Genomic DNA, 115,343 nt, shown 5'->3' with positions numbered 1-115,343 from the left:
CCACCTCGTGCGCCCGGACAACACGGGCATCACCATGGTCAACATCGGCGTGGGCCCGTCGAATGCGAAGACGATCACCGATCACATCGCGGTGCTTCGCCCGCATGCCTGGGTGATGCTCGGGCACTGCGCGGGGCTGCGCAATTCGCAACGTCTGGGCGACTACTGCCTCGCGCACGGCTATGTTCGCGAAGACCACGTGCTCGACGACGACCTGCCACTGTGGGTGCCGGTGCCGCCGCTGGCCGAGGTGCAGGTGGCGCTCGAGCGCGCCGTGGCCGACGTGACGCAGCTCGACGATTTCGAACTCAAGCGCGTGATGCGCACGGGAACGGTGGTGACGGTGGACAACCGCAACTGGGAACTGCGCGATCACCGCGAGCCCGTGCAGCGCATGAGCCAGAGCCGCGCCATCGCGCTCGACATGGAGAGCGCGACCATCGCGGCGAATGGTTTTCGCTTCCGGGTGCCATATGGAACCTTGCTGTGCGTGAGTGACAAGCCGCTGCATGGCGAATTGAAACTGCCCGGCATGGCGGACCGCTTCTATCGCGAGCGGGTCGATCAGCATCTGAAGATCGGCGTGAAGGCGATGGAACTGTTGCGCGACAACGGCCTCGATCGACTGCATAGCCGCAAGCTGCGAAGCTTCAACGAAGTCGCGTTCCAGTAACGGCTGTCGACGGACAAAAAAAGCGCGCAGGCCTCCCGGTCGCGCGCTTTTTTGCATTGGCGAACTGGTATTCGCCGCTGTTCACCGGTCGTTCGCTATCGACTCACGGCTTATGCGAACACACGCTTCGCATGAATGCCCAGGCCGAGCGCCACGCTGGCGAGGCGGTCGCCATGGACGGGCGTAGCCTTCGGGAAGGCGGCGCACATCGCGTCCGACAGACAGCGCAGGCCGGTGGAGCCGCCTGTGAAGTACAGTGCATCGACGTCGTCGGCCCGAAGCCCCGCCAGCGATGCCGTGTGCACGGCGCCCGCCGTGATGCTGGCGATCTCGTCGCTCACCGCTTCCACCAGGCCGACTTCGGAAAATGCAATGCCGAGATCGCGCTCGATCACCGACAGGTCGATGTACGTCTCGCCACCCGACGAGACCGCGATCTTCGCGTCTTCCGCATGGCCCACGAGCGCGTGTCCTAGGCGTTGCTCCACGGTACGCATGAGACGGCGGTGGTGCGCCGGATCCGCATACAGATGCGCGGTCAGCGCGAGCTCGCCCACGCGTTTGGGCGTGTACACGGTATTGATCAGATGCCACGTGGCGAGATCGAAGTAAATGCGGTTGGGCACTTCCTTGCCGTCGGGGCCGAGGGCCTTGTAGCCGAGTTCGCGAAGAATGGTGGCCAGCTCGATGCGCCGGTCGAAGTCCGTTCCCGCGATGTGCACGCCGTGGTGGGCCAGCACGTCGTCCTTGCGCTCCAGACGGCGAGCACGCTCCGGGCCCACGCGCACGAGCGAGAAGTCCGACGTGCCGCCGCCGATGTCGACCACGAGCACCTGCTGCTCCTGCGTGAGGCGCGACTCGTAGTCGAATGCCGCCGCAATCGGCTCGAACTGGAACTGAACGTCCTGGAACCCCACGTCGCGCGCGCTCTGTTCGAGCGAGCGTTGTGCGGCGGCGTCGGCACGCGGGTCGTCGTCGACGAAGAACACCGGGCGGCCCATGACCACCTGGCGCAGGTCGCCGCCGTCCGCTTTCAGGGCGTGCGAGCGCAAATGACGCAGGAAGGTGGCGATGATGTCGATGTAGCGCATCGCCGAGCCGTTGCCGAGGTCGGTGGTGCTTTCGATCAGGGAGGAACCGAGCAGGCTCTTGAGCGAGCGCATGAGACGCCCGTCGTAGCCGTCGACGTAATCGGCCACGGCCTGTCGGCCGAACGAGGCGCGGCCACCTTCATCGGCATTGAAGAACACGGCGGTGGGCAGGGTGCCGTAGCCGGCTTCAAGTTCGACCAGACGCATGGCGTCGCCGCTCTGAATGGCGACGGCGGAATTCGAGGTGCCGAAATCGATGGCGCAGAAACTCATGGCATTTGCGGCCCGCGCAGGCGAGCCGTAAAAGGTCGGCAGTGTAGCACGGCCGGGCGGGCGTCCGGTCGAACCCGCCCGGGTGCGGCGGCAGCGGGGCGGCGGCCGGTCATTCGTCCGGTGAACCGGGGGCGCGCGTCGGCCCCGAAGTTCCGGACGATCCCGCGCCGGGCTGCGCGGCCGGCAGCGTGCGCAGACTGCTGACCACGGCCGCGACCGCAGCAAACACGGCGGCGACATAGAGCGACGCACGGGTGCCGTGTCCGTCTGGGGCGACACTGAAGACGAGGGCGACCAGCGCCGCGCCCGTGGTCTGCCCTGTGAGGCGGGCCGTCCCGAGCATGCCGCTGGCGCCGCCGCTGCGATGCGCCGGCGCTGACATCAGCATGGCGTAATTGTTGGGCGACTGGAACAGGCCGAAGCCGAAGCCGCACAGCGCCATGCGCCAGACGATATCGATGGGGTGTGCATGGGCGGGCAGCAAGCCGAGCGCAAGCAGCCCCAGCGCAAAGGCGGCCATCCCGACCGCGCCGAGCAAGCCCGGCTTGTAGTGCTCCAGCAGGCGCCCTGCCAATGGAGCGACGACCACGATCGTGAGCGGCCACGCCGTCATCAGCAGGCCGGTCTGTACGTGATCGAAGCCCAGCGTGTCCTGTAGGAAGAATGGCAGCGATACATATGCCAGCATCTGCGCGCAGAACGACGCCATGGAGGTGCAGATCGACAGCCCGAAGATCGGAATGCGCAGCAGATCGACGGGCAGGAGCGGCACCGGCTGGCGGCGCTGGCGCCGCACGAAAATGGTACCGATGATCACGGCGGCCGCGAGCTCGACCGCGACGAGCCACCGTTCCTGCCCGTGCCCGAACGAATCGATGCCTGAGATCAGCAGCCCGAAGGTGAGGGCGCTCAGTACCGCGCCAGTCCAGTCGAAGGGGTGCGAGGCGCGCACGCTGTCGGGCAACGAGCGCACCGCAATGGCGAACGCGACGACGCCGAGCGGCACATTGACCGCGAACAGCCACGGCCAGTGAGCGACAGAGAGAATGCCGGCGGCGATCGTGGGTCCGGCCGCCGACGACACGGCCACGATCAGCGAGTTGAGCGCGACGCCACGACCGAGCCAGCGCGACGGGTAGATGGCCTTCACCAGCGCTGTGTTCACGCTCATGATGCCGGCCGCACCGAAGCCCTGCACAACGCGAGCGAGCGTGAGCGTGACGAGCGAGTCGGAGAGCGCGCAGGCGAGCGAGGCGAGCGTGAACAGTGCCAGACCGTACGTGTACACGCGCCGATAGCTCACGATTTCGCCGAGTGCCGCGAGCGGCAGCAACGAAATCGTGATCGCGAGTTGGTACGCGTTCACGATCCAGATCGACGTGGCGGGGCTGGCGTTCAGATCGCGCGCGATGGTCGGCAGCGCCACGTTGGCGATGGCGCCATCGAGTACCGAGAGCGAGATGGCGAGCATGACGGTCGCAACGGCCCAGACCCGGGCGGGCATGGGCATGCCGTCAGTGTAGGTGTCGGACATGAGAGCAGTGCAGGTCGAAACGGCACGCCGGCGCGCGAATCGCGCGGGCGTGCGGACAAACCGTCATGCTGCCTCAAATCGTTGCGTTGGACGGTGCTTGCCCGCAAACCCCCGTCACGCCTGGCGCTGCGTTCGGTTGGGAATGTTTTATCTGATGAAATATAGGTTTCAACAAGCAAAACATATGATTTGGCGTCGTCGCTGAGGCATTAACGCGTCGGCGGATCCGAATCAAAGCGCGCGATACGGATGTTCGCCAGAGGATGACAGGCGGTACCGCCTGCCAGCGATTTCAGGTCGATGTGGCTGGCGAGAATCGCCTGGACCCCGACGGCTGCGAGGGTTACAGCGGGCGCGTGACCCGGGCAGGTGTGCTGGCCTTGCCCGAAGGTCGGCGCGAGGCTGTCATGGGCATGTGTCGCGTCTGTCGCCGGTGCGGCGGCGAGTACGACGAGGATTGCGTCGCCGGGTGCGAGCGTGCGCTCGCCGATGACGGCAGGCGCGTGCAGGAACCGGCGTGTGTTCTGTACGGGGGGATCGAGGCGCAGGACTTCGCCGACCACTGCCGCCGCGGTTCGCAACGCGTCCGGTTGCGCGAGCGCCGTCGCGCGCCGCGCGATGCGTCGCAAGCTGTTGGCAACAAGGCCCGCGCAAGCGTCGTGGGTTTGCGTAAAGAGGCCAGCGATGTTGGCTGCGAGCGCGTTATCGTCCGGGCTCTCGTCGCGTGCGGCGCGCCGCGAGGTCTCGTGCAGCCAGGTGCCAGGTGCGGCGCCGTTGTCGAGCCAGTCGTCGACCCGGTTGCGCAGCGTGGCCGCCGCGCGATGCCCGCGAGCGAGCACTTCCTTGCGAGGCGAAGGGCTGGCCGCCTCGGCCATGGCGGCGACGAGCCTCTGAACATCGTCATGCACGTCCGCCCATTGTGCAGGGGCCACACCAAGCCATGCCGCGAGGGCATAGATCGGCTGGCGGAATACGAAATCGTCCAGTCGCGTGGTCGGCGAATCGCCGCAGGAGAGGTACGCATCCGCGCATGCGGCCTGGCTCGCCTCGCGAAGCCTGCTGATCGCGCCGGCATCGGGGCGCAGCGTGGCCAGTCGTGTCGAGAGCCAGGGCTTGAGCGATGCATGGGCCGCGCCGTCGTTCATCCGGACGAGTTCGCGGAACCAGTCGCCTGCGGCACCGTCATTCAGTGCGGCGGGCACGCGGGCCTCGAGGGGGCGCACGCCACATGCCGGATGCCGCAGTACGGCGGCGACGGCGTGGGAGCCGGCGGCAACCCACAGGCCAAGCGAGGCATCGAAGTCGAACGGCTGCCGAGCGGCGAGCGCCGCGTAATAGGGGTACGGATCGGGATGACTCACGGCGGCCAACGGATTCGCTGGCGATTGCCGGGCGGAGGATTCGGTATGGACGGCGAGCATGGCGGGTATCTCTCGATAAGGTCGTGATATGGGGTAAGGGTTATCGTAGGCGCCGACGCCGCCGCCACGTTTCATCACGCGCTGAAGTGTTGAACGCAGGGCCCGCCTATACTTGCGAGGCAAGCACTTCACGAGGTCGTTGCCATGGATATCGAAAGAGATCACGCGCCGGGCGTCAGCTCGCTCGCGGCACTGCTCGCCGACGCGGGGCGCATGACCATGCTGTGGGCGTTGATGGACGGCTCTGCGCGTCCGGCCGGCGAGCTCGCGCTGGTGGCCGGTCTGTCGCCGTCGAGCGCGAGCGGACATCTGGCGCGCCTCGTCGACGGCGGCGTGCTGGCGCAGGAGTCGCGTGGGCGCCACCGGTATTTCCGCATTGCCACTCCCGAGACGGCTGCGGCCATCGAGGCGCTGGCCAGCGCGGTATTGGCGACGCAGGAACTTCGCCCTCGCCCCGTGCCGGCGAGCCGTGTCACGCCGATGCCATTGCGCCATGCGCGCACGTGCTACGACCATCTCGCCGGGGAGGTCGCCGTCGAGCTCTTCGCGAGGATGCAGGCCCGCCAGTGGATTCGCGTGGACGGCAGCGATGTGGCCCTGACGGACGCGGGCATGCGCGGCATGACGGCGCTCGGCGTCGATCTCTCGCAAGCGCACACGCGCAGACGCCGCTTCGCCTGCACCTGTCCTGACTGGAGCGAACGCAAGCCGCACCTCGGCGGCGCGCTGGGTGCGGCGTTGCTTGGCAAGTGCCTCGAGGCGAAGTGGCTGGAACCGACGCGAGTGGCGCGCGCGCTGCGTGTCACGCCTTTGGGAGATCGGAAGCTCGCGGACATCGCGGCCTGAGACGCTGCCGGGCTTCGTCTCCATAACGAAACACCCCGCAAAGGTTCGCGGGGAGTCGGTTGTGCGGTGAGTCGACGCCTGGCACTGTCGTTGCCGGGCGACCGGCGGCTCAGCTGCCGATGTAGGTCGAATTGCTCAGTGCACCTGCCGAGCCGTTGACGCGTTCGCCGACCGGGTTGCCGTACGTCACCAGCACCGGGTACTGGCTGTCGGTCTGGGTGAGCGTGCCTTGTGCCTGCGCCCGGACCAGTTGTTCACGGACCTGCGCGCGCGGCACCGCGAGCTTTTCGCTGTACACGCTCGATTGCCAGAAGAAGTTCTCGTTCGGATAGCCGTTTGCACCCGTACCGGCAAATGCGGCGGGGACGGCGGCCAAGGCGAGGGCGGCGGCAATCGTCAGATGGGAAAGAGTGCGGGTCATGTTTTTTCTCCTGTCATTGCTTTTCTGGTGGTCGGCCGGATCGTTCTGGATGTCCGGCATCGCCTACGCCTCTAAGGTAGGACGACCACGTCGCAGGAGTAACCGCGTGCGGCGCAACAATACATTGCTAAGAATGGGCGGCCCCGAAAGCCCCAATAGCAAAGGGTTTCGAGGCGGTCAAGATTCACTCGTGAGTCGAGTTTGTCCTCTAATAAACAAGTTAAATGAAAGGACTGCGACGCAATGTCGCAGTCCGGAAGCGGGCACGCGCGCTTGAGGTCCCGACGCGGCGCGTCGGGGCCGCCTTGTCATTCGCCGTATACAAACACCTGCGGCACGGATGCCGCCGGTTGGATGGCAAGTTGCGCGACCACCGCGCCATTCACGACAACGTATGCGGAACGCGCTTCTGTCGACTCGGGGATATTGACGTGAAACTTGTTCATTTCGTGAGGATAGCCGCGCGATCGGAACAGCCGGAAGTGCTGTTCGCCGCCCGGGCCGTCGACGACCAGGCGGCAGGTCGCGCTCACGTCGCCATCGGCCTGATACAGCGTGCCGTAGGCGCCGTGAAGCGCAGGGAAGATATGCGCCGGCAGCGTGCCTTGCGGATCGTAGAACCCGATGAGCGTCGTGACCGGCACGCCGACGGTCGATGGTGACCTGGGGGCGGCGGTGTCGAAGGTGTGGCCGTATTCCACCCAGCGCTCGTGGGAAAAATTCCAGCGAAACACTTTTGACTGACCGCGCGATATCGGCATCGCCTGTCCGTTGATGGCAAGCGTGGTGCTGTTCTCGGCGTCATGGTTGATGACGACGATACGGTCCCAGAGAAACGAAAGTTGCGGGACCGCGACATCGGCCGCCCAATCCTCGTCCGTGATGTCGACTTCCACAAGGTTATTTTTCTCGAACAGTACCCCCATGTATGCCTCGTTCATCGATGCATTGCGCGCTCGCGCTCGTGCCATCCAGTCGTAAAGTGGTACATAACCCTCGTTCCAGCGTTCGCCGTCGCTGACAAAGCACAGGTGAACCGGCTCCGAAATGACGATCGTCTGTCCATTGATATGCAAGTCGATCGGATAGCCGACGCTGCCTTCGATGGAGATCGCCTGAGTACGATTTGCCGCAGAGGCGGCGGGCACGTGAATGGACTCGACGAAATAGCCGATCGTGAGATCGATTCTCACGATATCCGCCGTGGCGAGCAGTGCCGTCAACGCTGCCTCGCCGAGATCGGCGTAATCGGCATACGCGATATCCTTGGTGCGAACGAGTGTCTGCGCGGCTTGCATGGTCTGCGACTCGGCATCCCACGCGCGATACCCCGTTGGCGATTCGGCGCTGAAAACGCGATAGCTGCTCAGCGCGTCGTGGACGATGCGAGTGCTGTAGGGAGTGTGCAACGTATAACGATTTCGGTCCGAAAACGGTTCTCCGCCGGCCATCGCGTCACGGCCGAAGCTTCGGTCGTGAAAGGGCGGCTCGCAGATGTCGTCCTGACACGTGTCCTCGCCGGAGCGACCGGGGAAAAAATTCGGAATGAAGCGATGCAGATCCATGTCCCAACCCCATGTGGAATTGGGCTGACCGGCCGCGCGATGAATCGATCCGTCGAAACCGCCCGGGTAGTGATCGAGATGGAAAACGTGCCCGACCTCGTGACTGAACTCGTTGCCTTCCGAGAATTCCACCGTCGTCGTGAAGCCGGAGTAGGCAATGCCGCCGTGCGTGACCACGCCGTTGGCGTAATTGCCACGGACGTTGTTCACGGTGAACTGCGCAACGTCATGCGCCGCCGCATCTTCACTGCCAGGCGAAGCGTTCTGCCCCAGATTGGCCAGATGAATGGCGCTCGAGATCAGCGACCAGCTCAGCGCACGGAATGTGCCCTGGTGCCAGTCGCCCTCATCGGGCGCCTTGTCCTCGAGCAGCGTGCCGTCGGGAAGCATGACCTGCTGCCAGTGAATCGCTTCGTATTGGTTCACGATCAGCTTGCGTAGCGGTACCGTCTGAAAATACTCCCGTTGCAGCGCAGGCTCGTCGGCAAAAGCAAAGGCGTTTCGCGGTGGCGCGAGCATGCCGATGTCGACGGTATGGAGGAGCACCTCCACGGGCGCACCGACCCGGATGTCCGCGAGTTGACCGCTGCCGGCCGGGCTATCGAAGTGCAACTGCAATCCCGGCGCGATCCAGGAGGGGAGCAGTTCGACGCTCCACACATTTTCCGCATAGACGAGGCGTTGATTTTCTTCGTCATCGGCCGGCGCGGCGCCATCCGAAGCGTTGTCATGGTGATAGACGGTCTTCGGCAACTGCTCGGGCGGGCGCATTGCCAGCGCCCCAAGAGACGTGCCGTTACGGTCGATGCCGGTCACTTGCAGCGACACGAGCGCGTCTTGCGGCTTGACCAGCAGCAGGGTCTTGCGGTGCGAGGTCAGGACGTGGGGCGCTTCGGGCGCCGCGGGTGTCATCGCAATGACGTGGTGCTGCACGAAGCGCACACCGGCGGCGAGCGCGCCCTCAAGGTCGTTGGGCCAGGGCAGCGGGTCAAAGATCAGCGGATCATCGGCGTCGAGCGTGGCGCCCGACGATTGCGTGCCGCAGTGTGCACGATCGGCATCGCGATGCAGAACGTCGTGGCCGCAGCAGGTGGTGCGCGACGCGGCGCTGCGCGTCGGGGATGCGGAGACGGAAGGGGGCGGGGCTTTGTTCATCATGACCTCTCTGCGGTGTCCGAGGGAGTTCATGGTGCTCCGCGTGTTGCGTGCTCAACTACTGTCAAGGTTGACAGTTATCGCCTCACCCCCGCTCGGCAGCGGCGAGAAACGCCGGTGAATCGGTCAGCAATACGGCCAGGTCGGCGGCGCCGGACTTCACGGCGCGGGCCGTACGCTCGCGGGTGTGGTTGTCGGTGCCGACGAGCGTGCGCGGTCCGGCCACGCTCAGCGCGGCAAGCGGTCGGCCATGGCTGTCGAGCACGGCCGCGGCGCAGGCGTCGATGCCCGCTTCGAAGCCGTCCTGACTCCACGCGCAGCCCGCGTCGCGATCGGCGGCCAGTTGGGCGTCGAGTGCGGCGTACGTGCGCGCGCTTTGCGCCGTCACTGCCGCCAGCGGCTCCGGTCCGAGCAATGCGCGGCGGCGCTCGCCGCTCAGATGCGCGAGCAATGCGCGCCCCGGCGCCGTCAGATGCGCCGTGACGCGACTGCCCGCCCGAATATTGCTCACCAGCGGTAATGCAGGCGTCTCGCACAGCAGATATCGCACGTTGGCGCCGTCGAGCACGGTCAGGTAACTCGACAGCCCGGTCTCGCCCGTCACGCGCGTGAGCACGCGCCGCGCCGTCGTCAGATGATCCTCGCCGGCCAGCGCGGTGGCCGCGAGCGTCAGGAACCCGAGTCCGAGCCGGTGGCCGCCTTGCGCGAGCGGTTCGAGCACGCCTTCGAACTGCAGCGTCTCGATCAGGCGCATGACGGTCACGCGATTCACTCCGATGCGACGCCCGACCTCGCTCAGGTTCGCCGTCGAGCCGCCGTCCGCTACGAAGCGGAGCAGCTTGAGCGCGCGCATGACCGGCGTGACGAGACCGGTTTGCGTTGTGTCAGAGGCATCGGCAGCGCCGGCTGCGCGGTCGATGGCGGGGGCGGCTTTCGTCATGCGTTCGATTTCGTTCATTGGGAGCAGGCGCGGTGTGCGGGCGGCGTTGACCCTCTATGCCGCGAGCGGTGTCTGCCACGCATCGTACTCGTAGACCCAGTCGGCGTTACCGCCTTCCTTGAGCCACTGATTGCCGCGCGAGCCGATCTGCACGCGCGCCGTGCGCTCTCGGCGCGCGGCTTCGTAGCGTCCGAGTGCTTCCGCCAGCGAGGCGGCATCGGCGCGTGTGCCGGCCGAGGCGAGGTGGCGAGACAGTACCACAGCGTCCTCGATCGCCATGCCCGCGCCCTGCGCCATGAACGGCATCATCGGATGGCAGGCGTCACCCAGCAGCGATACACGATCGCGCGACCATTGCGGGAGCGGATCGCGCACGTACAGTGCCGACTTCAGCACGCTGTCGCACGCGTCGAGCAAGGCGCGGGCTTCGCCGTGGTAATCGGCGTACATCGCCCGCAACTCGTTCACATCGCCCGGCGCTGTCCACGATTCGAGCGTCCAGCTGTCTTGGGGCGTCGTGGCGAACACGAAGATGTCGCGGCCGAGGTTGAGCGGGAAGGTCACGATCTGGCTCGACGGGTTCGGGCCCCACCACTTCGTGAACGCGCCCAGATTCGGCAGGCCGTCGAGCCGGTGCGCGGGCACCACCGCGCGATACGCGACCACGCCAGTGAACTCCGGCGACTCCGGCCCGAACAGGCCGGTACGCACCACAGAGTGGATACCGTCGGCGCCGATGAGCACGTCCACGTCGTCATGGGTACCGTCGGCAAAGGTGAGGCGAATCGATCCGGGTTGCCCCAGCGGCGGCGCTTCGAACGACACGAGCCTCTTGCCGAGCGCGATTGCGTCGGCGGGCACGGCCTGCTCCAAAGCCTGCAGCAGATCCGCGCGATGCATCGTGAGCTGTGGCGCGCCGTACTTCGCCTGCGCGGTCTGCGCCATCTCCAGACGCGACGTCTCTTCGCCGGTGTCCCAAGTGCGGCTGATCCGGTGGCTCGGCTGCGCCGCTGTCTCGCGCAACGCGTCGCCAACACCGAGACCGTCGAGCGCACGCACGGCGTTCGGCGTCAGATTGATGTCGGCGCCAACGCGGGCGAACTGCGCCGCCTGCTCGAACACGCGCACGCGAAATCCGGCGCGCAGCAAACCAATGGCCGCGGCCAGACCGCCGATGCCGGCGCCGTTGATGCCGATGAGGGGAGCTTGCATGGAGAACACCTTTTACAAAAGTGGCGTAAGCCGCCGGTGAATCGAAAAAATTAAATGTTCAAATATGAACATCATGTTCAAATATTATTGTTTTTGATTCGTCTTGCCGCAACCCTTCCTCGGGTAAATCCTGAGCTTGCCGCAGGTCGCCGAAGGCCCGGCGCATCGGACGAACGGCAACGCCGACAGGACGAATGGTGCCGTCTCAGGCCTTGTATTTCGTGCCACGGGTGGTGCAACCGGCGTGCGGTAGCACGCCAATTTACGTACGACAATTCGTGCATCTCCGCTGCGAGGCTCGCGCGTCATCTGACCTAAGCTCTGCACAGTTGGTTTCATAAGTAATCCAACGTTTCATAGGTGGAACGTGCGGCGAATGAGTGCGGAAAGTCGGGCAAACGAACCGGCGGGACGCGAGGTGGCCGGGCGTGACCACCGTTCTCGAATCATCGAATGACAGGAGTGCACAGATGAAGCGGTTTCCGACGGGGCGGATCCCGGGCATGACGAAGCTGGCGGTGGCCATGCTGCTGGCGGCGGGCGTGCCGGTGGCGGCACATGCGCAGAGCACCGTGACGTTGTACGGCAGCATGGACGCCGGTGTGGCCTATGTGAACAACCAGGGCGGCAGCGCCAACTGGATTGCGCAACAAGGCGCCACGCAGCCGGATCGCTGGGGCTTTCGCGGCGTGGAGGATCTGGGCGGCGGCAATCGTGCCATCTTCCTGCTGGAGAATGGCTTCTCGACCCTGAGCGGCAACACGATCAAGGCGGGCTCGATGTTCAACCGCCAGTCGTGGGTGGGCCTGCAATCCGACAGGATGGGTACGCTGACGCTCGGCCACATGACCACGTTCAACTTCGACTGGCTGGGGCCGATGAGCACCGCTTATCTCGGGATGAACTGGTACATGTTCCACCCGGGCAACCTCGACGAACTCGCGAACACATCGGTCGTCCAGGTGGACAATTCCGTGCGCTACGTCACGCCGGATTTCGCGGGCTTCAAGGCTGGCGCCATGATTTCCCTGGGCAACACGACGAACTTCGCCAACGGCCGCAAGTGGAGCGTGGCGGCGAACTATACGAACGGCGGCTTCAAGGCGTCGGCGGTGTACTCGAACGAGAACAACCGTACGCCCAACGTGGCCGTGCTCGGCGGCGCGACTTTCCAGGGGCAGCCGGTGGGGGCCTATGCGGCGTCGAACGTCGAGAACATGGGCGCCGGCATGTCGTACGGCTTCGGTTCGTGGCTGCTGCACGCGCTCTACACCCGCGTGAAGCTTCAGTCGCCCGGCTTCAGCGACACCTACCAGTCGTTCGACGCCGGTGCGAACTACGCCACGAGCGTTGCCAACACGATCACCTTCGGCGCGGCGTCCACCAACATGTCGGGTAAGCGCTGGACGCAGTTCAGCCTGGGCGACGTCTACGCGCTCTCCAAGCGCACCCAGGTCTATCTGAGCGGGGTGTACCAGCACGCCAGCGGCAACGGCGCGATCACGGCCATCAATACCATCGGCGCGTCGTCCACGTCGAACCAGCTCGTCATCATTTCCGGCGTGCATCACGCGTTCTGAACGAGCGGCGCGCCCGCCTTCGCGAGTTTTTCACCCTGTGGTCTCTCTTAGCACGCCGGCCGGCTTTTGCCCGCCGGCGTTTTTTTGTCGCGCATGGGATTTCTCCTGGCAAAAAACGGCAAAACACCCGCGGTTACGGGTTTCCCCTAGTCAAAAAATAATTTTGACGCCGGCGATCACTCCCTATAATTGATCCATAAGTAAATCAACGTTTCACATATGAAACGCATGATGAAAGCGAAAGACAGGCAGGCAAGCCATGCAAGTGGAGCGTTACCGCAGGCTGCCCGGCGCAAGTTGAACATCCAGAAACACGGTGGTTTCCCATGCTCAGGTCGATTCAATTGAAGGACGCGAACATTGCCGAGGCGCATGCCGACGCACGTCAGGCGCAGCCCGCGTCGGCACCCATGCCGTTCGCGATCGAGTACCGCGGCGTCACGCGTCGGTTCAGGAATCGCCAGGGCAAGGGCGAGATGACGGCCGTCTCGAACGTGTCGATCGGCATCAAGGCCGGTGAGTTCGTCTCGCTCATCGGGCCCAGCGGCTGCGGCAAGAGCACGCTGCTCAACATGGGCGCTGGCCTGTACGCGCCGAGCGAAGGCCAGGTGACGCTCGCGGGCAAGCCGGTGCGCGGACCCTCGCAGCAAGTCGCGTTCATGTTGCAGAAGGACCTGCTCATGCCGTGGCGCTCGATCCAGAAGAACGTGGAACTGGGCATGCAGATTCGCGGGCGTAGCAAGGCCGAGCGTGCCGAGGTCGCGCGCGCGTTGCTCGCGCGCTGCCATTTGAAGGGCTTCGAGAATCACTATCCGCACCAGCTTTCGGGCGGCATGCGCCAGCGCGCGGCCCTCGCGCGCACGCTGGCTGTCGAGCCCGACGTGCTGCTCATGGACGAGCCGTTCTCGGCGCTCGACGCGCAAACCAAGATGGTGCTCCAGCAGGATCTCGCGCAAATGCTCGCCGCCGAGGGCAAGACGGCGCTGATGATCACCCACGATCTGGCCGAAGCGATCGCGCTGTCGGATCGTGTGTTCGTGATGAGCGAGCGCCCGGGCACGATCATCGAAGAGATCACGGTCGATCTGCCGCATCGCGACAACCCTATCGAGCGGCGCAAGCAGGCCGGCATGAACGAGTACGTCGCGCATCTGATGGAACTGCTCAAGGTCGGCCGCGACGACCACCTCGGTTGATCGCCGCCATCGACATCGCAAGCCACTGGAAATTCCCGCTATGAAATCCCTTTCCAAAACGCAACTGACCGCCGGCAGCGTCCTGCTGCTGCTGATCTTCGCCGCCGTATGGCAATGGGGGCCGACGGCATTCGGCGTGCCCGAGTTCGTGCTGCCCAAGCTCTCGTCTACGATCGTCGAGGGCGTGCGCATGTTCGAGGTCGAGAACCTCTGGCTGCACATCGGTGTGACCGCGCTCGAGGTGATCGCGGGCTTCGTCATCGGCTCGGCGCTCGGTGTGATCATCGGTGTGATTCTCGGCCTGTCGCCGTCGACCGAGGCGATGCTCTCGCCGTACATCCTCGCGTTGCAGATCGCACCGAAGGTCGCGTTCGCGCCGCTGTTCGTGATGTGGATGGGCTACACCATCTACCCGAAGATCCTCGTCGCGGTGCTGATCGTCTTCTTCCCCGTGATGATCAACGTGCTCGGTGCGGTGCGTTCGGTCGATCCCGACATGGTCAACCTGGTGCGTGCGCTGTGCGGCCGTCGCTGGCAGATCTTCCGCTTCGTCGAATTCCCGTCGGCCATGCAGGCGCTGTTCGCCGGCCTGCGCATCGCCTCCACGCTCGCCGTGATCGGCGTGACCGTGGGCGAACTGGTCGGCGGCGACCGGGGCCTGGGCTACCTGCTCGTCTACGGTGAAGGTCAGGGCAATACCGCGATGGTGTTCGTTTCCATCGCCGGGCTGACCGTCATCGGTATCGCCGCGTACGCCGCGGTGGTCTGGCTCGAACGCCGTGCGCTGCACTACGTGCCGCGTGCCGCGATGAACATCGCCTGAGCAACGGAGCGACAACGTGACCGAACTGCCCATCCCTGCGCTCGACACCGATACGCTTGCGCCGCTCGACGGCAAGAGGCTGCTGATCACGGGCGGCGCCCGTGGCCTTGGCGAGGGCTTCGTCCGTGCGGCGGCCGCGCGCGGCGCCGCGGTGACGATTGCCGATATCGCCGCTCCGGCCGGTGAGGCGCTGGCCGAAGCGCTGCGCAAGGCCGGCCACGCGGTGTCGTTCGTGCGCGTCGACCTGTCCGATCCGGCATCTGTCGAGGCGGCTGCCGGGGCGGCCGCCGCGCAAATGGGCGGCATCGACGGTTTGGTCAACAACGGCGCAATCACCAACTCGGGCGGCAAGCTGGCCACCGAACTGAGCCTCGAGACGTGGGACGCGGTGATGAACGTCAACGTGCGAGGCACCTGGCTCATGACCATGGCGGCATTGCCGTTCCTGCGCGTCTCGGGTCAGGGGCGCGTCGTGAACATCGCCTCGGACACCGCGCTGTGGGGCGCACCGCGCCTGCTTGCCTACACCGCCAGCAAGGGCGCGGTCATGGCCATGACGCGCTCGCTCGCTCGCGAGCTCGGTCCGGATGGAATCACCGTCAACGCCATCGCGCCGGGCCTCGTCGAAGTCGAAGCCACGGCCTACGTGCCGGCCGAGCGCCATCGTCACTACCTGGAGGGACGTGCGCTGCCGCGCGCGCAAGTGCCGGACGACGTGATCGGTCCGGTGCTGTTCCTGCTCTCCGACGCATCCCGATTCGTGACCGGGCAGATATTGCCGGTCAACGGCGGCTTCGTCATGCACTGACGAAACCGGCCATAGCCCTAGACGCACTCAATTCGCAACGCCTTCAAGGAGTCACATCATGGCGCAAGCCGAAGCAAAAAACACCGCGACGCCGCAGGCCGTCGAGAGCTGGACGCAGGCCGAGGGGCAGTCGTTCGCCGAATGGCTGGACACGCGCGTGGCGCGTTTCTCCACGCGCAAATACGACTGGGACGCCCTGAAGTTCCAGGCCGACTACGACCCGAAGTACCGTCGCGCGCAGATGCGCTACGTGGGCACGGGCGGCACGGGCGTGGCGCGCGATGCCAACACGGTGCCCGCCGGCCACTTCACGTTCTCCACCATGGTGATTCCGGCCGGCAACATCGGCCCGAGCCACATTCACATGGACGTCGAGGAAATCTTCTTTGTGATGCGCGGCAAGATGAAGGTGATCTGCGAGCGCGACGGCGAGACGTGGGAAGCGATTCTGGGTGAGCGCGACCTGATCTCGGTGCCCCCGGGCGTGTATCGCACGGAAATCAACATTGGCGACGAAGACGCGCTCATGTGCGTGATGCTCGGCTCGCAAAAGCCGGTCACGCCCACGTATCCGCCCGATTCGCCGCTCGCGAAGATCAAGCGCGAGCCGAAGTAATCCGCCGGGGGCGCCCGGGGTGTGCCCCGAATCCGGCGCATCCGCGGGAATGCCGCCCCGGCCGAAGTCCGGTGAAGCGTATGCGAGCCGCATGCCATTCGCCGGCAGGAATTCACGAAGCCAGACGTTCAGCCTCAGCCATGCAAGCCAAAGCCTACTCGTCCGAAGTGCCCGAAGTGCCCGATGTCGTCGCCCTGCGCGCGCGCCTGACGGCCTTCCCGTACCGCACCGTCACCACGCGCGCGGGCACGGTCGGCTATCGTTGCGCGAAGGCGCAAGCCCCTGACGCCGTACCGGTGGTGATGCTGCACGGCATCGGGTCGGGGGCGGCGTCGTGGCTGGCGCAGTTCGAAGCGGCGGGCCTTGGCGCCTCGCTTTATGCCTGGGATGCCCCTGGCTACGGTCAGACATCGAATGTCGCGGTTGCCGAGCCGGATGCCGACGCCTACGCTGACGCGCTCGAAGCGTGGCTCGATGCGCTGGGCCTTGCGCGTGTGGCGCTCGCCGGCCATTCGCTTGGCGCGATCGTGGCGTCGAAATTCGCCGCGCGTGCACCGCACCGCGTCCTCGGCCTGTTTCTGTGCTCGCCGGCGGGGGGCTATGGCAAGGCCGACCCGGCGGTACGCGTGGCCAAGCGCGACGGCCGCCTGGCGATGCTTCACAAACTCGGCCCCGCAGGCATGGCGCGCGAACGCAGTGACAACCTCGTGGCACCGGGCGCGGCCGATCTGCCGCGCGCGTGGGTGAAGTGGAACATGTCGCGGGTGCAGCCCGAGGGCTACGCAAAGGCAACCCATTTGCTCTCCAACGGCGACGTTGCGGGCGACCTGGCGCGGTACGTGGCGGCCAACGCCGGCCCCGTCGCCGTGGCGGTGGGCGCCCAGGATGCCGTCACGCCGCCAGCGAGCTGCCAGGCGATTGCCGACGTCGCCGGTGTGACGCTTCAGCGCATCGAAGGGGCCGGCCACGCGGCATACATCGAAACGCCCGACGTGCTCAATGCCGCGCTTGCCGCGTGGCTCGGGCGCATTGCGGCAGGGGAGCGTTGATATGGCACGGGCCAATCCGAAACGCGCCGTCGCCGTGGCGTCGACCGACGACAGCACGCTGGACGCACAGGACATGCAGGACGTGCAGGACGATGGGATTGCCGAGGCGGCGCCCGCCGAATCGCGGTACCTCGTGCCGGGCCTGGAGCGCGGCCTGCGCATCCTGACGCAGTTCTCGCCACGCGAGTCGGTCTTCAGCGCGCCGGAACTCTCGCAGCGCCTGGGCATTCCTCGCACGACCGTCTTCCGTTTGTTGCAGACGCTCGAGGCCATGGGCTTTCTCGAGCGCGCGGGCAGCGAAAAGAACTTCCGCCTGGGGGTGGCCGTGCTGCGCCTGGGCTTCGAATACCTGAGCTCGCTGGAGCTCACCGATCTGGGCATCCCGATCATCGAGCGGCTGCGCGATGCCACCCAGCTGACATCGCACATCGTGATCCGCGACGGGCGCGACATCGTCTTCGTGGCCAAGGCCCAGAGCGTGGCCGGGGTGTTCAACTCGATCAAGGTCAACGTCGGCACGCGCCTGCCCGCGCATGCCACGGTCCACGGCCACGTGCTGATGGGCGATCTCACGCTCGCCGAACTGCGTGCGCTGTATCCCGAGAAGACGCTGGAGAAATACACGCCGCAGACCCCCGAGACGCTGGCCGAGTTGTTCGAGCGCGTGCGCGAGGACGCCGAGCGCGGGTACGCCGTCTCGGCCTCGTCCTTCGAGCGCGGCATCAGCGTCGTGAGCGCGCCGGTGCGCAACGACGCGGGCCGCATCTGCGCCGCGATCACGGTCACGATTCCGCGCGCAAACATCGATTCGGCAATGCTGGATGCGGGACTGATCGGGCAGGTGCGCGAAGCCGCCGACGCGCTCTCGCACCGCTTGAATTACCGGCCGGGCAGCGACGGCCGCACCTCCCCCTACATGAAGTCACTGGGATTGAAATGATCAAGATCGACCTCTCCTCACGCGCGGCGCTGGTCACGGGCGGCACGTCCGGCATCGGCCTCGCCACGGCAGGGCGCCTGCTCGACGCCGGGGCGGCCGTGGCGATTTGCGGACGCAACCCGGAACGTCTGGCGCAGGCCGAGGCGCATCTGCGCGAGCGTCACCCGCAGGCGCGCCTCATCGCGGCGCAATGCAACGTGCTCGTCGAGCGCGACGTTGCGGCGCTCGCCGCGCGTATCCGCGGCGAATTCGGCCGTCTCGACATGCTCGTCAACAATGCGGGCCAGGGCCGTGTCTCGACGTTCGCGGACACCACCGACGACGCCTGGCGCGAAGAGCTCGAACTGAAATATTTCAGCGTGATCCGCACCACCCGCGCCTGCCTGCCGATGCTGCGCGAGGCCGCGGGCGAGACCGGGGATGCGGCCATCGTCTGCGTCAATTCGCTGCTTGCGTTGCAGCCCGAGCCGCACATGGTGGCGACCTCGTCGGCGCGCGCCGGCATCCAGAACCTGGTGCGGTCGATGGCGAGCGAGTTCGCCCCCGATCGCATTCGCGTCAACTCGATCCTGATCGGACTGGTGGAGTCGGGGCAGTGGCGCCGGCGCTTTGCCGAGCAGGGCGAAGGCAAGACCTGGCAGGAGTGGACCGGGGAGCTCGCGCGCAAGAAGCAAATCCAGTTGCAACGTCTCGGCAAGCCTGAAGAGGCGGCCGCGGCGATCTTTTTCCTGGCCAGCCCGCAATCGTCCTACACGACGGGCAGCCACATCGATGTTTCCGGAGGCCTGGCAAGACATGTCTAACAAAACCACCGTCGGCGAAGTCATCGCGGCGTTTCTCGAACAGTGCGGCGTGAAGACTGCATTTGGCGTGATCTCGATTCACAACATGCCGATCCTCGACGCCATCGCGCGTCGCGAAAAAATCCGCTATGTGGGCGCACGCGGCGAAGCCGGCGCGCTGAACATGGCCGACGGCCTGTCGCGCGTGTCGGGTGGCCTCGGCGTGGCGTTCACGAGCACGGGTACCGCCGCGGGCAATGCCGCCGGCGCCATGGTCGAAGCGCTCACGGCGGGCACGCCCGTGCTGCACATCACCGGTCAGATCGAGACGGAATTCCTCGACCGCGATCTGGCGTACATCCACGAAGCGCCGGATCAGCTCAGCATGCTGAACTCGATCTCCAAGGCGGCCTATCGCGTGCGCTGCGTGGACACGGCGTTGTCCACGGTGCGCGAAGCCGTGCGCGCCGCGCTCACGGCGCCGACCGGCCCGGTCAGCGTGGAGATTCCGATCGACATCCAGGCCGCCGAAATCGAGTGGCCGTCCGATCTCGCGGCGCCGCATATTCCCGTGCCCACGCATGACGAGTCTCGCGTGGCCGAGCTGGCCGACAAGCTGGCGGCGGCGCATCGCCCGCTGCTGTGGCTGGGCGGCGGCGCCCGGGGCGCGGAAGCGGCCGTGAAGCGTCTGGTCGACATGGGCTTCGGCGTGGTGACGAGCGTGCAGGGGCGCGGCATCGTGCCGGAAGACCACGCCGCCACGCTCGGCGCGTTCAACATTCACCCGACGGTCGAGAAGTTCTACAAGACATGCGACGCGGTGCTCGTCGTCGGTTCGCGCCTGCGCGGTAACGAGACGCTCAAGTACAAGCTTGCGCTGCCGCGTCCGCTGTACCGGGTCGATGCTGACGGGCTTGCGGACAATCGCGGCTACCGCAACGACCTGTTCGTGCAGGGCGACGCCTCGCGCGTGCTCAACGCGTTGGCCGACCGCCTGCAGGGGCGTTTTTCGGTCGATCCGGCATTCCACGCCGATCTGGCGGCCGCGCGCGACGCGGCGATCGACCAGGTCGCGCAAGGGCTCGGTCCGTATCGTCAGCTCGTGGCCGCGCTGCAAGGCGCACTGGGCCGCGATTTCAACTGGGTGCGCGACGTCACGATCTCGAACAGCACGTGGGGCAATCGCCTGCTGAAGATCTTCTCGCCGCGCGCCGGGGTGCACGCGCTCGGCGGCGGCATCGGTCAGGGCATGCAGATGGGCATTGGCGCGGCGCTCGCGGGCAATGCGAAGAAGACCGTCGCGCTGTGCGGCGACGGCGGCCTCATGGTCAACGTGGGCGAGCTCGCTACCGCCGTGCAGGAGAAGGCGCCGGTCGTGATCCTGCTGATGAACGACCAGTGCTACGGCGTGATTCGCAACATTCAGGACGCGCAGTACGGCGGCCGACGTCACTACGTGCAACTGCACCAGCCTGACTTCGCGGCGTTCTGCGCGAGCCTGCAACTCAAGCACGAGCGCATCACGCACATCGACCAGGCACAGAGCGCGGTGGCGCGCGCCGTCGCGCACGACGGCCCGGTGCTGCTCGAGGTCGACATGCTGTCGGTCGGCAACTTCGCGTCTCACTTTGCCGGCCCGCCGGTCCGGGAGCCCGCCAATGCGTGAAATGAACCATCGTCCCGTCGACGTCGCGCTGATCGGGTTCGGTGCGATCGGCTCGAAGGTCTACGAAGCGTGCGCGAGCGATCCGCACTTGCGCGTGGGCCACGTGATCGTGCCCGAGGACGCGGCCGCCCGCGTGCGCGAAAGCGTGCGCGAGGGGACCGAAGTGGTGTCCTCGGCCGATGCCCTGTCGAGCCGTCCGGATTTCGTTCTGGAATGTGCCGGCCACAGCGCCCTGTCCGGACATGTCGTGCCGTTGCTCAAGTCGGGCGTCGACTGCGCGGTTGCCTCCATCGGCGCATTGTCCGACACCGCGCTGCTGGCGGCGCTGGAGCAGGCCGCGAGAGACGGCGCCTCGACCGTCACGCTGCTCTCGGGCGCCATTGGCGGCATCGACGCGATTGCCGCCGCGCGCGAGGGGGGGCTCGACGAGGTGCTGTACACGGGTCGCAAGCCCCCGCTGGGATGGCAGGGCACGCCCGCCGAACAGGTGTGCGATCTTGCGTCGCTCACGAGTGCCACCGTGATCTTCGAAGGCAGCGCCCGCGAAGCGGCGCGCCTGTATCCGAAGAACGCGAACGTGGCGGCCACGGTCGCCATCGCCGGCCTGGGGCTCGACGCCACGCGCGTGCGCCTGATCGCCGATCCGGCGACCACGCGCAACGTGCATCACATCGCGGCGCGCGGTGCGTTCGGCGAAATGTCGCTGGAGATGTGCGGCAAGCCGTTGCCGGACAACCCCAAGACCTCGGCCCTGACCGCGTATTCGGCCATTCGCGCGCTGCGCAATCGCGTCGCGAACTGTGTGATCTAGCAGGAACCGCATCATGAGCCATCAAGATTTGCTGCAAGGATTTTCGAGCGACATTCTGGTCGGCGGCGAATGGCGCGCCGGTACCGGCAAGCGCTATCAGACCCTGTACCCCGCCGACGAGAGCGTGAATGCCGAGATCGCGGCAGCGGGTGCCGACGACGCCGTCGAAGCCGTCGAGGCGGCCGATGCGGCGTGGCGCCGCGCCGACTGGGCGGGCCTCAAGCCGCATCAGCGCGCTGCCGTGCTGCATCGGGTGGCCGATGGCATCACGCAACGCGCCGAGGCGCTCGCGCATCTGCAACGCCGCGACAACGGCAAGCCGATCAGCGAGACGCGCGCGCTCGTGGCGAGCGCGGCGGGCACCTTCCGGTACTTCGCTTCGTGCCTGGAGACGCTGGAGGAAACGCTCACGCCGTCGCGTGGCGACTACCTCACGATGAGCGTGCACGAACCGCTGGGCGTGGTGGCCGCCATCACGCCGTGGAACTCGCCGATCGCCTCCGATGCGCAGAAGCTGGCACCCGCGCTCGCCGCCGGAAACGCCGTGGTGCTCAAGCCCGCGGAAGTCACGCCGCTCGCCTCGCTCGAACTCGGCCGCATCTGCGAAGCCGCCGGTGTGCCGCGTGGTGTGCTGTCGGTGCTGCCAGGCAAGGGCTCGGTGATCGGCGACATTCTGGTGCGCCATCCGAAGGTCAAGAAGGTCGCGTTCACGGGCGGCACGGAAGTCGGCCGCGGCATTGCGCGTCTGGCCGCCGAGAAGCTCATGCCGGTGTCGCTGGAGCTAGGCGGCAAGTCGCCGACCATCGTGTTCGAGGACGCCGATATCGACCATGCCGTGGCCGGTGTGCTCTACGGCATCTTCAGTTCGTCGGGCGAATCGTGCATCGCAGGCTCGCGCCTGTTCGTGCACAAGGCGATCTTCGACACGTTCGTCGAGCGTCTGGTCGCCGGGGCAAAGCAATTGCGCGTGGGCGATCCGCTGCGCGAAGACACGCAAATGGGCCCGCTCGTCACGTCGGCGCACCGCGAATCGATCGAACGCTATGTCGCCATCGGACTGGAGGAGGGTGGTCGCCTGCTGTGCGGCGGCGAGCGTCCGGTGGGTGACGGCCGCGAGAAGGGATATTTCTACTCGCCGACCATCATCGCGGGCCTGACCAATCGGGCGCGCATGGTGCAGGAGGAAATCTTCGGACCCGTGCTCGCCGTACTGCCGTTCGAGAACGAAGACGATTTGCTGGCCGAGGCCAACGACAGCGTCTACGGACTTGCCGCGGGCATCTGGACGCGCGACTACAAGCGCGCATGGCGCATCGGTCGCGCGCTGGAGACGGGCACCGTCTGGATCAACACCTACAAGCAGTTCTCGATCTCTACGCCGTTCGGCGGCTGGAAGGAGAGCGGCATGGGGCGCGAGAAGGGGCGTCTGGGATTGTTGGAGTACACCCATCAGAAGAGCCTCTACTGGGGCATGAACGACCACCCGCTCGGCTGGGCGGGCAAGGTCTGATCGGCAAGTGATGGCAGAACGAGCCGCGATGCACGGGGCATCGCGGTAACCGCAACTGAGCGAGGCAGAGATATGTTGTCGATTTTCCGTGGATCGTTGGCGCGTCGCGCCTTTTTGACGGCCGGCCTGTGCGCCGTGGCCGGTCTTTCCTGTCTGGCCGCGCCGGCCATGGCGCAACCGGCCACGCAGCAGATCACCTATCTGCTCCCGGCTCCGGCGAACCTGCCGGCGTTCGCGCCGCTGATGCTGGCCGAGAAGAAGGGTTACTACGCGGCCGAAGGCCTGTCGGTGCGCTGGCTGACCGTGCAGGGCGGCGCCGACGTGGGCAAGCAGCTCGCGTCGGGCAACGGCGATCTGGGCGGCGGCCTGGGCGACACGCCGATCGTGCTGCGTCCGAACGGCATCACCATCAAGGGCGTCGCGCTGCTTGGCGGACGCACGCTGCACCAGCTGGTCGTGCGCGACGACGCGAACATCAAGTCGCCCGCCGACCTGAAAGGCAAGACGATCACCGTGCTGGCCTATCAGGACACCGGTTTCTACGCCACGCTCGGCCTGCTGGCCTCGGCCGGTCTCACACGCAATGACGCCCGCATCCAGGGCGCCGGACCCGCTGGGGTATGGCAGCAGGTCGCCACGGGCAAGGCCGAAGCGATGGTCGGCACGCCCGAGTGGGCGCAGAACATCGAGGACGCCGGGGTGAAGATCACCATGACGTCGACCGACAAGTACTTCCCCGGCATGGCGCAGGCCATCCTGGCCTCGGACAAGACCATTGCCGAGCGCCCGGAGATGATTCGCAAGTTCGTGCGCGCCACGATCAAGTCGGTGGCCGAGATCATGCGTGATCCGGCCGGCGCCGCGAAGGAATACTGCGCGAGCGTGCCGGGCTACAAGGGCAAGGAAGCCGAGATTGAGAAGATTCTCACGTACTACGCGCGTAATGTATATCCGGGGCAGCAACGCCTGGGCGCCTTCGATCCGGCGCGCGTGACCAAGCTGCAGGACTTCTATGCGCAGGAAAAGGTCATTCGCGAGAAGTCGAACCCGGCCGACCTGTTCACCAATCAATTCGTGCAGTAAGGCGAGGCGCCTCATGAGCCAGAACGCAACCGCAACGCAGGGCGAGTCGCCGGACCGGCCATCGGGCACGATGTTGCTTACGGTGTTCCTGCGCCACGATCAGTCGAACAATCTCGACGATTTCCAGGCGCGGCTGAAGGCGGCCGAATGGTGGGAGCGCTTCCCGCCCGAGGGCGTCAAGGTCGTGTCGTGGACGGTCGCGATGGGCTTCGGCCAGATCGTCACGCTCGAATTGCCACCGCATTTGTTGCCGGTGGTCAATGTGGAGCTGGAGCGCTCGGCATGGGGCGTGTTTCGCACCGAATGCTATCCGACTTACGACTTCGTACCCGTGCATGCGCGCATTCGCGAACGGGTTCGCAATGGAGGGAAATGATGGACCGTTATCTCGAACCGCATCAGGCGCGTCGCCATGAGCCGACGCAATACGAAAGCCTGCTGGGCGACGCCATCGAGCGCGCCTACGCCGCCGGCACGCACGATCTGGCAGGCCTCGTGGCCTATCTGAACCGTACCGGCCCCGGCCCGCAGGAAGGCGACGTGTGGACCGAAGAAATCTACAAGGCGCAGATCGCCCGGCTGGCCGAAGAGTAAACCCCAAACATTGCGCGATCGCCGGGCGCTGCCTGCGCCCGTCGACTGCGACGGAGATGTCCCCCATGACTACGCAACAACCCATTCTTACCGCCGACGCCATTCTCGAGCGCGGCCTGAAGAACCTCTGGTATCCGATCTGCCCGTCGCACATGGTCGGCCGCGAGCCGGTCTCGCTGCGACGTCTGGGCAAGAAGCTCGTGTTCTGGCGCGATCAGGACAATCAGGTCCACGCCCTCGACGACCATTGCCCGCACCGCGGCGCGCCGCTCTCCAAGGGGATCGTGATGGGCGACCGCATCGCCTGCGGCTATCACGGGGTGCAGGTACGGTGCGATGGCACCGTCATGCGCGTGCCGGGCAGCCCGGGCTGCAAGCTCGAAGGCTCGCGCCCCACACAGGCTTACCACATCGTCGAACGCAATGACGCAATCTGGCTGTACAACGCCACCGGCAACATCGACACGCCGCCGCCGCTGGTGCTGCCGGAAGAGCTCGACGCCGACGGCGCTTTCTCGTCGTTCCTGTGCTACACCGAGTGGAAGGGCGACTACCGTTATGTGCTCGACAACGTGATGGACCCGATGCACGGCACCTATCTGCACAAGCAGTCGCACTCGATGGCCGAGGGCGACAATACGGCGGCGTTCCGCATTCGCGACACCGAGCGTGGTTTCGTCTTCGAGAAAGAAGGCCAGCGCGACGTGAATTTCGACTGGACCGAGTGGGCCGACACCGGCACGCACTGGATGCGTCTCGAGATTCCGTATCCGAAGACGGGCGGCCCCGGCGGCAACTTCGTGATCGTGGGCAGCTACACGCCGATTTCGCCGACGCTCGCGGCCGTGTTCCACTGGCGTTGCCGCAAGCTCGACGGCTGGCAGCGCGACACATGGCGCTTCCTGTACCGCAATCGTCTCGAGGCGCGCCATTGGGCAGTGCTCGAGCAGGATCGCGTGATGCTCGAGGACATGGAGCCCGACGCCAATCAGCACGAGCATCTCTACCAGCACGACATGGGCATCGTGCGCCTGCGTCGCCATCTGAAGAACCTGGCGAAGGCAGAGCTCGAGCGCATGCAGCCGGGCAAGGCGTGATCGACGCGGGACACGTCATGCCAGTCGATCGACCTCTCGAGGCGCAACGCGTGCGCGCCGCGGCCGTACCCGATCCGGAAACGGCCACGTGGAGCAACGGCCTTCGCTTCGGCAATGAAATCCTGATGTCGGGCATGACCGCGCATCCGGCCACGCGCAACGCCGACAAGCCGCTCACGACCTACGAACAGACGCTGGTGGTGCTGGACAAGATCCGGGCGCTGGTCGAGGCGGGTGGCGGGCGCGTGGCCAACATTTACAAGCTGGTGGTGTATGTGACCGACATCGCCGACAAGGACGAAGTCGGTCGCGCGCGCCGCGAGTTCTTCGCGGCGGTGGCGGCGAACGGCGGTGCGTATCCGTGTTCGACGCTGGTGCAGGTGAGCGGCCTCGTGTTCCCGGAGCTGCGCGTGGAGATCGAGGCGTTCGCGCGACTCGACATCGATTTGTCCGTGGCGGGCTGATCCGCACGACAAGAGAATCAGCAACATCAGAGAGTGGCGTTATGAGCAAGTCAAACCTGTCGGCAATGGTGCGCACGCTGCGCTACGAAGCGGCGGGCATCATGAGCATCGAACTCGTGCCCCCGTCGGGCAGCGGCACCGTGTTTCCGGATTTCACGCCGGGCGCGCACATCGACCTGCATCTGCCGAGCGGTTTGGTGCGCAGCTATTCGCTCGTGAACGCTCCCGGCGAGCCGAATCGCTACGTGCTCGGCATTCTGGCCGATCCGAAAAGCCGTGGCGGTTCGCGCTTCATTCACGACAACTTCCGCGTCGGCATGACGCTGGACATTTCGGCGCCGCGCAATCACTTCGAACTCGACGAGACGGCCGCGCACACGGTGCTGGTGGCGGGCGGGATCGGTGTGACGCCGATCCTGTGCATGTACCGTCGGCTCCGCTCGCTGGGCCGAAGCGTCAAGCTGATGTACTGCGCCCGCACGGCGCCGCAAGCGGCGTTCCTCGACGAACTCGACGCCCTAGGTGGCGACGTGACCTATCACTTCGACGACCAGCACGGCGGCAAGCCGGCGTCGCTCGCGGCATTCCTGAGCGGGCAACCGGCGGGCACGCACGCATATTGCTGCGGCCCAGGCGTGATGCTCGACGCGTTCGAGGCGGCCTGTGCCGCCGCCGGCATCGACCATGTGCATATCGAACGCTTTTCCGCCGCACCGGATGCGCCGCCGCCTGCCACGTCCGAGGGCTACGTGGTGACGCTCGCGAAGTCCGGCAGGGAAGTCGCGGTGCCTGCCGGCGCCACGCTGCTCGAAACGTTGCTTGCCGCGGGCATCGACGCCGAACACAGCTGCATGGAGGGCGTTTGCGGCGCGTGCGAGACGCGCGTGCTGGAAGGCTGCCCCGACCATCGCGACTCGGTGCTCAGCGCGTCCGAGCGCGCGTCCAACAAGGTGATGATGATCTGCGTGTCGGGTTGCAAGGGCGACCGTCTGACACTCGATCTTTGATCGCCACACCCTGAACCCCTCCCCCGAGACAGTCATGACGATTCTGGGCATCGAACAAATCACCTACGGGGTCACCGACCTCGACACCTGTCGCCGCTTCCTGGCCGACTGGGGCCTCACGGAAGTGGCCGCCGACGCCAATGGCGCGCGCTTCGAGACGCTCAACGGCGCTCGCGTGCTGGCGTTGCGTCATGACGATCCCGTGCTGCCGCCCGCCATGGAAGCGGGACCGACCTTGCGCGAGGTCACGTGGGGCGTGACGACGGCCCAGGAGGTCGCGGCCATCGCGGATCGTCTCGCGGACCAGCCCGGCTACTACTTCAAGGACGGCGCGACCGGTTGCATTGACCCGAACGGGCTGGCCCTGCGCGTGGAAGTCACCGCCAAGCGCGCCATCGACGTGAAGGGTGCACCGACCAACCCGTGGGGCATTCCGGCGCAGCGCGTGAATACGCCGAGTCCGGTGTACGAGCGGGCGCAGCCGATCGAGGTCGGCCACGTGGTGTTTTTCACCAACGCACTGGCGGCTACGCAGCAGTTCTATGAAGACAAGCTCGGCTTCGAGTTGTCGGATCGCTACCCGGATCGCGGCGCGTTCATGCGCTGCGCGCCGCACGGCGGTCACCATGACCTGTTCCTGCTGGCGCTGCCCAACGGCAAGCGAGGCCTCAATCACGTGGCCTTCACCGTGCGCGACATCCACGAAGTGTTCGGGGGGGGCATGCACATCGATCGGTGCGGCTGGGAAACGCAGCTCGGGCCGGGCCGTCACCCGATTTCGTCGGCGTATTTCTGGTACTTCAAGAATCCTTGCGGCGCGCTCATCGAGTATTACGCCGACGAGGACATCCTCACGCCGGAATGGCAACCGCGCGATTTCGAGCCGGGGCCCACGGTGTTCGCCGAGTGGGCGGTGGACGGCGGGATCGATGGCAACACGCGCCGTCAGAAGAAGGGCGGCGAAGCGCCGGGCGGAAAGTTCATGACCGACACGGCCAAGCGCTGAGGTCGGTCATCGCGGGCGCCTCGCTCCGGGGGGAATGAGGCGCCCGGCTTTCGCGAGTTGTCGCGAGAAGCGGGAACCGGCGCGCGGTATCTCGCCATGAGGCCCGTGCACGGTCTGTCCAGATGCAGGCCGTGCACGAGAGGCGAATATCGCGCGCCGGCAACCGTCTTGCGGTGGCTGGCGGCATCAGGGGGCATGCGTTTGCGCAGCCCCCTTTTGCATTCTCGCGGCGATCCCGGCGCCGCTGCCAGATTCGCTTACCTGGCCAATTCAGCGTCGATGGCGGCCACCAGACGCGGATCGTCGGCCTTCACGTCCGGCGAGAAGCGCGCCACGACCTGGCCATTCCGGCCAATCAGAAATTTCTCGAAGTTCCACAGGACGTCGGCGGGGTTTTCACGCTCGACGCCGAACCCCCTGAGACGCTCGCGGAAAGGCCCTTCGCCCGTGGCGTCCGGCTTGGCCTGTACCAGTGCCGTGTACAGCGGGTGACGGTCTTCGCCGAGCACGGAAATCTTGGCGAACAAGGGGAAGGTCACGTTGTACTGCGTGGTGCAGAAGTCGAGGATCTCCGCGTCGGTACCGGGCTCCTGACCCTTGAAATTGTTCGCCGGGAAGGCCAGCACTTCGAGGCCGGCGTCGCGCTTGTCTTCGTAGAGGCGCTCGAGGCCTTCGTATTGCGGCGTGAGACCGCACTTCGACGCGACGTTGACGACGAGACGGACTTTGCCGGCGTAGTCGCCCAGGGTCGCGGTGCTGCCGTCGTTCCGATTGACGGGAATGGTTTCGAGGTTCGTGGTCATGTACGTGTCGTGTCCTTGATGAGGGAAAAGGCGTGCCGCCTGAGGCGTGCCGCGCAGGGTCGAACGAGTGTAGCGCAACCCCGGCAGGCCCGCAGGGCGGGCGGCGCCACCGTTGACGTCGTCCTGTGCGAGTCCATCCCGCGCCGCGAGCATGCAATCCCCGGGAAGGTTCATGAGGCAGTGCGAACTCATGCTTGGAGAAGGCAGCATCCCATTGTTGTCACGGCCATCATTGAGTGGAGTAATTTTCGGATAAAAGTAGGACGATTGGGGGACGAATTGTTGTTTTTTATTGTTTTGTATAACTTAATAAAATCATACATTTAAAGGAAACTCGATGATTGTCGATTGACAGTCGAAAAAGCATATGAAAGGATTCGCCGGACAAAAACAAGCAACAAAATAAAAAGGCAAGGCGCCTGTCAATATTTACGGGGTAGTCCGAATGTTTTGTAAAACTTCTCTAAAAGTCTACGCTTCCGCGCGTGCTCCTGCTGACGCTCCCGTGCGGCGACCGGACCCCTGCCTGACGTAGCGCACGAGCGCATTTTTCTCGCCTGAATCCCTGACGCATCCGCTGCCGGAAATGGTTCTCGCAGCGATGTCCCGGCACGCCTGCGGCCTGGCCGGCGACTGGTATGGCTTCGGGAAGTCATATCGAATTCCGTCATTCAACACAACGACATAAGCACAGTGAGCCGGGGCATCGTATGAATCGCATTTACCGCGTGGTGTGGAGCGCCAGTCTGGGGATGTATCAAGTGGCTTCCGAGGTGGCCAGCAGCCACGGGAAGGCGACGCGCAGCGTGGATCGACGCGCCCGCAGGGCAGCGGTCGCAGCCGCTGCGTTGATGGCGGCCTCCGGTGCGGCGATGGCGCAGACGGTCGGCTCGGTGACCGGATATGACGGGCAGGCGATCCAGCTATACCGGGGCGTGCAGGATGGCGGGCAAACGTGGGACTGGGACGGCAGCATCCTGAGTGTCCTCGTCGACGGTACGCGCAGCGTGAATTTCACGGGGGCTTTTGACGGGATCGTCCTCGACCAGGGCGTGTCGTTCAGGGGAGATACGGTCGGAGCGCTCATCAGGACACCTGTCGGCCTGAATTCGTTGCTCAACAATAATGGCACGATCGTCGGTACCGCCACGGGGGTATCGGTGTCGGGAGCACTCGGCCAGCTTATCAACAATGGCACGATCTACGGCGACCGGAGCGGTGTGCAATCGAGCGGCACCATCGGGTTGCTCGCCAACTATGGCCAGATCGTGAGCGGCACGCTCGGCGTGCTGAATTCAGGTCAGCTCGGTACGCTCACCAACGGCGGCAGCATCTCGGTTAACAACAATGTCCTCGGGCGTGCGGGGGTGCTGAACCAAGGATCCATTTCGAACCTCGGCAACACAGGGTGGATTGGCGTCTCCCGTGGCGGGAACGAAGCCGCGATCAGCAACGCCGGGCGCATCGATACGCTGACGAATCAGACTGGCGGTACGATCTCGGGCGACTATGGCGTGCTGAATCAGCGCACTTCATCTACCGAGGTGTCCGTGGGGACGATCACGAACACCGGCGTGATCACGGGAAGTCTGATCGGGGTCAACAATGCCGGCGGCGACATCGCTTCGCTCAGCAACTACGGCACGATTGACGCGACCAGTGCGGGCGCTTCGGTCTACGGTCTCAACAATGCGAATACGACCGTCGGCGCCACGGTTTACAGCGCGACCCTCGGTTCGATCGTCAACGGCGGCACGATCACCGGTTATGGCGGCGCTATCCAGAACTCGGGCTCCATCGATGAGATTCATAATCTCGCCAACGGGCGCATCGATGGGGGGGCTTCAGGCACTGGCATCCTGACGGGGGCGGCCGGGAGCCGTATCGGCGCGATCAATAACGAGAGCGGCGGCGTGATCCGTGGGCTCAACGCTATCGCGATTGCCGCCGGCGGGGGAACGATCGGCACGATCAACAACGCCGGAACCATCCAGGGCAGTATCGTCAACAACGGCTCGGCGGAACTGACGATCAACGGTAACGCCGGCGGCGGCTACGGCTTGCTGACCGGCTTCGACGGCACTTCCGTCGGCTCGCTCGAGAGTCCGACATCGAACGTGCGGTTCGCGAGCGGCAATCTCATCCTCAACGACAACGTGAACCTGGGCAACGCGTTCACGCTGTTGAACAGCGGCGCCAGGCTTCACCTCGACCGCACCATCTCGGTGTACGGAAACTATCGACAGGACGCGGGGGCGACACTCGAGATCGGCGTCGGCTCGGGCGCCACGACAACCGGCGACCGCACATCCGACAGCGGCTATGGGCGTCTTGCGGTGCAGGGGTTGGCGACACTCATGCCGGGCACGACCATCGCGCTTCAATCGATGGGCTACGCGTTCGCGTCCGGCCAGCGATATGTCGTGCTCGAAACGATGGACTGGTCCTCGGCATTCAACGAAGCGTCGCTCAACTACGTCATCAGTGGGTCGACCCTCGTTGGCAGCGGCGTGCGTCAGGCCAACGGGAGCTATCTCGATCTGATCGTGACGCTGATCGCGCCGAGCGCCGTGGGCACGATCGGCGGGACCGCCAGTCTGCTCAAGGGGGTACCGTCCAGCGGCACCGGGTGGTCGTTCGACGGCACCAACGTCTCGATCACCGGCTCGACGTTCGGCACGGTCGTCGGCTCGATCGGCACGATCGCGAACACCGGGACGCTGACGGGGACGTCGGCCATGGGCATTGCCGCGATCTACGGCTCGGTCGACCGCTTCGTCAACGATGGGACCATCGCGTCGACCGGGCCGAACAACTCGGGCTTCTTCAACGGCGGCACCGTCGGCACGCTGGTGAACCACGGCGCAGTGCGAACGAGCACGCGCGATGCGGTGAACAACACCGGCACGATGACCACATTCGAGAACACCGGCACGATAACGGGCGTGCTCGACGGTCTGGCGAACTATGGCTCGCTGACCTCGGTGCAGAACACCGGCACGATGAGTGCCAGTACCGGTTATGGCGCCCTGAATACGGGGCATCTGGGGCAGTTGACCAACCAAGGGCTTATCCTCGGCTGGAACGGTCTCGTGAATTACGCCTCGGCCACCATTGCGGCCCCTGCGACGCTCGACCTGCTGACGAACAGCGGAGTGATTACAGGCGCGCAGAACGGCTTGTCGAACAACGGCTCGACGATCACGAAGATCGACAATCAGGCAGGGGGTGCCATCACCGGAACGGGCGGCACGGGCAACACCATTGTCTCCGGCATCGAGAACCTCGATCTCACCGCGAACGGCACGCTGCTGGCGGGTACGATCGGCACGATCAGCAATGCGGGCACGATCGCCGGCAGCTACTACGGGATTTCCAACGGTAGCAACATCGGTCTGATCGACAACCTGGCGGGCGGCGTGATCACTGGTCTGGGTGGCGCCATCTCGAACCAGGCGACGTCGGCGTCGATCGGCGCGATTCGCAACGCGGGCACGATTGCCGGCTGGATCATCAATCGCTCCCAGAACGAACTGAGTATCAGCGGTGCAACGGACGGCACGTTCGGCACATTCACCGGTTTCGGTGGCGGCGCGAATGTGGGCACCATCGTGAGTACCAACGCCGACGTACGACTCACCGGCGGAAACTTGCTGGTAAACAACGATTTCGAACTGCGCACCACGATCGGCGGCAACGTGACCGGCATGCGCACGCTGCACAACGTCGGTTCGTTGCTCCAGGTCAATCGTCCGCTCTCGATCTTCGGCAATTATGACCAGAGCGCGAACGCCACGCTTCAGATCGGCGTGGCGGGCGCGGACTCGCCGAACTACGGCAGTCTCCTCGTAAGCGGCAGTACGTACATCGCACCGGGCTCGACCATCGCGCTGCAATCGATGGGGTACGCGTTCGCCGCAGGGCAGCGCTACGTGGTCATCGATACGGCGGGCACGATCAATTACAACGAAAGCACGTTGCGCTATGTGATCAACGGCAACCCGACGCTCGCGGCCAACGGTGCGCACCAGGGCACCACGCTGCTCGTGACGCTCTTCACGCCGCAGTACCTCGGCGTCGTCAACGGCACCACGAATCTCGTGGCGGGCGTGACTGGCGGCGACGCGTCGCAGTGGCGCTTCGACGGCGCAAATCTCGACGTCGGCGGCACGGCCCAGGCGTCGATTACCGGTCACCTCGGCACGATCACGAACACGGGCACGATTGCCAGCACCATCGCCGGCAAGAGTGCGCTGGGCATTGCCAGCAACGGCGGTCAGGTCGACAGCGTGGTGAACAGCGGCGTGATCTCGGCGTCCGGCGGCACCAATTCGGGCCTGTACGCGGGCGGCGTGGTCGGAACGATCCTGAACGTGGGCACCATCGTGTCCGACAACCTCGGTGGCGTGAACAACACCGGTGCGCTTGCGCGTCTGGAGAACCGCAGCCTGATCCAGGGCGCCACGCTGGGCGTTGCGAACACGGGTTCGCTCACGACACTGGTCAACGCCGGCACGATCGCCGCGACCACGACCGCCTCCAACGGCGTGGGCGTGTGGGGCACGGGCGAGTGGGGCGTGCTCACCAACAGCGGGCGAATCACCGGGTACACGGGGGTAATGCTGACGGCGTCCGGCGATCTGGCCAGGCCGTCGTCGTTCGGCCTGATCGAGAACACCGGCGCCCTGATCGGGCAGACCTTTGGCCTTGCGAACTATGGCGGGTCGATCGCTGCCATCAACAACCTGGCCGGCGGTACGATCACCGCAGGCACCGGCGTGCCCGGCCAGTACGCGGTGGGCCTGAACAACGCGTCGCAATTGATTGGCGGCACGCTGTTCGCAGGCACGATCGGCACGATCAACAACGCCGGCACGATCTCGGGCGCCTACTACGGGATTTACAACGATGCGTCCATCGGCACGATCAACAACCAGGCGGGTGGCCTGATCACGGGCATCGGCGGCGCGATCTCGAACCAGGCAACGACGTCGTCCATCGATGCGATCAACAACGCCGGCACGATCGCCGGCTGGATCATCAATCGCTCGCCCAACGTGTTGAAGATTGCCGGCGCAACCGATGGCACTTACGGCACGCTGACCGGCTTTGGCGGCGTTCTACCGGGCACCATCGTGAGCACCAATGCCGATACCCGCTTCACGGGCGGACGTTTGGTGCTCGACGACCACTTTGACCTTGGCGGCGCGCGTACGGTGCACAACGACGCGTCGGTGTTGCAGGTCAACCGCGCGCTCACCGTCGATGGCAACTTCGACCAGGCCACGGGCGGCACGCTGCAGGTCGGTGTGGCGAGCAATGCGGTGACGACCGGCGACATGACCGCCGACAGCGGCTATGGCCGGCTCGTGGTCACCGGCAATACGACGCTGGCACCCGGCTCCAGAATCGCGTTGCAGTCGCTCGGGTACTCGTTCGCGGTCGGCCAGCGCTATGTCGTGATCGATACCGCCGGAACGGCCAATTACAACGAAGGCTCGCTGAGCTATCGCGTCAACGGTTCGACCACGCTCGGCGCCACTGGCGCGAATGTGGCCAACGGCACGAAGCGCGATCTGGTGCTGACCGTGGTCTCCGATCCGAACGCGGGCAACGACGACGGCAACAACGGCAATGGTGGCAATAGCGGCAATAGCGGCGGTACGGGCGGCGGTGCCGGCACCATTGGCGGCGGCGCTGGCGGCAGTGCCGGTGGTCAGATCCCGTCGTTCGATCCGCGCACCAATGCCACGATCGCTTCGACACAGAATGCCCAGTCGGCGTTGCGCGGTTTGCTTGGTTATACCGGCGTGAGCAATGCGCAATTGCTCAACTTGTACAACGCGACGCTGGGTTCGCTCTCCGATGGCTCGACGGCATCGGCCAACCGTGTGGGCAAGCAGTTGGCGCCGGCGCAAGTGACGCGCGCCGCGGGGACCGCCGCGATCGACGCGCTCGGTGTGGTGAGTGCCCACGTCAACGGTCTGCGCACGGCCTCGGCCGGGGGGACCGGGGTTGCAACGGGCGACGCCGCGGTGAACTGGGGCGTGTGGGGCCAGGCATTCGGCGGCCACGCCAACCAGTCCGAGCGTGACGGCGTGGACGGCTACGCCGCCAATTACGGCGGCCTGCTCATTGGCGCGGACCGCGCCTTCGGCGACCGCTGGCGCGCGGGCGGTGCATTCCAGTTCTCGCGCACGGTCATCAACAACGACGGCGCCACGTCGGGCAACAACACGAGCGTCAACGGGTACGGAATGATCGGCTACGCCTCCTATACCGGCGAGCCGTGGTATGTGAATCTCTCGGGCTCGGTGGTCATGCAGCGCTACAACACCACGCGCCTGGTGTCGATGCAGGGCTTCAACGGCGCGGCGGGCGGCAGCTTCAACGGGCAGCAGTACGTCGGCAGCGCGGAGTTTGGCTGGCCGCTGGCGCTGGGGCGTGCGATCGTGACACCGCTGGTTGGCCTGACCTACAGCCACCTGAATCAGCCCGGCTACACGGAAAGCGGCGGCAACGGTGCGGCGCTCTCGGTGGGCAGCGCGAGCGCCAGCTCGGTGCGCAGTGCGCTGGGGGCGAAGCTCGGTGTCCCGTTCGAGACGTCGTCGGGCACGTGGATGCCGGAGCTGAGCGTGCGCTGGGTGCACGAGTACAATCGCACGCGCTTGTCGACGGGGGCGAGCTTCGCCGCCGATCCGTCGGGGCAGACGGCGTTCACGACCGTGGGCGCGACGCCGGTGTCGGATCTTGCCGATATTTCGCTGGGCCTCACGCTCATGCGCGCGAGCAACATGAGTGCATCGATCCGCTATAACCTGCAGGCCGGCTCTGGCTTCGTATCGCACACGGGCATCGTGCGCATCCAGCAACGCTTCTGACGGCTTGGTGCCGTGACCCGACACGGGCGCTCGCCATCGTTGACACGATGGTGAGCGCCGTGGAAGTATCTTGCGGTCCGCCACCGCCCGCCCATCGTTCCGATGTCTTCCAGCCCCGCCCTTCCGGTTTCGCCAAACGCCTCGACCGTGCCCGCCACGGAAACGATCACTTTCGCCGAGGCCATGGCGCGTGCGCGCACTCACTGGCAGGCCGGACAGGCGCCGCAAGCGGAAATCCTGTGCCGACGCGTGCTCGAGGCGTCCCCCGGGCATCCGGACGCGCATTATCTGCTGGGCCTGATGGCACACGCGTACGGAAAACTGGACTTGGCCATCGAGCACCTGCGCGAGGTATGCAAGGTGCCGGGCGCACCGGCTGCCTGCTGGTCGGATCTGGCCGAGATGAACCGTCAGGCCGGACGTCTCGACGAGGCGCTGAGCGCCGCGCAGCGAGCGGTCGAGGTGGATCCGGCGTTCGCTGCGGGATGGAACAACCTGGGGATCGCGCAGCAGGAAGCCGGTCAGTTGGCGCAGAGTCTGGCGAGTCTCGAGCGCCTGGGCGAACTGCAACCCGGGTCTGCCGACGCGTGGAACAATCTCGGGAACACGGCGCGTCTGCTGGGCCGGACCGAACAAGCGGAGCGGCATTACCGGCGTGCGCTCGAACTCGACGGACAGCGCGCCGACGTGCACAGCAACCTGGCGGCGCTGTTGCGCGCGCAGCACCGTCATGACGAAGCGGCCGCGATGGCGCGGCGCGCCATTGAAATCGACCCGCAATTCGTCGACGCCTACCGCAATCTCGCCGATATCGAACTCGCGCGCGGCAATCTGGGCGGCGCATGGCAGATCGTGGAAGTGATGTCGGCCTTCGCCATGCAGCATCCGTCCACACTCGTCGCGCGCGCGTGCATTCTGCGACTCCTGGGACGTCTCGATGAAGCACTCGCATCGGCACGCGAGGCCGTGCGAATCGTGCCCGAGAATGTCGGCGCCCGCGCGGCGCTCGCCGCCGTCGAGGCCGACGTCGCCAGGCGCGATCAGGGGCACGCCGACGCTGGCGCGGCCACGTCCGCAATCGACGCGCCGGCGCCGACGCAAGCCCAGACCGAGCGTCAGAGCGCCATCGCGTCGTTGGTCGCGGCGCAGGATTACGAAGGCGCGGAGCCCTTGCTGCGCGAAGCCGTGGGCGAAGGCGTTGCGCCCATGTCGGTCTGGCGCCTGCTGGCGATGGTGCTGCGAGCGCAAGGGAAAACGCGCGAAGGTTGCGACGTGCTCGACATGCTCGCGCGCCAGGTGCCGGGCGATTTGTCGAACCGGTTCGATCTTGCCGAAGCGTTATTGCTGCTCGGCGACTTCGAGCGCGGCTGGCGCGAGTATCGGTATCGCTACAGTCTCGAACACACGCAGTCGATCGAGCGCAAGGTGCAGCGGCCTCGATGGGACGGACAGCCGATTCCCGGCAAGACGCTCCTCATTCACGACGAACAGGGATACGGGGATACCTTCCAGTTCATGCGCATGGCGCGCTGGGCGCGCGAGCGCAGCCAGGCGCGCGTGATTTTCGAAGTCAATGCCGAGGCGCTGTCCATTGCGAAGCGGATGTGGGGTGACGAGGATATCGTCGCGCGTGGCTCGCTGACCGAAGCGTTCGATCTGCATTGCGAGCTGATGAGCCTGCCCATGGCAATGGGGCTTCGGCTTGACGATCTGCCGGGCGAGATGCCGTATCTGAGCGCCGATCCGGCGCGCGTGGCCTTCTGGCGCGAGCGTCTCGCCGATGTGCCCAGACCGTGGGTCGCCCTCGTCTGGGCCGGGCGTCCCGAGCATGTGAACGACCACAATCGCTCGATGACGCTCGCGCAACTGGCGCCGTTGGGCGCGTCTGGCGTGTCCTTTCTCTCGATTCAGAAGGGACCGGCGAGCGCGCAGGCCAGTGCGCCACCCGACGGCATGCAGGTCGTTGCGCTCGGCGACGAGATTCGCGATTTCGAGGACACCGCCGCCATTCTCCAGTTGGCCGATCTGCTGATCTCCGTCGATTCGTCGCCCGTGCATCTGGCCGGTGCGATGGGACGCCCCGTATGGGTGCTGCTGCCGTTCGTGCCCGACTGGCGATGGCTGGAAGGGCGCGACGATTCGCCCTGGTATCCAGGGATGCGCCTGTTTCGCCAGACGGCGCGTGCCGATTGGACGCCCGTCGTCGAGAAGGCGGCGCGTGCGCTCGATGCCTTCGTGGCCGCGTCGCGCGAGACGGCGCACGACAACCATGCGCGCTGAAGCCTGGATCGGCGCGTGCGCCGTGGCGGCGGCCCTGCTTTCGGGCTGCGCCAGTCTCGATCGGGACGCGCATGCGCAGGCGCTGGCCGGCCCCGCCGGGCTGCATCGGGAAACGGTGCAGGGCGGAGCATTCGTGCTGACCGCGTTTGTGCGTATCTCGCGCGCCGACGCGCCGGTGCGCATCTATATCGAGGGGGACGGCCTGGCCTGGTTGTCGCGCACCGAGCCGTCGCCCGACCCAACGCCGGTCGCGGCAACCGGACTCGCCCTGGCGGCCTCGGACACGGCGCCGAACGTGGTCTATCTCGCTCGCCCCTGTCAGTTCACGCCAATGGCTCGAAACCCGGCGTGCAACGTGGCGTACTGGACCGGCAAGCGGTTTGCGCCGGAAGTGGTCGACGCGATGAACGACGCCGTCGGGCGCATCGCCGCGCGCGTGCCCGGGCAACGTCTGAGCCTCGTTGGCTATTCAGGCGGCGGTGCGATTGCCGCACTGATTGCTGCGCGCCGCCATGACGTCACCTCGCTGCGCACGGTGGCGGGCAATCTCGATGTGGCATATGTCAATCGCATTCACGGCGTCTCGCCGATGCCGGCGTCGCTCAATCCGATCGACGAGGCTGCACGCCTGACGGGCGTCGCACAGGTGCATTTCAGCAGCGCACAGGACACGGTCGTGCCGTCCGAAGTCGCGAGGCGCTTCACCGCCGCGGTTGGCGGCAGGTGCGCTCGCACGTGGGTGGTCAACGGGGTGACGCACGACGGCGACTGGGCGGCGCGCTGGCCGGCGTTGCTCGCGCGGACGCCCGCATGCACGGTATTGCCCTGAGCTGCTTGACGTTGCGCGACTGAAGCGGTGTCGCCGCGCAGGTGCGTGGTCGCGCGCGGGGCACTCGTGGCGTTCGTGGCGCTCGGTGGCGTGCCCGGGCTCAGGCCTCCCGCACCAGCGCGGTGATCGCTTCGAGAAGCGTCACCTCGCCGCGCAACGTGTGTTTGCCGTCGTCGCGAAACCGAAAGGTGCCGTTGTTGAAGCCGTCGAGCATTTGGATGCGCGGCAGCGGATTGCGCATGCCCTGCGCACGGAAGAGCGGATCCCAACCGGCGCGCGGCACGGCCTCGGCGCTTACGTCGCGCACCAGCACTCGGGCCAGTGCCGCGGCAATGTCGTCGGGCGAGTATCGCTGCGGCCCCTCGATCTCCCAAACGCGTTCGTCGTCGAAATCCTCTTGCATGGCGCGGGCGGCGAAATGGCCCACGTCAGTCGTCGACACCATCGGCATCACCCGATCCACCGGCGCCAGATAGCTCGGCAGCTCGCCACGCGCTCGCGCGGGTGCGATGTCCCAGGCGAAGTTCTCCATCAGCCAGGCGGGACGCAGGAAGGTGACGGGCAGGTGCAGCGACACCATGGCTGTCTCGAACATGTGCAGCGCCGAGAGCAGGCTCGGTGCCTCGCTGTCCGCCCCGATGCTCGAGAGGCAAACCACCCGCCTGGGGCGCGTCGCGGCGAGTGCCTGGCGGACGGCGTCGATCAGATGTCGTGCATGAGAGAAGTCTGGCTCCGGATCGGCGTTCGGCGGCAGCATCACGAACACTGCTTCGCTGCCGCGAAACGCGTTCGTGAGCGCGTCGACGTCGCCATGCTCGGCCACCGCGATCTCGCCACCCAACGTCGCCCATCGACTGGATTTGACGGGGTCCTGAACAATGGCCCGCAGCGGCAGGCCGGCCCCCAGCAGATCGTGTCCGATGACACCGCCGACTCGTCCCGTGATACCCATTACGGTGTACATGGTTACTCCTAGCGCGCAGTCACGTTGCCGTATTTGTAACACGGGAGCGCGCCAGGTTCACAGATGGATCGCGTCGGCCGGGGCTGGCCGGGTTGCCTGCGGGGGATGACGGCGACTGTTGAGCAAGGCGGCACCCGCGTCGGCCAGTCGTACGGCCTCCTGCGCGCGCTCGCACATGTCGCGCTCGTACATCGAAATGGCGCGCGACAGCGAGGTACCGTCTTTCGCAACGTCGTGCAACCGTGCCGCGAGCCGGGCGGCGTCGCGCAGCGCCGTATTTGCTCCGAGGCCGCCTGCCGGACTCATCGTGTGGACGGCATCGCCCAGCCCCGTCACGCCGTCGATCTGCCATGGCAGTGGGCTCGTCGTGCTGCGTACCGGCAGGGTCCGGATGGTGTCGGGCGAGGCGTACGTGAACAGCGAACGCAGATGCGGATGCCACGCATCGGTCAGGGCTTCGATGCGCGCATGCGTGAGCGCACGCTCGGGCTGGACGCTCGCGCCGTTCGCGCGCCGCTCGCCGAGCAGCGTCGACGCCGGACCGATGAAGGCCCAGTACAGATAGTCGGGCACGGGCGAGAGCGGCATGTGTTCGCCAGCGGCGAGCGGCGCCGCCGAACGTTCGCTGTCGGGGCGGCGAAACAGCATCGCCTCGATCACGACGGCGAAGCCGTCGGCAAACACCACGGTGCTTCCCTCCATCACCGTCGCCTCGCCGTGACGATCCATGAGCACGAGCATCTCGGTCGTGAGCGGCGTCAGGCCGTAACAGCACACGTTGCCCGTGTCGCGAGGCGCCATGCCGGGCAGCACATATTCGCGTACACGGGAATGGCTGCCGTCGGCAGCGACCACGAGACCGGGGCGGCTGCGAGAACCGTCGTCGAAATGCGCGATACGGTGGCCGTCCGGCGTCGACGTCGTGTGCGCAAACGATTTCCCGAAATGGACGCGCTCGCGAATGCCGTCGAGCAGGATTTCCCGCAGCGTCTGGCGATGCACACTGAGGTCTCCCGGAATGGGGTCGGTCGCGGCGGTGGGCCGCGCCGCCTTGCCTGGGGCACCGCGGCGGTATCGGTCCTGGTCGCTCGGCGGGGGCGGGCCGGCATTCGCCCGGGCCTCGTGCCAGCTGGGTGGCAGAACGACATCGGCATCGTCGAGCTGCGGCGTGACGAAGCGGCCGCCGGACCGCGCCACGGCGGCACGCTCGCGGATGCGCGCCAGGGCGTCGTCGGGCAGGCATTCGCCGAGGGCGTCGAGGCCGTCGGCGTCGATGCGCAGACGATACCCCTGGAAACGGGCGTCGGGCGAAGCGTCGCGCTCATAGACGTCGAAGGCAATTCCTGCCCGGCGCAGGCCCTGGGCAAGGCACAGGCCGCCAAGGCCCGCGCCGATAATGTTGACATGCAAGGCTGACATGAGGTGAATAGGCCCCGATGGCGCGGGCCGGCTGTGACGATGCGTTCATTGTCGGCGCGTGCACTGTCGACCTGATAACATTGTTTGGTCATAAAACAATGATTTTCGGACAAAGTAATGGAGGCTCGTCAAATCCCCCCCCTGATGTCGCTGTCGGAATCTCCGTTCGCCAAATACCAGCCGAACGACCGGCCGGACGGGCCACCGATCTGGGCGTTCGGTGGCCACGACAACGAGCGGAGTCTGTTCAGGATCGGCACGCGGGAGCTGGACTGGCATTCGCATTTGCGGGGGCAGCTGTTCTGCATCCACTCCGGCCTGGTGCACGTTCACACGCCGCTCGGGGCCTGGGTATTGCCACCGTATCGCGCCGGATGGATACCGCCGGGCATGACGCACCGCGTATCGCTCACCGGCGTGGTCAGTGGATGGATCGTCCTGGTGGCGCCCAGCGCGGCGACCGGCCTGCCGCGGACGCCGTGCGTGGTCGGCGTTTCGGAACTGCTGGCGGCGCTGGTCAAACGGGCGGTGTCGTGGGCGACGCGAGATTCGCTTACGGATGCGGAAATGCGTCTTGCGCAGGTGCTCGTCGACGAGATTCAACGCGCGCCCGAGCAGGCGCTCGGGTTGCCGATGCCGATCGATGCCCGGGCGATACGCGTGGCGCGCGCGGTGCTCGACGATCTTGGGGCGCACACGTCGCTCGATTCGCTCGCCCGGCGCGCGGGGGTGTCGGCGCGCACGGCAAGACGACTTTTCGTGACGGAGACGGGCATGGGCTTCACGCAGTGGCGTCAGCAGGCGAGGCTGGTGAGTGCGCTGGATCGACTCGCCAATGGCGAGGCCGTCGGCGCGGTTGCCGATTCGCTCGGCTATTCCACGCCGAGCAACTTCATTGCGATGTTCCGTCGCGCCTTCGGCGAGTCGCCCGGACGCTATTTCCGACAGGTGGGGCCGCAGACGCGGTGGGACGTTGAAGACGAGGAGGGCGTGGCATGACCCAGCATGACGAGGTGCCGTTGCGCACCGTGGATGCCCTGGTCGTTGGCGGCGGGCAGTCGGCGTTGGCGACGTCGTATTTTCTGCGTCGCTGGCAGGTGGATTACGTTGTGCTCGACGACCAGCCCGGGCCAGGCGGTGCCTGGCAGCGCGCCTGGCCGTCGTTGCAGCTCTTTTCGCCGGCGCAATGGAGTTCGCTGCCGGGATGGCCGATGCGAGGCGGCGCGGAGCACTATCCGTCGCGCGACGAAGTCGTGGCGTATTTGCGGGAGTACGAAACGCGTTATGCCGTACCGGTGGAGCGTCCGGTCGAGGTCGTGTCGGTCATGGCGCAGGTCGACGGGCTGCGCGTGCACACCAATCGCGGCGACTGGCGGGCGCGTGCGGTGATCAGCGCCACCGGGTCGTGGCACGCGCCGCATGTGCCGTCGTACCCCGGCCAATCGTCGTTTCGCGGTCGCCAATGGCATTCGGCGAACTATCACGGTCCGCAGGCGCTGCGCGGCCTGCGTGTTCTGGTGGTCGGCGGCGGCAACTCGGGGGCACAGATTCATGCGGAAGTTTCCGCCGTCGCCGCATCGGTCTGGGTTACCCCCGAGCCGCCGACGTTCTTGCCCGACGATGTCGACGGCCGCGTGCTGTTCGAGCGAGCGACCGCGCGCTGGCAGGCCGCCCAACGCGGCTTGCCCGACCCCTATCCGGACAGCGGTCTGGCGAATATCGTCATGGTGCCTTCGGTGCGTGCGGCGCGCGAGCGAGGCGTCCTGCACGCGGTACGCCCGTTCGAACGCTTCGTCGAAGACGGCGTGATCTGGCCCGACGGCAGGCATTCGCCGGTCGACGTCGTCATCTGGTGCACTGGGTTTCGGCCCGCGCTGGCGCACTTGAACGCCTTGTCGATCGTCGGCGACGACGGCACGATTCGCGTAAGCGGCACGCGTGCCGTCGACGAACCTCGATTGTGGCTCGTCGGCTACGGAGAATGGACCGGGTACGCCTCGGCCACGCTGATCGGCGTGATGCGAAGCGCTCGCGCCACGGCGCAGGAGGTGGTGGCGTATCTTGGCGCGCAAGGGGTTGCGGTCACCCCGAACGGGGAGACGTGAGCGTCATCAACGGCGGCGCCGGATGAGGCATTCGCGCCCCCGCGACCGGACGATCGCGGGGCCGGCGGTGCGGCGTCTGCGGGCGCGGCGCCAGGGCGCGCGTTTCCCCGACGTGAACCGTCGTTGCGGACTAGCCCATGAGCTTCGGGCGCTTGCCGGCGCCGGGCGAGTGCAGCACGCGGCACGGGCTGATGTATCTCTCGCACGCGACGGCGGCTTGCGCAAAGGTGTCGAAATAAATCGCGTGATCCGCGTCGTCGACGTGTGCCTTTTCGATCTCCGATACTGCATCGTTCCACGCCAGTCCGAGGTATTGGCCGTGATCGTGGAACCACACGACGAAGCCCTCCCGCGCCAGCGCTCTCGGCAGCTTCAGGGCCGGTACGGCCGCAGGCGTCACGTTTCGGTCGGCGCCGGGATTTCTCGCCGGCGCTCGTCCGGATTTCGCCGGCTCCCGGTGTGGCTCGACCTGAAGCGTGGACGTGTCGCCCGCGCCGGCGGCTTTGGTCGCCTCCCGTCGAAATTTCGGGCACGCGCGTCGAGGCGCGCCTCCGGCTTTCCTCGCGTCGTCGTCGCCGGATGTTGTGTCGACGGTGCGGGACGCCTTGTCGCTCGTCTCCAACGGCCTCGTGTCGCCGCACAGGGATTTGCCGGCGTCATCTTTCGGATTGCTCATAGATCCTCCATGAAGTATCCCCATTGCCATATCGAGGGAACGTTTTCATCATGGCAGCAGTGAAGTCACTTGAGTTTCAGCAACATCCGAATCGCCCGGATGGGCGTCCCGTGCCGAAAGCAGCGGTGTGTTTCGCAAATGCGGCGTATCGGGAGAATCCGCGCCATGCCTGTCCAACGGGCGAAACTGCACGCTGCGTGCGGATATTGGACGATGCGCTGTCGGATTCGGACTCGCCCTATCGGGAGATGGCGCACCCGCTGAGGGCGATACGTGTCATGCGCCCTTGGTGCGTTGCGGAATCGTCTGGACTAGACAGGGCGAAGCGTCACGCGCTCGATGTCCTTGACGATGACGAGGTAACAAAACACCGTCAACAGTGCGTTCAGGCCGACGAATGCCAGCGCGCCGTTAAAGGCGCCGCCGGATTGCGTGACCAGATAGCCGATAACGATCGGTGTCACGATGCCGGCGACGTTGCCGCACATGTTGAACAGGGAGCCGGAAAGGCCGATCGCCTCTCGCGGTGACGTATCGGCGACGACGGCCCAGCCCAGCGCGCCGATGCCTTTGCCAAAGAACGCGAGCGACATGAGTGCGACGACAATCCAGTCGGTGGTGACGTAGTTGCACCCGACGATGCAGCACGACAGTAGCATGCCGCCGACGATGGGGACCTTGCGGGCAACGGTGAGCGAGCGGCCGCGACGGATGAGCGTGTCCGACAGGAGTCCGCCGAGCACACCGCCACCGAACCCGCAGATGGCCGGCAAGGATGCGACAAGGCCGGCCTGAAGAATGGTCATGTGCCGTGCCTGGACCAGATAGATGGGGAACCAGGTGAGGAAGAAGTATGTGAGCACGTTGATGCAGAACTGGGCGAGATAAACGCCCAGGAGCATGCGGTTGCCCAGCAGTTGGCGTACGACGCGCCAACTGTCGTTATTTCGAGGGGCAGGGGCGCCAGCCGCTTGGTGGCCGCGAATGAACCCGCCACCTTGCTCGATATATTCGAGCTCTCGCGGGCTGACGCCAGGATGGTCGGCAGGGTTCTTCATGAACTTGAGCCAGACGCCCGACAGGACGAAGCCGACGACACCCATCACGACGTACACTTCGTGCCAGCCGAACGCGTGTGTGATCCATGCCATCAGGGGGGTGAACACGACGGCGGCAAAGTATTGCGCCGAGTTGAAGATGGCCGATGCGGTGCCCCGCTCCTTGGCGGGGAACCAACTCGCGACAACCTTGGCGTTTGCAGGAAACGCGGGGGCTTCCGCCGCGCCCATGGCAAAGCGCAGGATGAACAGGCCCGTCACGGCCGCCGCCGCGCTGCCGGTCCATCCAATGGTGCTTTGCAGGAGCGTGAAGATCGACCAAAGCAAAATACTCGCGGCGTAAACGCGGCGAGCGCCGAAGCGGTCCAGCAGCCAACCGGCCGGAACCTGACACAGGACATACGACCAACTGAACGCGGAGAAGATGTAGCCCATCTCGATCGCGTCGAAACCAAACTCACCGCGCATCGCCGAGCCGGTGACCGAAAGCGTGGCGCGGTCGGCGTAGTTCAGCGTCGTGATAAAAAAAACGAGCGCCAGGATGATGTAGCGGACATTGGTGCGTTTGAGCGCTTGCGCGGCGCTCACGGTTCGGCTGATTGCCATGACGTTCTTCCTCTAATGCTTGCCCGCGAGGCGACGATTCCTGTTCCCGAGAGGGGGGATGGGGCGCGCCTCGCTCGTCTCCTCAAGCGGCGCTTGTCGGCCGCCGAGCGTCTTTCGATGCATCGATTTATTTCTTATACGTCATCGTACAACGTGATGGCTCGAATCGCAACGTCAAGAGCCTTAAAACGTCATTGTTAGAGGGTTAACGCGTATGAGAAAACGAGTCATACGTTGTATGATGATGTAAATTTTGGGTGGTTGGGCTATGGCCCGGAAAGGAAGAAGCAAATGGAACTGGCTCCGCTTTATATACGTGTGCACCCCAACGACAACGTCGCGATTGTCGTGAACGACGGGGGGCTGGGGGAGGGGGCGACGTTCGCGGATGGGTTGACGCTTCTCGAGCGCGTGCCCCAGGGGCACAAAGTCGCGTTGCGGGATCTGGCCGAGGGTGACGAGGTTATCCGGTACAACGTCGTCATCGGCTACGCGACGAAGGCATTACCCAGGGGAAGCTGGGTCAACGAGCATGTCATTCGCATGCCGACGCCTCCCGCGCTGGACGACTTGCCGATGGCGACGATTCCGGCGCCGGAGATGCCGCCGCTCGGGAATTTCACGTTCCAGGGGTATCGGAACGCCGACGGCTCGGTGGGTACGCGCAATATCCTCGCTATCACAACGACGGTGCAGTGCGTCGCCGATGTCGTCGAGCATGCCGTGGCGCGTATCAAGCGCGATTTGCTGCCGAAATTTCCGAATGTCGACGATGTCGTCGGTCTTGGTCACACCTACGGATGTGGCGTGGCCATCGACGCGCCCGACGCCATGGTGCCCATCCGTACGGTGCGCAATATTGCCCTGAACCCGAACTTCGGTGGCGAGGTGATGATGGTGTCCCTGGGGTGCGAAAAGCTGCAACCGGAGCGCCTCATGCCGGCGGGCACCATACCCATCTCGAGCGTTTCGGCGCCGGGCGGTGAATCTGGTGCCGACAACGGCGACGTGGTCGTGTTGCAGGACGAGTCGCATGTGGGCTTCGAGTCGATGATTCAATCGATCATGCGAACGGCCGAAGGGCACTTGGCGCGGTTGAATCGTCGGCGGCGGGAGACCTGTCCCGCGTCCGATCTGGTCGTCGGCGTGCAGTGTGGCGGCAGCGATGCGTTCTCCGGACTCACTGCCAACCCTGCGGTGGGCTTTGCCTCGGATCTTCTGGTCCGGGCAGGGGCCACGGTGATGTTCTCGGAAGTCACGGAGGTGCGTGACGGTGTGGGACAGCTCACGGGGCGTGCGGCGACGCCGGAAGTCGCTGCGGCCATCATCCGCGAGATGGATTGGTACGACAACTATCTCAAGCGGGGGGGCGCCGACCGCAGCGCCAACACCACGCCCGGCAACAAGAAGGGGGGGCTCTCCAACATCGTGGAGAAGGCGATGGGGTCCATCGTCAAGTCGGGAAGCGCGGCGATCTCAGGCGTGCTTTCGCCGGGCGAAAAGGCACGGCAAAAGGGGTTGATATACGCGGCGACACCGGCGAGCGATTTCATTTGCGGCACGCTGCAAGTTGCCGCGGGCATCAATCTGCACGTCTTCACGACCGGGCGAGGCACGCCGTACAGTCTCGCCGAAGTGCCCGTCATCAAAGTCGCGACGCGCTCGGACCTGGCGCGTCGCTGGCACGACCTGATGGACATCGACGCCGGCACAATTGCGACGGGCGCTGCCACGATCGAGGAGGTGGGCTGGGAGCTCTTCCGGACGATGCTTGCCGTCGCGAGTGGCGAGAAGCAGACGGCGGCGGAAAAGTTGAAACTGCACAATGCCCTGGTGCTGTTCAATCCGGCGCCTGTGACCTGATGCGTGGGCTGCTGCGCGCGGGACGCGGTTCGTGAGCCGCATGACAGTGTTTCGTCGGCCCGCCCGCAGATGTTTCGAACCGAGCGCACGTCCTGGCGGTTTTCAGAACCGTTGTTGCAAGCGCAGGCTTCCCGTTTGCGATACGAACCGCGATCCCACCTGAAGCTCATAGCGAGCCGTGAGCGACAGGTTGTTTCTGCGCATGAGCGTTGCGCCGAGCGTGATGTCGGCCAGATCGCGCACTGGTGACGGCCCGACCGTCGTGAAGGCTGTCTCGCCGGTGAAGTCGCCCGCGTAGCTTGCCCCGGTGACGGCGCGCGTGTTCACGAACTCGTGGATCCACTGCACCTGAGCGAACGGCACGATATCGCCGTAGCGCGTCGAGAACGCTTTTTCCAGCCGTGCGCCCAACGCGCTTCGCAGCGAGCTGGTGTGTGCAGTGCCGACGGACAGCGCAGCGCCATTACCGCCCGTCTCGGTATATGCCCCCTGATGCAGATAGCTGTAGGTGAGGCTCGCAAGCGGTGTGATCGTGCTGCTTCCGAGCGCCAACGGATAACCCAACTCCGTGCGGGCGACGTATTGCTGGCCGGAGAACGCGCCGTTGGCCGTGCCGGAAAAGCCCGTGAAGTCCACCACCCGCGTGGTGTTGTAACGCTGTTGCACGATGCCGCCGGAGAGGTTCACATACCACGGCGATCCGGCATAACTCGCATAACCAAACAGTCCGTAGCCGTTGACCTGCGTCGAACTGCCCGTATTGTCATCGGAGCCGTTGACGCGCGTGTGGCTGTAAGCAAACGCGCCGCCAGCGATCCACCGTTTACCGATGACCCGGTCGACACCGATCATCATGCCGCCGTAATTGGCGCTGTAACCGGACACATCGTCCACCAGGCCCTGACTGGCATGACCGCCGAAGGCTTGCCCCCATAGACCGAGCGCCGGCGTATTGTCGCCGGTAGCCACACCGCTGCTCCCCGTCTGTGCGGTGCGCAACGTGTCGGCGCGAGTACCGACGAGATTCAGTGCGTCAAGCGTTGGCATGGCGGCAGCGCGTGACGCGGCAAGCTGCTGCGCGGGCGACAGCTGTGCCCCCGCGTGGCTCGCTTCACCCGCACTGCCAATGGCAAGCGACGCGTTGTAAAGGTTGAGCAGCGCGGGATCGCTGATCCCTGTGTAGCTTTGCAGTCCCCCAAGGGAGGCAATGGCGTTGCGGGTGGTCGGACGGATCGTCGTCGTTGCAGCCCCGGTGCTGACGCCACTCGGTGTCGTTCCGGCAGGGGCCTGTGAGCCGACCGTGACGACCAGATTGTGGGTGCCGGCGGTGGCGTCTGTCACATCTGCGCCGGTGAGCGCGTACCCCGAACCGACGATGCCATAGGTCAGCAGACTGGCCTTGTAGTTCACCGTGGCGGCCGTTGTCGCCTGAATCACCACGAAGCGTTGCCCGTTGGCAAAGCGGTAAGTAGCGCCGGTGCTTGTCAGATTGATGCTGGCACCAGGATTGAGCGTGACGTTGCCGGTGACAACCAGTCGGCTGTAGCCGGTATCGCTCGTCCGGCCCGCGGTGCCTGCTCCGTCCGCAACGTCGATGAGCAGGGTCGCGTTCGCGTTTTGGGTGTAGTTTCCATTGATGGTGAGCGTGCCGACGGAGCCGCCGGGGCGTACGATCCCGTCGTTGGTGACGCTGCCGACAATCGTGCCGTGGCCGCGCAACGTACCGGCCGCGTAGACCTGCACATCGCCAGTGAGCACGCTGGCCGGGCTGCTGGCATTGCCGACTTCCAGCGTCCCGGCTTCAACGCTCCACGGGGTTGTCTAGGCGCTCCTTCCGGTGAGCGTCCAGAGGCCGGTGCCGGTTTTACGGAAAATGCTGAAGCCACGATACTGCGCAGCGGAACCGATTTGCGAGAGATCGAAACCCGAATCCGCGGTGCCGCCAAGGATAAGGGCGTTGTTCGCGCCGGCTGTCGCATCGACATTGCCGGAAATGACTGAGCCTGCACGAAGTTCCAGCGAACTGGCGCCGCCGAGGAATCGGATAGCCGGGGCTTGGGTGGCGTTTGTTGTGTCTCCGCTCATGCCGCCGACAATCGTTCCCGCGTTGACGATCGAGCTGCCACTCTCGGCGAGAATGCCGACGCCACCGGCACCCGCTGGCTGGGTGCGGACGACGGCTCCGGTGGATTTGTCGAATGTCGTGCCGCCCAGTCCACCCTGGCCACCCGATACGGTACCTTCGTTAAAGAGCGACGAGCCTCCCGGCAGATGTACGCCAACGCCACCATCGCCACCGTTGCCACCGTAACCGCCCCAAGGGTGGCCCTGATAGTCAATAAACGCAGCGTTGCCCCCGGATCCTCCCGTGCCGCCGGCAATACGCGCCCCCGGATTGACAACGGCGTTGCCGGAAGCGATGTCGGCACCATCCCCTCCCGCGCCGCCACCGCCGCCACCGACGTTATATCCAGCTCCGGTGGTGGCGTCGTAGGTACTGCTTCCGCGTCCGCCGCTCCCGCCGATGAGGTTGCCGCCGACCGCCGACAATTGCGTGCCAGACCCCGAAAATGCGGCGGCACCGCCGCCGCCGCCGCCGCCACCGATGTAAGTTCCAACGTCGGTATTTGGCGCATCCACTCCAGCGTTTCCGATGACATCACCGTTCGGCTGGACGGTTGTACCTGCGCCCCCTGCGCCGCCGTCAGCGGCGAATCCAACTGCTCCATAAGCCCCGCTGGCGCCTTGTTCGCCGCCTTTGCCGCTATTGACCGCGCTAAAAGTGGCGCCGCCGTCTGCACTATTCCAGCCGTAGCCGCCTGCGCCCCCAACGCTTTGGGCAAATATCGGTCCGGAGCCCGCGCCGGTCACCACGGTAATGGCAACTGCTGAGATAACGCGGAGTCTTGGCGACATCCCATATTTCTTGTTTGCGCCGGCCGTTGATATCGCCGGCATGCGTTTGCCGTTAGCGATTCGGAGCGTGGGTTCGACACGATTCATGCTGCCATCCTTATTTCTTTCTTCTTTTTTATTCACCGGATGCGCCTCAATTTGCCTGGGGCGCATGGGATTACCGTCGTAGTTCCGCGAGCACGTTATGCGCAAACACCGGGTTCATTGAGCTACCGCCCCGGTCGATGGCACGGATGGCGATCGATTCCGATGAGCAGACGCCGGACGTGTGGCAACGAGCGCCCCAGAACCGTCTGGGTCGACTGACGTCCGGTGGACACTTTTGACGCCCGGGTTGGCAGGCCAGCCGAACTGTGCGCCTAACCATCCTGAGGGAGAAAACTCGCCTCGACATCATCAATATTGATGATTGCCATTCGGATTGGGCTAGACCATTCCGCAGTTTGCGTTCGTCTGAAGGCCTCGCCGATTTTCGTCCCTATCGTCACTCTGGGCGGGGGGGGCAGCGCTAAAGGGCACGGCGGACTGCTCAAGGAATACGGCAAAGCGATCCCGGAGCTACGCGCGCAAAAAATTTGCAGTCTCCGCCGGGCGAAGGCGACACGTAATCGAGGTGATCCGTTAGGGACTGGAAGCTGACGGAATCACCGTGTCGATCTGAGAACTGAGCCTCTGGTTCGACGTGCGACGTCGCCGCACGGTGTAATGCAAGCGGGTGAAGAGGATGAAAACCCAGGCTGAGGCATTCGTATTAGCCGCGAAACCTGTGCAGGTTTCGATGGGTCATTACAATGTGTCCTCGATATCTCAATATGCCTCGTTCGACGAAGTGGGTCGCTCCATCGAGGTCCGGTGACGTACTTTTACGTCTGATGTCGTATAGCGAGATTGGAGGGGGATGATTGGGTGAATTTCGATGACATTTATCTATCGATTGAGAGAATTCGATAGGGGTTCGGCTTGAGCTTTTCACTCGCGTCGAAAATGCCAACTATCCTCTCAGCGATTTCAATCCCCGGCGATTCTGTGTACGGTTCTGTACACAGTAAAAATCTCGCGAGCTAATAGTTTTGAGCTGGAAATTGCTTCGTGCTCCAGAACTACTTGAAAATGCTGAGGGAATTTCTTGTGGTGCCCAGGGCCGGAATCGAACCGGCACGCCTTGCGGCGGGGGATTTTGAGTCCCCTGCGTCTACCAATTTCACCACCTGGGCGGGTGTGCGTTCACCGAATGGTGTCGCAGCGTGATTCGCTCGGCACCTTTGACGGCTCACCGGACGAAGGCGAGATTATGACCGAAATTCCTGCCGGCCACAAGCCCGCCTCGTCCGCCGTCAGTGGACCTGCTGCTGGCCTTCCAGGACACGCAGTAATGACGACGTATCGTCGCGCCCCCAGCCGTTTTCCATCAGCGCGCTCAGTTGCCTCTTGACCAGCGACAGCGCCGGCAACGACAGGCCGGCGTCGGCCACCGCTTCCAGGATCATCGAGAAATCCTTGTCGTGCAATCGGGCCTCGATGCCCGCCGAGAAGTCGCGATGCGCCATCTTGGGACCCATCATGTCGAGCATGCGGCTGCCCGCCAGACCCTGCGAAATCGCCTCGATGACCTTGTCCTGATCCACGCCGTTGCGCGCCGCGAACAACATCGCCTCCGCAATGCCCTGGATATTGATCACCTGAACGATCTGGTTGCACGCTTTCGCCACCTGCCCGGCGCCGACATCGCCCACATGCGTGATGGTCGAACCCAGCACCGACAGCAATGGCCGCACCCGCGCGAAAACCACGTCCGGCGCGCCCACCATGATCGACAGCGACGCATCGGCGGCACGCGACGGCCCGCCCGACACCGGCGCGTCCACAAGCTGAATCTCATGGCGCGCCAACCGGGCCGCCATGCGCCGCGTCGCCTCCGCCGAAATCGTGCTGTGATCCACGCAGATCGTGCCCGCCCGAGCGCCGTGAACCACCCCGTCGGTGCCCAGCAGCACGTCCTCCACGTCCTGCGTGGTCGTAACGTTCGTGATCACGAAGTCGGCGTCGACGGCAGCCTGGGCCGGTGTTTCGAACCGCTTCGCGCCCAACGCCTCATAGGGCGCCGCCGCTTCCGGCCGACGCGCGTAGACATGCAACCGATGGCCGGCCGCGATCAGATGGCGCACCATCTGACCGCCCATCGCCCCCAGGCCAATAAACGCTACCGTGTAAGTCGTCATGCCGCGCTCAGTCCGAGACGTAGACGAACTTGCCGTTCTTGATCTGGCCCATCACGCTGGCACGTTGATCCAGGCCGACGTGGTCCTTCGGGCTCAGGTTCATGATGCCGTTCGGGATCGCCAGGTTGTGCGTGGACTCGAGCGCGTCGCGCAGCGCCACCCGGAACGCCGGCGTGCCCGGTGCAGCCACCTTGACGGCGCGTGGCACGGCGTCATTGAGCAGATCCCACACGCCATAGGCGTCCGCGGCGAACTGTGTAACGGTATCCGCGCCGTATTTCGCCTCGTATTGCTTCGTGAACGCCAGCGCAGCCGCGCGCGCCGGATGCCCGGCCGGCAGCGATTTTGCAACGACGCCCGGCTGCGTCGGGAACAGCGTGCCCTCGACATCCTTGCCGCCGACGCGAACGAAGTCGTACGTGGCGATGCCATGCGTCTGATAGATCTTCCCGGTGTATCCGCGCTCCTGCAACGTGCGCTGGGGCAACGCCGCCGGCGTGCCCGAACCGGCGACCAGAACTGCGTCTGGCTTGGCGGCCATGACCTTCAGCACCTGCCCGGTCACACTCGTATCGGTGCGATTGAATCGCTCCTGCGCCACGAGCTTGAGCTTGCGCAACTCGGCGAACTTCGAGAATTCCTTGAGCCAACTCTCGCCGTAGGCATCCGCGAAACCGATGAAACCGACGGTCTTGATGCCATGATTGGCCATGTAACGGGTCATGACGTCGGCCATGGCGGAGTCGTTCGCGGCCATCTTGAACGCCCAGCGACGCTTGGCGTCCTGCGGCTCGACGACGACTGCCGAGCCGATCAGCGTGATCATCGGCGTTTGCGCCTCGGATACCGGGTCAAGCATCGCGAGCGCGCTGGGCGTGATGTTCGGACCGACGATGACGTCGACCTTGTCCTCGCTGATGAGCTTGCGGGTGTTCTTCACGGCGGTGCCGGGGTCGGAGGCGTCGTCCAGGAAAATGTAATGCGCCTTCTGTCCGCCGATCTGTGCCGGCCAGAGCTGCATGGCGTTCTTGCTGGCAATACCGATGGCCGCTGCCGGCCCGGTGGACGACAGATCGATACCGACCGTGATGTCGGCACGGGCGGCCGTTGCGATGCCGGCCAGGGTCATGGCAAGCACCACGCCCGACAGGCGGATGCCGCGAAGAGTTGAGCGCATGGGGTCTCCTTTGGGTCGAATCGCGTAAGCATACCGCACCGGTTGCGTTCGGCCAGCGGAGAAAAAATGGCGCGCGAGCCGACCGGGCTCGTTCGGACGCCCGGCGAGCCGGGCCCGGTGCAAACGCTTGCCCCGCCCTGGACGCGAATTGCCGGCCGCCGGACGAAACCGTTCGGTGCAACGCGGCGATTCGGAACGGGAAGATCCCGGGGAGAGGGCCGCCAGAAGGGCATCCGGGAGGACTTGAAAGGCCGGGTGCGTGTTGCGTGGGAGGCAGACAGGCAAGAATGCCGCCGGTGTCCGGCGGCGCCCTGTTACAGCTCGTAGCTTTCGTGCTCGCCGCGCAGCGCCTGCTCGACGAGCTTGCGGGTCAGAATCGGTGAGAGCAGTTCGACCATCGTGAAGACGTAGCCGCGCAGGTAGGCGCCCTGCTTGAGGGCGACCCGGGTCACATTCGTGCCGAACAGATGCCCCACCTGAATCGCCCGGAGATTGCGGTCGCGCTCCGGGTCGAACGCCACGCCCGCCAGAATGCCCACGCCCAGCCCCAGCTCGACATACGTCTTGATGACGTCGGCATCGATTGCTTCGAGCACGATGTCCGGCTGCACGTGACGCAGCGCAAACGCCTGATCGATCTTGGCGCGACCGGCGAACTGCGGGTCATAAGTGATCAGGGGGAATTTGGCCAGATCCTCGATACCCACTGACGGCAACTGAAGCAGCGGATGATCCGGTGGCACCACGGCCACGTGCTGCCACTGATAGCACGGCAGCGAGACCAGATCCTTGTAGCCGGCGATCGCCTCGGTGGCAATGGCCAGGTCCGCCTGGTCGTGCAACACCATTTCGGCAATCTGCGTCGGGCTGCCCTGAAGGATCGAGAGGCGCACCTTGGGATAACGCTTCTTGAATTCGGCCACCGCGTGCGGCAACGAATAGCGCGCCTGCGTATGGGTGGTGGCGATGGTCAGGCTGCCCTGATCCTGCGCCGCATAGTCCTTGCCGATGCGCTTGAGGCTCTCGACCTCCAGCAGGATGCGCTCGACCGACTCGAAGATGATGCGCCCGGGCTCCGTGAGGTTGCGGATGCGCTTGCCGTGTCGCGCAAAGATGTCCACGCCAAGCTCTTCTTCCAGCTCGATGATCGCCTTCGACACCCCCGGCTGCGAGGTGAACAGCGCCTTGGCAGCCTCGGTCAGGTTGAAATTCTGACGCACGGCCTCGCGCACGAAACGGAACTGATGCAAGTTCATTTGTATAACTTTCGAAAATATACAAACAATTTTTAATTCGTTTGAAGTATATAGCCTTTTCATTACAGTGGGTGCCACTGTTTCGATAACGTTATTCCCGTCAGGCATTTAGCACCCACCAGGAACGTCATCCATGTCGCTGTGGCTCGAACCCCTCTCCGGATTTGGCGTCGGCCTGCTGGTCGGCCTGACCGGCGTGGGAGGCGGATCGCTGATGACGCCCCTGCTCACGCTGCTGCTCGGTTACGCGGCGCCGGTGGCGGTGGGGACCGATCTGGCGTTCGCGGCGATCACCAAGAGTTTCGGCACGGTGGCGCACCGCTCGCATGGTCACGTGAAGTGGCACATCGTGCGGCGCCTCACGCTCGGCGCGCTGCCGGCGGCGCTGGTCACCATCGTTTTCCTGAAACGGCTCGGCGGGATCGACGACGGCGCCCTGCACGTCATCAAGCTCACGATTGCCGCGTCGGTTCTGCTGACCGTGCTTTCGCTGTTGTTCCGCGCGAAGCTGCTCGGTGCGTTGCGCGCGCATCCCAACTGGCAGTTGACGGGGCGGGCGCAGGCGGTTGCAACGGTGCTGGTGGGCGGCGTGATCGGCGCGCTCGTGACGATTTCCTCGATTGGCGCCGGTGCCGTGGGCGCGACGCTGATCCTGATGCTGTACCCGCGGTTGGAACCGGCCGAAGTCGCCGGTACGGACATTGCCTACGCCGTGCCCCTTACTGCCATTGCCGCGCTCGGCCATATCTGGCTGGAGACGGTGCACTGGGCACTGCTCGGCAGTCTGTTGATCGGCTCGCTGCCCGGGATCTGGCTGGGCGCGAAGCTCACCCGCCACCTGCCCGAGCGCGTCGTGCGCGGGGCGCTGGCGGCAACGCTCACGCTCGCGGCGGTCAAGCTGGTCGGCTGAGAACCCCACAGACAACAAGGAGTTCGCGAGATGCGAAACGAATCCCGCTGGGAACCCACTCCGGCAACCGTGACGCTGGCGGCATCCGATGCCGAGCACCAGGACATGGCGCTGCTCGACGAAATGGAGGCCGTGCTGGCCGAGCGCCTGGCCCGTATCGCGGGGGCGCATCGCAACGTGAAATTCGCCAGCAGTCTGGCCGCCGAGGACATGCTGATCACGCACGTGATCCTGCGCCAGCAACTGCCGATCACAGTGTTCACGCTCAACACGGGGCGTCTGCACGACGAGACCCTCGGCATGATCGACACGATCAGGGCGCGCTACGGCTATGACGTGGCGCAGTACACGCCGAGCGCCAAGGCGGTCGAAGAGTACGTGAGCGCGCATGGCGCGAACGCCTTTTACGAAAGCGTGGATCTGCGCAAGGCGTGCTGCCAGATTCGCAAGGTCGAGCCGCTCGGCCGCGCGCTTGCCGACGCCGACGCCTGGCTGACCGGACAGCGTCGCGAGCAGTCGGTCACGCGTGGCGAGCTGGCGTTCGCCGAGCACGACGAAGCGCGCGGCATCGCTAAGTACAACCCGATTTTCGACTGGACGGAAGCGCAGGTGTGGGCGTACCTCACCGCGCGCGACGTGCCGGTCAACCCGCTGCACGCGCGCGGCTATCCGAGCATCGGGTGTGAGCCGTGCACGCGCGCGATTCGCCCGGGCGAGGACAGCCGGGCAGGGCGCTGGTGGTGGGAGTCGCGCGACAGCAAGGAATGCGGGCTGCACGCGGGCAACCTGAGCAAGATACCCGTGTCGGTGCAGCAGGGCTGAGCACGCTCGGCGCAGGCAGGACACGACAGACACGAAGAACACATGACGATGCGGCGCCGCGCGGCGGCGCATCGTCCGAATCGAATCTCGGCAAACTCGGAATCGTCAAGGAAGGGAACACTATGGGTGCGATGCACGAAGTCGCGCAGGCCAACGGCTCGCGTATGGATCATCTGGACTGGCTCGAAGCCGAATCGATGTACATCCTGCGCGAGGTCGTGGCGGAGTGCCGCAAGCCCGCGCTGTTGTTCTCGGGCGGCAAGGATTCGGTCGTGGTGCTGCATCTGGCGCTCAAGGCCTTTGGTCTCGGTCCGAACCGCAAGACGGTGTTGCCGTTCCCTCTGGTGCACATCGACACGGGGCACAACTACCCCGAAGTGATCGAGTTCCGCGACCGCCACGCGAAGGCGCTCGGCGCGGAGCTGGTCGTGGGGCACGTGGAAGACTCGATCGCCCGAGGCACGGTGCGTCTGCGTCGCGAGAACGATTCGCGCAACGCGGCGCAGGCGGTGACGCTGCTCGAGACGATCGCCGAGCACGGCTTCGATGCGATGATTGGCGGCGCGCGTCGCGATGAGGAAAAGGCCCGCGCGAAGGAGCGCATCTTCTCGTTCCGCGACGAGTTCGGCCAGTGGGACCCGAAAGCTCAGCGCCCGGAGCTGTGGCATCTGTTCAACGCGCGTCTGCACAGGGACGAGCACCTGCGCGTATTCCCGATCTCCAACTGGACCGAGCTGGACGTGTGGCAGTACATCGCCCGCGAGAAGCTCGATCTGCCGTCGATCTACTACGCCCACGAGCGCGAGATCGTGCGTCGCAACGGCCTGCTCGTGCCCGTCACGCCGCTCACGCCGAAGCAGGACGGCGAAACGAGCGAACTGGCGTCGGTGCGCTTTCGCACGGTCGGTGACATCAGCTGCACGTGCCCGGTGTCGAGCGTCGCGTCGAGCCCGGTGGAGATCATCGCCGAGACGGCCGTGACCGACATCACCGAGCGCGGCGCCACCCGCATGGACGACCAGGCGTCCGAGGCGGCCATGGAGCAGCGCAAGAAGCAGGGGTATTTCTGAGGCGGTGCATTGCCGTCGTCAGTTCCCACATCAGAGACACCGGCCCGCCGGGTGCGCCGCGAAAGGGCGCCGGGGGCCTCGCAATCGAGTTGAAGAGATCATGAGCCTTACCCCGCATCAGGAAGACCTCGGCGTGCTGCGTTTCATCACGGCAGGCAGCGTCGACGACGGCAAGAGCACGCTGATCGGCCGCCTGCTGTACGACAGCAAGTCGGTGCTGACCGACCAGCTCTCGGCGCTGGCGCGCGCCAAGCACAAGCGCACCGCCGGCGAGGACATCGACTTCTCCCTGCTCACCGACGGCCTCGAAGCCGAGCGCGAGCAGGGCATCACCATCGATGTGGCCTATCGCTACTTCACCACGGCGCGCCGCAAGTTCATCATCGCCGACACGCCGGGACACGAACAATACACGCGCAACATGGTCACCGGCGCGTCGACCGCGCACGCCGCCATCATTCTGGTCGATGCCACGCGCGTGACCGAAGTCGACGGGCGTACCGAACTGCTCGCACAGACCAAGCGCCACAGCGCCATCGTGAAGCTGCTCGGCCTTCAGCACGTCATCGTCGCCATCAACAAGATGGATCTGGTCGACTACAGCGAAACGACGTTCGACGCCATTCGCGCCGCGTATCTGGAGCTCGCGCACCGGCTCGGCCTGCAGGATGTGCGCTTTGTGCCGGTCTCCGCGCTCAAGGGCGACAACATCGTGTACGCGAGCGAGCGCATGCCCTGGTATCAGGACGAACCGTTGCTCGACGTGCTCGAATCGCTGCCGGTCGCGCAAACGGGTGGCGAGCTGCGTTTCCCGGTGCAACTGGTGGCGCGTCAGGACGGCTCGCACGCCGACGACTTCCGCGGCTACATGGGCCGGGTGGAATCGGGCTCGGTGCGCGTGGGCCAGACGCTGCGCGTGCTGCCCGCCGGGCGCACGGCCACGGTCGGTGAAATCGTCGGTCCGCGCGGCCTGCTCGACGAAGCGTTCGCCGGCCAGTGCGTCACGATTCGTCTGACGGAAGATGTCGACGTGTCGCGCGGCGATACGTTCGTGAGCGCCGAGTCGGCACTCACCCCGTCGCGCAAATTGTCGGCGGACGTGTGCTGGTTCGATGAAGACGCGCTGGCGCCGCAGCGCAAGTACCTGCTCAAGCAAGCCACGAGTACGGTGTACGTGAAGATCGGCAGCGTGGACACGGTGCTCGACGTCAGCACGCTCTCGCACGGCACGGATAAGTCGACGCTTGCGATGAACGACATCGGCCGTGTCCAGCTCAGCCTGCAAAAGCCGGTGGCGGCCGACACGTACGACGTCAACCCTGCGACGGGCGCCTTCGTGCTGATCGACGAAGCCACCCATCACACCGTGGCCGCGGGCATGATCCGCGAACTCGCCGCCTGACGCCCGGCGCATGCCTCGCCGGGCATCTCGACCAGTCGCGCCCAGTCGCGCCCGGTTGCGCTACGCACGCTCCGCCCTGACACGAATCGCATCATGACGACGACGCCATCCTCCTCCACCGCTGTGCCGGGCAAGGTCTACCTGGTGGGCGCCGGTCCCGGCGCGGCCGACCTCATCACCGTGCGCGGCGCCCGCCTGCTCGCGCAGGCCGACGTCGTGCTGCACGACGCACTGGTCGAGCCTGAGATGCTGGCGCTTTGCCCGCAGGCGAAACGCGTGCCCGTGGGCAAGCGCTGCGGCAGGCACTCGAGCGCCCAGCACTTCATCAACAAGCAATTGATCGACCATGCGCGCACGCATGCACTCGTGGTGCGCCTCAAGGGCGGCGACCCCATGCTGTTCGGGCGCGCCGACGAGGAACTGCGCGCGCTGGAAGCGGCGGGTATCGATGTCGAGGTGGTGCCGGGCATCACGGCGGCGCTGGCCAGTGCGGCAACGCTCGGACGCTCCCTCACCCTGCGCGGCGTGGCCCGCAGCGTTGCATTCGCCACGCAGAGCCGCGCCGCCGATTCCGCGCAGATCTCGGCGCAGGCGAGTGCGGACTCCCTCGTCTACTACATGGGGCGCGACGCCGCGCAACGCATTGCCGCCGAATTGATCGGGCTGGGCAAGCCGCGCTCGACGCCGGTGGCTATTGTCGAAGCGGCCACCACGGCGCGGGAGCGCCGAGCGCGACTCTCGCTCGGCGCGTTGGCCGATGGCCATGCCGCGCCGTGGTTCGACGCCTCGCAGCCGAGCGTGTTGCTCATCGGCGACGTCTTCGCCGATGCGCGGGCGGACGATATTGCCTCGCCGGTCGCGGGTCTGTCTCGCGCCGCCGCCTGACCCCGTGCCAGGGCCGGGCACGCGTGGCCCGGCACGCGAACGCCTGGCCGTGATCCAACCCCGGTGAACGACGCCGGCTGATTGCCGAAACACCGGCATTCCGTTTTCGGGCTCAGACCTCGAGCGCCTCGCGTACCGACAGGACGCGAAAAGGGTCGCGGTAGATGTCCGTCCGACTGAGGCGCTCGGCGTCCACTTCAAGAATATCGACCAGCGGCGGTGTGCCGTCGGTGGGAAGCCCATATGCATGCGCTGCGTCGTTCAGATGTTCGCGTGCCAGATCGAGCAGCGCCTCCGGGTCGTGATGGATGACCATGCCCGTGTCGGGATCGAGGAAGTAGTAGCTCGCGGCACCGCGTGCGTTGACGCTCCTGCCCAACAGATAGCGACGTGCGCCGATGTTCAGTTGGTAAGCCAACGACGTGTCGGGGGCACGCTCGAACAATGTGGCGAATTCGGGGCCCGGGGCGCCCGGCGCGGCGGGGACTTCGCGAAATTTGCTCTCGATGCTGCCGATCCAGCTCAAATCCCCCATCAGCGGTTCCGATGCCTGCGGCGGCAGGCGCGCGAGCACGTTGAAGCGTTGCACGACGAGATGCGGGTTGCCCCGCAGCCCGGCAACGGCGGTCGCTCGCACCAGCCCGGCCCGGATATGGCTGAGAAACACCCGCGGGGATTGCGAGATCTGAATATAGCCCGCGCCGACGGCTTGCGCACGTTGCTCGAGAGACCCGACGGCGATCACCGCGCTGGAATCGAACAGGTTTTGCAACTCGCCGATACGCCCGGCAAGCGTGCCGAGTGTCTCGACGTCGTCTATGGCGGGATCCAGAAATTCCAGCTTGAGCAGGCGGAGCTGCCAGCGAATGCCCGCTGCCGTCAGACGCTGGCCCTCGAGCGCCTGCGCCGTCGTCACGGCACGCCGGGCGTCGTCGAAGCGGCGGTCCCGAAGCGATGTCACGGCGTCGAGCCGTCGGCGAAATCCCTGTTCGATGCGCCACGCGATGAGCGGGTCGTCGAGTGGCGGTGCGGCGCCGTCGCCCGGCGAGATGGTGTGCCAATGCCCCCCGGAAGACAGCCGCGCAAGCGGGCCGTCGGCGGCGACGCCGGTGGCGCGTTCGGCGGGGACCAGCCGGAAGAAGCCCGATGCCGGGTCGAACTCGGTATAGGCGCGCGTCGCCATGTCGACCGAGGCGTATAGGCGCCCGCCGCTTCGATAAAGGCCCGGGATCAGCCGCTCGTGGCGGTTTGGCGCTTCCTCGATGAAATACCGGAACTTCGCGTCGCCGGTCAGGAAGCCCAGCGCCCTGAATCTCGCCAAGGCGATGCCCTGGCTGCCGACCGCCGAGAGCATCGAGCGCCATCCTTGACTGCGCAGATCGTCGCGGTCGGTGGCAACGCCCACGATTTCGCCCACGGTGCCCAGCGCCAGATCCAGCATCGAGATTCCAATACCAACGGGGCGCGTCGTGGGCAGAACCCAGCTTCCCACGCCGAACGCCAGATCGGCGTTCGCGATGGCGCGCATGACGTTCACCCAGCGTGTGTCGCTACCGGAGTCTGCGTCGTCCCCCAGCGCGTGGGTGGACAGCCGCTGGTAGGCATCGGTCAAGAGCGCGAAGGTGTCCTCCGGCTGCGTCACGGCAGTCCCTAGCGTGTCGGGGCCGCGACCGGCAAGCCAGTTGTCGGTAACGATGGCCGACGTGGCAGGTGATGGGGCGGGCGAGGAGGCGGGCGAGGCAAACGTACGGGCCAGCTTGCGACGGGTCTCGTCATCCCGGGTCTGCGACAGGAACCACGCGTCGAGTGCCTGTCGGCTCTCGAAGCCGTGCACCTGCAGACCGTCCGGATAGGCGGCCAGCAATAGTTTCGCGTTGCGTTGCGGCGCGCCGATCATGAGCAACGTCGACGCGCGCCCCTGCACGGTAAGCCACTCGCGCCGGACATTGGGCGCGGGAATGCGTTGGCCGAGTTGTGAGGCGTCGAGGCGTGACAGTTCGATTGGCCCGGCAATGCGAGCCGCGATGTTGGCCTGCTCGACCGAAAGCGTTCTGGCCGCGCGTTGCAGCCGGACTTGTGCAATGAACTCGCTCTTGAGCACGCTACGCACCTCGCGCCGATGCGCATGCCAGAACGCACCGAACGCTTCGATCGCCTGTTGGGCGTAACCTTGCGGCGTCATGTCCGCGAGCAGCTCACGGGCACCGGGCGATGGGGTTTCACCGTCGTCTCGTCGCAAGGGCTCGGTGGCGGTTGCCGTGCGTGCTGGACGTTGCAACAGCTGGCCGGAGGCGGTGGTCTGCGGCGACGTCATCTTCGTGATTGTCGCGTTCGTGAGCGAGACCGTGACCGGCGGCTCGGACAACATGACATACACATCGTCGGGATCGACATCGGTCAACCCGCGCCGTGCGAGCGCGCCCTGCGCAAGCCGGCGTGCCAGGGCCACTGGCGTGGGGATCGCCATCGACAGCGAGGCGCGCAGGCGCTGCATGCGCTCGATGTAGTGGATGTCCTGCAGGGGGACGAGTGGAGCCCGCGAGGCGACGGGCAGTCCGTCGGCCTTGCGTGTGGCGTACGTGCGCTCCAGCGCCTGCTCGATTGCGGCATTGGTCTCGCCGCTCAGCCATCGGCAATAGGCGTCGACGCGCGCGGGTGTCGCGGGCGCCACGAGCACGAGCGGCGCCTCGGCATCCATGACCGCCAGCGTGGCCTGTCGTGCGATTTGCATCGGCGGTGTGGGCGGGCCGTCGCCGAGGGCCGACGTGAGCCCGCCTGTCCGTGCGGACCGGCGGAACGCCTCGGGGGCACGCGCGAGCAGCGTGTCGCGTAAGCCGTCGAGGTTTCGGGCGATGGCGTCGTGCAACGCATCCGGCGAATCGAAGGCGCGCCACGCCAGCGGCTCACCCATGAGATAGAGCAGCGCGACGCCGTCGCGGGCATGCTGCGTGATCACGAATGTGCCCGCAGGCGTGGCAGGGTGCGTCGAGTCGCTCCCGTCGAGCGACAGCTGTAACGCATGCGCGTGATTGACGGTGTCCTCATTGCCCGGAATGAGCGCGGCGACGAGGGCATGTCGAGCCGTCTGCAACGCTGTGCGAGATATCAGACCGTAGGCGTTGGTCATCGCGAGGTCGCTCAGCGCGAGCGCGGTTTGCAGCGCCTGCGTGAGCTCGCTGTTCGCATCGTCCGCCAGCCGCGCGGGCATGATCCAGGTCATGTTCGCCCGCGCCTGGCACCGGATGTCCCATTGCGTCACGATCATCATCCAGCGCGAGGCGGTGAGCAACGTGGGCGCCTCGTAGACGGCGCCCGCCGGTGTTTCCTGACTGACATCGAAGGTCACGTCGGCCCCATGGGCCGTGATGTTCAGCTCGCCGCTCAGAATCCGTTCGGCGGCGTCGTACAGCCGCCAGTATTTGACCGCCTTGTGTCGTTGCCCGCCGGGGATCGAGCGGTGCCGCCGCAGTCTGAGCGTACTCAGGTCGACCCCCACGAGACTGGCCTGCGCTTCGAGCAGATCTTCGAGCAACTGATCCTTGTCGGCCGGCATGGCAAGTGCCATCGATGGCGCGAATGTCGTGTGCAATTCGCTTTGCACGGCATTGCGGTGACGCCACGCATTGGCCGAGTCCACCAGTTGCCGGACCGCGGGCGAGCTCGTCAGAAAGTTGATTTCGTCTCTGCGTGGCGGCGCAGACCATGCGGCCGAGCGAAGCACGATGCCCGGCGTGCGGAATGCCCCCGCCCCGGCCGCTTCGGCCGCCGGTAGCCCGAGTGTGGCAAGCGAAGCGATGGCGGCACCGATGTCCCTCACGAAATTCGTCAGTCGCGTCTGCGCATCATCGACCGCGGTCGGCCGCGCCTGCCCCGGCGTGACGCAATGCGGCTGGGGGCTGCCCGGGGGCGACGATGTGCCTGTTGCCGGCGCCTGGCTCGCTTCGCATGCCGCGCAGCCGGATTGCGTGCGCGCTCGTAGCGGCGTCGGGGCTGGCACGGGCTCACCGCGCGCGAGGGTGGCAGGCGCGCTCGCGAGGGCGGTCCCGTTTGCCGGTGCGGCATGTCTGGCCCTGGCCACGCAACGCTGCTGCGGCAGCAGCGACGACGCGTACAGTGCCCCGAGCAGGTAGCCGGTCTTGCCCGCGCAGGTGAAGTCGAGCGATGGCGTCGGCAAGGTGAAGTCGCTGTCGTGGCCCGCACCCCGGAGCGCGAGCGGGCGCGACGGAGCGGCACCCGCACCCATTTGTGCGGCGTGAACGATCGTGTCGCACACCCGGTGGCGCCAGTTGGACGAGACACGTTGCCAGTCGCCCCAACGCCCCACCTCCGGCACGATGGCAACGGAACGATTCAGCGAGCGCGCGAGACTGCGCCATGATGACTGGCTCAGCGCGCGCTGGCAGATATCGTCGGGAGATTCCCAGGGGACGCGGTCGCGCAATTTTTGTCCCGCCATGCGCACGGCCTGAAGTACCAGAAAGAAGGGCATCTCGTCCACATATGGCTCGACATGACCGGTCACGACCTGGGTGAGAAGGTCGATCTCGTGCGCGGCGACACCGGCGTCGGTCAGCAATCGCCGTACCGCCCAAGCCATGCCGCCCACCGACGAAGGGGCGTATGGCATGCCGACGAATCCGGAGCCTTGCGTGCATGCCAGCAACGCCTGGCGGAAGGTCGCCCGGGAAGCGGCGTGCGAATTGGCCGATGCGCCGCCGGCGGGTGCGCCGATTGAAGGGCGGGTGGCGGCGCAGGGGCTGGGGCAAGCGGTGACGGCATGCATGCGTTGGTTCGCCCCGTCAGGTTGACAAGCGGCGACGATGCGACGGCATGCGCGAATCATCGCGCGGGATCGGCTGTGCCAGCAGCGCGAGCAGGTCTTCCGCCGAATCGAACTCGAGCTCGGCGGCGTAGATCAACGCAAGTTCGAAGCCGGTTCGGCTGGTGCGCAGTGGCGTGCCTGCGAGGGAGGTATGCGCTGAGGCGTTGTCGAAGCGCTCGGCCGAGCGTGTTCCCGAGAACGGGTCATGCCCCGACCCGAGCCATCGAAAATAAGTGGCCCAATCGACGATTTCGTCTCGCCATGCGTTGAAGTCGGCGCGCCATCCGCCGCCGTATTGCGCGAAGTCCGGCAGGGGCACGTTGGCACGGTGCAGCGAACGCTCGAGGTCGCGCAGCGCGCTCGCACTCACGGCGCGCTCGATGATCGTGTCCACGTGTTCCCAGGGCGGGCTGTTCACGATCTTTGCCGGAAGTGCCGCCAGCACGTACGGCGCGAGCGCAGGCCGTTCGTCGAAGAGATCCGCGAGACGGTCCACGTTGTGCGGGTCGAGATCTTCCAGATCATCAAACGGCACCGCCTCCTGTGCCAGCGTGAGCAGCAGGCCGAGCGCGGCACCCGCCTGCGGCGGGGCGTCGAACACGGCGCGACCGATGTCGCTCAGGCGTTCGAAATGCGCCACCTCCGTCGCGAAGCCGGCAGGCAGGGGAATCGGCGGCACCGCGTCGGATGCCGGCGCGATGATCGAGGCAAACGAAGGGGCTGCGGAGATCGGATGCATGGCTTGCGCTCCAGTCGATGACGAAGATGCCTAGGGGGGCATGACCGCGACGGCAGCGTCGCAGGGGCAGGCCCTGATGGTGCCGCTGTCGTGCCCAAAGCCGACTCACGCAACGGCAGGCGAGGGGCGGACGACGGGACGGGCGCAAGACAAGTCGGACGGCGTGTCGGCGCAGATCGCGTGGCGTTAGTCTTGCCGAGGAGCCGCGGCGACGACTTGCAGATTTCGCTTGCGATGTGGGGCTTGCGCGAAGGCGGAGACAGGAGGATCCGGCGTATCGGCGGGTGCGCGTCAGCAGGGGCGGATCGCGGCCCCCGTTGGTGCAGGATCGGGAGGGCGGGGGGGGGGGCGGGCGAAGGACGATCGGCCGAGGCGAAGGCCCGTGCCGCTCACGCGAGATCGAGCGCGTCCGTGCAGTAGGCGGCGAGGGCGAGCAGCACGGTGTCGCTTTCGCCTGCCGCGGCGCACAGGCGAATCGACAGCGTTGGATGCGTGGTGCGGCAAGTCTCGACGAGCGCCGGCAGATCGCGCCGCGCGTGAGCGCCTTGCCCGAGGAAGATCGGTACCACGGTGATCTCGCGGCTGCCGGCGGCGGCGAGATCGTCGACGACCTGCGCCAGGCTCGGCGTCATGAGTTCGAGAAACGCAAGCCGGACGTCGACGTCGGGTCGCTGCGCGTGCAGCATCCCGCGCAGTCGCTCGAAAGGTTCGGCCCAGCGCGGATCGCGCGAGCCGTGCGCAAACAGCACGAGGCCGGCCTTGTCTGACATGACGACGTTCCTAGTGCTTGTCCACCCAGCGCAACGCCCCAATGGCGAGCACCAGATAGAGCAATGACGGCAATGCCGCCGTGAACCACGACGGCCACGTGTTGAGCAGCCCCAGATGCGAGAACAGGTTGTTGAGCAACTGGAAGCTCATGCCGAGCATGATCCCGCCGAACACCTTCAGGCCGATGGCCCCCGCGCGAGCGTGCAGATAAGCGAACGGCAGGGCCAGCGCCATCATCACGAAGACCGCGAACGGATAGAGCAGTTTCTGCCACAGCGCCAGGCTGTAACGGTCGGTGTTCTGCTGGTTTTCCTTCAGGTGGCCGATGTACTTGTACAGGCTGCCGATGGCCATGTTGTCGGGCGAGACCATCAGTACCGACAGGATCTGCGGCGTGAGCTCCGAGCGCATCTGCACCGTGTCGATATGGACCTGCTTGCTTTGCACGAGGGCGCGCAGCGGATCGGTGCTGCTCGTCGCGGTGTCGGTGGCGGTGAATACCGTCTCGGAGACGTCGGTGAGCTTCCAGAAGTTCGGCGCCTGGAACTGGCCCAGCCTGGCCAGGCGCACGCTGTCGAGCCGGAGCTTGTCGTCGAACTCGTAGATGCGCACGTTGGCAATCGTGTTGTCCGGGTTGAGCGTGCCGACGTTGATGAAGCGGGTCACGCGCGAGCCGTTCTGATCGACCGTGTCCTTGACCCAGACGCCCGAGCGGAAGCCCGACGACACCGAGCTGCCCAACGCCTCGAGACGAATCTTCTGCGCGAGCTGCTCGGCATTGGGCGCGACGTACTCGCCGATCACGAACGTGACGAGCACGATCGGGAACCCGATCTTGAGCAACGAACGCAGCGCCTGTCCGGTCGAGAGGCCCGAGACACGGAAAATCGTGAATTCCGAGTTGCCGGCCAGTTGCGCGCAGACATAGATGGCGGCGATGAGCGAGGCCACCGGAATGATTTCGTACATGCGCTGCGGCGCGAACAGCAGCACGTAGGCCAGCGCGTGCTGGAAACGATAACCGCCCCGGCCCACGTCGCCAAGCTCGCTCACGAGGTCGAAGAAGACGAACAGGCCGACGAACGCGAGCAGGACGAACAGAAACGCCAGGTAAATCTGACGCGCAAGGTACTTCTCGTAGACGCGCATCATCGGGCGCCTCCGGCGGCGCGCATGGTGCCTCGGCGGCGACCCAGCAACCCGCGGAAGCGCACACGGCGCACGTACAGCAGCACGATGACGAGCAAAGCGAGCGCGTGCAGCAGCCACACGCCGATGGCGAGCGGCAGCCGCTCTTGCGCGACGTACGCCTGCGACAGGCTCAGCAGGTTGGTGTAGCCCAGATAGATGAGTACGGCCATGACGAGGTTGATGGTGCGGCCGTGTCGCGGATTCTGGTAGGCCAGCGGCACCGCGAGCAGTACCAGCGACAGCGCGAGCAGCGGCAGGCCGATGCGCCAGACGATTTCCCCGCGGAAGATCGGATTCTGGATCTCGCGGAACAAACGGGCCGTCGGCACGCCCTTGGTCGGGGTGTTGTCGGTGGTGGTGGCGCTCGGATTGTCGATCTTCACGCCGTAGCGCTCGAACTCCATTACCCGGTAATCGGGCTGGCCGGGCACGCCGTCGTAGCGGCGACCTTTTTCCAGCACGATGTAGCGGTTGCCGTCCTTGGCGGTCTCGATATGGCCGTCTTTCGAGACGACCACGTTCACCTTGCCATTCTCGGTTCCCGAGACGAAGACGTTGTGCACCTTGGTCGCGTCCGGCGAGACGGTCTCCACGAAGAACACGCGATGGCTTGACGCGCTCTCGCGGAATTGCCCCGGCGAGATCATCGAGACGTCGTCGCGCTGTGCGAAGCGCGCCTCGAGCGCAGCGATCTGCTGGTTCGCCCACGGCCACGCGACGAGGGCGCAGAACGTGATGACCGCCAGATAAGGCGCGGCGAAGCGCAGCACCGGCTTGATGAAATCGGTGATGGACAACCCTGAGGCGAACCACACGACCATTTCGGAATCGCGGTACCAGCGGGTGAGGACGAAGAGGATCGAGACGAACAGCGTCACGATCAGAATGACGGCAAGGTAGCCGATCACGGCCAGGCCGATGAGCACGAGCACGTCGCGCGGGTCGGCTTTCCCCGACGCGGCGAAACCCAGGATGCGGATCATCATGGTGGTGAGCATGACGGTGATCAGCACCATGAAGACGGCCCCGGCGGTGTAGTTCAGCTCGCGCTGCAGGGAACGCTGAAAAATCATGTGATGACGATAGGGGTGCTCTCGCGGTTGGGCGAGCGGGGAAAAAAGCGGATAATTGCGGCTCGTACGAATTTTACCCGAGGAAAGCGCGATGGACTTTAGCACAAAAGCCTTCGATTCGACCAAGGCGGGCCAGGCCGGTCTTGCCAACGCAAAGACCGAGTGTCTGGTGGTGGGCGTGTTCGAGCAGCAACCGCTCGCCGGCCTTGCCAAGGCGCTCGACGCCGCTAGCAAGGGTCTGCTCGCGCGCATGGTCAAGCGCGGCGAACTCGATGGCAAGCTCGGCAGCACGCTGATGCTGCACGAGGTCGCCGGCTGGAGCCCGGCACGTGTGCTGTTCGTCGGCCTCGGTCGTGAAGACAAGCTTTCGCAAAAGGCGTTCAACGAAGCCACGCGCGCCGCCGCGCGCGCCGTGCTCGCCTCGCGCGCCGTCGACGCCCTGTGGACGCTGCCCCAGGCGACGGTCACCGCCCAGAACGCCGCCTGGGCGGTGCGCGCCTCGGTGATCGCGCTGCGCGACGCCACCTATCGTTTCACGCAGATGAAGAGCAAGGCCGAACCGTCGAGCACGGTGCTGCGCAAGGTCGTCTTCGCCGTCGCGCCCGACGAGCTCAAGGCCGCCAGGGTCGCTGCCCGCCATGGCGAGGCGATCGCCAACGGCATGGCGCTCACCAAGGACCTGGGCAATCTGCCAGGCAACGTCTGCACGCCCACGTATCTGGCCGACACCGCCCGCAAGCTCGCGCGCGAGTTCAAGCTCAAGGCCGAGATACTCGGGCCGAAGCAGATCGAAGCGCTCAAGATGGGGTCGTTCCTGTCGGTGGCGCGCGGTTCGGTTCAGCCGCCCCAGTTCATCGTGCTCAAGTACGAGGGCGGACCGGCCAGGCAGGCGCCGATCGTGCTGGTCGGCAAGGGCGTGACGTTCGACACGGGCGGCATCTCGCTCAAGCCGGGCGAGGCCATGGACGAGATGAAATACGACATGTGCGGCGCGGGTTCCGTGCTCGGCACGATCCGTGCGGTCGCCGAGATGGGCCTGAAGCTCAACGTCATCGCGGTCGTGCCGGCCACGGAGAACATGCCGGGCGGAAAGGCGACGAAACCGGGCGACGTGGTCACCAGCATGTCGGGCCAGACCATCGAAGTGCTCAATACCGACGCCGAGGGCCGTCTGATCCTATGCGACGCGCTGACCTACGCCGAGCGTTTCAAGCCGGCGGCCGTGATCGATGTCGCCACGCTCACGGGCGCGTGCATCATCGCACTCGGTCACGTGAATTCGGGCCTGTTCTCCAAGAGCGACGCGCTGGCCGACGAACTGCTGGCCGCCGGCCGGGCCACGGGCGACACGGCCTGGCGTCTGCCGGTCGAGGAGGAGTACCAGGAGCAGCTCAAGTCGAACTTCGCCGACGTGGCGAACATCGGCGGGCGCCCGGCCGGCAGCGTGACGGCGGCCTGCTTCCTGGCCCGCTTCGCCGAGAAATACGAGTGGGCTCACCTGGACATCGCGGGTACGGCCTGGAAGAGTGGGGCAGCCAAGGGCGCGACGGGCCGTCCGGTGCCGTTGCTTACACAGTTCCTGATCGATCGCGAAGCCCGGTGACGCGCGTCGACTTTCACACCCACGTGCCGAACCGGGTCGAGTATGCGTGCCGGTTCGCGCGCAAGGTCTACGGCGCCGGTCAGACCCTCGTGGTCGTCGGCGAGCCGGACGTGCTCAAGGCGTTCGACCAGACGCTGTGGACCTTCTCGCCGCTCGAGTTCGTGCCGCATTGCTTCACCCAGGACCCGCTCGCCGCGCAAACGCCCGTGGTACTCGCCGCGCCCGATGAGCCCGCGCAGCATCATCAGGTGCTGCTCAATCTCGCGGGCGTGGTGCCCACGCACTTCGCGCGCTTCGAGCGCGTGGTGGAAATCGTCGGCGACGCGCCCGACGAGCTCGCCGGCGCACGCGAGCGGTACCGCTTCTATCGCGATCGCGGCTACACCCTGAACAACTACGACCAACGAGGCTGACCGTGACGAACGAGCCCGAGCGCACCGACCCCGGCATCCCCACGCTGACCGAAGTGCTCGCGCCCGGCGAGGCGGCGCCCTCGCCTCCGAGGCAGACGTCCGCGGCGACTTCCGCCCCGGAGCAGGGCGTGCCCGCCGACGTCGCCGTTTTTGCCGAGCGCGTCAGCGCGCGGCTCACGTTGCAACTGGCCGACGAGATCACGACGATGGTGGAGCGCCGTTGTCACGACGCGCTGATCGACCAGACGTCATGGCTGGTCCAGTTGATCGGCAAGCAGGTGGCCGACGCGCTTCAGGCGCAGTTGCCCGACCGGATCCGGCAGGCGGTCATCGAAGAAGTCGCGAAGCAGGTGCGCTCGCAGGGCTAAGCCGAGACGGCTAGCGCGACATGCCCAGAATCCAGCGCGCCAGGCGGTTTGCCTCGCCCGGCGCGAGTTGCAAACCGGCGGGCATCGGCAGGCTGCCCCATTTTCCCCGGCTGCCGTCGGCGATGGAGCGCGCGAGTTCCTCGGCGGCGCCCGGCTTGCCCGCGTAACGTTTGGCAATGTCCCGGTACGACGGCGCGAGCAGTGTGCGGTCGGTGGCGTGACACGTCATGCAGTTGCGGGTGCGCGCAAGCGATTCGATCGCACGGGCGTCGGACTTGTCCTGCACATCATCGATGGCGGGCGTCGCGCCGGTCTGTGCGAACGCGGCGCTTGCCGCGACCATCAACCAGGCACCGACCATCGCTCCCGCACCCTTACCGGTAGTGGCTCTCATTCGTTACGTATGTCCGGAAAGTCGCCGGCAGGCCCCTGGGGCAGCCGGGCCGGGGCGGCATGGCACCGCCCGCCCGGCAGCCTTTCGTCTTTTTTAATCTGCCGGTCTCGAAACGTCTGGCTGGAATATAGCACTTGTCGTTGCCCGGCCGGTACGACAAAAAAGCGGCACGGTCGTCGCTGTCGACGAGCGTGCCGCGGGGCGAGCCAACGGGGCAGGGGACGCGAACCGTCCCCGCGAGCGCGAGGCTCAACCCGTCGCGCCACCCTTGTTGGCCGGTTGCGCGAGCGCGGCATATTTGGCCAGCACACCACGCGTGTAGCGCGGCGCCGGCGCTTTCCATGCCGCGCGACGTCGCGCGAGTTCATCGTCGGGCACGTTCAGCTGCAGCAGCAACTGGTGCGCATCGATGGTGATCGAGTCGCCTTCGTGCACCAGCGCGATGGTGCCCCCCACGAACGCCTCCGGCGCCACATGCCCGACGACCATGCCCCACGTGCCGCCGGAGAACCGCCCGTCGGTGATGAAACCGACCGACTCGCCGAGCCCCTTGCCGATGATGGCCGACGTCGGCGCCAGCATCTCGGGCATGCCGGGGCCGCCCTTCGGGCCGAGATAGCGCAGCACGAGAATGTCGCCTGCCCGGATCTTGTCGCCGAGGATCGCGTCCATTGCGCTTTGTTCGTCGTCGAACACGCGCGCCGGGCCCGTGATCACAGGGTTTTTCAGGCCGGTGATCTTGGCGACGGCGCCGTCTTCGGCCAGGTTGCCCTTGAGAATGGCGAGGTGGCCCTCCTTATAGAGTGCCTTGTCGATCGGGAAGATCACGTGCTGGTCGGCGCGCGGTACCGATGGCACGTCTTTGAGTTCCTCGGCGATCGTGCGGCCGGTGATCGTCATGCAGTCGCCATGCAGCAGCCCGGCGTCGAGCAGGATCTTCAGCACCTGAGGAATGCCGCCCGCCTTGTGCAGGTCAGTCGCCACGTACTTGCCCGAGGGCTTCAGATCGCAGATGACCGGCACGCGCGCGCGAATGCGCTCGAAGTCCTCGATGCGCCACTCGACGTCCGCCGCATGCGCGATGGCCAGATAGTGAAGCACGGCGTTCGTCGACCCGCCGGTCGCCATGATGAGCGCCACGGCGTTTTCGATGGATTTGCGCGTGATGATGTCGCGCGGCTTGAGGTCCTGCTTGACGGCTTCGACGAGTACGCGGGCCGATTCGGCGGCCGAGTCGACCTTCTCCTGATCGGGGTTGGCCATGGTCGACGAATACAGCAGCGACATGCCCAGCGCCTCGAACGAGGAGCTCATCGTGTTGGCCGTGTACATGCCGCCGCACGAACCGGTCGACGGGCAGGCGTTCTTCTCGATGCCCTTGAAATCCGCCTCGGTCATGCGTCCGGCCGTGAACTCGCCCACGGCCTCGAACGAGGAGACGATGGTGAGATCCTTGCCCTTCCAGTTGCCCGGCTTGATGGTGCCGCCGTAGACGTAGATGCCGGGCACGTTGATGCGGGCGAGGGCGATCATCCCGCCGGGCATGTTCTTGTCGCAGCCGCCAATCACGACCACGCCGTCCATCCACTGGCCCTGCACGGCGGTCTCGATGCAGTCGGCGATGACTTCGCGCGAGACGAGCGAGTACTTCATGCCCTCCGTGCCCATCGACATGCCGTCGGAAATGGTCGGGGTGCCGAATATCTGAGGATTGGCCTGATGGCGCTTGATGGCATCGACGGCGGCGTCCGCCAGTCGTTGCAGCCCCGCGTTGCACGGGGTGATCGTGGAATGGCCGTTGGCCACGCCGATCATCGGATTGTCGAAGTCTTCTTCCTGGTAGCCCAGCGCGTAGTACATCGAGCGGTTGGGCGAGCGTGCCACGCCTTGCGTGACGTTTCGCGAACGACGGTTGAATGCCATGACGGTCTCCTGTGGGGATGCGCTTGGCCACCCTCGACTGCCGCAGCGTTGCGCATAGGCGTTGTTGTATCACGCTGCCGTTTTGGCAGCACCCCCGGGTTCACCGGGGGCGCCGCCGCGCGGCGTCAGCCGCGCTTGGCCGTCTTCAGCTGCGACAGGTCGCGCACGGCGCCGCGGTCCGCCGAGGTGGCCAGCGCGGCGTAGGCCTGCAGGGCCTGCGACACCACGCGCTCGCGGTTCGCCGGCTGCCACGCCTTGTCGCCGCGGGCTTCCATGGCGGCGCGGCGGCGCGCCAGTTCGTCGTCGGACACGGCCAGATGCATCTTGCGCTGCGTGATGTCGATCTCGATCACGTCCCCGTCCTCGACCAGGCCGATGGTGCCACCCTCGGCCGCTTCCGGCGACGCGTGGCCGATCACCAGCCCCGACGAGCCACCCGAGAAGCGGCCGTCGGTGAACAGGGCGCAGGTCTTGCCCAGGCCCTTCGATTTCAGATACGAGGTCGGGTAGAGCATTTCCTGCATGCCCGGGCCGCCTTTCGGGCCTTCATAGCGAATGACGACCACGTCGCCCGGCTGGACCTTGTCGCCAAGAATCCCTTCGACGGCGTCGTCCTGGCTCTCGAACACGCGGGCGCGACCCGTGAAGACCCATTGCGATTCGTCCACGCCGGCCGTCTTCACGATGCACCCCTTCTCGGCGAGGTTGCCGTACAGCACGGCCAGGCCGCCGTCCTTGGTGTAGGCATGTTCCTTGTCGCGAATGCACCCCGTTTCACGGTTGAGGTCGAGCGCCGGATAGGTCGACGACTGGCTGAATGCGATGGTTGTGGGTACGCCGCCCGGCGCGGCGCTGTAGAACGTCTGTGCGCGATCGTTGGCGCTGTTCTTCACGTCCCAGGCGTCGATGGCGTTGCCGAGCGTGCCGCTGTGCACGTTGCCGCACGACGTGTCGAGCAGGCCGCCGCGGGCGAGCTCGGCCAGAATGCCGATGATGCCGCCTGCACGGTGCACGTCTTCGATGTGGTACTTGTCGGTCGCCGGCGCGGCCTTGCACAGGCAAGGCACGTTGCGCGAGATGCGGTCGATGTCCGCCATCTTGAAGTCCACGCCCGCTTCCTGCGCGGCGGCGAGCAGGTGCAGCACCGTGTTGGTGGAGCCGCCCATGGCGACGTCGAGCGCCATGGCGTTCTCGAACGCGGCCTTGGTGGCGATGTTGCGCGGCAGCACCGAGGCGTCGTCTTCCTGGTAATAGCGACGGCACAGGTCGACCACGAGGCGGCCGGCCTGCTCGAACAGGCCGCGACGCCAGGCGTGCGTGGCCACGATCGTGCCGTTGCCCGGCAGGGCCAGGCCGATGGCTTCGGTCAGGCAGTTCATCGAGTTGGCGGTAAACATGCCCGAGCACGAGCCGCACGTCGGGCAGGCGCTGCGCTCGACTTCGGCGACTTCGGCGTCGCTGACCTTCGGATCGGCGGCCTTGATCATGGCGTCGATCAGGTCGATCTTGGCGATCACCTGTCCGTCGCCCGACTTGACCTTGCCGGCCTCCATCGGGCCGCCCGAGACGAACACGACCGGGATGTTCAGGCGCATGGCGGCCATGAGCATGCCCGGGGTGATCTTGTCGCAGTTGGAAATGCAGACCATGGCGTCGGCGCAGTGCGCGTTGACCATGTATTCCACCGAGTCGGCGATCAGCTCGCGCGAGGGCAGCGAGTACAGCATGCCGCCGTGACCCATGGCGATGCCGTCATCCACGGCGATCGTGTTGAATTCCTTGGCCACGCCGCCTGCCGCCTCGATCTCCTTGGCGACGATGGCGCCCAGATCGCGCAGGTGCACGTGACCCGGCACGAACTGCGTGAAGGAGTTCACCACGGCGATGATCGGCTTGCCGAAGTCGCCGTCTTTCATGCCGGTGGCGCGCCACAGGGCGCGGGCGCCGGCCATGTTGCGGCCGTGGGTGGAGGTGCGGGAACGGTATTCAGGCATGGTCGTCTCTGTAACGCTGGGCTTGTGGGTCGGGGCCGTCAAGGCTCTGTTCGGGAGGGATCCGGGGCCTGGCATCGGCCGCATGCTGGCGCGATTGGCCCGATTGGCCCGATTGGCCCGATTTCAACGCGTCGTATCGAAAAAGCGATACGAAAACGTCAAACCGGCGCCGCGCCGGATCGCCATCGGACGTCAAGATTCGGCTTTCCTCGAATGCTTGTCAAATATATTATTTGACTCGGATTGAGTCGGTAAAAATATCATGGATTTACGTCAACTTCGATATTTCGTGGCGGTGGCCGAGGAGCGGCATTTCGGGCGCGCCGCACAGCGGCTGTCGATGACGCAGCCGCCACTCTCGCAGCAGATTCGGGCGCTCGAAGCGTCGCTCGGCGCACCGCTCTTCGTGCGCACCAATCGCTCGGTGGAACTCACCGCCGTGGGGCGTCAACTGCTGCCCGAGGTGCGGCGCATTCTGGCGGACGCCGATGCCTTGCCCGCGCTGGCGCAGGGCCTGGCGCATGGCGAGGTGGGCACGCTCTCGCTGGGTTTCGTCTCGACGGCCGATTACGGCATCCTGCCGCCGCTGTTGCGCGAGTTCGGCCAGCGCTACCCGCGCGTGCGCCTGCAACTGCTCGAGGCGACGAGCGACGTCCAGGTCGAGGCGCTCATGGACGGGCGGATCGATGCTGGGCTGTTCATCCCGCCCGTGCCGGCGCGCTACGCCAACGAACTGTCGTACCTGCCGATCGTGCGCGAGCCGCTGATGCTGGCGTTGCCTGCCGGACCGGACGGCAATGCCGACGCCACGGCATCGGGCGAGGTGGTGAGTCTGGCCGATTACGCCGACGAGCCGCTCGTGATCTTCCCGCGTCGCGTGGCGCCGGCGTTCCACGACATCATCATGGGCTGCTACGCGACGCTCGGGCTCACGCCCCGCGTGGGACAGGAAGCGATCCAGATGCAGACCATCGTCAGCCTTGTATCGGCCGGCATGGGCGTGGCGTTGGTGCCGCAGTCGCTTTGCCATCTGCGCCGCACCGGCGTGACCTATCGCGCGCTGCGCGAGTCCAGCACGCTCATCGAGACAGGACTGCTCTGGCGCACCGCGGAGGTCTCGCCGGTACTCCACGGCTTTCTCGAGACGGCGCGCGCCGTGGCGCACACGCCCCCGGACGCGACCCTGTTCGCCTGAGCCTCGGTCTCGCCCCGGCGCCTCGATCGGCCTGCCGCGATGGCACGGGCTCGTGGTATTGTGCTGGCCATCCCGTGCACGTGCACCGGCTCGCGGGCGCCGGTGCTTCATGCGAGCTCGACAATATGTCGTAACAGACGACGCGCCGCCCGTTCGTCGTCAGGCGGAACTTTTGTTCACGAATCGATTCTTCTGATCCATGCTGATTCATCCTCAATTCGACCCGGTCGCGATTCATCTCGGCCCGCTCGCCATCCGCTGGTACGGCCTGATGTATCTGGTCGGCTTCATCCTTTTCCTGCTCGTGGGCCGGCTGCGCGTGCGCCAGCCTTCCATTGCCGCGCAAGGCTGGAAGGCGCAGGATCTCGACGACATGCTGTTCTACGGCGTACTCGGCGTCATTCTTGGTGGACGGCTGGGCTATGTGCTCTTCTACAAGCCAGCGTTCTACCTGGCGAATCCGCTCGACATCTTCAGGGTGTGGGAAGGCGGCATGTCGTTTCACGGCGGCTTTCTCGGCGTGCTCGTCGCGATGTGGCTGTTCACGCGCCGTCGCGGTCAATCGCTGCTCGCGGGCACCGATCTCATCGCGCCGATGATTCCGCTCGGCCTCGCCGCCGGTCGTCTGGGCAACTTCATCAACGGCGAGCTGTGGGGCCGCGTGACGTCGCCCGACTCGCGCTTCGCCATGCTGTTCCCGCAAGCCGCCGCGGAAGACGCCCAGTGGGTGTTCGCGCATCCGCAGGCGATGGCCGATCAGGCCATGGCCACCGTCTTCGCCCAGTTCCACGGCCTGCCCCGCTATCCCTCGCAGTTGTTCGAGTTCGCGCTCGAAGGCGTGGCGCTGTTCCTGCTGCTGTGGATCTTCGCGCGTCGTGCGCGTCCGATCGGTGCGGTCTCGGGTATGTTCCTCGTCGGCTACGGGACGTTCCGTTTCCTCGCCGAATTCACGCGTGAGCCGGATGCCTTCCTCGGTCTGCTCTCGTTCGGCCTGTCGATGGGACAGTGGCTGTCGATGCCGATGATCGTGGCGGGCATCGCCATGCTGGTATGGTCGTATCGCCGCCGTCCGGTGGGGTCGCCCGCCTGACACGCCCCCGTCGCGCATCGAACACGAACCAAGGGCCGCCGGAGTTTCGCTCCGGCGGCCCTTGGCTTTGCGGGCATGACGCGACGTCGGCACCCCGCCAGGCGCTAGCTCGCCTTGCGCTCCAGTGCGCGCAACGAGGCCATCAGATCCGCGAATCGTTCGCCCTGCACGGTGACGTGCCCGCGCAGATGCTCGGACGCGGCGTCGGCGTCGCCCGCTTCGATGGCGCGAAACACGGCGTCGTGTTCGGAGAAGGATTGGTGTGGCCGATCGCGCACGCGGAGTTGCAGGCGACGATAGACGCGCAGACGCCGGTGCAGTTGCAATGCGGTTTCCTGCAGATAGGCGTTGTGGCTTGCCTGATAGATGAGCGCATGGAAGTGCGCATTGACCTCGTAATAGGTGTCGATGTCGCGCGCCTCGGCGGCCGCGCGGCTGGCCTCGTGCGTGGCGCGCAGCTCGGCGAGTTCCTCATCGGTGATGCGGCGCGCGGCGAGCCGTCCGCACATCGACTCGAGTTCCGCCATCACTTCGAACATTTCGCACAGGCGCTGTGGGTCGATCTGGGCGACGACCGCGCCCCGGCGAGGCCGGATCTCGATCACGCCTGACGACGCCAACTGAATCAGCGCCTCGCGCAGGGGCGTGCGCGACACGCCGAAGGCGGTGGCGAGTTCGACCTCGTCGAGGCGCATGCCGGGGGGATACTCGCCCACGGCGATCTTCTCCTCGATCGCCTGTCGCAGCGCTTCGGATCGCTTCGGTTTTACCGTCATGACGCTCTCGCTCGGTCCGGATTCGGCCCCGTCGATAGGGGGGACAAGAAATGCATGGCTGTCAAAGTAACGCGCATGCCCCGGCTTGAAGATCGGGGTTTACGCGAAAAATGTATTTTTTGATCGGCCAATTTGTATACACGATTTTCGTTTAACTATACGATTTCATTCCGAGAGCGGCAACTCGCGCCCTCGAAACGTCAAAAAACAAGCAGTCATCCGTACATGCAGTGCCGGTGGGCCGGTGATGCACCCGAGGCGGGTTTTGCGACTCGCGTCGGGAGATGTCAGCACCTGGCTTCGCCGGTTCATCACTGACACAAGTGACAGGAGACGCCATGGAGACAAACCATTCCCCGCTTCGGCGGCAACTCATGCTCGGTGCCGCTTCGGCGCTGGCGACCGGCGCGATGGCCGGTCCGTGGGGTAGTGCATTCGCGCAGTCCGGCCCGCTCAAGATTTCCCATCAGTTCCCCGGCGGCACGCTCACGGAAGGCGACTTCCGCGACAGGCTCTGCCGCAAGTTCGCGCAGGAAGTCGAGAAGCGCACCAACGGTGCGCTGAAATTCCAGATCTATCCGGGCAGCTCGCTCATGAAGACCAACGCGCAGTTCTCCGCGCTGCGGCGCGGCGCGCTCGATCTTTCGCTTTACCCGCTGCCCTACGCGGGCGGCGAGGTTCGCGAGCTCAATATCGGTCTGATGCCCGGCCTGGTGACCTCGTACGCGCAGGGCGCCGCCTGGCGCAACGGCGAGATCGGCAAGGTGCTGACCGGTGTGCTGGCCGAGAAGAATGTCGTGATCGTCAGTTGGGTCTGGCAGGCGGGTGGCGTGGCCAGCCGCGCCAGGCCGCTCGTGACGCCTGACGACGCCAAGGGGCTCAAGGTGCGGGGCGGCAGCCGCGAGATGGACATGATGCTCAAGGAGGCGGGGGCGGCCGTGATTTCGTTGCCGTCCAACGAACTCTACGCGGCCATGCAGACGGGCGCGATGGATGCGGCAATGACCTCGTCGACGAGCCTGATGTCGTTCCGTCTGGAAGAGGTCTCGAAGCATCTGACCACGGGACGCAACAAGTCGTACTGGTTCATGCTCGAGCCGCTGCTCATGTCCAAGCAGGTCTTCGACAAGCTGCCCAAGGATCAGCAGCAGGTGATCCTGCAAGTGGGCGCGGAGCTCGAGGCGTTCGGCACGCAAGCCGCGAAGGCCGACGATGCGCAGATCGCCAGCGTCTACACGAAGGCCGGCGCCAAGGTCTATGACCTCGACGAGGCCACGGTAATGAAGTGGCGCGAGATTGCCGAGCGCACCGCGTGGAAGGATTACGCGAGCAAGTCGGACACCTGCGCGAAGCTGCTCGAACTCGCCAAGAAGGTGCCTGCATGAGCGGGGCTGCCGTGAGCGCGGAACCGGCGGTGGCCCGCACGCGCATGCTGCGGCGGCTCGACGCCTGGCTTCAGGGCGTGAGCCGTTTGCTGATGGTCGTGTGCATGGTGGCGCTCGTGGGCGCCGCGCTGGTGCTGAGCTATAGCGTGTTCGCCCGCCACGTGCTCAAGCTCGCCACCGACTGGCAGGACGAAGCCGCGGTCTTCCTGCTGGTGGGGGCCACCTTCGTTTCCGCCGCTCACGTGCAGCACCTGCGAGGGCATATCGGCATCGAGGCGATCACCACGCTGCTCTCGGCGCGCGTGAATCGCGTGCGGCGCTGGGTGGTGGACATCGTCACCCTCGCGTTTTGCGCCTTTTTCGCGTGGAAATCCTGGACGCTGTTCTGGGAAGCCTATGTCGACGGCCAGACCAGCAGTTCGACGTGGGGGCCGCCCCTGTCGATCCCCTACGGCTTGATGGCTTTCGGCATGAGCCTGCTCTCGGTGCAGTTGCTGCTGCAAGTGGCCATCGGCGCTTGCGAGCTGGGCCGGCATGACGGAGTGCGCGCACATGGCGTGGACGCCGCCGCGGCGGCGACGGATCGGACGGGAGGCCACGCATGAGCGAGCTCGGTATCGGATTGCTGTACGGTGGCGCAACGCTGGTCGTCATGTTCTCCGGGATGCCCATTGCGTTCGCACTCGGGGCGGTCGCCGTGGCGTTCATGTTCGGGTTCATGCCCGCGTCGTCGCTCGACACGATCACGCAGAACGTCTACGAGGAGATGGCCAGCATCACGCTGCTGTCGATTCCGCTGTTCATCCTGAAGGGCGCGGCCATCGGCAAGTCGCGTGCCGGACAAGATCTGTATCTCGCGCTGCACGCGTGGATGCGTCGAATTCCCGGGGGGCTGGGCATTGCCAACGTGTTCGCCTGCGGGCTGTTCGCGGCCATGGCGGGCTCGAGCCCGGCGACGTGTTCGGCGATCGGCAGCGCCGGCATTCCGGAGATGCGCCAGCGCGGCTACTCGCCAGGCTTTGCCGCCGGGATCATCGCCGCGGGCGGCACGCTGGGCATTCTGCTGCCTCCGTCGATCACGATGATCCTGTACGCCGTGGCCGCGGAGCAGTCGCTGGGACGCCTGTTCCTGGCGGGGATCGTGCCCGCGCTGCTGCTCGTGGGGTTGTTCTCCTGCTACGCGGCGTGGCGCTACCGGCGCGAGTATGGGGCGGCACAGGCGGCACTCGAGCGCGATGGCACGCCGTCCCCGTTTCCGGTCGAACCGCCGGCAACCATGCGCGAGAAGCTGGCGCTGCTGCCGCGCGTGCTGCCGTTCGTCACGCTGCTCATCGGGGTGATGGCGGCACTGTACGGCGGCTATGCCACGCCTTCGGAGACGGCCGGACTCGGCGGCCTGCTCGCGCTCGCCCTCATCGCGGTGATCTATCGGATGTGGACGCCGCGCCAGATCGCACCGATCCTGACCGGCACGTTGCGCGAGTCGACCATGCTCATGTTCATCATCGGCATGTCGCTGCTCTACTCGTATGTGATGAGCTATCTGCACATCAGTCAGTCCGCGGCGCAATGGATCGTGGGACTGCATCTGTCGCGCTGGGTCCTGCTCACGGCGATTTTGCTGATGGTCGTGGTGCTCGGCTTCTTTCTGCCGCCGGTGAGCATCATCCTCATGACCGCACCGATCATCCTGCCGCCGCTGCGCGACGCCGGCTTCGACCTCGTGTGGTTCGGCGTGGTCATGACGATCGTGATGGAACTGGGGTTGATCCATCCGCCCGTGGGGCTCAACATATTCGTCATCAAGAACACGGCGCCCGATATCGCCTTGCGAGACATCGTCTGGGGGGTGCTGCCGTTCGTGGTGCTGATGGTGCTCGCCGTCGTTCTCATCTGTCTGGTGCCTGGTCTGTCGCTGTGGCTGCCCGATCAGCTGATGGGGTGAAGTGTCTTGCCATGTGAGGAAACGTCATGAAGGATGCGCCGCTGATGTCTGCCATGTCCGCTGTATTCGCCACGTCGGCCTTGTCCGCGCCTGCCTCGTCGGGCGCCTCCGGCGCCATGGCGTCCGAGGCGCCGTCGTCCGGCCCGGGCCGCTCGTCGCCCGAGAGCGTGTCGGAGGTGAGCGCCCCGGTGCCGTCGCCCAAGCCCTCGCTGGGCGAGCGGCTGGGCCAATGGTTCGGACGCGGCGGCAAGTCCGGCGGACAGGGCGGTGCGCCGAAAGACGGCAAGGACGGCAAGATCGTGGCTGCCCGGCTTTCGCCGCGAGCCGAAAATGCACTGCGGCGCCAGCTGTCGCAGTGCCTCTCGGCACGCCTGACCGACTCGGCCGCGAATGAGGCTGCGCGCGACTTCATGACGCGCTACGACGCGGCGTCGCCCGAGGAGCAGTTGGCGTTGCTCGGCGTCGTTGCCGACAGTTGCGCGAGCGACGGGCATGCCGGCGCCGACGCAAGCAAGGAAGGCGGCAAGGAGGGCGAGGGCGCGAGTGCCAAACGTACCGCCGGCGGGCTGGCGGGGGCGCTGGGCAGCGCGCGCGTGCGTTTCCTCAAGCGCTTCAACGCCTTGCCGGACGGCCTTCCCTTTCTCGTGCGCTGGCGCGCGGACATGCTTCGCCACCGGGCGGCATTGCCCGGTCTTGCCTCGCTCGAAGAGGATCTGGGCAGTCTCTTTTCGACCTGGTTCGACGTCGGCCTGCTGGAGCTGCACCCGATCACGTGGGATTCGCCCGCGTCGCTGCTGGAAAAGCTCATGCGCTACGAGGCGGTGCACGAGATTTCGTCGTGGGCCGATTTGCGCAACCGGCTCGATTCGGATCGACGCTGCTACGCGTTTTTCCACCCGCGCATGCCGCGCGAGCCGCTGATTTTCGTGGAGGTGGCCTTTGTGCCCGACATGGCGGCCGACGTGCATTCGCTGCTCGACGAAAAGGCACCGCTCGAAGACCTGCGCCGGATTCGCTGGGCGATCTTCTATTCGATCTCGAACACCCAGCCGGGACTGCGCGGCGTGAGCTTCGGCAATTTCCTGCTCAAGCGTGTGATCGACGAGCTGCAGGTGGACTTCCCCAAGCTGCGCAACTTTGCCACGCTCTCGCCGATTCCCGGATTCAACGACTGGCTCCGGCAATTGAGTGCGCCTGCGCTCGCGGATGTGCTCGGCCCGAAGCGATGCAAGCTGCTCGCGCAGGACGACGCGCTGGCCGGCGACGTCTCGGGCGCGCAACTGATGGCATGGCTGCAATCGACGCCGGAACGAAAGGGCGGGCAGACACTGCAGCGCACGCTCGGGGAATCGCTGGCGGCGCACTACCTCGCGCGCGAGCAGGTGCGCGGGCAGCCGCGCGACCCCGTCGCCCGGTTCCATCTGGGCAATGGCGCGCGCGTGGAACGTATCAATTGGCACGCCGATCTGTCGAAGAAAGGCGCGAAGCAGTCGTGCGGCATGATGGTCAATTATCTCTACGAGCCCGACGAGCTCGACGCCAATCTGCAGCGCCTGATCGACGGCGAGCCCGCGCTCGGACGCGCCGTCGCCCGTTTGCTTTGATCATGACGACTTATCGATGCCGGCATCGGCACAATGGAGCCTCCCGTGAGTGAAGTGCTGCGCGACGACAGTTCGCTGGACAAGGGATGGGTCACGCTCACGCTGTCGAATCCCGGCAAGCTCAACGCGATTTCGGTCGCGATGTGGCGCGCGTTGCGCGCGCACGTGCAGACGCTGGACGAGGACGCGCGCGTGCGGGCCATCGTGATTCGTGGCGCCCAGGGCAACTTCGCCGCGGGTGCCGACATCGAGGAGTTCCCGGCGGAGCGCGGCAGCTACGACGCGCTGCGGCGTTACCACGGCGAGATCATCGGGCCCACGCTCGATGCGCTGGCGCATTGCCGTCATCCGAGCGTGGCGCTGATCGAAGGCGTTTGCGTGGGCGGCGGACTCGAGATCGCCACACACTGCGATCTGCGCATTGCCGGGCAAAGTGCGCGATTCGGTGTGCCGATCAACAAGCTCGGCTTTCCGATGGCACCCGGCGAATTGCGCGGTGTGCTGGCGCTTGCCGGGCGTGCGGCGGCGCTGGAGATTCTGCTCGAAGGGCGTGTATTCGACGCCGCGGAAGCCCGCGAGAAGGGTTTGCTCACGCGTGTGGTGGCCGATGACGCCGTCGAGGAAGCGGCCTATGCCAGCGCCCGGCGCCTTGTCGCCGGGGCGCCGCTCGCCGCGCAATTGAACAAATGGCTCATCGCGCGATTGTCGCCGCCCGTGCCGCCGTTGTCCGAAGCCGAATGGCAGCAGGCGTTTTCGTATTGGGACTCCCACGATCACCGTGAAGGTGTCGCCGCCTTCCTCGAAAAACGCCGGCCCGATTTCCAGGGGCGATAGGCGGGTCCCGGCGCGACTCGATCCCGTGTTTCTTTTTCATTGGCTTTTCCAAGGGGGATCTCCCCCGGCTTTCACCCAGGCTATTCTCCGGTTCTCCTTATGACGCAAGACGCCAACCTCTATCGACTCTTCGCCGAACGTTTCCCCGCCGACAGATCGGCATGCGCGATCGAAACGCCAGAAGGGTTGTATTACAGCTGGGACGACATCGAGCACGCGAGCGCACGCATCGCCAATCTGCTCGCGAGCCTCGATCTCGCGCCGGGCGCGCGCGTTGCCGTGCAGGTCGAGAAGTCGCCCGAGGCCTTGTTGCTGTACCTTGCCACGCTGCGCGCCGGCTTTGTCTACCTGCCGCTCAACACGGCCTATCGGGAAAGCGAGATCACCTACTTCGTCGGCAACGCCGAGCCGGACGTGGTCGTGTGCAGCCCGGCGAATTTCGGCTGGGTCTCGAAGATCGCGTTCACCAACGGCGCAAGGCACGTCTTCACGCTGGGCGACGATCGTACCGGCTCGCTGCTCGAGCGCGCGGCCTGGTTCGGCGACACGTTCGACACCGTGCCGCGCTCGCCCGACGATCTCGCCGCCATCCTCTACACCTCGGGAACCACCGGGCGCAGCAAGGGTGCGATGCTCTCGCACGGCAACCTCGCGAGCAATACGCGCGTGTTGCACCAGTTCTGGGGATGGGGCGAGCGCGAAGGCGGCGACGTTCTGCTGCACGCACTGCCCATCTTCCACGTGCATGGACTGTTCGTTGCGAGCCACGCGGCGCTTTACTCCGGCAGCAAGATGATCTGGCTGACGAAGTTCGACGCCCGCGAAGTGCTGCATCAGCTTCCGCGTGCCACCGTCTTCATGGGCGTGCCGACGTTCTACGTGCGCCTGCTCGCCGAGCCGGGACTCGATCGCGACGTATGTCGCAATATCCGCCTGTTCATTTCCGGTTCCGCGCCGCTGCTGCGCGAGACGTTCGAAGCGTTCCGGGAGCGAACGGGGCACACCATCCTCGAGCGCTACGGCATGTCCGAGACGGTGATGCTCGTGTCGAATCCGTATCACGGGGATCCGGCGAGCGTGCGTCGAGCGGGGACCGTCGGCGTGCCGCTGCCGGAGGTGACCGTGCGTATCGTCGGCGACGACGGCGCGCCAGTCGCGCAAGGCGAGATCGGCCACATCCAGGTCAAGGGGCCGAACGTGTTCGCCGGCTACTGGCGCATGCCTGAGAAGACCGCGGAGGAATTCACGCATGACGGGTTCTTCAAGACCGGCGACGTCGGCAAGGTCGACGAGGACGGCTACGTGCATATCGTCGGCCGCTCGAAAGATCTCATCATCTCCGGCGGCTACAACGTCTATCCGAAAGAGATCGAGGGATTCATCGACGAGATGGCCGGCGTGGCGGAGTCGGCCGTGATCGGGGTGCCGCATCCCGATTTCGGCGAGGCCGTGGTGGCCGTCATCGTGCCACGCGGCGGTGAGCCGACGCCCGACGAACGTACCGTCATCGACGCGCTAAAGCAGCGCATTGCCAACTTCAAGGTGCCCAAGCGCGTGCATTTCGTCAGCGAGTTGCCGCGCAATACAATGGGGAAGGTGCAGAAGAATCTGCTGCGCGAGCAATTCAAGTAAGTGCGTTGCGGCACGGTGCCGCAGTCGGCGCAAACACGTTGCGCTGCCTGCGACGATGTGTCTCGCGACATGGCGGCGTTCGGCATAAAAAAACCGCCCTGGAGCACAGGGCGGTCTCTTGCCGGCAGCGGCCTGCGAGCGGACGTCGCCTCATCGTCGCGCTGCAGACTCAGCGCATCTGCACGGTACCCGACACGGTCACGGTGACTTGCGTCTTGCCGCCTTCGAGTTGCATCGGCGGTGCGGCGTCGGCACTGGCGCTCATCGCCATGGCCTTCATCGCATACGGACGCGGCATGACCGGTGCGTTTGCCCCGACCTGCACCTGACGGATCGTGTAGCTGCTGTAGCCAAAGGCCTTGGTGTTGCTCTGCGCCTGATCGCGGAACGCCTGGATCGCCTGGTTGGTCAACTCGGCCTGCGTCTTCTCCTGCGCTTCGCGCGAGAGCGAGAACGACACGCCGTCCATCTGCATCTGCGTCGAAATCTGGCTGGCCAGGCGCGATGCGGCGCCGAAATCCTTCGACGTCATCTGCAATTCGGTTCGCCCGCGCCATGCGGTGATCTTGCCGTCACGGTTCGTCGTCGGATAGAGGGACACGTTGCCGGTCTGCACCTGCACGCCGCTCTGACTCTTGGCGATCGACATCGCGCTGTTGGCCTTCTGCGTGAGATTGCGCGAGACAGTGGCCGCATCGGGCCCCTGTTCCTGCGCCGACATCGTGATGTGAACGGTGTCCTGTTCAACTTCCTTCGTGGCGTGCGCTTCGAGACCCAGGACACCCGAGACCTGTCGATTCATGTCGTCACCCGATTGAGCGTAGGCCGCATTGGCGGCGGTCGCGATCAGAAGTGCCGCGGCGAGAGATTTGCGCATAGGTTTTGTCCTTTTTCGTATGTAAGTTCGCATCTTGGCGGCGAACGTTTGACCGGTCGTCGACGTCGATAGCGATACGAGGTGCGCAAAACGAACGGCGCCGCGCCCAGGTACGTGCTATGCGTGTGTCGATGACGTTATACAGACGCTATCGCAGCAATATTGGTTCCCTCCTCCAGCGTCAGGCGCTAAGTAAGTGCTTGCTGATAAATTTCCAGTGCGCGGGAGACACCGGCGTGATCGAGAGGCGGTTGCCCCGGGCGAGAACCAGCATGCCGTCGAGTTCGGGTGTCTGTCGCATTTCCGTGAGCGGCACCAGTCGCGTCTTGCGATCGAGCTTGACGTCGACGAGCAACCAGCGCGGCGATTCGGGTGTCGACTTGGGATCGAAGTAGGGGCTTTTCGGGTCGAACTGCGTCGGGTCGGGATAGGGTGTCGAGGCGACCGTTGCCAGGCCGGCAATGCCGGGCACGGCGCAGCTCGAGTGATAGAAGAGCACGCCGTCGCCGACGCGCATGTCGTCCCGCATGAAATTGCGCGCCTGGTAATTGCGCACGCCGGTCCATGGCAAGGTCTGATTCCGGGCGTTGGCGAGGTCGTCGATGCTTGCCTCTTCGGGTTCCGACTTCATCAACCAATAGCGTTGCGTCATGTCTTTTTGATGAGTAAGTGGGCGCAACGGGAACAAACATCGCGCAAACGCGCCCGAAGGCCGTGCATTTGTCATCAATGATTTGCCGCGCTGCGATATTAGGCCAATTCCTATACTATGCCTTTGTGATCTTCGTGTGACGTTTCATGTGGCGAATGGCATGCCGTTCGTCGCGCCTGCGCTCAACCCCCTACGCCGATAGGAGAGTGTGTCATGGCAGCAGAGCCGTCTGTTCGAAATAACGCATTTATCTTCTACTCCCTTGCCACGGTGTCGTTCATCGAGACCAGTGTGCCCGAGTTCGTCTCCACCCTGAACCAGATGTACGGCGACGACGCCGAAGTGACCGCGTGGCTGCGCGACACCTGGTTGCCCGAGGAGGTCGAGCACGGACGCCTCGCCAAGGATTACATCGCGCGCGTGTGGCCCGAGTTTGATTGGGAGAATGCCTACGACGCCTTCATGGCGCGCTACAAGCCGCGGTGCGATGTGCAGTACATGCGGCCGTCGCTGGCGCTCGAGGCATTGTCGCGGTGCGTCACGGAGACGCAGACCGCCATGATCTATCGGTGCCTCGAATCCTACATGCCGGTCGAGGAGCTCAAGCGGATGATGCACAAGCTGAGTACCGAAGAGGTGGGCCATTACCGCTATTTCCGCAAGACTTTCGACCGGTACAACGCCGTGGAGCAACATGGGGTGATCAGCCGGTTGCGCACCATGGTGGCACGCAGCGAACTCGTGCGAGATGAGGACATTGCCTTCGCCTTCGAGCCGCTCAACCGCTTCTGGCGAACTGACCCGCCGTTCGAGCTGATGACGTGGGACACATTCCTCGAAATGTCCGGCGACGTCATGAAGCAGTACATGCCGGTGGAGGCCGCGACGCGCATGATGTTCAAGCCGCTCGAGACCGGGTCCTGGTGGCGGGATCGTCCGGTCAAGGCGCTCATGGCGTTCATGGTGCGGCGTCAGTATCCGCAGCTTGGCAGCGAGGCCTGATGGCCGACGGGGGCGCGAAGGCGCCGGAGATAGCGATGCGGCGGGTGGGAAGGGCCTGACGTCGATCCCGCGGCATGCCGGTTTGCGCTTTGGCCCGGCGGTAGGCGTTCGCGGCAGGGCGAGTCAAGGCCGGCGCGAGGCCATCAGACGAAAAAAAACCCCGCCTTGGCGGGGTTTTTTCGTAGTCGGCGAACCGTATTACTTGTTCGTGCCGACGACTTCGACTTCCACGCGACGATCCGGTGCGAGGCATTCGATGAGGGCCTTGCGGTTCTTCTGGTTGCAACCCGTGGTGACCGGGTTACGCTTGCCCTTGCCTTCCGTGTAGACGCGGTTGGCTTCGACGCCCTTGCTGACCAGGTATGCCTTGACAGCTTGCGCACGACGCATCGACAGACGGTCGTTGTACTTGTCGGTACCGATACGGTCGGTGTGGCCCGTAGCAACCACAACTTCCAGGTTCAGCGCCTGAATCTTGCTGGCCAGGTCGTCCAGCTTCTGCTTGCCGGCCGGCTTCAGGATGGCCTTGTCGAAGTCGAACAGGGCGTCAGCCTGGTACGTGACCTTTTGCGAGACCGGAGCGACCGGGGTCGGTGCCGGTGCCGGGGCCGGAGCCTGGGCGATGATCGAGCCGTCGCACTTGGCGTTGGCCGTGGCCGGGGTCCAGTAGGCATCGCGCCAGCAGAGCTCGTCCGAACCGTTCTTCCAAACCCACTCGCCGCTGCCGTTCACCCAGTTGTCGTTGACAGCTTGCTTCGAGGCCGCGACCGGACCCGAAACCGTTCCGACGTAGTTTTGAGCCATGGCCGAAGCAGCCATCACTGCGGTAGCTGCAACGATCGCGAGCTTAGCGAATTTATTCATATTTCTCCTCTCGAAATGAGATTCCGCAGGTTTACTGCGAGCCTAGACGACAGAACCAAAGTCTTACATCGCTCGAAGTATAACATCGGCAAGCGCGCGAAAGCGTGGCCCATGCACTTCGAATAATGTCTAACTTATGCCACGGCATTTTGCCATAGCGGTTCCGCCGCCCGCGAGTAAAACCCCAAGTTTGCCGCCCGTCGTGGCGCAGTTGTGGTTTGAGCGCAACACCTTTTGAGGCCCCTCGCCAACCGTTTCATTTCTCGTCGATGTTCGTCGTTTTGGTGTGCCGCCGATCTCTTGTGCGTTGCATCACGCCCGATTCGGATGCCCATGACGGGCATGTTAGAATCACGGGATCATATCGCCGGCAGCCGCCTATCGCGATTAGAGTTTGATAGACGAGAATAATGGATCAGTTCGCCAAAGAAACTCTCCCGATTTCGCTCGAAGAAGAAATGCGGCGGTCGTACCTCGATTACGCCATGAGCGTGATCGTCGGCCGCGCCTTGCCGGACGTGCGCGACGGCCTCAAGCCCGTGCATCGCCGCGCGTTGTTCGCCATGCATGAGCTGAACAACGACTGGAACCGGGCGTACAAGAAATCGGCGCGTATCGTCGGTGACGTCATCGGTAAGTACCACCCGCACGGCGACGCCTCTGTATACGACACCATCGTGCGGATGGCGCAGCCGTTCTCGCTGCGCTACATGCTCGTCGACGGCCAGGGCAACTTCGGTTCGGTCGACGGGGACAACGCCGCCGCAATGCGCTACACCGAAGTGCGCATGGCCAAGATCGGCCACGAACTGCTCGCGGACATCGACAAGGAAACGGTCGACTTCGGTCCGAACTACGACGGCAGCGAGAAAGAGCCCCTGATCCTGCCCGCCCGTATCCCGAACCTGCTGCTCAACGGCTCGTCGGGGATCGCGGTGGGCATGGCCACCAACATTCCGCCGCACAACCTCAACGAAGTGGTCGAGGGGTGTCTGCATCTGTTGAAGCATCCGGATGCCACCGTCGACGAACTGATCGAGATCATCCCGGCACCGGATTTCCCGACGGCCGGCATCATCTACGGCATTTCCGGGGTGCGTGAAGGCTACCGCACCGGTCGTGGCCGCGTGGTGATGCGAGCGAAGACTCACTTCGAGGATATCGATCGCGGTCAGCGCGTGGCGATCATCGTGGACGAACTGCCGTATCAGGTGAACAAGCGCTCACTGCTCGAGCGCATTGCGGAGCTGGTCAACGAGAAGCGTCTCGAGGGCATCTCCGACATTCGCGACGAGTCCGACAAGAGCGGCATGCGCGTGGTGATCGAACTCAAGCGCGGCGAAGTGCCCGAGGTGGTGCTGAACAATCTCTACAAGCACACGCAACTGCAGGACACGTTCGGCATGAACATGGTGGCGCTGGTCGACGGCCAGCCCAAGCTGCTGAACCTGCGCGAGATGCTGGTGCACTTCCTCGCGCATCGCCGCGAAGTGATTACTCGCCGCACGGTGTACGAATTGCGTCGCGCGCGTGAGCGCGGCCACGTGCTCGAGGGTCTGGCAGTTGCGCTCGCGAACATCGACGACTTCATCGCGATCATTAAGGCTGCGCCTACGCCGCCGATCGCAAAGTCCGCGCTGATGGAAAAATCGTGGGATTCGTCGGTGGTGCGCGAAATGCTCGCACGTGCCGAAACGGAAACCCAGGGCGGACGTGCCGCCTATCGCCCCGAAGGGCTCGACGCCGACGTCGGCATGCAGGCCGATGGCCTGTACCGTTTGTCGGAGACGCAGGCGCAGGAAATTCTGCAAATGCGTCTGCAGCGCCTGACCGGCCTCGAGCAGGACAAGATCGTCTCCGAGTACAAGGAAGTGATGGCGCAGATCGCCGACCTGCTCGACATCCTGGCGCGTCCCATCCGCGTGACGACGATCATCAGCGAGGAGTTGACCTCGGTGCGCGCCGAGTTCGGCGACGCCCGTCGCTCGACCATCGAACACAATGCGACCGAACTGGATACGGAAGACCTCATCACGCCGCAGGACATGGTGGTGACGCTGTCTCACTCCGGTTACATCAAGTCGATGCCATTATCCGAGTACCGGGCGCAGAAGCGCGGCGGTCGCGGCAAGCAGGCGGCCGCCACGAAGGATGACGATTGGATCGACACGCTGTTCATCGCCAACACGCACGACACGATCCTGTGCTTCTCGAACCGTGGTCGCGTGTACTGGATCAAGGTGTACGAAGTGCCGCAGGGTTCGCGGAACTCGCGTGGCCGTCCGATCGTCAATATGTTCCCGTTGCAGGAAGGCGAGAAGATCAACGTGGTGCTGCCGGTCAAGGAGTACACGGAAGATCGCTTCGTGTTCATGGCAACGAGCTTGGGCACGGTCAAGAAGACGCCGCTGGCAGCCTTCAGCCGTCCGCTCAAGAAGGGCATCATCGCCGTGAATCTCGATGACGGCGACGTGCTGATCGGCGCGGCCATCACCGATGGCGCCCACGACGTGATGCTGTTCTCCGACGCCGGCAAGGCGGTGCGCTTCGACGAGAACGATGTGCGTCCGATGGGTCGCGAGGCGCGCGGCGTTCGCGGCATGCAGCTGGAAGAGGGCCAGAACGTCATCGCGCTGCTGGTTGCCGAGAACGAGCAGCAGTCCGTGCTCACGGCGACTGTGAATGGTTACGGCAAGCGCACGTCGATCACGGAATATACCCGCCACGGCCGTGGCACTAAGGGTATGATTGCGATCCAGACGAGCGAGCGTAACGGCCGGGTGGTCGCGGCAACGCTGGTCGAGCCGGATGACGAGATCATGCTGATCACGACGGGCGGCGTGTTGATCCGTACGCGTGTGTCGGAAATTCGCGAAATGGGTCGGGCGACGCAGGGGGTGACGCTGATCAGCCTTGACGAGGGCACGACGCTGTCGGGCTTGCAGCGGATCGTCGAGTCCGACGCCGAAGTGGCCGAAAATGGCGACGCGCAGGGCGACGACGAGGCGCCCGAGACGGATGTCACGGAGTAATACGGGCGTAACTCGATGTAAGCTACGGGTGCATTGCCCTGAAAAGCCAGTAGAATCTGGCCCGATGCAGTGAAATGCCCAGGCGAGGATGCATCTATTTATCGTCGGTGATAGCCGGCGAACTTTGGAGTGACTATTACTATGCAACACAACGTCAAGAAGTGGATGTGGCTGCTGCTGGCAGCACCGGCAATGGCAATGGCTCAGCAGAGCGCCCCGCTCGACGCTGACAAGAAGGCGGCCATCAAGGAACTGCTCGACGCCATCGATTCGTCCAAGCTCGTGACCGCCATCGGCGAAGGCGCGCAGCAGCAGGCGAAGCAACTGGCGCCGCAAGTGCTCGAGCGCCAACTGGTCGAGAACAAGACGCTGACTGACGCGCAGAAGCAGGCCATCGTGCCGACGCTGCAACAAAATTCGGTTCAGAAGCTCGTCGACGGTGCAGGCAAGGTCTTCACTTCGGACAGCTTCAAGAACGACGCCGTGCAAGCGCAGTACAACGCTTATGGCAAGTTCTACACCACCGAAGAAATCAAGGGTCTCACGGCGTTCTACAAGAGCCCGGTCGGCCAGAAGTACATCAAGGTGCAGGATCAGGTCGGCCAGGAAGTCGTTGGCGGCCTGATGCAAAAGTACATGCCGCAATCGATCGACGCGACCAGCAAGCAAGCTGACGCCGAAATCGCCGCGGCCGCCAAGTCGGCACCGAAGGGTCCGGCCAAGAAGTAACGTCGGCGGATCCCGCGGGATTCGATCGATAATGGCCGTTTGCGAGCGATCGCAAACGGCCATTTTGCTTTGACGAGGAAAAACGGCAGATTCCTCTCGGAATTTTCCAGATTTTCGTCATCCGGCGCCGGATTTGCGGCTGACACCCGCACGTCGTGCCCAACTGGCGGTATAGTTGGGCCTTGCCGCCGCTTTTCTTACGCCTTTCTGTCATTTCTCTGGCTTCGGAGCGTCGTCGAACCGTCGCCGGGCCATCCCGGGCTATCGTTTGGGGGGGCAGCTCGCGACCGAACCGCCGCGATCCATCGTCAGACGTGAAACGCAAGCCGCACGGGTCAATGTCCGCCGGCTTGCGTTTCACTTTTACTGCTGCAAAACGATCATGACGCGCGCTTTCAACTTTTCCGCCGGTCCGGCGGCGCTCCCTGCCGAGGTGCTGACCCAGGCGGCCGAAGAGATGCTCGACTGGCACGGTGCCGGTATGGGCGTGATGGAAATGAGCCATCGCGGCCGTGAGTTCATGAGCATCCTGGCCGACGCGCAAGCCGATCTGCGCGAACTGCTCGCGGTGCCCGCCAACTACCGTATTCTTTTCATGCAGGGCGGGGCGCTTGCCGAGAATGCGATCATCCCGATGAATCTGCTCGGTGGCGCGCGCGCGGCGCAGCGCCAGACGGCGGACTATGTCGTGACCGGCTCCTGGTCGGTGAAGTCGCAGAAGGAGGCGCGCAAGTATTGCGACGTCAATATCGCCGCGAGCACCGAAGCGGAGAACTTCACCCGGTTGCCGGGCATGGAAGAGTGGCGGCTTTCGAAGGATCCGGCCTACGTCCACATCTGCACGAACGAAACCATTCACGGCGTGGAGTATTTCTGGACACCTGATCTGGCGACCGTGGGGCTGGCCGACGTGCCGCTCGTCGCAGATGTCTCGTCGCACATTCTGTCGCGCCCGATGGATGTGTCGAAGTTCGGCGTGATGTATGGTGGGGCGCAGAAGAACATCGGGCCGTCGGGGCTGACCGTCGTGATTGTGCGCGACGACCTGCTCGGCCGAGCTTTGCCGTTCACGCCGAGTGCGTTCGACTGGAAGATCGTGGCCGAGAACGATTCGATGTTCAACACGCCACCGACCTATGCGATCTATATCGCGGGTCTGGTGTTCCAGTGGCTCAAGCGCCAGGGCGGGCTGGCCGCCATGGAAGCGCAGAACAAGGCAAAGGCGGACCTCCTGTACGGCTTCCTGGACGGCAGCGACTTTTACCGAACGCCGGTGGCGCCGGACTGCCGTTCGCGCATGAACGTGCCGTTTTTCCTGCGCGACGACGCATTGAACGAGACCTTCCTGGCCGGCGCTCGCGAGCGCGGCCTGCTGCAACTCAAGGGCCACAAGTCCGTGGGGGGTATGCGCGCCTCGATCTACAACGCGATGCCGCTCGACGGCGTCCGGGCGCTGGTCGACTATCTGCGCGAATTCGAGCGCAGCCACGGCTGACGGGGACGCGCGACCGGTGCATTTGAACGCTTTCAATGCTTTGAACGTCCTGCGGGACTTCGCACCGGGGGCCGTCCGACCATGTCCCATCGCAAGAAGACAATACGTTCCATGGATGAAGATCTGAACGCATCGCTGCGCCCCTTGCGCGAGAAAATCGATGCCATCGACGCACAGCTCCTCAAGCTGCTCAATCAACGTGCGGCCGTCGCCCTGGAAGTGGGCGAGGTCAAGAAGCGTTTCGGTGCGCCGGTGTTTCGACCCGAGCGCGAACTGCAGGTGATTTCACGCTTGCAGCAGGCCAACGATGGGCCGTTGTACGGCGACAACCTGGCCTCGATCTGGCGTGAAATCATGTCGGCGAGCCGTGCACTGGAGAAGGTGCTGACCGTTGCCTATCTGGGGCCGGCCGGCACCTACAGTGAGCAGGCGGCCTTCTCGTATTTTGGTCAGAGTGTGAAGGGCCTGCCGTGCCCGTCGCTCGACGAGGTATTTCGTGCGGTCGAAGCCGGCAGCGCGGACTTTGGCGTGGTGCCTGTCGAGAATTCCACCGAGGGCGTGGTGTCGCGCACGCTCGATCTGCTTCTGCAAAGCCCGCTGACGATCAGTGGCGAAGTGGCGCTGCCGATTCATCACAACCTGATGTCGCAATCCGGGACGCTCGACGGCGTGACCCGAATCTGCTCGCATGCGCAATCGCTCGCGCAATGCCAGCACTGGTTGACAGCGCATTTCCCGAAGTTGGAGCGTCAGGCCGTGTCGAGCAACGCGGAGGCGGCTCGCATGGCCGCCGCGGATCCGAGCGTTGCCGCGATTGCCGGGGAATCCGCCGCCACCCAGTACGGTCTGCAAATCGCGTTTTCGCATGTGCAGGACGATCCGCACAACCGCACCCGCTTCGTCGTTGTCGGTACGCAGGACCCTGCACCGAGCGGGCGAGACCAGACCTCGCTCATTCTGTCGGTGCCCAATCGTGCCGGCGCTGTAGTGGCATTGCTCGAGCCCCTCGCGAACAACGGTGTGTCGATGACGCGCTTCGAGTCGCGCCCCGCCAAGAGCGGCGCGTGGGAGTACTACTTCTACATCGACTTCGAAGGGCACCGCGACGATCCGAATGTCGCCAAGGCGCTCGAATCGCTGCGTCAGAACGCGGCTTATTGCAAAGTGCTCGGGTCCTACCCGCGTTCCGCATGAGCGGCGGCGACGGGACGATGGTCCTGAACAAACTCGTCATTTGCGGCGTGGGCCTGATCGGCGGCTCGCTCGCGCGAGCGCTGAAGTCGGAAGGCGCCGTGAAGGAAGTGGTCGGCGTCGGGCGCAGTGAGGCGTCGCTTCGCCGCGCGTGCGAGCTTGGCGTAATCGATCGCGCGGCTACGTCGATGGCGGATGCCGTGACAGGGGCCGATGTCGTGGTGCTCGCGGCGCCGGTGGCGCAAACGCCCGCACTGCTAAGCGAAATTCGGCCCTGTCTCGGCGGGAATACGATCGTCACCGACGCCGGAAGCACCAAGTCGGACGCGGTGGCTGCCGCCCGCGCGACGCTCGGGAACGACGCCTGGCGGTTCGTGCCTGGTCATCCGATTGCCGGCGCGGAGCGCTCCGGCGTCGAGGCCGCAAAGGTGGACCTGTACCGGGATCGCCGCGTGGTGCTGTGTCCGCAACCGGGCAACCGCGCCGAGGACGTGGCGCGCATTCGTACCATGTGGGAGGCGACGGGCGCACGCGTATCGGAAATGTCCGAAACGCAGCACGATCATGTGTTCGCGTCGGTCAGTCATTTGCCACACGTTCTCTCGTACGCGTTGATCGCCCAGATTCTCGACGCACCGGATGCGTCGTTGAAGTTCGGCTTCGCCGGCGGGGGATTTCGCGACTTCACCCGCATCGCGGCGTCGAACCCCGAAATGTGGCGCGATATCTGCGTGGCCAATCGTGATGCGTTGCTGGCCGAACTCGACGGTTACCTCGCCACGCTCGGCGCGCTGCGACAATTGATCGATGCCGGCGATGGCGCCGGTCTCGAGGCCGTATTCGCGCGCGCCAGCCAGGCACGCACGGACTGGGCCAGGCAACAGGAAAAGTAATGGAAACGCTCGATCTCGGCCCTTTCGGCCACGCCGAAGGCACACTCCGCCTGCCCGGCTCGAAAAGCATCTCGAACCGCGTGCTGCTGCTCGCCGCGCTCTCGCGGGGCACGACCCGCGTGCGGGAGCTGCTCGCGTCCGACGACACGCAAGTGATGCTCGATGCGCTCGCCGCGCTCGGCGTCAAGTGCACGCAGGTTGGCGATTCGCGCGACTTCATCGTCGAGGGATGTGGCGGTGCGTTTCCCGTCAAGGCCGCGAAACTGTTCATGGGGAATGCGGGGACGGCGATTCGCCCCCTCACGGCGGCGCTCTCGCTCAGTCATGGCGACTATGAAGTGTCGGGCGTGGCACGGATGCACGAGCGGCCGATTGGCGATCTGGTCGATGGCCTGCGTCAACTGGGCGCGCAGATCGATTACGTCGGCAATGCCGGTTTTCCGCCGTTGCATATCAAGCCTGCCGACGTGCTCGCGCCGCAATCGCCGATTCGCGTGCGGGGCGACGTGTCGAGCCAGTTCCTGACGGCGCTGCTGCTTACGTTGCCGCTGCTCGTTTCGGCAACCGGTGAGATCGTCGTGGAGGTCGAGGGTGAGCTCATCTCGAAGCCCTACATCGACATCACCCTGCGGCTGCTACGGCGTTTCGGGATCGATGTCCGGCAGGACGGCTGGTCCCGCTTCACGCTCCCTGCGGCGAGCGCGGACGGCGCGAAGTATCGCAGTCCGGGAGACATCCGCGTCGAAGGCGACGCCTCGTCGGCATCGTATTTTCTCGCGGCCGGCGCCATTGGCGGTGGGCCGATGCGTGTGGAGGGCGTGGGACGCGACAGCATTCAGGGCGACGTGCGCTTCGTCGAAGCGCTGGAGGCGATGGGGGCGCGCGTGACGTTGCACGACGATGCCATCGAAGTGAACGGCATTGACACGCCGAGCGGCAAGCTGCGCGCGCTCGACATGGACTTCAATCACATTCCCGATGCGGCGATGACGATCGCGGTGGCGGCGCTTTTCGCCGATGGCACGACCACGCTGCGCAACATCGCAAGCTGGCGTGTCAAAGAGACGGATCGTCTCACGGCAATGGCCACGGAGCTGCGCAAGGTTGGCGCGACGGTCGAAGAGGGCGCCGATTATCTGCGTGTGACGCCTCCCGCCGCGTTGACGCCGAATGCTGTCATCGATACGTATGACGATCACCGCATGGCCATGTGTTTCTCGCTCGTGAGCCTGGGCGGTGTGCCGGTGACGATCAACGACCCGAAGTGCGTGGGCAAGACGTTCCCGACGTATTTCGCCGAGTTCACCCGGATCGCCTCGTAATCGCCTCGTGATCGCTTCGTGATCGCGTCGCATCCGCGTCGTATTCGTGCTATAGCCACGTCGCATCTCGAGACCTCCCGCTACAGTTCGGGGCCTCTGGCAGCCGTCCGGCGGCGCTTGGCTGTGCCGCGGTTTGTCGCGGCGCCTCGTGGTTTGGCGTGGTTTGTCGCCGTTTAGCGCGATTCGTCACGATTCGTCGCGAGCGAGCAGGCGAACCAGGGGTCGAATTACCCCTGACCCGCCGCTGCCACAGCAACGGGCCGTTGAGCACGACAATCGCGCTCGCGATGCGCCTCGCCACGATCTACAGCGTAGCGCGACCGCGCTGCCGACGACCTCGGCGAACTGCGCGCGATGATCGCCGTCTCGCACAACCCCCACAACGCCAGCGAAGTCCGACGGCTATACTGACTACGTGAGCGTTGCGCGAGATCGCGCCCGGCGACCCGCCCGACGCGCGCCGCGAGCCGCCGCAGCAACAATGCCATCACGCTCGAGCGCCGTACGACGCTAAGCAGCGTGAACCCATATCGGGCTCCCTCGGCAATGGCCGTGGCCCAATTGCCCGGATCCTTATTGCCAGCGGCGACCCGTGTGCCCGCCCCGGCGAATCCCATCCACCGCTGCGCGCGACGCGGCGTGAGGTCTCGCGGGTCGGGCGGTAGCCCCATGCGGGACTGAGTAAGGGATAATCGCGGCTCTGCATGGCAGTCAACGATCCGAACGGCGCCCGAAGCGCCTTTGCTTAAATGATGATCATTATCATTTGTGTGCGTGGTCTTATTTTTCAATGTGTTGGTTAGACAGAGACGAAGGGATGCCTGATTTGACGGTGGTGGACGATTCGATTCCGGTCATTACGGTGGATGGCCCGACGGCATCCGGCAAGGGCACGGTGGCACACCGTGTGGCGGATGCGCTGGGCTTTCACTACCTCGACAGCGGTGCCCTGTACCGGCTCACCGCGCTGGCGAGCGCGCGTCACGGCATCGACACGGACGACGTGGGGGCGCTGGCGGTGTTGGCAGAGACGCTCGACGTGCGCTTCAAGGACGAGCGAATCTGGCTGGCGGGTGAAGATGTGACCGACGCCATTCGCGCAGAGGCGATCGGCAACCGGGCGTCGGGGATCGCCGTGCACAAGGCGGTTCGTCAGGCGCTCACGTCGCTCCAGCGGGCATTCAAGACCGCCCCGGGACTCGTGGCGGACGGCCGCGACATGGGGACGGTGATCTTCCCGGAGGCCGAGTTGAAGGTGTTTTTGACGGCCACCCCGCAGGCTCGTGCCGAGAGGCGGTATAAGCAATTGATAGAAAAAGGATTTTCTGCTAACATAGACAGTCTCATGCTGGATCTTGAGGCGCGCGACGCGCGGGACCGTACCCGCGCAGAGGCGCCGCTGCGACCGGCAGAGGGTGCGCGGGTGCTCGACACGTCGGAGCTCAACGTCGATCAGGCGGTGGCTCAGGTGCTCGAATGGTTCGCGCAGGTGCAGTACCCGCAAGGCGCTTGACCGGGTGTTTCATGCAGTCATCCGGCCCGGCTTTGTTTAACCTTTAACCCAACCGTTGTACGTTAGCGTCGCCCCCTCGGGAGACGGACGTCAGCGGCGTAATCCACTTTTATGTCCGACCTGCAAACCTCGACCAACGAATCTTTCGCGGCGCTTTTCGAAGAGTCGCTCTCCCGTCAAGACATGCGTGCTGGTGAAGTCATCAGCGCAGAAGTCGTTCGGGTTGACCACAACTTCGTGGTCGTCAACGCCGGGCTCAAGTCCGAAGCGTACATCCCCATCGAAGAATTCCTGAATGATCAGGGCGAGGTCGAGGTTCAGGCCGGCGATTTCGTTTCCGTGGCGATCGACGCCCTGGAAAACGGCTACGGCGACACCGTGCTGTCGCGCGACAAGGCCAAGCGTCTGGCCTCGTGGCTGCAACTGGAAAAGGCCCTCGAATCGGGCGACCTCGTGACCGGTACGATCACCGGCAAGGTCAAGGGCGGTCTGACCGTGATGGTCAACGGCATCCGTGCATTCCTGCCGGGTTCGCTGGTTGACACGCGTCCGGTCAAGGACACGACCCCGTACGAAGGCAAGACCCTCGAATTCAAGGTCATCAAGCTCGACCGCAAGCGCAACAACGTTGTGCTCTCGCGCCGTGCCGTGATCGAAGCCACCCAGGGCGAAGAGCGCGCCAAGCTGCTCGAGACGCTCAAGGAAGGCGCGATCGTCAAGGGCGTGGTCAAGAACATCACCGATTACGGTGCGTTCGTCGACCTCGGCGGCATCGACGGCCTGCTGCACATCACCGACATCGCATGGCGTCGTGTGCGTCACCCGAGCGAAGTCCTGTCGGTTGGCCAGGAAGTCACCGCCAAGATCCTCAAGTTCGATCAGGAGAAGGGCCGCGTCTCGCTGGGCGTCAAGCAACTCGGCGAAGATCCGTGGGAAGGCATTGCTCGCCGTTACCCGCAAGGCACCCGCCTGTTCGGCAAGGTCACCAACATCACCGACTACGGCGCGTTCGTCGAAGTGGAATCGGGCATCGAAGGCCTGGTCCACGTGTCGGAAATGGACTGGACCAACAAGAACGTTGCCCCGACCAAGGTTGTCCAGCTGGGCGACGAAGTCGAAGTCATGGTGCTCGAGATCGACGAAGACCGTCGTCGTATCAGCCTCGGCATGAAGCAGTGCAAGCCGAACCCGTGGGATGACTTCTCGCGCAACTTCAAGAAGGGCGACAAGATCAAGGGCGCCATCAAGTCGATCACCGACTTCGGCGTGTTCATCGGTCTGCCGGGCGGCATCGACGGCCTGGTCCACCTGTCGGACCTGTCGTGGAGCGAAGCCGGCGAAGAAGCCGTTCGCAAGTACAAGAAGGGCGACGAAGTCGAAGCCGTGGTTCTGGGCATCGACGTCGAGAAGGAACGCATCTCGCTGGGTATCAAACAGCTCGAAGGCGATCCTTTCAACACCTTCGTGGCGATCCACGACAAGGGCTCGATCGTCGACGGTACCGTCAAGGCTGTCGATCCGAAGGGTGCCGTTGTGTCGCTGGGCGATGACGTCGAAGGTTACCTGCGCGCTTCGGAAATCTCGCACGACCGTGTGGAAGATGCCCGCAACGTGCTCAAGGAAGGTGATGCCGTCAATGCAATGATCGTCAACATCGATCGCAAGTCGCGCAACATCAACCTGTCGATCAAGGCCAAGGATTCGGCTGAACAGCAAGAGGCAATGAGCAAGCTGTCGTCGGATAGCTCGGCAGCGAGCGGCACCACGAACCTGGGTGCCCTGCTCAAGGCCAAGCTGGACAGCCAGAATCAGTAAGGTCCAAGGCCTATGACCAAGTCTGAATTGGTCAACCAGTTGGCGGCGCGGTTTCCCCAGTTGGTGCTCAAGGACGCCGATTTCGCGGTGAAGACGATTCTCGACGCGATGGCCGATGCGCTTGCGCGTGGTCATCGAATCGAAATCCGCGGATTCGGCAGCTTCGGGCTCAACCGTCGGCCGCCGCGCGTCGGCCGCAACCCGAAGTCGGGCGAGAAAGTGATGGTGCCGGAGAAGTTCGTGCCGCACTTCAAGCCCGGCAAGGAGTTGCGAGAGCGGGTTGATCACAAGGCGTCGGACCAATAAGGCCCTTTGGGATCTACTACGCAAGAAAAGCGCCTTCGGGCGCTTTTTTTGCGTCTGGCGGTCGTGCCGTGCGCGCGTGTCGATGCCACTTGCGCACAATCGACGCAAATGCGAAGCGGCATGCAGTAACGACGCCTCGCGGGGCACATCCGGTACAATACGCCCACGTGTCGGCACGGCGCGACGGCGGGTCACGATCCGGCGTGCGCGAGCCGCTCAAGTCGCAAAACATACGGCAATCCTGCCGCAGGAGCCTTTCGGCATGAAGCTGATTGTTTGGATCATTCGTCTCATCGTGTTCGTGGTGTTGCTGTGTCTCGCGCTCGCCAACACGGGCGAAGTCACGTTGAACCTGTTCCTGGGCCACACCTGGACGGCACCGCTCATCATGATCGGACTGGCGTTCTTCGTGGTGGGCGGCGTGATCGGCGTGCTCGCGACCTTGCCGAGCCTGATGCGGCAGCGTCTGGAACTGCGCCGCGCCCGGCGCGACCTGGCCCGTGCGCAACGTGACCCCGAGGCGAGCGATCAGCCGCCGATGCTGCCCCCGGTCTAAGCCGACGGCGCTCCCCCTCACATCGACTGTTTCAACGACAACACGCATTCATGGAATTCGAGGTCTGGTGGCTATTGGCCATCCCCGTGATCTTCGGCTGCGGCTGGGTAGCCGCGCGCCTGGATCTGCGCAGCCTGCTCTCGGAGAGCCGCAATTTGCCGGCGTCGTACTTCCGCGGGCTGAATTTCCTGCTCAACGAGCAACCAGACAAGGCCATCGACGCGTTCATCGAGGTGGCCAAGCTCGACCCCGAGACGACGGAGCTGCACTTCGCGCTGGGTAGCCTGTTTCGCCGTCGGGGCGAGACGGAGCGCGCCATTCGCGTGCATCAGAATCTGCTCTCTCGCGACGATCTGCCGCAAGCCGATCAGGAACACGCGCTCTACGAGCTCGGTCACGACTTCCTCAAGGCGGGTCTGCTCGACCGCGCCGAAGACGCCTTCGGTCGCCTGCACACGGGGCCCTTTGCGAAGGCGGCTCAACACGCCAAGCTCACGATCTACCAGATCGAGAAGGAGTGGCACAAGGCGCTGAGCGAGGCCGAAACCCTGAGCGAGCTCGACCCCGCAGTGTCGTATCGCAAGGAGATCGCGCAGTTCCATTGCGAGCTGGCGCAAGAAGCGCTGCAGCGCAAGGAGGTAGACGCCGTGGTGCGCGAGCTCGACGCCGCCCTCGCCGTGAATCCCGCGAACGTGCGTGCGCCGCTGCTGCGTGGCGACATGCTGCTCTCCGCTGGCGACGCCGAAGGTGCGTTGCGTGTGCTGAGCACCATCGAGCAACAGAACCCGGTGTATCTGGGGCTGGCGGCCAAGCGGCTGATGCGCGCCTACGAAGCCCTGGGTCGTGCCCCGGAAGGACTGGCGGTGCTGCGCGACGCGCTCAACAGGAATCCGTCGGACGATCTGCTCGAGATCGTGTACGAGAAGACGGTGGCGCTCGAGGGGCCGGAAGCCGCCCTCGCGCTGATGCGCGAGCAGATGCACAGGGCGCCGAGCGCGCCAGGCATGGCTCGCCTGCTCGAAGCGCACGCCGCAACCGCCCATGGCGACACGCAGTCGGATCTGCAGCTCATGGGCAAGCTCATCACGCAGCGCACCAAGTCGCTGCCGCGCTACGTCTGCGACCAGTGCGGCTTCCGCGCGCGATTGTTCTATTGGCAGTGCCCCGGCTGTAACGGCTGGGAGACGTATACGCCGCGACGTGCCGACGTGCCGGCGGCCTCCTAATTTTCTCAAGTTCGCGCAATCATGAAAGTCACCATCATCGGCTCCGGTTACGTCGGCCTCGTTACGGGCGCCTGTCTGGCAGACGTCGGCAACGACGTGTTCTGTCTCGACGTCGATCCGCGCAAGATCGAAATCCTGAACAACGGCGGCGTGCCGATTCACGAGCCGGGGCTGCAGGAAATCATTGCCCGCAACCGCAAGGCCGGCCGTCTGCAATTCTCGACGGATGTCGAAGCCTCGGTCGCGCACGGCGACGTGCAGTTCATCGCGGTGGGTACGCCCCCGGACGAGGACGGCTCCGCCGATTTGCAATATGTCGTTGCGGCGGCGCGCAACATCGGACGCTACGCCAGGAACTTCAAGGTGATCGTCGACAAGTCGACCGTGCCGGTCGGCACTGCGGACAAGGTGCGCGCGGCGGTCGCCGACGAGCTTGCCAAGCGCGGCGAGGACGTCTCGTTCTCGGTCGTCTCGAATCCCGAGTTCCTGAAGGAAGGGGCGGCCGTCGAGGATTTCATGCGTCCGGACCGCATCGTGATCGGCGTGGACGACGACGCGCAGGGCCAGCAGGCGCGCGCCATGATGAAGCGTCTGTACTCGCCGTTCAACCGCAACCACGAACGCACGCTGTACATGGACGTGCGCTCGGCCGAGTTCACCAAGTACGCGGCCAACGCCATGCTGGCGACGCGGATCTCGTTCATGAACGAGCTCGCGAATCTGGCCGATCGCGTGGGCGTGGATATCGAGGACGTGCGTCAGGGCATCGGATCGGACCCGCGTATCGGCTATCACTTCCTTTATGCCGGCTGCGGCTATGGCGGGTCATGCTTCCCGAAGGACGTGCAGGCACTCGTGCGGACAGCCGAGGACTACGGCCTGCCGCTGCGCATCCTGAATGCCGTCGAGGCGGTCAACGAAACGCAGAAGGCGGTGCTCATCGACAAGATCGTCGCGCGTCTCGGCAACGACCTGTCGGACAAGACGTTTGCCCTTTGGGGGCTGGCGTTCAAGCCGAACACCGACGACATGCGTGAGGCGCCGAGCCGTCGCGTGATCGCCGAGCTGGTGCGTCGGGGCGCCCGCGTGCGCGCCTACGATCCGGTGGCCCTGGAAGAGGCGCGTCGTGTGATCGCGCTCGATTTTGCCGATGATCCCGCCGGGCACGCCCGCATTGAATTCTGCGCGACGGAAGACGACACGCTGACGGGCGCCGACGCGCTCGTGATCGTCACGGAGTGGAAGGCCTTCCGCAGCCCGGACTTCGCCAAGGTGAAGTCGGCGTTGTCGCTTGCGCTGATCTTCGACGGTCGCAACCTGTATGAGCCGCAGACCATGCAGGAGCTGGGCATCGAGTACCACGGCATCGGCCGCGGCCAGCACGACACCGTCTGAATCGCGAGGATCGACGAATGACTTTGACGGCAACTTCGCTCTCTCGTACGGTGCAGGCGCCCGGCGTGCCCACGGTGCCGCGTGAGGCGTTCAACCGCGCGCGCGTGCTGATCGTCGGCGACGTGATGCTTGATCGCTATTGGTTCGGCGACGTCAATCGCATTTCGCCGGAGGCGCCGGTGCCCGTGGTGCACGTCAAGCGCAACGAGGAGCGTTTGGGCGGCGCGGCGAACGTGGCTCTCAACGCCACGTCGCTGGGGGCGCAGGCAGGGCTGCTCTGCGTGCTCGGCGAGGACGAGCCCGGCGAGCGGGTGGTCGATCTGCTCGACGCGAGCGGCGTGACGGCGTTCGTCACGCGCGATGCCGATCTGTCGACCACGATCAAGCTGCGCATCGTGTCGCGTCAACAGCAATTGCTGCGCATCGACTTCGAGAATCAGCCGGCGCGCGAAGTGCTGCTCGCCGTGCTCGATCAGTATCGTCAGTTGCTGGTGAACTACGACGTCGTGCTGCTCTCCGATTATGCGAAGGGCGGCCTGACGCATGTCCAGCCGATGATCGAAGCGGCGCGCAAGGCGGGCAAGCCCGTGCTCGTCGATCCGAAGGGCAGCGATTACGAGCGTTATCGGGGGGCCACCATCCTTACGCCGAACCGCTCCGAATTGCAGCAGGTCGTGGGCGAATGGCATTCGGAAGACGATTTGACGGTTCGCGCACAGAATCTGCGCGAATCGCTGGGGCTCGAAGCGTTGTTGCTCACGCGTTCGGAAGAGGGCATGACGCTCTTCACCCAGAACGGCGCGCTGCACGTCCCGGCGCAGGCACGCGAAGTGTATGATGTCTCGGGCGCGGGCGACACCGTGATTGCCACGCTCGCTGCCTCGCTCGCCGCCGGTCTGCCGCTTGCGCAGGCGGTGGTGCTCGCCAATCGCGCGGGCAGTATCGTCGTGGGCAAGCTGGGCACCGCGACCGTGGATTACACCGAACTCTTTTCCGATCTGACATGACCATCATCGTCACCGGCGCCGCCGGATTCATCGGCGCGAACCTCGTCAAAGCCCTCAACGAGCGCGGCGAGACCGACATCGTGGCGGTCGACAACCTCACACGTGCCGACAAATTCCGCAATCTGGTCGATTGCGAAATCAGCGATTACCTCGACAAGACCGATTTCGTCGCGCGTTTCCAGCGCCGCGAGTTCGGTCGCGTGCGCGCGATTTTCCATGAAGGCGCCTGCTCCGACACGATGGAGACCGACGGCCGCTACATGATGGAGAACAACTTCCGCTACACGCGCGCGTTGTTCGAGGCGTGCCAGGCGCAGACCGTGCCGTTTCTCTACGCGTCTTCCGCGGCGACGTATGGCGCCTCTGAAACGTTCGTGGAATCGCGCGAGTACGAGAAGCCCCTCAACGTCTATGGGTACTCGAAATTCCTCTTCGACCAGATCGTGCGTCGCGCCATGCGCGAGGCGGGCGGCAAACTGCCGAGCCAGGTGGCGGGGTTTCGATACTTCAACGTGTACGGCCCGCGCGAAGCGCACAAGGGGCGCATGGCTTCGGTGGCGTTCCACAACTTCAACGAATTCCGTGCCAACGGTCGCGTGAAGCTCTTCGGCGAGTACAACGGCTATGCGGCGGGCACGCAAAGTCGCGACTTCGTGTCCGTCGAGGACGTCGTCAAGGTGAATCTGCACTTCTTCGAACATCCCGAGCGAAGCGGCATCTTCAACCTCGGCACGGGCCGCGCACAGCCGTTCAACGACATTGCGGTCGCCGTGATCAACACGTTGCGCGAAGAGGCCGGCGAGGCGCCGCTCTCACTCGACGAGATGGTGCGGCAAGGGCTCGTCGAGTACATTCCGTTCCCCGACGCGCTACGCGGCAAGTATCAGTGCTTCACCCAGGCGAGCGTCGAACATCTGCGCCAGGCGGGCGGGTACCAGCAGCCGTTCTATACGGTCGGCGAAGGCGTCTCGCGCTACGTGCGCTGGCTGTTGGCCCAATAGACCAACGGGCCAGCAGGCAAGGGCCCGATGCCGTGCCTGGCGAGAACGGGGCCGACGTCTCGACGGGGAGCCGCATGGCTCCCCGTTTCGTTTGGCGTGCAGGGAGATGTCATCCGTGGGCGGTCTCGGGCGTTAAGGGAGTATCGGGGGTGTCTCGAGGTGGGGATATTGTCCCGAGTGACCTTATAGGGAATACATCATGCTTCGCAAACTCTTGCTGGCGGTGGTTGCCTTTTTCACCCTCTGCGGCCTGGCCATGGCCGCTGTCGACATCAATACCGCCGATCAGGCGCAGCTCGAATCGCTCAAGGGCATCGGGCCGGTCAAGTCCAAAGCCATCATCGAAGAACGCAACGCTCACGGACCGTACAAGGATGCCGCGGACGTCGCCAGGCGCGTGAAGGGCCTCGGCACCAAGTCCGTCGCCACGCTCCAGAGCGAAGGCATGACGATCAATGGTCAGGGCGCGGCGCCTGCCGTACCGGCCCCTGCGGCGAAGACCCCTGCGACGACGGCACCTGCCGCGCCGGTCCCCGCGACGAAGCCCCCTGCGGCGACGGCGCCTGCCGCTCAGGTCCCTGCCGCGACGGGCCGTCCGGCGCCGCCAGCCATGCAGCAGACCCCGGCAGCGCCGGGCAAGCCGGCCACGCCTGCCGCCACGCCCGCCACGCCCGCCACGCCCGCAATGCCGCCGAGCGCCACCCAGCATACGCCCACGCCGGTGCCCGCCGCCGGTTCGACGGCCAAGCCGGCGTCCCCGGGCGCAACGGCCTTGCCGGGCGCCGCGTCGGGACCTGCCGCCGCCGATGCGAAGGGTGGCAAATCGAAGAAGTCCAGGGCCGACAAGGCCGGGGGTGTCGCGCCAGGTGCCGCGTCCGCGCCTGCAGCCGCGCCCGCATCGCCTGCGGCACCGGCCGGTGGCTCGAAGTCGAAGAAGTCCAAGACGGACAAGACGGACAAGACGGACAAGACGGACAAGGCCGCGGCCTCGGCGGGATCCGCGCCGACGGCGACCGGTGCGGCGCCGGCGAAGTCGTCCAAGTCGAAGAAGGAGAAAGCGCCGTCGGCCGCGAGTGCGCCGAAGGTCTGAGGCCCGTCGGGGCGCCGGGCGGTCGCACTGGCGACGCCCGGCCATCACCCCGCTTCGAGCGCGGTCATGGCCGGTGGATTAGAATGTTTCGATTCCCGACCGAAAAAGCTCAGCGCAATGGCCTACAAGACTATCGAAGACACCATCGGCAATACGCCGCTGGTGCAATTGGTGCGTTTGCCCGACGACGAAATTCGCCGCCGCAACAACGTGATTCTCGGCAAGCTCGAGGGCAATAATCCGGCGGGGTCGGTGAAGGACCGTCCGGCGCTGTCGATGATCAAGCACGCCGAGTTGCGCGGACGCATCAAACCGGGCGACACGCTCATCGAAGCGACCTCGGGCAACACCGGCATTGCGCTGGCAATGGCTGCGGCCATTCGCGGCTACAAGATGATCCTCATCATGCCGGAGGACCTCTCCATCGAGCGCCGTCAGAGCATGGGGGCTTATGGCGCTCAGATCATCCTCACGCCGGTCAAGGGCGGCATGGAGTATGCGCGCGATCTCGCCGAGCAGATGCAGCGCGACGGGCGCGGCATCATCCTCGATCAGTTCGCCAATCCCGACAACCCGCTGGCGCATTACGAGACGACGGGTCCGGAAATCTGGCGTGACACGGAAGGCCGCATCACGCACTTCGTCTCTGCGATGGGCACGACGGGCACCATCATGGGCGTGTCGCAATACCTGAAGGAGCAGAACGACGCCGTGCAGATCATCGGCGCGGAGCCGGCGGACGGCTCCCGCATTCCCGGTATCCGCAAGTGGCCGGAAGCCTATCTGCCGAAGATTTTCGATCGCGCTCGCGTGGATCGTACCGTTTCCGTCACGCAGGCGGATGCCGAAATCATGGCGCGCCGGCTCGCGGCGGAAGAGGGGATCTTCTGCGGCATTTCGGCCGCTGGCGCCTGCCAGATCGCATTGAATCTGGCGCACGAGGTCGAGAATGCGACCATCGTGTTCGTGGTGTGCGATCGCGGCGATCGCTACCTGTCGACGGGGGTGTTCCCGGCGTGATGCGGGGACGTTGCCGGAGCGATGTCGGCGCCGCGTCATGAAAAACGGGACCCTCGGGTCCCGTTTTGTCGTCCGACGAACGACATGCTCAGGGGGCGCGTGCCGCCTTGATCGCGTCGGCGAGGTCGTACACCGACATCGCGTAGAAGAAGCTCCGGTTGTAACGCGTGAGCACGTAGAAGTTGTTCAGGCCCATGCGATATTGCGTCGGCTGGCCCGGCGTGGGCAGGTCGACAATGAGCACCGGCGTGTCGAGCTTTGCCCCCACGTCGAGCCGCGGCTCGTTCATCAACATGCCGGCCTTGATGAAGTCGCCGAGTTTCCAGTGCGGCTCGGGTTGTCCGTCCGCGCCGGCCTCTGCCAACCCCTGGCTGCCCCGATCGCTGGCAATGTTCCAGACAACCGGTTGACCGGCTTGCCAGCCATGTTGCTTGAGGAAGTTCGCAACGCTACCGATGGCGTCGGCCACGTCCGTTGTCAGATTGATCTTGCCGTCACCGGAGAAGTCGACCGCGTAGTTGCGAATCGACGATGGCATGAATTGCGGAATGCCGATGGCGCCTGCATATGAGCCGTAGACGCTGAAGGGGTCGACGCCGCGCTCGCGGGCATACAGCAGCAAGTTCTCCAGCTCGGTGCGGAACAGCGCCATGCGCTCGGACCGGTTGCGCGCGGGCGGGTAGTCGAACGCGAGCGTGGTGAGCGCGTCGATGGTGCGGAAGTTGCCCATGTGGCGCCCGTAGATCGTCTCGACACCGATGATGGCGACGATGATTTCTTCGGGCACGCCGAATTGCTGGGCCGCTCGCGACAGCGCGGCCGCATTCTGATTCCAGAAGCGCACGCCGCCATTGATGCGCGTGTTGTCGAGGAAATTCTTCTCGTAGCGGGTCCAGTTTTTCTGGCCGGGCGTGGCGGGCGGCGCGGCCAGGCGAGCGGCCGTTTGCGAGAAGACCACGCGCGAGAACACCCGCTGCAACTCGGCGCGATCGAAGCCGTCGCGCGCCACGATGTCGTTGATGAACGCGTCGACTTCGGGATTGGCCGCGTAACGCTGCGGCACGACTTCCTCCTCGAACTCGCTCTGCGCAACCTGCTTGCCGCGTGTCTGCGCGTGCGCGGCGGCGGTCGTGAGCGCGAACGTACCGAGGCACAGCGACAGGGCGATGCCGAGGGTGCGTGCCGTACGCGCGAGCGCAGCGCGAGGTGCTTGCCGGGGCGCGCCGGAGGCGTCGGTCGCGCGGCAGGGGGTGCCGGCCATTTCCGGTCGAGGTGCGAGGCGCGAGTGCGCCGGCGAAAGTGAATCGTACATCCGTACCGGTGATGTCATGCTGTCTGTCAGGCCTGTATGAAGTCCGAATGCGGCGCCGCCGGGGAACGATGGTCGCCGCGTTAGTCGCGTCGATGCCGGGATCGGTGCGCATCGATGTCGCGTGACGCGCGGTTTTGACCAGGGCATCGACCATTCATGCCAGTTACTGCCGTCCCGAATTTCGGGAGAACGGCCGTTGCCGGCTGACACGGGTCTGCTGGGAGACTGCTTGGCAGTATAACCGAGTGCACCTGTGATACCTTAAGGCCTGTGCGCTGTCGGTGACAGTGCTCATGGGGAATGCCGGCCATCGGCAAGCGTGTGCGAGTGATGTTCATGCTTGCGCGCCGCGCTTGCCAGGGGCTGCGTCCGGCCGCTACCGGACTTGCGAAACCACGGCGCGGCGGGCATTCCCCGCCCGTCCCACGATAACGATTCGAAGCGATAGGCGACACAAGGCATGGCTACCGGGTTTTATACGCATCCCGATTGCGTCCGTCACGAAATGGGCGAGTGGCATCCCGAATGCCCCGAACGACTGCGCGCCATCGAGGACCAGTTGATCGCCGGGCGCATCGACGGCCTGCTCGAACGCCGAGAAGCGCCGGCGGCCGACGAGGCCAGCCTGCGGCTCGTGCACACGCAGGACCACATCGACTTCATTCGCGACAACATTCCCGAGTCGGGCTATTTCCCGATCGACCCCGACACGCTGCTCAATCCGTATTCGTGGCGTGCTGCCACACGCGCGGCGGGCGCGGCCGTCGCGGCGACCGATGCCGTCATTCGCGGCGAACTCGACAATGCGTTCTGCAGCGTGCGTCCGCCGGGGCACCATGCCACGCCGACGCGGGCCATGGGGTTCTGCCTGTTCAACAACGTGGCGATCGCCGCCGCGCACGCGCTCGAAGTGCACGGGCTCTCGCGCGTGGCGATCATCGATTTCGACGTGCACCACGGCAACGGCACGGAAGCGGCGTTCGCCAACGACGAGCGGGTGCTGATGTGCGGCATCTTCCAGCATCCGTTCTATCCGTTCTCCGGCGCGCTCGATCCGGCGCCGAACATGCTCAACATCCCGCTTGCCGCGCGCACTTCCGGCATGCAGGCGCGCGAGGCGATCGACTATGGCTGGCTGGGGCAACTCGACGCGTTCCGCCCGGAAATGGTCTTCATCTCTGCGGGATTCGACGCGCATCGCGAAGACGATCTCGGCGGGCTCGGCCTGACCGAAGCCGACTTCACCTGGATTACGGAGCGGGTGAAGGCCGTTGCCGACCGGCATGCGAAGGGGCGCATCGTGAGCTGCCTGGAAGGCGGCTACAACCTCTCGGCGCTCGGACGCAGCGTCGTCGCTCATCTGAAGGTGCTCGCCGACGTCTGAAGTTTCGCGCCGGCCATCCTTCGTTGCCCCGCGCGCACGCGCCTCAGGAGACAACCATGACGGCAACCGACACCTCGGCGACGCCCGAGCCTCTCGTACTGGTGACGCGCGGCGAGGGCGACCTGGCCGGCGTGGTGACGCTCACGCTCAATCGGCCGCGTCAGTTCAATGCATTGTCGGAGGCGATGCTCGATTCGCTCGGGCGTGCCCTCGACGCAGTGGCGAGCGACGCAAGCGCACGCGTGGTGGTGCTGGGTGCCGCGGGCGCCGCATTCTGCGCAGGACATGATCTCAAGGAGATGCGCGCCGAGCCGTCGCTCGACTACTACCGCAAGCTGTTCGATCAGTGCACCCGCGTGATGCTCACGATGCAGCGCATGCCGCAGCCGGTCATCGCACGTGTGCATGGCATTGCGACCGCCGCAGGCTGCCAACTGGTCGCGATGTGCGACTTGGCGGTCGCCACCTCGGTGGCGCGGTTCGCCGTCTCGGGCATCAACGTCGGCCTGTTCTGCGCCACGCCGGGCGTGGCGCTCTCGCGCAACCTCTCCCGCAAGCAGGCCATGGAAATGCTGCTCACCGGCGACTTCATCGACGCGGACACGGCGCGCGAGCGAGGGCTGGTCAATCGCGTGGTGGCGATGGAGCGGCTCGATGCGGAGGTCGCGGCGCTGTGCCGCTCGATTCTCGCCAAGCCCGCGGCAGCGGTTGCGGCAGGCAAGGGATTGTTCTATCGGCAAGTCGAAACCGGTATCGAGGCAGCCTATCAGCTGGCCGGGCAGACGATGGCTTGCAACATGATGGACGCGTGCGCGCTCGAAGGCGTGCAGGCATTCATCGAAAAACGCCCGCCCGATTGGGCAACGCCGACAACGACCTGAGCCGCTGGCGCCTGTGCGTCACCACTGCTTTTCGAGCACGAGCGGCCCGGGCGTGGCGGTACGGCTTACGGCGTAGCCGCGTTGTGTGAACCAGGTACGCAATTCCTTGATCATGTCCGGGTTGCCACACACCATGATGCGCGATGTGGCCGGGTCGAGCGTCGCCCCCATCGCCTTTTCCAGTTCCCCGGAGTCCAGCAACGACGTAATGCGTCCCGACAGCGCGCCGGGCGCTTGCTCGCGCGTGACGCTGACGGCGAAATGCAGCTTGCTCACGAGTGACGGATCGACGTCGGGATGCGAGAAGTGCTTCAGTTCCTCGTAGTAGGCGAGGTCGCGCTCCCATCGCACGCTATGCACGAGGAAGATGCGCTCGAAACGCTGCCATACGGCAGGGTCCCGCAGTATCGATACGAACGGTGCAAGGCCGGTGCCCGTGGCGAGCAGCCAGAGATCGTCGCCGCCCGTGAAGCGGTCGAGCGTCAGGAAGCCATAGGCGGTGTGATCGACGAAGAGTTCGTCGCCGACCTCGAGTTGGGACAGGCGCGGCGAGAGTTGTCCGCCGGGCACAGTGATTGCATAGAACTCCAATGTATCTTCGGCGGGCGAATTCACGAAGGAGAACGCTCGCCAGATCAGTTGTCCGTCGTCGCCCGGCAGTCCCAGTCGGACGAACTGGCCCGGCGTGAAGCTCAGGCCGGCCGGGCGCGTCGTCTTGATGCTGAAGATCGTCGGTGTCCAGAAATGCATGCCGGTGACGGTTTGCGGCGAGTACTTCGTCTGCGATTGCATGCCGGGGGCTCCTCGCGATTCCACACGGCTTCAGTGTAACGCGCGGGGGGAAGGGCCGTGGCGAGACCCTCCTCGCATGCGGGGTTCCGGGGGGGGGCGAGAACCGGCGGACTCGCGTTCAGCCGTGGTCGTGGGTGCCCAGCGCGGCCTGCCGGTAGGCCGACGGCGGCGCGGTCGTTGCCGATGGCGCATCGCCCAGATGCAGCTGCAGCCACTGCGTCAGCTCGTCGATGACCGTCTGCCTGTCGAGATCGTTGAGCGTTTCATGAAAGCGTCCGGGGTAGAGGCGCAGTGTCTTGTCTTTCGAGCCGGCGTTGCCGTGAAACTGCTCGCTCGCCCAGGGCGCGGTGAGCCGGTCGGCGGTGCCGTGAAACACGTAGAGCGGCAATTGCAGGGCGTCGGCGTTGGCATGGATGCGCGCCATCGCGTCGATCAGTTCGGCGGCGGTGCGCGCCGGGGTGCCACGGTAGGCGTTGAGCGGGTCCTGTTTGGCGGCCTCGACGACGCGCTTGTCGCGAGAGATGAGCGCCGGATCGATCTTGAAGACAGGCACTTTCGGCAGCCAGCGCGACGCCCAGCGGCCGGCGGTCATCATCCACGGTGCCACGGGTTCGCCGGGGCCGAGCGCCGGGCTGCTGAGCATCAGGCCACGCACGTTCGCCGGCGCGCGCGTAATTACATACAAGGCCGCGATTGCGCCCCCCATGCTGTGGCCGAGCAGAAAGAGCGGGGTCGGGCCGAAGGTCGTGCGCACCTGGGTGAGAAAGATTTCGGTGTCGTCGAGATATTCGTCGAAATGCTTGACGAAGACGCGGCTGCCGCCGGAGCGGCCGTGTCCGCGCAGATCGTAGGCGACCGTGGCGATGCCCAGCGATGCGAAGTGTCCGGCCAGCGACGCATAGCGGGCGCCATGTTCACCCATGCCGTGCACGATGGCGACGACGGCGCGCAGCGGGGCGTGCGTGTCGGCGGGCCGCCAGGTGTGCATGTGCAGCAAAAGGCCGTCACTGGCCTGCAGGCGCGATTCCTGATACGAAACCGTCGAATTCGGCGTGGTCATGTCTCCTCCTGACGCGCTGGCGTGGCCGCCGTCGCCCGGACGCCGTGACGTTGACGACGACCGCAGCGGCCCGCCGCCGGCGCGGCGATGATCGGGTGCGCCATTCGATCATAGACGTGGGCGCGGCGGGGTGTTTTCTCTAGAGGAAATGCACCACGCCGACACTGGCTGTACGTCACGATTTGCATAAAAATAGCACGATCGTTCGGGGCTGGGGCCTCGTCGCGGCGCGCTTGTTCATCGAGGGGGGACGCTGCTGTCGAGAAGACCCGGCAAGCTCGGCAAGTCGAGAAGGCATCGGAGTCCGTCGCCAAGGGTTTTGCCGCAAAATGCCTCAAATTCGCAATAAATGCGTCATGCGCCGTGTGGTTATAATGGCAGCGGATTGACGTAAACGTAAACTTGGAGCGAGTTCACATGAAGATCCTGGTACCGGTCAAACGGGTAGTGGATTACAACGTAAAGGTTCGCGTGAAGAGCGACGGCAGTGGCGTCGACATTGCGAACGTGAAGATGTCGATGAATCCGTTCGACGAAATCGCGGTTGAGGAGGCGGTGCGTCTGAAGGAAGCGGGCGTGGCGACGGAAGTGATCGCGGTGTCGGCGGGGGTGTCGCAATCGCAGGAGACGCTGCGCACGGCGCTGGCGATCGGCGCGGACCGCGCGATCCTGATCGAGTCGGACGACGAGCTTCAGCCACTGGCGGTGGCCAAGTTGCTCAAGGCGGTGGTGGACAAGGAGCAGCCGCAACTGGTGATTCTGGGCAAGCAGGCGATCGACGACGATTCCAATCAAACCGGGCAGATGCTTGCGGCGCTGGCGAGGCTGCCGCAGGCGACGTTCGCCTCGAAGGTGACGGTGGCGGACAACCG

Annotated in this window: 94 protein-coding genes, 1 tRNA gene and 2 pseudogenes (1 of these 97 running past the window's edge); 63 read left to right on the top strand and 34 right to left on the bottom strand. The window is 65.3% G+C overall.

Translation table 11 applies throughout. The features are described from left to right. Positions 1 to 673 carry the end of an AMP nucleosidase gene (locus PMO31116_RS14670; RefSeq protein ID WP_150567360.1) on the top strand. Its footprint begins 827 nt before the window's first position, so the window shows 673 of its 1,500 coding nt (coding positions 828-1,500); its start codon lies beyond the left edge, outside the window; its stop codon occupies positions 671 to 673. Between the two features lie 110 nt (positions 674 to 783). Here the strand turns inward: PMO31116_RS14670 and PMO31116_RS14665 are convergent, their stop codons facing one another. The 3 genes from PMO31116_RS14665 to PMO31116_RS14655 all read right to left on the bottom strand — a co-directional run bounded on the left by PMO31116_RS14665 (position 784) and on the right by PMO31116_RS14655 (position 4,992). Next, positions 784 to 2,037 carry an Hsp70 family protein gene (locus PMO31116_RS14665; RefSeq protein ID WP_150567359.1) on the bottom strand — a complete coding sequence of 418 codons (1,254 nt, stop codon included), beginning with the start codon at positions 2,035 to 2,037 and terminating at the stop codon, positions 784 to 786. Between the two features lie 109 nt (positions 2,038 to 2,146). Then, positions 2,147 to 3,571, bottom strand: coding sequence for an MFS transporter (locus tag PMO31116_RS14660; RefSeq protein WP_150567358.1), 1,425 nt, complete (start codon positions 3,569 to 3,571; stop codon positions 2,147 to 2,149). A 209-nt stretch (positions 3,572 to 3,780) separates the two neighbouring features. Continuing rightward, on the bottom strand, positions 3,781 to 4,992 hold the full coding sequence (locus PMO31116_RS14655) for a cytochrome P450 family protein (protein WP_150567357.1): 1,212 nt from the start codon (positions 4,990 to 4,992) through the stop codon (positions 3,781 to 3,783). A 144-nt stretch (positions 4,993 to 5,136) separates the two neighbouring features. Here PMO31116_RS14655 and PMO31116_RS14650 point away from each other — a divergent pair, with 144 nt between their 5' ends. Then, the gene (locus PMO31116_RS14650; RefSeq protein ID WP_150567356.1) at positions 5,137 to 5,838 is read left to right on the top strand and encodes an ArsR/SmtB family transcription factor; all 702 of its coding nucleotides are present in this window, start codon (positions 5,137 to 5,139) and stop codon (positions 5,836 to 5,838) included. Between the two features lie 109 nt (positions 5,839 to 5,947). Here the strand turns inward: PMO31116_RS14650 and PMO31116_RS14645 are convergent, their stop codons facing one another. From PMO31116_RS14645 to PMO31116_RS14630, 4 genes are all read right to left on the bottom strand, one after another. Continuing rightward, on the bottom strand, positions 5,948 to 6,259 hold the full coding sequence (locus PMO31116_RS14645; RefSeq protein ID WP_174971347.1) for a DUF4148 domain-containing protein: 312 nt from the start codon (positions 6,257 to 6,259) through the stop codon (positions 5,948 to 5,950). Between the two features lie 308 nt (positions 6,260 to 6,567). Then, entirely contained in the window at positions 6,568 to 8,982 is a 2,415-nt protein-coding gene (locus PMO31116_RS14640; RefSeq protein ID WP_174971342.1) for a M66 family metalloprotease, read from the bottom strand. Between the two features lie 82 nt (positions 8,983 to 9,064). Next, the gene (locus PMO31116_RS14635) at positions 9,065 to 9,919 is read right to left on the bottom strand and encodes an IclR family transcriptional regulator (RefSeq protein ID WP_246185300.1); all 855 of its coding nucleotides are present in this window, start codon (positions 9,917 to 9,919) and stop codon (positions 9,065 to 9,067) included. Positions 9,920 to 9,973: 54 nt separating this feature from the next. Next, positions 9,974 to 11,131, bottom strand: a complete 1,158-nt coding sequence (locus PMO31116_RS14630) for an FAD-dependent monooxygenase (RefSeq protein WP_150567353.1) — start codon at positions 11,129 to 11,131, stop codon at positions 9,974 to 9,976. 503 nt (positions 11,132 to 11,634) lie between these two features. Between PMO31116_RS14630 and PMO31116_RS14625 the strand changes: the two genes are divergently transcribed. The 18 genes from PMO31116_RS14625 (at position 11,635) to PMO31116_RS14540 (ending at position 28,163) form a co-directional block, all read left to right on the top strand. Further along, positions 11,635 to 12,711, top strand: a complete 1,077-nt coding sequence (locus PMO31116_RS14625) for a porin (RefSeq protein ID WP_174971379.1) — start codon at positions 11,635 to 11,637, stop codon at positions 12,709 to 12,711. A 326-nt stretch (positions 12,712 to 13,037) separates the two neighbouring features. Further along, complete coding sequence (locus PMO31116_RS14620; RefSeq protein WP_150567351.1) at positions 13,038 to 13,907, top strand: ABC transporter ATP-binding protein; 870 nt, start codon at positions 13,038 to 13,040, stop codon at positions 13,905 to 13,907. Between the two features lie 40 nt (positions 13,908 to 13,947). Next, a complete protein-coding gene (locus tag PMO31116_RS14615) occupies positions 13,948 to 14,730 on the top strand; it encodes an ABC transporter permease (RefSeq protein ID WP_150567350.1) in 783 nt (260 codons plus the stop codon). A 16-nt stretch (positions 14,731 to 14,746) separates the two neighbouring features. Next, entirely contained in the window at positions 14,747 to 15,538 is a 792-nt protein-coding gene (locus tag PMO31116_RS14610; RefSeq protein WP_150567349.1) for an SDR family oxidoreductase, read from the top strand. A gap of 58 nt (positions 15,539 to 15,596) precedes the next feature. Continuing rightward, a complete protein-coding gene (locus tag PMO31116_RS14605; RefSeq protein ID WP_150567348.1) occupies positions 15,597 to 16,154 on the top strand; it encodes a cupin domain-containing protein in 558 nt (185 codons plus the stop codon). A gap of 140 nt (positions 16,155 to 16,294) precedes the next feature. After that, positions 16,295 to 17,203 carry an alpha/beta fold hydrolase gene (locus PMO31116_RS14600; protein WP_150567347.1) on the top strand — a complete coding sequence of 303 codons (909 nt, stop codon included), beginning with the start codon at positions 16,295 to 16,297 and terminating at the stop codon, positions 17,201 to 17,203. Positions 17,204 to 17,276: 73 nt separating this feature from the next. Then, positions 17,277 to 18,143, top strand: coding sequence for an IclR family transcriptional regulator (locus tag PMO31116_RS14595; protein WP_150567466.1), 867 nt, complete (start codon positions 17,277 to 17,279; stop codon positions 18,141 to 18,143). Then, positions 18,140 to 18,946: an SDR family oxidoreductase gene (locus PMO31116_RS14590; protein ID WP_150567346.1), complete on the top strand. Its 807-nt coding sequence runs from the start codon at positions 18,140 to 18,142 to the stop codon at positions 18,944 to 18,946. The genes PMO31116_RS14595 and PMO31116_RS14590 overlap by 4 nt, the downstream gene beginning before the upstream one ends. Then, complete coding sequence (locus PMO31116_RS14585; protein ID WP_150567345.1) at positions 18,939 to 20,591, top strand: thiamine pyrophosphate-binding protein; 1,653 nt, start codon at positions 18,939 to 18,941, stop codon at positions 20,589 to 20,591. Before PMO31116_RS14590 ends, PMO31116_RS14585 begins: the two co-directional genes overlap by 8 nt. Continuing rightward, on the top strand, positions 20,584 to 21,402 hold the full coding sequence (locus PMO31116_RS14580) for an aspartate dehydrogenase (protein WP_150567344.1): 819 nt from the start codon (positions 20,584 to 20,586) through the stop codon (positions 21,400 to 21,402). The genes PMO31116_RS14585 and PMO31116_RS14580 overlap by 8 nt, the downstream gene beginning before the upstream one ends. 13 nt (positions 21,403 to 21,415) lie before the next feature. Then, a complete protein-coding gene (locus PMO31116_RS14575; RefSeq protein WP_150567343.1) occupies positions 21,416 to 22,912 on the top strand; it encodes an aldehyde dehydrogenase in 1,497 nt (498 codons plus the stop codon). A 72-nt stretch (positions 22,913 to 22,984) separates the two neighbouring features. After that, complete coding sequence (locus PMO31116_RS14570) at positions 22,985 to 23,995, top strand: ABC transporter substrate-binding protein (RefSeq protein ID WP_150567342.1); 1,011 nt, start codon at positions 22,985 to 22,987, stop codon at positions 23,993 to 23,995. Positions 23,996 to 24,008: 13 nt separating this feature from the next. Then, complete coding sequence (locus PMO31116_RS14565) at positions 24,009 to 24,371, top strand: hypothetical protein (protein ID WP_150567341.1); 363 nt, start codon at positions 24,009 to 24,011, stop codon at positions 24,369 to 24,371. Continuing rightward, entirely contained in the window at positions 24,371 to 24,589 is a 219-nt protein-coding gene (locus tag PMO31116_RS14560) for a recombinase-like helix-turn-helix domain-containing protein (RefSeq protein ID WP_023597203.1), read from the top strand. Before PMO31116_RS14565 ends, PMO31116_RS14560 begins: the two co-directional genes overlap by 1 nt. A 65-nt stretch (positions 24,590 to 24,654) precedes the next feature. Then, complete coding sequence (locus PMO31116_RS14555) at positions 24,655 to 25,686, top strand: aromatic ring-hydroxylating oxygenase subunit alpha (RefSeq protein WP_023597202.1); 1,032 nt, start codon at positions 24,655 to 24,657, stop codon at positions 25,684 to 25,686. A gap of 17 nt (positions 25,687 to 25,703) precedes the next feature. Then, positions 25,704 to 26,150, top strand: coding sequence for a RidA family protein (locus PMO31116_RS14550; RefSeq protein WP_150567340.1), 447 nt, complete (start codon positions 25,704 to 25,706; stop codon positions 26,148 to 26,150). A 41-nt stretch (positions 26,151 to 26,191) separates the two neighbouring features. Continuing rightward, positions 26,192 to 27,157: a PDR/VanB family oxidoreductase gene (locus PMO31116_RS14545; RefSeq protein WP_150567339.1), complete on the top strand. Its 966-nt coding sequence runs from the start codon at positions 26,192 to 26,194 to the stop codon at positions 27,155 to 27,157. A 34-nt stretch (positions 27,158 to 27,191) separates the two neighbouring features. Beyond that, positions 27,192 to 28,163, top strand: a complete 972-nt coding sequence (locus PMO31116_RS14540) for a VOC family protein (protein ID WP_150567338.1) — start codon at positions 27,192 to 27,194, stop codon at positions 28,161 to 28,163. 257 nt (positions 28,164 to 28,420) lie between these two features. Here PMO31116_RS14540 and PMO31116_RS14535 read toward each other — a convergent pair whose 3' ends face one another. After that, positions 28,421 to 28,966: a glutathione peroxidase gene (locus tag PMO31116_RS14535; protein WP_150567337.1), complete on the bottom strand. Its 546-nt coding sequence runs from the start codon at positions 28,964 to 28,966 to the stop codon at positions 28,421 to 28,423. Between the two features lie 638 nt (positions 28,967 to 29,604). Here PMO31116_RS14535 and PMO31116_RS24440 point away from each other — a divergent pair. The 4 genes and pseudogenes from PMO31116_RS24440 to PMO31116_RS14520 all read left to right on the top strand — a co-directional run. Further along, positions 29,605 to 29,811, top strand: a pseudogene (locus PMO31116_RS24440) (ESPR domain-containing protein); the annotation flags it as partial. 4,695 nt (positions 29,812 to 34,506) lie between these two features. Further along, positions 34,507 to 35,847: pseudogene (locus PMO31116_RS24435) on the top strand (autotransporter outer membrane beta-barrel domain-containing protein); the annotation flags it as partial. Between the two features lie 147 nt (positions 35,848 to 35,994). Then, positions 35,995 to 38,127: a tetratricopeptide repeat protein gene (locus PMO31116_RS24430; RefSeq protein WP_246185299.1), complete on the top strand. Its 2,133-nt coding sequence runs from the start codon at positions 35,995 to 35,997 to the stop codon at positions 38,125 to 38,127. After that, the gene (locus PMO31116_RS14520) at positions 38,117 to 38,956 is read left to right on the top strand and encodes an alpha/beta hydrolase (RefSeq protein ID WP_150567335.1); all 840 of its coding nucleotides are present in this window, start codon (positions 38,117 to 38,119) and stop codon (positions 38,954 to 38,956) included. Before PMO31116_RS24430 ends, PMO31116_RS14520 begins: the two co-directional genes overlap by 11 nt. 100 nt (positions 38,957 to 39,056) lie before the next feature. Here PMO31116_RS14520 and PMO31116_RS14515 read toward each other — a convergent pair whose 3' ends face one another. Continuing rightward, a complete protein-coding gene (locus PMO31116_RS14515; RefSeq protein ID WP_150567334.1) occupies positions 39,057 to 39,920 on the bottom strand; it encodes an NmrA family NAD(P)-binding protein in 864 nt (287 codons plus the stop codon). A gap of 57 nt (positions 39,921 to 39,977) precedes the next feature. Beyond that, positions 39,978 to 41,339, bottom strand: a complete 1,362-nt coding sequence (locus PMO31116_RS23735; protein ID WP_174971333.1) for an FAD-dependent oxidoreductase — start codon at positions 41,337 to 41,339, stop codon at positions 39,978 to 39,980. Positions 41,340 to 41,456: 117 nt separating this feature from the next. Between PMO31116_RS23735 and PMO31116_RS14505 the strand changes: the two genes are divergently transcribed. Both PMO31116_RS14505 and PMO31116_RS14500 read left to right on the top strand, forming a co-directional pair. After that, positions 41,457 to 42,338, top strand: coding sequence for an AraC family transcriptional regulator (locus PMO31116_RS14505; protein WP_343038620.1), 882 nt, complete (start codon positions 41,457 to 41,459; stop codon positions 42,336 to 42,338). Then, entirely contained in the window at positions 42,335 to 43,444 is a 1,110-nt protein-coding gene (locus PMO31116_RS14500; RefSeq protein ID WP_150567333.1) for an ArsO family NAD(P)H-dependent flavin-containing monooxygenase, read from the top strand. Before PMO31116_RS14505 ends, PMO31116_RS14500 begins: the two co-directional genes overlap by 4 nt. Positions 43,445 to 43,574: 130 nt before the next feature. On the opposite strand, the gene PMO31116_RS14495 is transcribed toward PMO31116_RS14500, so the two are convergent. Together PMO31116_RS14495 and PMO31116_RS14490 are read right to left on the bottom strand one after the other, a co-directional pair. Further along, complete coding sequence (locus PMO31116_RS14495) at positions 43,575 to 43,844, bottom strand: hypothetical protein (RefSeq protein WP_174971329.1); 270 nt, start codon at positions 43,842 to 43,844, stop codon at positions 43,575 to 43,577. 587 nt (positions 43,845 to 44,431) lie between these two features. After that, entirely contained in the window at positions 44,432 to 45,784 is a 1,353-nt protein-coding gene (locus PMO31116_RS14490) for an MFS transporter (RefSeq protein WP_150567332.1), read from the bottom strand. 291 nt (positions 45,785 to 46,075) lie between these two features. Between PMO31116_RS14490 and garD the strand changes: the two genes are divergently transcribed. Next, a complete protein-coding gene (garD, locus tag PMO31116_RS14485) occupies positions 46,076 to 47,647 on the top strand; it encodes a galactarate dehydratase (RefSeq protein ID WP_150567331.1) in 1,572 nt (523 codons plus the stop codon). A gap of 102 nt (positions 47,648 to 47,749) precedes the next feature. On the opposite strand, the gene PMO31116_RS14480 is transcribed toward garD, so the two are convergent. From PMO31116_RS14480 to PMO31116_RS14455, 6 genes are all read right to left on the bottom strand, one after another. Continuing rightward, positions 47,750 to 49,405, bottom strand: a complete 1,656-nt coding sequence (locus tag PMO31116_RS14480; RefSeq protein WP_174971326.1) for an autotransporter family protein — start codon at positions 49,403 to 49,405, stop codon at positions 47,750 to 47,752. Between the two features lie 63 nt (positions 49,406 to 49,468). After that, entirely contained in the window at positions 49,469 to 50,716 is a 1,248-nt protein-coding gene (locus tag PMO31116_RS14475) for a hypothetical protein (protein ID WP_150567329.1), read from the bottom strand. A gap of 976 nt (positions 50,717 to 51,692) precedes the next feature. Then, positions 51,693 to 51,777, bottom strand: a tRNA-Leu gene (locus tag PMO31116_RS14470). A 120-nt stretch (positions 51,778 to 51,897) separates the two neighbouring features. Further along, positions 51,898 to 52,782: an NAD(P)-dependent oxidoreductase gene (locus tag PMO31116_RS14465; protein ID WP_150567328.1), complete on the bottom strand. Its 885-nt coding sequence runs from the start codon at positions 52,780 to 52,782 to the stop codon at positions 51,898 to 51,900. 7 nt (positions 52,783 to 52,789) lie between these two features. Beyond that, the gene (locus tag PMO31116_RS14460) at positions 52,790 to 53,911 is read right to left on the bottom strand and encodes an ABC transporter substrate-binding protein (protein WP_174971376.1); all 1,122 of its coding nucleotides are present in this window, start codon (positions 53,909 to 53,911) and stop codon (positions 52,790 to 52,792) included. 362 nt (positions 53,912 to 54,273) lie between these two features. Next, on the bottom strand, positions 54,274 to 55,215 hold the full coding sequence (locus tag PMO31116_RS14455; protein ID WP_023597185.1) for a CysB family HTH-type transcriptional regulator: 942 nt from the start codon (positions 55,213 to 55,215) through the stop codon (positions 54,274 to 54,276). Between the two features lie 133 nt (positions 55,216 to 55,348). On the opposite strand from PMO31116_RS14455, the gene PMO31116_RS14450 reads away from it, so the two are divergent. From PMO31116_RS14450 to cobA, 5 genes are all read left to right on the top strand, one after another. Beyond that, positions 55,349 to 56,125 carry a sulfite exporter TauE/SafE family protein gene (locus tag PMO31116_RS14450; protein WP_150567326.1) on the top strand — a complete coding sequence of 259 codons (777 nt, stop codon included), beginning with the start codon at positions 55,349 to 55,351 and terminating at the stop codon, positions 56,123 to 56,125. A 105-nt stretch (positions 56,126 to 56,230) separates the two neighbouring features. Further along, entirely contained in the window at positions 56,231 to 56,947 is a 717-nt protein-coding gene (locus PMO31116_RS14445) for a phosphoadenylyl-sulfate reductase (RefSeq protein WP_150567463.1), read from the top strand. A gap of 122 nt (positions 56,948 to 57,069) precedes the next feature. Next, positions 57,070 to 58,017, top strand: a complete 948-nt coding sequence (gene cysD, locus PMO31116_RS14440; RefSeq protein ID WP_029754268.1) for a sulfate adenylyltransferase subunit CysD — start codon at positions 57,070 to 57,072, stop codon at positions 58,015 to 58,017. A gap of 100 nt (positions 58,018 to 58,117) precedes the next feature. Beyond that, positions 58,118 to 59,419, top strand: a complete 1,302-nt coding sequence (locus PMO31116_RS14435) for a sulfate adenylyltransferase subunit 1 (RefSeq protein WP_150567325.1) — start codon at positions 58,118 to 58,120, stop codon at positions 59,417 to 59,419. A gap of 93 nt (positions 59,420 to 59,512) precedes the next feature. Beyond that, positions 59,513 to 60,304, top strand: a complete 792-nt coding sequence (cobA, locus tag PMO31116_RS14430) for a uroporphyrinogen-III C-methyltransferase (protein ID WP_150567324.1) — start codon at positions 59,513 to 59,515, stop codon at positions 60,302 to 60,304. Between the two features lie 112 nt (positions 60,305 to 60,416). On the opposite strand, the gene PMO31116_RS14425 is transcribed toward cobA, so the two are convergent. The 5 genes from PMO31116_RS14425 to lptF form a co-directional block, all read right to left on the bottom strand. Continuing rightward, positions 60,417 to 64,931 carry a dermonecrotic toxin domain-containing protein gene (locus tag PMO31116_RS14425; protein WP_150567323.1) on the bottom strand — a complete coding sequence of 1,505 codons (4,515 nt, stop codon included), beginning with the start codon at positions 64,929 to 64,931 and terminating at the stop codon, positions 60,417 to 60,419. Positions 64,932 to 65,103: 172 nt separating this feature from the next. Next, positions 65,104 to 65,865, bottom strand: coding sequence for a hypothetical protein (locus PMO31116_RS14420; RefSeq protein ID WP_150567322.1), 762 nt, complete (start codon positions 65,863 to 65,865; stop codon positions 65,104 to 65,106). A gap of 389 nt (positions 65,866 to 66,254) precedes the next feature. Continuing rightward, entirely contained in the window at positions 66,255 to 66,635 is a 381-nt protein-coding gene (locus PMO31116_RS14415; protein WP_150567321.1) for a sirohydrochlorin chelatase, read from the bottom strand. Positions 66,636 to 66,645: 10 nt separating this feature from the next. After that, on the bottom strand, positions 66,646 to 67,785 hold the full coding sequence (lptG, locus tag PMO31116_RS14410) for an LPS export ABC transporter permease LptG (RefSeq protein ID WP_150567462.1): 1,140 nt from the start codon (positions 67,783 to 67,785) through the stop codon (positions 66,646 to 66,648). After that, complete coding sequence (gene lptF, locus PMO31116_RS14405; protein ID WP_150567320.1) at positions 67,785 to 68,900, bottom strand: LPS export ABC transporter permease LptF; 1,116 nt, start codon at positions 68,898 to 68,900, stop codon at positions 67,785 to 67,787. The genes lptG and lptF overlap by 1 nt, the downstream gene beginning before the upstream one ends. Positions 68,901 to 68,991: 91 nt before the next feature. Between lptF and PMO31116_RS14400 the strand changes: the two genes are divergently transcribed. From PMO31116_RS14400 to PMO31116_RS14390, 3 genes are read left to right on the top strand one after another with little or no spacing between them, the layout of a single operon-like run. Continuing rightward, complete coding sequence (locus PMO31116_RS14400) at positions 68,992 to 70,503, top strand: leucyl aminopeptidase (protein WP_150567319.1); 1,512 nt, start codon at positions 68,992 to 68,994, stop codon at positions 70,501 to 70,503. Beyond that, positions 70,500 to 70,916, top strand: coding sequence for a DNA polymerase III subunit chi (locus PMO31116_RS14395; protein ID WP_023597173.1), 417 nt, complete (start codon positions 70,500 to 70,502; stop codon positions 70,914 to 70,916). Before PMO31116_RS14400 ends, PMO31116_RS14395 begins: the two co-directional genes overlap by 4 nt. 2 nt (positions 70,917 to 70,918) lie before the next feature. Next, the gene (locus tag PMO31116_RS14390; RefSeq protein WP_174971323.1) at positions 70,919 to 71,284 is read left to right on the top strand and encodes a DUF2486 family protein; all 366 of its coding nucleotides are present in this window, start codon (positions 70,919 to 70,921) and stop codon (positions 71,282 to 71,284) included. Positions 71,285 to 71,294: 10 nt separating this feature from the next. Here the strand turns inward: PMO31116_RS14390 and PMO31116_RS14385 are convergent, their stop codons facing one another. From PMO31116_RS14385 to ilvD (PMO31116_RS14375), 3 genes are all read right to left on the bottom strand, one after another. Beyond that, entirely contained in the window at positions 71,295 to 71,678 is a 384-nt protein-coding gene (locus PMO31116_RS14385; protein WP_246185298.1) for a c-type cytochrome, read from the bottom strand. Between the two features lie 249 nt (positions 71,679 to 71,927). Continuing rightward, positions 71,928 to 73,601 (bottom strand): dihydroxy-acid dehydratase, encoded by a 1,674-nt coding sequence (gene ilvD / locus PMO31116_RS14380; RefSeq protein WP_150567317.1) that lies wholly within the window; start codon positions 73,599 to 73,601, stop codon positions 71,928 to 71,930. A gap of 125 nt (positions 73,602 to 73,726) precedes the next feature. After that, positions 73,727 to 75,595 (bottom strand): dihydroxy-acid dehydratase, encoded by a 1,869-nt coding sequence (gene ilvD / locus PMO31116_RS14375; RefSeq protein ID WP_023597169.1) that lies wholly within the window; start codon positions 75,593 to 75,595, stop codon positions 73,727 to 73,729. 262 nt (positions 75,596 to 75,857) lie between these two features. On the opposite strand from ilvD (PMO31116_RS14375), the gene PMO31116_RS14370 reads away from it, so the two are divergent. Further along, positions 75,858 to 76,790, top strand: coding sequence for a LysR family transcriptional regulator (locus tag PMO31116_RS14370; RefSeq protein WP_150567316.1), 933 nt, complete (start codon positions 75,858 to 75,860; stop codon positions 76,788 to 76,790). Between the two features lie 199 nt (positions 76,791 to 76,989). Next, positions 76,990 to 77,880, top strand: a complete 891-nt coding sequence (gene lgt, locus PMO31116_RS14365; RefSeq protein ID WP_150567315.1) for a prolipoprotein diacylglyceryl transferase — start codon at positions 76,990 to 76,992, stop codon at positions 77,878 to 77,880. A gap of 104 nt (positions 77,881 to 77,984) precedes the next feature. On the opposite strand, the gene PMO31116_RS14360 is transcribed toward lgt, so the two are convergent. After that, a complete protein-coding gene (locus PMO31116_RS14360) occupies positions 77,985 to 78,656 on the bottom strand; it encodes a GntR family transcriptional regulator (protein WP_023597166.1) in 672 nt (223 codons plus the stop codon). Between the two features lie 338 nt (positions 78,657 to 78,994). Here PMO31116_RS14360 and dctP point away from each other — a divergent pair, with 338 nt between their 5' ends. The 6 genes from dctP to PMO31116_RS14330 all read left to right on the top strand — a co-directional run bounded on the left by dctP (position 78,995) and on the right by PMO31116_RS14330 (position 86,056). Beyond that, positions 78,995 to 80,041, top strand: coding sequence for a TRAP transporter substrate-binding protein DctP (gene dctP / locus PMO31116_RS14355; protein ID WP_150567314.1), 1,047 nt, complete (start codon positions 78,995 to 78,997; stop codon positions 80,039 to 80,041). Beyond that, positions 80,038 to 80,646 (top strand): TRAP transporter small permease, encoded by a 609-nt coding sequence (locus PMO31116_RS14350; RefSeq protein WP_246185297.1) that lies wholly within the window; start codon positions 80,038 to 80,040, stop codon positions 80,644 to 80,646. The genes dctP and PMO31116_RS14350 overlap by 4 nt, the downstream gene beginning before the upstream one ends. Beyond that, the gene (locus PMO31116_RS14345) at positions 80,643 to 81,986 is read left to right on the top strand and encodes a TRAP transporter large permease (RefSeq protein ID WP_150567313.1); all 1,344 of its coding nucleotides are present in this window, start codon (positions 80,643 to 80,645) and stop codon (positions 81,984 to 81,986) included. The genes PMO31116_RS14350 and PMO31116_RS14345 overlap by 4 nt, the downstream gene beginning before the upstream one ends. A 116-nt stretch (positions 81,987 to 82,102) precedes the next feature. Continuing rightward, positions 82,103 to 83,590, top strand: coding sequence for a malonyl-CoA decarboxylase domain-containing protein (locus tag PMO31116_RS14340; protein ID WP_150567460.1), 1,488 nt, complete (start codon positions 82,103 to 82,105; stop codon positions 83,588 to 83,590). A 33-nt stretch (positions 83,591 to 83,623) separates the two neighbouring features. Continuing rightward, positions 83,624 to 84,424 (top strand): enoyl-CoA hydratase/isomerase family protein, encoded by an 801-nt coding sequence (locus PMO31116_RS14335; protein ID WP_150567312.1) that lies wholly within the window; start codon positions 83,624 to 83,626, stop codon positions 84,422 to 84,424. 99 nt (positions 84,425 to 84,523) lie between these two features. Further along, positions 84,524 to 86,056 (top strand): malonate--CoA ligase, encoded by a 1,533-nt coding sequence (locus tag PMO31116_RS14330; RefSeq protein WP_150567311.1) that lies wholly within the window; start codon positions 84,524 to 84,526, stop codon positions 86,054 to 86,056. A 169-nt stretch (positions 86,057 to 86,225) separates the two neighbouring features. Here PMO31116_RS14330 and PMO31116_RS14325 read toward each other — a convergent pair whose 3' ends face one another. Together PMO31116_RS14325 and PMO31116_RS14320 are read right to left on the bottom strand one after the other, a co-directional pair. Continuing rightward, positions 86,226 to 86,933: an SIMPL domain-containing protein gene (locus PMO31116_RS14325; protein WP_150567310.1), complete on the bottom strand. Its 708-nt coding sequence runs from the start codon at positions 86,931 to 86,933 to the stop codon at positions 86,226 to 86,228. Between the two features lie 181 nt (positions 86,934 to 87,114). Beyond that, the gene (locus PMO31116_RS14320) at positions 87,115 to 87,585 is read right to left on the bottom strand and encodes an EVE domain-containing protein (RefSeq protein WP_023597158.1); all 471 of its coding nucleotides are present in this window, start codon (positions 87,583 to 87,585) and stop codon (positions 87,115 to 87,117) included. 213 nt (positions 87,586 to 87,798) lie between these two features. Between PMO31116_RS14320 and PMO31116_RS14315 the strand changes: the two genes are divergently transcribed. Further along, on the top strand, positions 87,799 to 88,587 hold the full coding sequence (locus PMO31116_RS14315) for a hypothetical protein (RefSeq protein WP_150567309.1): 789 nt from the start codon (positions 87,799 to 87,801) through the stop codon (positions 88,585 to 88,587). A 198-nt stretch (positions 88,588 to 88,785) separates the two neighbouring features. Here the strand turns inward: PMO31116_RS14315 and ompA are convergent, their stop codons facing one another. Further along, positions 88,786 to 89,451, bottom strand: a complete 666-nt coding sequence (ompA, locus tag PMO31116_RS14310; RefSeq protein WP_023597156.1) for an outer membrane protein OmpA — start codon at positions 89,449 to 89,451, stop codon at positions 88,786 to 88,788. Between the two features lie 410 nt (positions 89,452 to 89,861). Between ompA and gyrA the strand changes: the two genes are divergently transcribed. The 6 genes from gyrA to aroA all read left to right on the top strand — a co-directional run bounded on the left by gyrA (position 89,862) and on the right by aroA (position 98,113). Then, positions 89,862 to 92,483, top strand: coding sequence for a DNA gyrase subunit A (gene gyrA / locus PMO31116_RS14305; RefSeq protein ID WP_150567308.1), 2,622 nt, complete (start codon positions 89,862 to 89,864; stop codon positions 92,481 to 92,483). 141 nt (positions 92,484 to 92,624) lie between these two features. Beyond that, positions 92,625 to 93,212 carry a DUF2059 domain-containing protein gene (locus PMO31116_RS14300; protein WP_150567307.1) on the top strand — a complete coding sequence of 196 codons (588 nt, stop codon included), beginning with the start codon at positions 92,625 to 92,627 and terminating at the stop codon, positions 93,210 to 93,212. 382 nt (positions 93,213 to 93,594) lie between these two features. Continuing rightward, entirely contained in the window at positions 93,595 to 94,707 is a 1,113-nt protein-coding gene (gene serC / locus PMO31116_RS14295) for a 3-phosphoserine/phosphohydroxythreonine transaminase (protein WP_150567306.1), read from the top strand. 111 nt (positions 94,708 to 94,818) lie between these two features. Next, positions 94,819 to 95,901, top strand: coding sequence for a prephenate dehydratase (gene pheA / locus PMO31116_RS14290; RefSeq protein WP_150567305.1), 1,083 nt, complete (start codon positions 94,819 to 94,821; stop codon positions 95,899 to 95,901). Next, positions 95,898 to 96,791, top strand: a complete 894-nt coding sequence (locus PMO31116_RS14285; protein WP_425494795.1) for a prephenate dehydrogenase — start codon at positions 95,898 to 95,900, stop codon at positions 96,789 to 96,791. The genes pheA and PMO31116_RS14285 overlap by 4 nt, the downstream gene beginning before the upstream one ends. Further along, on the top strand, positions 96,791 to 98,113 hold the full coding sequence (gene aroA / locus PMO31116_RS14280; protein ID WP_150567303.1) for a 3-phosphoshikimate 1-carboxyvinyltransferase: 1,323 nt from the start codon (positions 96,791 to 96,793) through the stop codon (positions 98,111 to 98,113). Before PMO31116_RS14285 ends, aroA begins: the two co-directional genes overlap by 1 nt. Before the next feature lie 227 nt (positions 98,114 to 98,340). On the opposite strand, the gene PMO31116_RS14275 is transcribed toward aroA, so the two are convergent. Further along, positions 98,341 to 98,730: a divalent metal cation transporter gene (locus PMO31116_RS14275; RefSeq protein ID WP_246185311.1), complete on the bottom strand. Its 390-nt coding sequence runs from the start codon at positions 98,728 to 98,730 to the stop codon at positions 98,341 to 98,343. Between the two features lie 200 nt (positions 98,731 to 98,930). Here PMO31116_RS14275 and cmk point away from each other — a divergent pair, with 200 nt between their 5' ends. The 10 genes from cmk (at position 98,931) to cysM (ending at position 109,042) form a co-directional block, all read left to right on the top strand. After that, positions 98,931 to 99,626 (top strand): (d)CMP kinase, encoded by a 696-nt coding sequence (gene cmk / locus PMO31116_RS14270; RefSeq protein WP_217424752.1) that lies wholly within the window; start codon positions 98,931 to 98,933, stop codon positions 99,624 to 99,626. A 111-nt stretch (positions 99,627 to 99,737) separates the two neighbouring features. Next, positions 99,738 to 101,441 carry a 30S ribosomal protein S1 gene (rpsA, locus tag PMO31116_RS14265; RefSeq protein ID WP_023597149.1) on the top strand — a complete coding sequence of 568 codons (1,704 nt, stop codon included), beginning with the start codon at positions 99,738 to 99,740 and terminating at the stop codon, positions 101,439 to 101,441. Positions 101,442 to 101,453: 12 nt separating this feature from the next. Further along, on the top strand, positions 101,454 to 101,747 hold the full coding sequence (locus tag PMO31116_RS14260; protein WP_017232087.1) for an integration host factor subunit beta: 294 nt from the start codon (positions 101,454 to 101,456) through the stop codon (positions 101,745 to 101,747). 262 nt (positions 101,748 to 102,009) lie between these two features. Beyond that, positions 102,010 to 102,303 (top strand): LapA family protein, encoded by a 294-nt coding sequence (locus tag PMO31116_RS14255; protein WP_150567301.1) that lies wholly within the window; start codon positions 102,010 to 102,012, stop codon positions 102,301 to 102,303. 50 nt (positions 102,304 to 102,353) lie between these two features. Then, on the top strand, positions 102,354 to 103,529 hold the full coding sequence (lapB, locus tag PMO31116_RS14250; RefSeq protein ID WP_023873456.1) for a lipopolysaccharide assembly protein LapB: 1,176 nt from the start codon (positions 102,354 to 102,356) through the stop codon (positions 103,527 to 103,529). A gap of 21 nt (positions 103,530 to 103,550) precedes the next feature. After that, positions 103,551 to 104,924, top strand: a complete 1,374-nt coding sequence (locus PMO31116_RS14245; protein WP_150567300.1) for a UDP-glucose dehydrogenase family protein — start codon at positions 103,551 to 103,553, stop codon at positions 104,922 to 104,924. A gap of 17 nt (positions 104,925 to 104,941) precedes the next feature. Beyond that, positions 104,942 to 105,931, top strand: a complete 990-nt coding sequence (rfaE1, locus tag PMO31116_RS14240; protein ID WP_150567299.1) for a D-glycero-beta-D-manno-heptose-7-phosphate kinase — start codon at positions 104,942 to 104,944, stop codon at positions 105,929 to 105,931. Further along, positions 105,928 to 106,932 carry an ADP-glyceromanno-heptose 6-epimerase gene (rfaD, locus tag PMO31116_RS14235; protein WP_150567298.1) on the top strand — a complete coding sequence of 335 codons (1,005 nt, stop codon included), beginning with the start codon at positions 105,928 to 105,930 and terminating at the stop codon, positions 106,930 to 106,932. Before rfaE1 ends, rfaD begins: the two co-directional genes overlap by 4 nt. Before the next feature lie 199 nt (positions 106,933 to 107,131). Continuing rightward, positions 107,132 to 108,022, top strand: a complete 891-nt coding sequence (locus PMO31116_RS24290; RefSeq protein WP_150567297.1) for a ComEA family DNA-binding protein — start codon at positions 107,132 to 107,134, stop codon at positions 108,020 to 108,022. Between the two features lie 117 nt (positions 108,023 to 108,139). Further along, positions 108,140 to 109,042 (top strand): cysteine synthase CysM, encoded by a 903-nt coding sequence (gene cysM / locus PMO31116_RS14225; protein ID WP_150567296.1) that lies wholly within the window; start codon positions 108,140 to 108,142, stop codon positions 109,040 to 109,042. Between the two features lie 88 nt (positions 109,043 to 109,130). Here the strand turns inward: cysM and mltB are convergent, their stop codons facing one another. Beyond that, on the bottom strand, positions 109,131 to 110,303 hold the full coding sequence (gene mltB, locus PMO31116_RS14220; protein ID WP_246185296.1) for a lytic murein transglycosylase B: 1,173 nt from the start codon (positions 110,301 to 110,303) through the stop codon (positions 109,131 to 109,133). Between the two features lie 511 nt (positions 110,304 to 110,814). On the opposite strand from mltB, the gene PMO31116_RS14215 reads away from it, so the two are divergent. Continuing rightward, entirely contained in the window at positions 110,815 to 111,738 is a 924-nt protein-coding gene (locus PMO31116_RS14215; RefSeq protein WP_150567295.1) for a histone deacetylase family protein, read from the top strand. 56 nt (positions 111,739 to 111,794) lie between these two features. Continuing rightward, positions 111,795 to 112,619, top strand: a complete 825-nt coding sequence (locus tag PMO31116_RS14210) for an enoyl-CoA hydratase (protein ID WP_150567294.1) — start codon at positions 111,795 to 111,797, stop codon at positions 112,617 to 112,619. Positions 112,620 to 112,637: 18 nt separating this feature from the next. On the opposite strand, the gene PMO31116_RS14205 is transcribed toward PMO31116_RS14210, so the two are convergent. Both PMO31116_RS14205 and PMO31116_RS14200 read right to left on the bottom strand, forming a co-directional pair. After that, positions 112,638 to 113,411 (bottom strand): ferredoxin--NADP reductase, encoded by a 774-nt coding sequence (locus tag PMO31116_RS14205; RefSeq protein ID WP_150567293.1) that lies wholly within the window; start codon positions 113,409 to 113,411, stop codon positions 112,638 to 112,640. Positions 113,412 to 113,529: 118 nt separating this feature from the next. Further along, entirely contained in the window at positions 113,530 to 114,471 is a 942-nt protein-coding gene (locus PMO31116_RS14200; protein ID WP_150567292.1) for an alpha/beta hydrolase, read from the bottom strand. A gap of 417 nt (positions 114,472 to 114,888) precedes the next feature. On the opposite strand from PMO31116_RS14200, the gene PMO31116_RS14195 reads away from it, so the two are divergent. Then, positions 114,889 to 115,343 (top strand): electron transfer flavoprotein subunit beta/FixA family protein (locus PMO31116_RS14195; RefSeq protein ID WP_150567291.1); only part of this gene is annotated, 455 nt, incomplete at its 3' end.

Origin of the sequence: Pandoraea morbifera (assembly GCF_902459575.1) — a bacterium.
Taxonomy (GTDB): Bacteria; Pseudomonadota; Gammaproteobacteria; order Burkholderiales; family Burkholderiaceae; genus Pandoraea; species Pandoraea morbifera.
Note: the sequence above shows the minus strand (reverse complement) of the source record. Positions and strands in the feature narration are given on the sequence as shown.

Bases quoted from the DNA above. Each gene is read 5' to 3' on its own strand.
- PMO31116_RS14665 (WP_150567359.1), bottom strand. From the start codon at position 2,037: ATGAGTTTCTGCGCCATCGATTTCGGCACCTCGAATTCCGCCGTCGCC.
- PMO31116_RS14660 (WP_150567358.1), bottom strand. From the start codon at position 3,571: ATGTCCGACACCTACACTGACGGCATGCCCATGCCCGCCCGGGTCTGG.
- PMO31116_RS14655 (WP_150567357.1), bottom strand. From the start codon at position 4,992: ATGCTCGCCGTCCATACCGAATCCTCCGCCCGGCAATCGCCAGCGAAT.
- PMO31116_RS14650 (WP_150567356.1), top strand. From the start codon at position 5,137: ATGGATATCGAAAGAGATCACGCGCCGGGCGTCAGCTCGCTCGCGGCA.
- PMO31116_RS14645 (WP_174971347.1), bottom strand. From the start codon at position 6,259: ATGACCCGCACTCTTTCCCATCTGACGATTGCCGCCGCCCTCGCCTTG.
- PMO31116_RS14640 (WP_174971342.1), bottom strand. From the start codon at position 8,982: ATGATGAACAAAGCCCCGCCCCCTTCCGTCTCCGCATCCCCGACGCGC.
- PMO31116_RS14635 (WP_246185300.1), bottom strand. From the start codon at position 9,919: ATGACGAAAGCCGCCCCCGCCATCGACCGCGCAGCCGGCGCTGCCGAT.
- PMO31116_RS14630 (WP_150567353.1), bottom strand. From the start codon at position 11,131: ATGCAAGCTCCCCTCATCGGCATCAACGGCGCCGGCATCGGCGGTCTG.
- PMO31116_RS14625 (WP_174971379.1), top strand. From the start codon at position 11,635: ATGACGAAGCTGGCGGTGGCCATGCTGCTGGCGGCGGGCGTGCCGGTG.
- PMO31116_RS14620 (WP_150567351.1), top strand. From the start codon at position 13,038: ATGCTCAGGTCGATTCAATTGAAGGACGCGAACATTGCCGAGGCGCAT.
- PMO31116_RS14615 (WP_150567350.1), top strand. From the start codon at position 13,948: ATGAAATCCCTTTCCAAAACGCAACTGACCGCCGGCAGCGTCCTGCTG.
- PMO31116_RS14605 (WP_150567348.1), top strand. From the start codon at position 15,597: ATGGCGCAAGCCGAAGCAAAAAACACCGCGACGCCGCAGGCCGTCGAG.
- PMO31116_RS14600 (WP_150567347.1), top strand. From the start codon at position 16,295: ATGCAAGCCAAAGCCTACTCGTCCGAAGTGCCCGAAGTGCCCGATGTC.
- PMO31116_RS14595 (WP_150567466.1), top strand. From the start codon at position 17,277: ATGCAGGACGTGCAGGACGATGGGATTGCCGAGGCGGCGCCCGCCGAA.
- PMO31116_RS14590 (WP_150567346.1), top strand. From the start codon at position 18,140: ATGATCAAGATCGACCTCTCCTCACGCGCGGCGCTGGTCACGGGCGGC.
- PMO31116_RS14585 (WP_150567345.1), top strand. From the start codon at position 18,939: ATGTCTAACAAAACCACCGTCGGCGAAGTCATCGCGGCGTTTCTCGAA.
- PMO31116_RS14580 (WP_150567344.1), top strand. From the start codon at position 20,584: ATGCGTGAAATGAACCATCGTCCCGTCGACGTCGCGCTGATCGGGTTC.
- PMO31116_RS14575 (WP_150567343.1), top strand. From the start codon at position 21,416: ATGAGCCATCAAGATTTGCTGCAAGGATTTTCGAGCGACATTCTGGTC.
- PMO31116_RS14570 (WP_150567342.1), top strand. From the start codon at position 22,985: ATGTTGTCGATTTTCCGTGGATCGTTGGCGCGTCGCGCCTTTTTGACG.
- PMO31116_RS14565 (WP_150567341.1), top strand. From the start codon at position 24,009: ATGAGCCAGAACGCAACCGCAACGCAGGGCGAGTCGCCGGACCGGCCA.
- PMO31116_RS14560 (WP_023597203.1), top strand. From the start codon at position 24,371: ATGGACCGTTATCTCGAACCGCATCAGGCGCGTCGCCATGAGCCGACG.
- PMO31116_RS14555 (WP_023597202.1), top strand. From the start codon at position 24,655: ATGACTACGCAACAACCCATTCTTACCGCCGACGCCATTCTCGAGCGC.
- PMO31116_RS14550 (WP_150567340.1), top strand. From the start codon at position 25,704: ATGCCAGTCGATCGACCTCTCGAGGCGCAACGCGTGCGCGCCGCGGCC.
- PMO31116_RS14545 (WP_150567339.1), top strand. From the start codon at position 26,192: ATGAGCAAGTCAAACCTGTCGGCAATGGTGCGCACGCTGCGCTACGAA.
- PMO31116_RS14540 (WP_150567338.1), top strand. From the start codon at position 27,192: ATGACGATTCTGGGCATCGAACAAATCACCTACGGGGTCACCGACCTC.
- PMO31116_RS14535 (WP_150567337.1), bottom strand. From the start codon at position 28,966: ATGACCACGAACCTCGAAACCATTCCCGTCAATCGGAACGACGGCAGC.
- PMO31116_RS14520 (WP_150567335.1), top strand. From the start codon at position 38,117: ATGCGCGCTGAAGCCTGGATCGGCGCGTGCGCCGTGGCGGCGGCCCTG.
- PMO31116_RS14515 (WP_150567334.1), bottom strand. From the start codon at position 39,920: ATGTACACCGTAATGGGTATCACGGGACGAGTCGGCGGTGTCATCGGA.
- PMO31116_RS23735 (WP_174971333.1), bottom strand. From the start codon at position 41,339: ATGTCAGCCTTGCATGTCAACATTATCGGCGCGGGCCTTGGCGGCCTG.
- PMO31116_RS14505 (WP_343038620.1), top strand. From the start codon at position 41,457: ATGGAGGCTCGTCAAATCCCCCCCCTGATGTCGCTGTCGGAATCTCCG.
- PMO31116_RS14500 (WP_150567333.1), top strand. From the start codon at position 42,335: ATGACCCAGCATGACGAGGTGCCGTTGCGCACCGTGGATGCCCTGGTC.
- PMO31116_RS14490 (WP_150567332.1), bottom strand. From the start codon at position 45,784: ATGGCAATCAGCCGAACCGTGAGCGCCGCGCAAGCGCTCAAACGCACC.
- garD (WP_150567331.1), top strand. From the start codon at position 46,076: ATGGAACTGGCTCCGCTTTATATACGTGTGCACCCCAACGACAACGTC.
- PMO31116_RS14475 (WP_150567329.1), bottom strand. From the start codon at position 50,716: ATGCGCCCCAGGCAAATTGAGGCGCATCCGGTGAATAAAAAAGAAGAA.
- PMO31116_RS14465 (WP_150567328.1), bottom strand. From the start codon at position 52,782: ATGACGACTTACACGGTAGCGTTTATTGGCCTGGGGGCGATGGGCGGT.
- PMO31116_RS14460 (WP_174971376.1), bottom strand. From the start codon at position 53,911: ATGACCCTGGCCGGCATCGCAACGGCCGCCCGTGCCGACATCACGGTC.
- PMO31116_RS14455 (WP_023597185.1), bottom strand. From the start codon at position 55,215: ATGAACTTGCATCAGTTCCGTTTCGTGCGCGAGGCCGTGCGTCAGAAT.
- PMO31116_RS14450 (WP_150567326.1), top strand. From the start codon at position 55,349: ATGTCGCTGTGGCTCGAACCCCTCTCCGGATTTGGCGTCGGCCTGCTG.
- PMO31116_RS14445 (WP_150567463.1), top strand. From the start codon at position 56,231: ATGGCGCTGCTCGACGAAATGGAGGCCGTGCTGGCCGAGCGCCTGGCC.
- cysD (WP_029754268.1), top strand. From the start codon at position 57,070: ATGGGTGCGATGCACGAAGTCGCGCAGGCCAACGGCTCGCGTATGGAT.
- PMO31116_RS14435 (WP_150567325.1), top strand. From the start codon at position 58,118: ATGAGCCTTACCCCGCATCAGGAAGACCTCGGCGTGCTGCGTTTCATC.
- cobA (WP_150567324.1), top strand. From the start codon at position 59,513: ATGACGACGACGCCATCCTCCTCCACCGCTGTGCCGGGCAAGGTCTAC.
- PMO31116_RS14425 (WP_150567323.1), bottom strand. From the start codon at position 64,931: ATGCCATACGCCCCTTCGTCGGTGGGCGGCATGGCTTGGGCGGTACGG.
- PMO31116_RS14420 (WP_150567322.1), bottom strand. From the start codon at position 65,865: ATGCATCCGATCTCCGCAGCCCCTTCGTTTGCCTCGATCATCGCGCCG.
- PMO31116_RS14415 (WP_150567321.1), bottom strand. From the start codon at position 66,635: ATGTCAGACAAGGCCGGCCTCGTGCTGTTTGCGCACGGCTCGCGCGAT.
- lptG (WP_150567462.1), bottom strand. From the start codon at position 67,785: ATGCGCGTCTACGAGAAGTACCTTGCGCGTCAGATTTACCTGGCGTTT.
- lptF (WP_150567320.1), bottom strand. From the start codon at position 68,900: ATGATTTTTCAGCGTTCCCTGCAGCGCGAGCTGAACTACACCGCCGGG.
- PMO31116_RS14400 (WP_150567319.1), top strand. From the start codon at position 68,992: ATGGACTTTAGCACAAAAGCCTTCGATTCGACCAAGGCGGGCCAGGCC.
- PMO31116_RS14385 (WP_246185298.1), bottom strand. From the start codon at position 71,678: ATGAGAGCCACTACCGGTAAGGGTGCGGGAGCGATGGTCGGTGCCTGG.
- ilvD (WP_150567317.1), bottom strand. From the start codon at position 73,601: ATGGCATTCAACCGTCGTTCGCGAAACGTCACGCAAGGCGTGGCACGC.
- ilvD (WP_023597169.1), bottom strand. From the start codon at position 75,595: ATGCCTGAATACCGTTCCCGCACCTCCACCCACGGCCGCAACATGGCC.
- PMO31116_RS14370 (WP_150567316.1), top strand. From the start codon at position 75,858: ATGGATTTACGTCAACTTCGATATTTCGTGGCGGTGGCCGAGGAGCGG.
- lgt (WP_150567315.1), top strand. From the start codon at position 76,990: ATGCTGATTCATCCTCAATTCGACCCGGTCGCGATTCATCTCGGCCCG.
- PMO31116_RS14360 (WP_023597166.1), bottom strand. From the start codon at position 78,656: ATGACGGTAAAACCGAAGCGATCCGAAGCGCTGCGACAGGCGATCGAG.
- dctP (WP_150567314.1), top strand. From the start codon at position 78,995: ATGGAGACAAACCATTCCCCGCTTCGGCGGCAACTCATGCTCGGTGCC.
- PMO31116_RS14350 (WP_246185297.1), top strand. From the start codon at position 80,038: ATGAGCGGGGCTGCCGTGAGCGCGGAACCGGCGGTGGCCCGCACGCGC.
- PMO31116_RS14345 (WP_150567313.1), top strand. From the start codon at position 80,643: ATGAGCGAGCTCGGTATCGGATTGCTGTACGGTGGCGCAACGCTGGTC.
- PMO31116_RS14340 (WP_150567460.1), top strand. From the start codon at position 82,103: ATGGCGTCCGAGGCGCCGTCGTCCGGCCCGGGCCGCTCGTCGCCCGAG.
- PMO31116_RS14335 (WP_150567312.1), top strand. From the start codon at position 83,624: ATGGAGCCTCCCGTGAGTGAAGTGCTGCGCGACGACAGTTCGCTGGAC.
- PMO31116_RS14330 (WP_150567311.1), top strand. From the start codon at position 84,524: ATGACGCAAGACGCCAACCTCTATCGACTCTTCGCCGAACGTTTCCCC.
- PMO31116_RS14325 (WP_150567310.1), bottom strand. From the start codon at position 86,933: ATGCGCAAATCTCTCGCCGCGGCACTTCTGATCGCGACCGCCGCCAAT.
- PMO31116_RS14320 (WP_023597158.1), bottom strand. From the start codon at position 87,585: ATGACGCAACGCTATTGGTTGATGAAGTCGGAACCCGAAGAGGCAAGC.
- PMO31116_RS14315 (WP_150567309.1), top strand. From the start codon at position 87,799: ATGGCAGCAGAGCCGTCTGTTCGAAATAACGCATTTATCTTCTACTCC.
- ompA (WP_023597156.1), bottom strand. From the start codon at position 89,451: ATGAATAAATTCGCTAAGCTCGCGATCGTTGCAGCTACCGCAGTGATG.
- gyrA (WP_150567308.1), top strand. From the start codon at position 89,862: ATGGATCAGTTCGCCAAAGAAACTCTCCCGATTTCGCTCGAAGAAGAA.
- PMO31116_RS14300 (WP_150567307.1), top strand. From the start codon at position 92,625: ATGCAACACAACGTCAAGAAGTGGATGTGGCTGCTGCTGGCAGCACCG.
- serC (WP_150567306.1), top strand. From the start codon at position 93,595: ATGACGCGCGCTTTCAACTTTTCCGCCGGTCCGGCGGCGCTCCCTGCC.
- pheA (WP_150567305.1), top strand. From the start codon at position 94,819: ATGGATGAAGATCTGAACGCATCGCTGCGCCCCTTGCGCGAGAAAATC.
- PMO31116_RS14285 (WP_425494795.1), top strand. From the start codon at position 95,898: ATGAGCGGCGGCGACGGGACGATGGTCCTGAACAAACTCGTCATTTGC.
- aroA (WP_150567303.1), top strand. From the start codon at position 96,791: ATGGAAACGCTCGATCTCGGCCCTTTCGGCCACGCCGAAGGCACACTC.
- PMO31116_RS14275 (WP_246185311.1), bottom strand. From the start codon at position 98,730: ATGGGATTCGCCGGGGCGGGCACACGGGTCGCCGCTGGCAATAAGGAT.
- cmk (WP_217424752.1), top strand. From the start codon at position 98,931: ATGCCTGATTTGACGGTGGTGGACGATTCGATTCCGGTCATTACGGTG.
- rpsA (WP_023597149.1), top strand. From the start codon at position 99,738: ATGTCCGACCTGCAAACCTCGACCAACGAATCTTTCGCGGCGCTTTTC.
- PMO31116_RS14260 (WP_017232087.1), top strand. From the start codon at position 101,454: ATGACCAAGTCTGAATTGGTCAACCAGTTGGCGGCGCGGTTTCCCCAG.
- PMO31116_RS14255 (WP_150567301.1), top strand. From the start codon at position 102,010: ATGAAGCTGATTGTTTGGATCATTCGTCTCATCGTGTTCGTGGTGTTG.
- lapB (WP_023873456.1), top strand. From the start codon at position 102,354: ATGGAATTCGAGGTCTGGTGGCTATTGGCCATCCCCGTGATCTTCGGC.
- PMO31116_RS14245 (WP_150567300.1), top strand. From the start codon at position 103,551: ATGAAAGTCACCATCATCGGCTCCGGTTACGTCGGCCTCGTTACGGGC.
- rfaE1 (WP_150567299.1), top strand. From the start codon at position 104,942: ATGACTTTGACGGCAACTTCGCTCTCTCGTACGGTGCAGGCGCCCGGC.
- rfaD (WP_150567298.1), top strand. From the start codon at position 105,928: ATGACCATCATCGTCACCGGCGCCGCCGGATTCATCGGCGCGAACCTC.
- PMO31116_RS24290 (WP_150567297.1), top strand. From the start codon at position 107,132: ATGCTTCGCAAACTCTTGCTGGCGGTGGTTGCCTTTTTCACCCTCTGC.
- cysM (WP_150567296.1), top strand. From the start codon at position 108,140: ATGGCCTACAAGACTATCGAAGACACCATCGGCAATACGCCGCTGGTG.
- mltB (WP_246185296.1), bottom strand. From the start codon at position 110,303: ATGGCCGGCACCCCCTGCCGCGCGACCGACGCCTCCGGCGCGCCCCGG.
- PMO31116_RS14215 (WP_150567295.1), top strand. From the start codon at position 110,815: ATGGCTACCGGGTTTTATACGCATCCCGATTGCGTCCGTCACGAAATG.
- PMO31116_RS14210 (WP_150567294.1), top strand. From the start codon at position 111,795: ATGACGGCAACCGACACCTCGGCGACGCCCGAGCCTCTCGTACTGGTG.
- PMO31116_RS14205 (WP_150567293.1), bottom strand. From the start codon at position 113,411: ATGCAATCGCAGACGAAGTACTCGCCGCAAACCGTCACCGGCATGCAT.
- PMO31116_RS14200 (WP_150567292.1), bottom strand. From the start codon at position 114,471: ATGACCACGCCGAATTCGACGGTTTCGTATCAGGAATCGCGCCTGCAG.